This is a genomic window from Pseudomonas putida (genome assembly GCF_004357765.1).
GTDB classification, from domain to species: Bacteria; Pseudomonadota; Gammaproteobacteria; order Pseudomonadales; family Pseudomonadaceae; genus Aquipseudomonas; species Aquipseudomonas putida_U.
This window is the reverse complement of the sequence record NZ_SMTE01000008.1, coordinates 112,546-223,809: the sequence shown is the minus strand read 5'-3', so window position 1 is coordinate 223,809 and position 111,264 is coordinate 112,546. Positions and strand designations below refer to the sequence as shown.

Below are 111,264 nucleotides of genomic sequence, written 5' to 3'. Positions count from 1 at the left end.
GTAATGCCCGAATCACCTCCACCCATAAATCGCTCACAGGTCATGCCAATGCCTTTGAACGGTGGATCTTGGGAGTCCTAATTCTTTCGCCGTGTCTATCTGCGATAGCCCTTGGCTTTTCATCTTCTGAACGCGCGCGCGCGTAGCGGCGGCGCGAATGCTCGTCGGGTGCGTGCCATCCACATCCAGTGCTGATGAAGGTGGAATTTGATCAGCCAGCCCGAGGTTTTGCAGTTCGCTGAGTGCCTGAAGCAGCACAGCCCTGGGTGATTCCTGCGAGTCAGAAGCTGTGGCAACGGCTATTAGCGCAGCGGGGGAGAGGTCGAGCATACGAGCTAGATCTGCTGCCACTTTTAGGGTTGGCGTGGTCTTCCCGCTTTCCAGCTGACTGACATGGGACGCAGCCACGGTGCCGCTGAGATCCTTTTGCTTAAGACCTTTCGCGAGGCGAATGGCGCGCAACGCTGCAGCGAAGCCATTTTGAATAGACATTGAGCAGTCTCAAAAGGAGACGGTATGCCCCGTTTGCTTGAGCCCAAACAAATCTATATATTGATCGTGATGGGTTTTTTGGGGTTTTTTGGCTAGCACATGACGCTCCAGTCGTACGGCGTTCTAGCTACAGGGTCACCGGGTCACCGGGCTGCGGTGGATGCCAGCTGCTCAAAGTCAGCGCTCCGCTCGCGTGTTTCCTGCGGCGGCAAATTAAGACTCAGATTGCTTTATGTGCAGGGTAGGTATTAAGGAAGCCTAGGATGTCAGAGCTGAGGAAAGTAACAGTTACCGTCAAGAATTATGAATTTCACTCATCTCAAGACTGCGCGCGCCTCTACAAGCAGGTTCGCTTGTTGGATGACTCAGGCAAGATTTTTTACTACAAAAACCTAATCATTCCTAAGTACCTTGAAGGCAAAGGTGCGTTTGCATCTGATGTGCCAAGGACGTGGTATGTAAAAAATATTCATAAATCCGCCGTTGTGCTGGTCGCGTTTGAAACCAAAAACGGTACGGTTGAATATGACCTTGACGAAGTTCGTCAGTTGTCACGATCCGGTTTTTGGGCCGGAGTTCTGATTGGCGTCGCGTCGATTCCAGCTGGCATCGTCATTTCGTTTGCAACTTTTGGTGCTGGGCTTTTGCTGATTCCATTCGGCCTATACCAGGCTTACAAGCAGGTTTTCAGGATCCCAGCGATCCTGAGTCGAAAGCGGCTGCTGGAGGACTTTTCCCAATTAGGAATCAGTGTGGGTGAGGGGTGGTCACGCTAGACGTCTGCTGGGGTGGGTGGATGTAGCCGTCGAAGTCTACGAACGCACTCACTCAGTGCGCGGCCTTCTTTTCGACCACCTGCCTCCATAGTTGAAGCACCATCAGCATGGAGATACTCAGCTTCTGAGTACTCATCATTCACCCTATTCGAGGGTCATCCAGGATCAGCCGCTCTACCCAGGCCGGGTAGGGTATGGCGCATGGTCAGCTTTAACCAGCTTCAATATAGCGATAAGCCGTCAATTGGAAGGCCATACATAAGCCTCTCAGCAGCTCTATGGTCGGCCAGGCAAGCCTCCCTGTCCCAGGCAAAGGTTCCTGAATGAAGATCCTGATTTACTCGGATTTGCACAACGAATTCGATCGCTTCATCCCTCCGGCTCTAGACGTCGACCTGGTGATTTTGGCAGGGGATATCGACCTGCTGAACCGAGGTGTGAAGTGGGCCAATGAGACGTTCAGCAGTGATGTGATTTATTGCAGCGGCAATCACGAGTTTTACAAAGGCCATCTCACCCGCACTCGCGAGAAAATGGAGACAGCAGCATCCTCGCATGTTCACGTCCTGGATAACCAAGTCTGGACATCGAACAACGTTCGGTTTCTGGTCGCGACGTGTTGGACAGATTTCAGTGGTACTGGGGATGTGATGGCCGCCTCCAGTGCGTGTGTGCGGGGTCTGAACGATTTTCGAATGATCCGTACAGGCAGTGAGTATCGACGTATCCGGCCTGCAGATCTCATCGAAATGAATCGTGCTTCATACGAATTTCTCCGCGAGCAGCTCGCCACCCCCTTCGGTGGCCAAACCGTAGTCGTAACCCATCACTGTCCCATTCCTGAGGCTTCCGGGTCAGAGTACTCAGGGCACTTGAGTGCTGCCTATTTCAATCGTTGGCACGCGCTCGTTGATCAGACTGATGTCTGGATTTTTGGGCATACCCACCATGCGATCGATCGGTCTTACGGACGGTGCCGGCTGATCTCAAATCCGCGTGGGTATCCATCAGAAGAAACCGGTTTTAACTCGTGCAAAATTTTGGAGATTTGAAGTGTTGAACAACGCCAGGTGCTCGGTGAACGGCGAGCCCCCCATCCCTCTAAAAGTATTAGCTGCGAAGCGTATCAAGTGGGGTGTGATTATCGATGCCTACTTGATCGATGTCGCGAGGGTAGGGGCACGCTACTCGGCCATGGTTTTCTCTGATCGCTCGGGCCTCATTCAGGACGGAGAGACAGTTGCCACCCCGCCGGCTAAGACTGTCGATGAGCAGCAGGGCTTTGTATTACTCCAGAGCCTCTGTGGTCGAGATCATTACGTCGTCGTGAATTGGCTCGAAGCCTGTGAGGCTAGTATTTGTCCCAGCCCATAAGGCGCTCTGGATCGGTGGCTACGGAAACATTGTGGCCGAGGCCCGTGTGCCCCTTGGAAGTAGCAATCGCTTCTGCGCGCAGTCGGCTTCAAATCGCAGCTTGTCGATACCTGCTTCTGGGTTGTGTAAACCACTTTTTTGATGTGTAAACCTGCGTGGTTTACAGGTCAAAAAACTCGTTTACAGTCCAGCTGTGGGGGGCCAAGTCTTGATGGAAACGGTCGGTGAAACACGCTTGGACTTGGTTTTGTCTTGTGACTGTTCGATCCGAACAGGGGTGTTTGAATCAGGTAAGACAGGAAGGAGGGGCAATGATTTCGGCAGTCGTCTTCGACGCTTTCGGTACCATTGTTCGCATTGGTCAACGCACCAACCCCTACAGTGTTCTGCTTAGAGAGGGCCGTCGCCAGGGTTTGGCGCTAAGACCCGACAGCACTCATTTCGTGATGACGGCGAACCTCAGTTTTGACCAAGTAGCTGATCATCTTGGGATCGAGCTTCCTTCATCGAGGCGAGCCGAGATGAACGATGCGCTGAGCAAGGAACTGACATCTATCGAGCTATACCCTGATGCGCTTGAGGCGATTGACCAGTTGCAGGAGGCAGGGGTGATCATTGGTATTTGTTCGAACCTGGCCCAGCCCTACGGCCCTGTGATCACGAAAGCCTTTCCGCACGTGCAATGCCACGCTTTCAGTTACGAGCTCGGGGTCATGAAGCCCGACCCCAGTATCTACCTGAGCATTTGCCGGGAGATGGGGGTGGAAGCTCGCTGCGCTGAGCTTGAAAGAGCACGAGAGAAAGACCGAGTGGTGATGATTGGCGATTCCAGAAAATGCGACAGAGATGGCCCCAAAGCTGTGGGGATCGTGGGGTATCACTTGGATCGGTCAGGGCAGGGTGAGATCAGCGACCTCATGCAATTCGCCAACCTGATCACCGAGCGCAATCGCACCGATTAAGCAGTTACCACTGAGCGATCTGAGCAGCCAGAGCTCAGCACAGAACGCCCTTTGTGGATCATCCATTCAATCGACCCCACCCCCGAGTTGAGAGTCCTACACAGCGATACCCGAATGACGGAGGGCCGAGGCTCCCATTCCTTATACCGTGGCGCAACGCGGACAGGGATATACCGGCGAAGATGTCATTTGGCCGTAGCGTTGATTTCGTCAGACGGACGTAAATGGAGCAGAACACTGCGTGGAAGCAGGCCCTCAAGCCATAGCTTCCCGCAAACTTTGACATGACGCTGAGCTTATGGCCCGGTAACTCTCAGTGCCTCCGCCAGGCCTCAGAGTTGCGGGGCCCAGCCGAGGATGCGATGCGCATCCCTGTCGTTGCCTCCTTCGCGACCTCGTCATCACAAAACGGCTTGCCTTTAGCTTGTCCCACCTCGAAATCTCTGTATGGTCTGCGTGAGCCACCTTCGGTCTGGGGAGAACGACGCTTGCGATTAAAACGAATCACCATCTGGGTGCCTGGGCTGATTTTCGCCTCGATCAGTCTGTCCTACTGGTACATCCAGCTTTGCCTGTTCGACGTCATGGCATGGAATTACAACGTCTGCCACGCCTTGTTCGGGTTCACGTTCCCCTTTGCTCTGAGTTACCTATCTTGCGAGTGGTCGGACATCCAAATCATTAACTTGAGGAAAGTACTTAGTCGTATCTTTGCGGTGCCTCTTCACGCTTGGCCGCTGGCCCTCGTGCGCACGGCGAGACGTTCGACTGTTCGAGACTTTAAAGAAGGCGTCAGCTGGAAGCCCGCCATGGGCGTGCTGTTTGCCCTCGCGTTATCAATGGGCAATGAGATGTGGAATGATCCCATCACCAACGGAATCCCGTTCACTCATGCGTACCAGCACTTCGTAGCGGATCTGGCCGGTATGGCGTTGTTCCTAGCGGTCACCTACATATTCAGCGCGCGTCAGAAACGACGTGTGGCCCTGCGGCAAGCGTGAAGTAACTCGAACTAAAAGGTAGGCCGGAACAGACTCGGCTGATTCAGCTTACGATGAGTGATTTTCGAGCAGGATAAGGACTCTGTCGTGGGCTTGGCTCAACGTAGCACTCAGCTAGCGGCATCGGGCCGCCACACGATTTCCGCTGTAATTGCAGGATGCGAACAGGGGTAGGCAGAGTGCCCTCATCGCGTCGATGCGATCCAAGTAGTGGCGGTACCTGCGGCAACTTGTTGGGGGGGTACGATAGCGGGTTACTGGATGAGTCACCAAACCCTAGCCAGCGTCAGCCGATATCCCTTCCAAAGCCAATATCCGCAGGCTTACTGTATGAGCTACTTGAAAGACCACTAGCCCGCAAAGCCATGCTCCAGCCGCCTGATCAGATCCAGGGCTTCCTCAACGTCGATATCAATCAGGCGTTTATGGCCGAGGGTTCGCAGCGGTTTCGATAACCACCCGATTGCCAAGGCCTCGTCGCCGAACAATCCAACTGCTGCATCGAGCAGCTGCGGATCAATCGTACTCGACGGATTGCGACTTTCAAGCGTTGAACTCATGGCGTCTTCGATGGCGACGGCAAGTGTTTCTAGCGCCTCTGCAAGACGAGCGTTCTCACGAAAATCTGCCGTGTTTGGCTGGTGGTCTATGCAGTGACGCAACAGCGCCTCCGCGTCATTGGTGTTCAAGTCCAACTCGATCAGCATTTCAGTTCCATCAAAGGAAAGCGTCAGGGCCTCTCTGCATTCTAAATGCCCCAGTCCTTTGGCGGCAGGCCGGATCCACGAAAGCAGGCAGTCAGGTAATTCTCACCGAAAGATTGCACATGCTCGCCGACCGCTCCGGTGCGTTCTGCAAAGCCAGGTTTTTGAGTTTGGTGCCCAGCATTCGCCGGTGATTGCGTGCTTCGCCGCCCTTTGCAATGGGCTCATAGCTCCGCGCCGGAGCAGTAAGGATCGCTACCGTCTTAGTCGGTAACTAATGTCCATTTAGCGATGTTTTTCCACATTTTACCGCTAAAAGCTTGCCAGCTCGGCAATTTCTTTACTGCTCGTCGGGGTTTGGCGTTTTTCTTCCACCCCCCCCCTCTTGAAAATTTTTAAGCGAGACGGAGTTCTTATATTTGAGACCAAAGAAAAAGTACGGTGCAACTGCTACCGACGATTTCCGGTTCAAGCGCGGTGACATGGCCACGCTTTTCGCTTTTGATCTGCAAGGTTTTTGAGGTTTCAGATGCCTTGCCCGCCAGGTAGGCGGGGCAGGGAGGGGGATCGGCATTTCGGCCATAGGCCGCTGCTTTTGCTTTTGCCTTCAAACAAGGAAATTGAGCCACAGAAAATTTTGAGTGGGGTAGCTGCGTCTGAAATCCTAACTGTGTCGGACAACACTGCGTTGGATGAGCCTAACCCGCGTTTTGATCCAATGGGTGCTCAGGGCGGGGCACCGGTTTCCGGTACATTACTGACAAGCTTGGATGAGCCGACCGGTATTGGGTGGAATTGGGTGTGGAGAATGGGTTGGTAGACGATCGTAACCATCGGATCTGTCCGTCTTAGGTGGCCGTCAGACGCCAGGTGGATGGCATCAAATTCCGTAATCTCACTGGCCCGTCATCTTCAAGCATTGATCTTCGAGCACGTCACCGCTACCAGGTCTTTGGTTTTGGCAGTGATGGATCAGGGTGTCCGTGAACTCTGTCCACCCAGGCACCATCCTCACGCCGATCAACATCGAGAAGAGTAAATCGATGCCAGGCGGCACCGAGAAGTACCTCGCCGACATGAAGGTGCTGCACCCGTTGGGGATCGGTGAGCCAGATGACATCGCTTACGCCGTTCTCTTCCTGGCATCGGAGGAGTCGAAATTCATGACGGGCAGTGAGCTTGTAATCGATGGTGGTTACACCGCTCAGTAATGCTGAGGCGCACTGTCGCCGAGTTAGATAGGGGCTTACACCTAGAAGCCACTCGGCAGCCGCCAGGCGCGAGTGGTTTTTTTTTAGCAGACCCTCAGCTCACTCTGGCAGGCAGTACGTTTAAAGTGGGTGCTAATCTCTGGCCTACCACCACCGGTTGTGATCCCCGATCAATGAAGTGCGAGATCGTTTTGCGAGGTGGTAGCTCCCTCGCCAGTACTGGCCAAGGGTCTTCTGACATCAATGGTTGAACAGGTATTGGCAGCCCTAGGGAGTTTACGTATGAGCATGCTTCAGAACGCCGTCACATCCATTCAGCTTGGCGTCGAGGATTTTCATAGCGACGATCCCAGAAGGGTGCTCTCGGCCATTCGGAACCTCTACGCAGGCTTGTTGCTGCTATTCAAATGTAAGCTGCAGCAGCTCAGCCCTGTGGGGTCAGATGAGGTTTTGCTCAAGACCGAAATCACTCCGGTAATTGATTCCGAAACCGATGAGGTTGTCTGGAGAGGTAAAGGTAAGAAAACCGTTGATTACATGGATATCCAGCGCCGACTTATCTCGCTCGGCATCGGGGGTGTTGACTGGAAATTACTCGCGAACCTTCAGGCAATCCGGAATGATTCTGAGCACTATTACAGCCAGAACACGCCATCCCAGATGCAGGAGGCGATTGCGAGCGCACTGCAATTGATTATCCAATTCTGCCAACCCCATCTAGGCGAAGATCCTGTAAAGCTGCTTGGGGGGCCATGCTGGAAATCTCTTGTAGAGGTCGAACAGGTCTACACGCTGCAACACAAAGCGTGTTTGGAGTCCTTGGAAAAGGTTGATTGGGCTTTCCCAGAGCTTGCTGACGCGGTCGAGGAAATTCGCTGCCCTTGCTGTTCATCGCAGCTGGTTCGAGTCGATGATCCGGCGCTGGAGCCAGAGTGCCTGGAGTTTTTTTGTATGGCGTGCCTGCAGTCAAGCAGCTATGAGGAGGTTATGGCTCCAGCGTTGGTCGAGTCCCTAGCTGGCATCAATTACGTCAATGTAAAAGACGGTGGAGACCCATGCAATGAAACATGCCACGCATGTGGCATGGACAGCTTTCTAGTTGAGCATGGGAAATGTGCGATCTGCTTTTCCGAGCTGGATTACACAGAATGTCCTGTATGCAGCACTGCTTTAGGAGTGCATGAACAGGAATTTGGAGGGCTATGTAGCTACCATCATTACCTTGCGACCAAGGACGATTAATCCAACTACGTAAGCGTGATTGAGATGACCCCTTCCACTAAAGCAGCGCTCGAAATGCGCGTCGAGCGCTGCCTGGGCAAAGCTCAGATCATCACTGTGCGATCCATTGTGTAAGAGCCTGGTTGAATTTTCCCGGTTCCTCCATCTGAGGTGCATGTCCCAACCTAGGGAACTCAATCAACTCTGCCCCAGGTATCGCTTTTTGGGCGGCTCTGCCCAGCTCAGGATATTTTCCAATCTTGGCCTTTACCTCTGCAGGTGCGATGTCACTTCCAATGGCCGTGGTGTCTCTCTGGCCAATCATCAAGAGGGTTGGGACTCGGAGCTTCGGTAACTCATATACGACAGGCTGAGTGAAGATCATGTCGTAGATGAGGGCGGAGTTCCAGGCTACAGCTTTCTGGCCAGGGCCAGCATTGAGCCCTGCGAGCATATCGACCCATCGGTCGAATTCAGGCTTCCAGCGGCCATCGTAATAGGTCTTCTGCTCATAGGTCTTGATGCCTGCTGCGGTCAGCTTCAGCTCCCGATCAAACCATTGGTCGACTGTTCGATAGGGAACACCCATAGCCTTCCAATCCTCTAACCCGATCGGGTTAACCAGGACTAATTTTGACGTCTCCGAGGGGTACATCAAGGCATAACGGGTAGCCAGCATGCCGCCAGTTGAGTGGCCGACAACGCTAGCTTTATTGATGTCCAACTGCTTCAACAGCTCGTGAGTGTTGTAGGCCAACTGCTGAAAAGTGTACTGATAATTGTCGGGTTTGCTTGAAGAGCAGAACCCGATTTGATCCGGGGCGATCACCCTATAGCCTGCATCGCTCAGTGCCCTGATCGTATCCTCCCAGGTGGCCGAGCAGAAGTTCTTGCCGTGCAACAACACTACTGTTCCAACGGTTGATTCCGGCTTTCGCGCCGGTACGTCCAAATACCCCATCTGCAAGGCTTTTCCCTGCGAGGTGAAGTTCAAATGCTTCAAGGGGTAAGGGTAGGTGAAGCCCTCCAGTTGCGGGCCGTACACGTTGGCAGCAGCAGCGTACTGCGCGCTAGATCCCATCAATCCTAAGAAGATTACCGCTTGTATTTTGCTTCTCACGAGTCGTGTTCCCAGTTTCCATAACTTTGCACTGACTAAGCACCGTCTAGGTTAAAGGGTCGTTAACGTGCCTGGAAACATTGCCTTGCTCCTCCTCTCCCAGAGGCGTTCACTGGAGGCTGGTGACCGCAGGATGCTCATCGCTGGATGGTCTATTCTGATAAACCGCACTCTGGTGAGGAAAATCAATGCGGTTGGCTGAATTCATTCTTCTGGAAATGGAAGCGATCCTTCAGGCTTGGGAGGACTTTGCGCGGACGATTGACACGCCTGTGCCCGATCTTGACGAGGCCGGCCTGCGAAATCATGCAGAACGCATTATGCGTACCGTTGCCGCTGATATGGCCTCGCCTCAATCGGCAATCCAGCAATTCGAAAAATCCCGAGGTATGCAGGCACCTAACTCGGTAGAGACCGCCGCCCAGGTACATGCTCTCACCCGCCTTGACGCTGGATTCACACTCGACCAGGTCGTTGCCGAGTATCGAGCATTACGCGCTAGCGTGCTTCGCTTATGGCTGGCTCGACAATTGGCCGGAGAGCCCCATGACGTCGAAGACATGGTTCGTTTCAACGAGGCCATTGATCAAGCACTGGGTGAGTCGATTACATCCTATGGCATCGCAGTTGAGACAACCCGGAAACTCGTCCTCGGTGTACTCGGACATGACCTACGAACGCCTATTACAGCAGCTCTCCTGGGGGCGGAAATGTTGTGCCGAAAAGGCAATCTCTCCAAGAATGATGCGAGGGTAGCGAATCAGGTCGCGGCGAGTGTGGCGCGATCGAAGCAAATCGTGACCGATCTGCTGGATTTGGCCAAAGCGAATCTGGGCTCGGGTATCCCCATCCAGAAAGAGAATGTCGATCTCTCTCTGGTGTGTAAAACGCTCGTGGAGGAGCTTCGCGTTTCTCGACCCGAGATCACGGTAAATCTTCACGGGGGAAATCCAGCTCATGGGCAGTTTGACGCGGCCCGAATGGGGCAGGTGTTCTCCAACCTCATCGCCAATGCTTTTCACCATGGAGATCATGCCAAGCCCATTACGGTAACGTTGACCCCGAACCCAGCGGCGGTAGAGTTCAGCGTGCATAACTGGGGTAAGCCCATTCCACCTGACCTATTGCCTCACTTGTTTGACCCTCAAGGCCGATACTCGCGTCTGACTTCGGAGCATCATGAGGCATCAGGTGGCTTAGGACTTGGCTTGTTCATCGTGGGCGAGATCGTGACCCGTCATGGAGGAACTATCAACGTTAAATCCAGCCAGAACGCAGGCACGACTTTCAGTATCTCGCTGCCTACGACTAGCGATCTCAGCCAAGCGCCATTCAGCTAACCACTTCCAGCTGCGTATTCTTCTTCCACCCTCGCAGATTCATGGCGCATAGACAGAATTGCAGGATGATCAGAGCCCAGGCATGTGCTTGCCAGCCCCATACAGCCCACAGCACGTTGCTTGCGATGAAACAGCAGAATCCTATCTTCCTTCTACCCGGACGGCGCGAACCGATGCACCAGGCTGCCAGCACGGTCATCACCATGGCAGGCCATTCAAGTAACCCAATCCAATATTCCATGAAACCTTCCAACTGATGATGGGGTATCTGAAGCTGCTAACCTGCCAGCGTTCTGAGCGCTGGCAGGTGATCGCTTGGCTAAGCCGCTCGCTGCTCGCCCTTGAGCATTTTTTTCTGCATTTCCATGGTTTGCCCGAGCTCCTCAAGGGTGTCCTTGCTCAGAAGCTTCTTCGCCGTGGGGAAGAGCTCGCCTTCTTCTTCCTCGATGTGATGCTCCAGCAACTCCTTCATGACCTTGACCCGCCCGGCGAATTCGACGGTGCCGGTTTCGGTATGCAGGAGGTCGGGTAGTACGAGGGAGTCGACAGTCCGGTGTTCTTCCTTGGCCTCGTAGTACATCTTCGCTTCTTCTTTGCCACCCGCTTCCTTGATGGCGGGATAGAGAATTTCTTCTTCGAGCGCGGTGTGAATTTGCAGCTCCTGCTCGATCCTGTGGAGCAACTCCGCCCGCTTCTTCACCGCTCGCTCGGTGGTGGTGGACAGTTCTTCGAGCAGCTTCTTCACCAGCTTGTGGTCTTGAATCAGTAAGTCGATAGCGTTCATGGCGATACCTCATCACGGATTGGATGTAAGAATTTGCCTATGGTTGAGTTGCCGGCAAGCGACACAGTTCAACGCAGATGATGTCTGGCGTCATCGTTGAGGATGGCAACCTCCAATGGCCATTGCTGCTTTGAGGGCTGCCAGGTGAGTCAAGCCCTGCGGAAGGTTGCCCAGATACTGTCTAGTCTGCGGATCGATCATCTCCGAGTAGATGCCAACCCCGTGTGATAGTCCTTTTGAAGCGTCTGCATAGGCAGCTTTGGCGCGATCTTGGTTACCCAGGATGGCCCAGGCTTCGATAAGCCAGAATGTGCAGGCCAGGAAGCAACCTTCCTCTTCCTGTGCATCGGTGTAGCGATAGTGGAAAGCGCCGGCTCCCAGATCACGATCAATGGCTTCCAGCGTGCTGCGCATACGTTCCTTGCTGGGGTAGCCGAACCTGACGGCCAGTGCCAGTGAAGCGTCCAGTCGGTCGCTGTTTGGATAGAACAGGTAAGCCTTGCGTTCTTCGCTCCAGCAATGCGCCTCGATCCATTCCTGGATGCGCTGTCGCTCGCGATCCCAGCGTTCACGGCAGGTGGTGGGAAGATGGCCACCGTCTGCCAGTTCGATGGCCCGACTCAAGGCTTGCCAGCAACTGATCTTGGACATTGTGTAGTGCTGCTTTTCCGGCAATTCCCAGATACCGGCGTCCTGCTGACGCCAACAGTCGGCGCACTGGTCGGCAAGACGTGAGAGGAGTATGGCGCTCGGGGCATCGAGAATGTTGCCGCTGTCGATGAAGCAGCGCGCTGTCTCGAAGATGTCACCGAACACCCCGTGTTGAAGTTGGTCACGGGCGTCGTTGCCGACAACGGGTGGCGAGTTCTTGTAACCAGGCAGGTCGACTGGACGCTCGCAATCACCGATTGCCCCGTCGAGGGTATAGAACACCCGAGGCCCATGTTCATTCAGCCGGCGCAATAGCCAGGTAAATGCAGCCTTGGCTTCCGGCTGTGCGCCAATGCCCAGAAACGCCTCGATGGTGTAGCCGGCATCGCGTATCCAGGCGAAGCGGTAGTCGTAGTTCTTGCTGCCGCCAATCCGTTCGGGAAGGGAAGAGGTCGCTGCTGCCATGATCGAGCCACTTGGAGAGGACAGTAGAAGCTTGAGGGCCAGCGCATTGCGGACGACCTGGGTCTGGTGAGGGCCGTCGTAGACCAGCCCTTTCGACCACTGGCACCACTCCCGGTGCGAGCCGTCGATGCGTTCATCGATCAGGTTCAATGGCGGTGCCACCAAGGGCTCATCTCGCCCTGCGATGATTGCGACCACTGAGCGTTGTCCCGCTGCAAGACTAAGAACACCACGGACGCCCATGTCGTCTTTGCGTTCGATGTGCACCTGATGGTCGTGCAGGAATATGCCGAGTATTCGGCCCGCATGAAACACGCAGGCATTGTCATTCGGCGCCACGTAGGGGCTTACCGTGTCGGCTTGGGTTCCGAAGTCGATGGCGATGTCGAAGTCGACCTTACCCTCGATACCTTCGATGCGCCTGGCGAGTTCGGCCCAAGGCAGGCGTCCAGCTGGCCCGCTGTTCAAGGATTCCGTCAGCCGAGCACGACCCTGACGGGTTATGAAGATTGTCTCAAGGACGTTGCTGTCTGTTAGGTAGCGGCGCTCAGCAACGAAGGGCTCGCTAGGGGTAATGGAAAAGAAGCCTCCTTTTTCAGGGGCCAGTAGCTTGTCGAATAAGGGTGGTGAATCCATGTGTGGCACACACCACCAGTCGATGGAACCGTCCAGACCAATCAGTGCCACAGAACGCCCATCTCCGAGCGCACCATACTGCTCCAGGGGCAACCATCCACCCTCATCTCGCTGAGGTGCACCCTTTTGAGCTTCTACTGGTTCTCTTTCCATCGGTATGCCTTCGATATCACGTGTTCTGATTCCGACATGGCTATCGAGCGTCTGGTTCGTCTGAAGTCAGCGCTTAGCAATTAGAGGGAATTCAGGACTGGCATGGATATCTCATGTAAAGCGAGACGCAAGGGAGCTTCGTGCCATCGCGTTTTACCCTGCAGGAAACAAGAACAAAAGGGGGCTTACATGAGTTGTCTGATTTGCGCGGGGCAAGCTGAGTCCGTGGAATGCACCAGTGGCTGGGAAGAGCGACGCTGTATTCATTGTGGCTGTTACCGAATGTCTCAAGCACTCATTCTGCTGATGATGGAAGAGGGTCAGATTTTTGATACCGAGCGGATGCGGGCCTGGTTGGTGTCCCGGCGCGAGCTGGTACCCGTTCCTACTATCGACCATAGCCAGGCGATATTGGCACTCTAAACCAGCCTGGGCATCCTGGTGTCTTACTCTGCGGGAATGATCGAGATCTTTCCATTGCGTTCGACGATGGCGAATTTGACCTGCTCAATGTGCTCGATGCCTTGGCTGTCCCGCGCTGACTCAAGGATATCGTCTTCCGTGAGTCGTGCCCGACGCATGCGGTGATGCAGGAAGCGCCCATTTTCAACAATCAGGGTAGCGTGCCCGTCCAGAAATCTGGCCAAGGGCTTGGAGTTGAGCTTCGCGAGTGAAAGGCCGACGTCCAAAACAATGAGCGTGGCAATTACCAGCATGGCATTGGTGAACGAAAAGTCGTCACCCAGAAGCGCCTGCTGGGTGGCTTCCCCGATGATCAGCAACAACACGAAGTCAAAGGTCGTCAGGTCGGCCAGTGAGCGCCGCCCGGCTACGCGAAACAGCAGCATAAGGGCGACGTACATCCCGGCTGCGCGGAGGATCGAATCCATGACGCACTCCTAGGGGTAAAGGAATGTGGAGAAGTGGACGGCGCTTTCAGGGCCAGCCCTGACGCTGCCCTGCAGAGTACCCACGTGCTCACTTCGAAGGGTCAAGTACAAGGTGGCGACCCCATCTTGCTTAGTACCCAATTGGAACAGCATGGCCTGGCCATGCGACATCGACCGTTGCGGCTCCGGTTGTAACGTCTCGATACTGGCGTCACGGAGCAATGATCCTTCGAGTTGCACTTCCACGGGCTGACCAGGGATACCCTGCACGGTGATGAAAATGCTGTCTGTCGTGCCGCTTCGACTGAGGCGCTGGTACTCAACCCGTACCCGTCCATCCTGGCTCACCACCTCCGCATCGCTCAATGGGCCATTACCGAACAGGCCTGCCAAGGCAAGCAATGCGATGGCCACAAGCACGTACCACCCCACGCGCTCGAAGCGCCAAACACGCTGCTGCATCGGCATGTCTTCTTGAACAGGATGACGCCTGGATAGCAGTTCATCTTCCGACATGATCACACCCCTCAGGCGCGCTCACCGCGTAGCCAGCGCTGGTGATAGTGGGAAAGCCGGGTCAACCCGAACAGGGCGCCTTGGCGCATGACCTCAGACCGCTCGCCGAAGAAACGTTGAGTGCGCGTGAAAACGGCAATTGGCTCGCCGGCGAAAGCCCACGCAAAGCACATCGTCCCCGGGGGTATCCCGGACTCTGGCGCCGGCCCGGCTACTCCGGTGGTGGCGATCACAACATTCGCATCGCTGTCTCTCAAGGCGCCCAAGGCCATTTCCCAAGCTACTGCTTCGCTGGTCAGGCCGTATCGTTCGATGGTTGCGGCGCTGACCCCCAGTAGGCGTTTCTTGGCGCTGGGAGAGTAGACGACGTAGCCGCTTTCCAGCACCTCTCCTGTACCCGGTACCGTCGCCAACAAAGCCACCATGCAGCCCGCAGTGCACGACTCTGCTGTGGTCAAGATCAATCGGTTGTCTTTGAGATAGCCGAGGGCGGCCAGTACAGGGTCGTTTACCATTCCAGAATCGACTCGCTTGTTTTGCGGTGGACGCGATCCTGGGGTAATTGGTTCATCGTCCTGTTGCCCGCCCATCTCCTAAAGTGTCACTGACCTGAACTTTGCCCCGTAGATTGGCTTCCCTTGTTCAAAGGCAATGGGAGGAGAGCAACATGAAGAAAATGAGCGACAGGCAAAAAGAAGGTGCGCAGACAAGGCCGCATGGGGAAGAGGAGCGAGACAACGATGCTCATCGTCCGGATGGATCCACCGGCACATCACATGACTCGACAGCGCAAAAAACGGCCCGTGATCACGATCTGCACAAACGCTGAAAGTGCCACGCAAATAGAGGTGAGGCTCGCCAGCACGGCGAGCCTCTTTTCGCTAAAGGATCGGTTTGCCGCCAGTCACTGCGTAACGTGAGCCACTGATATAACTGGCCTCGTCGGAGCCCAGCAGCACGTAGATCGGCGCGACCTCCACCGGTTGACCAGGACGTCCCAGTGGTGTTTTCGAACCGAAGTTCTTGACCGCTTCATCTGGCATGGTGGAAGGAATTAGAGGCGTCCAGATAGGCCCTGGCGCAACGCTGTTGACCCGAATACCTTTCTTGCCTAGCAGCTGTGCCAAGCCAGCAGTGAAGTTGGCAATGGCCCCCTTGGTCGTGGCGTAGGCCAGCAGGCTGGGGGACGGATCGTCGGAATTGACCGAGCTCGTATTGATAATCGAACTGCCCTTGGGCATGGAAGGCAGCGCCGCCTGGCAAATCCGGAAGATGGCGGTGATGTTGGTATCGAAGGTTTTCACCCATTCATCATCGTCGATCTCTTCCAAGGTCTCGTGGGACATCTGGAACGCCGCGTTATTGACCAGGATGTCGATACGCCCGAACTGGCTGACGGTCTTTTCGACAATGTCGTAGCAGTGTTGTTTCTGCGCCAGGTCTCCGGGCAACAGCAGGCATTGGCGGCCTGCCTGCTCGACCCAGCGCGCGGTTTCTTGCGCGTCTTCATGCTCATTCAGATAAGCGATGGCGACGTCGGCACCTTCACGGGCATAGGCAATCGCTACTGCCCGCCCGATGCCGCTGTCTGCTCCGGTGATGAGCGCAATCTTGCCTTCGAGCCGATTGTGGCCGGTATACGACTGCTCACCACAATCCGGGTAGGGCTCCATCTTGCGCTGTGAGCCAGGGACATTTTGAGGCTGTGAAGGGAAGGGCGGGGTAGGGAAGTCTCGCATGGTAGAAGCTCCTGCAGTTGAGAACGTTCATACCGGTTCGAAAGGCCCTGCCTCCGCGTGTTGGTTTCAATCTGCGGTTGGTACGACGAGCGGTGCGGGCTATCAATCCAATTGAATTCCATGCCCCATCGCCTGTTCTACCGAATTCAGCTCCAGGCTCATCTCTGCGCTCGGAGCCCAAATCCCGGAGTAACGAGTGCCTCGAATCATTACCCCTACGACCCCTGAGCACGAGATCAGCGAACACAATGCCAGGATGTTTGGCTCTCCCAAGGAGCGTCTGGATTTTTACCGGCGTGAAATCCAGTACGAAACCAGCATCCTGGCCAACCGCACGGACGCCTACCTGGCGGCGCAGTCATTCCTGGTCATTGCCTTCGTCTCCTCCATGGGGAACCTCAATCAAGGATGGGGCGAGATGTTCACCCTCATCGTGCCCGCGTTTCTCGCCTTGCTCGGGGTACTGAGTTCGCTCAACGCCTGGCCTGGCATCCGGGCGGCGTACAACATCATCGATCACTGGCAGCTCAAGCAGAGCCACTTGCTGCGCAGCGAGCCGTTGATGGGGTTGGCTTACGACGAGTCGCCGCTGTTCTGTGAGGCGGAAACCTCGCGTACAGGGCATCGAAAGTCATTGCTGTTCTCGCTACGGACGCCGTGGATCTTTCTGGTGTTCTGGCTGTTATTGGGTAGCTACTCGGTGTACATCCAACTGGCGTGATGGCGTAAATCATGGAGGTTCAGTTTGAAGATTGAGGGATTACTGACCGCGCTCCTCAATGCCCGTGGGCCTGGCGGGCAAGAGGATGAGGTGCGGGCCATTTGCCTGCGGGAGCTTCGGAATTTCTGCGATGACACGCACATAGACCCTGCCGGGAATGTGGTAGGGGTGATTCGTGGAGGCCACGCTTGCAATCCAGAGGCAGCCATACGCGTTATGGCCCACCTCGATGAGATCGCGATGATCGTCAAAAATGTGCTGGAGAATGGCACCCTGGAGGTGCTCGCTCTAGGTGGCGCGCAACCGATAAGTTTTGGTGTCTGTCCTGTCGATATCCTGGGCGATGAACACATCCTGCCGGGTGTTTTGTCCTACGGGTCAATGCACAACAGCGGTCGGACTTCGAAGGGGAGAGACGTGCTGGCAGGCGATGTTCAGTGGAAAGATGTCTACATCGTCACGCGCAAGACTAAGTCAGAACTCCAGGAGCTCGGCGTTCGGCCTGGTACACGAGTCGTGCTCAGTCAGCACTGGCGTAAGCCCTTCAAGGTACATGACTGTATTGCCGCTCACTTCCTCGACGACCGAGCTCCCCTGAGCGCTGTCATTCTCTGCGCGAAGCTGCTGACCGAGCGGCGAGAAAAACTGAAGCAGGACGTTTGGTTCGTGCTTACGACGCTGGAGGAAGAGTCGAATGCCGGCGCCATGTACGCAGCTTCCCGGCTGCCCGGCGACACCACAATCGCGGTCGAGGTCGGCCCTGTACTTGAGGAGTATGGCACGGAGCTTTCGGCCAACCCGATCATCAATACCGGCGACCAGAAGGGATACTACAGCCGCACCGTGGTGCAGGGCCTGATCGCCGCTGGCCTAAAGGCCGGTTTTAAGCCCCAGTCGGCATTGCTCGTCGATTTTGCATCTGATGCAAGCGCGGTGATGAGCGCCGGGATCGATGCCCGGGCCGGTTGCATTGCGATACCGACCGAGAATACCCATGGCTTCGAGATGGTGCTTCTGGAGGGGATTACGGCCTGCGCTGAGACCTTGTTCGAGTTTCTTACAGGTAGTCAGGAAAAATAGCCCCGGCGCGCCGTCCATGCGCAGTGGCTTACCACCCGCCATTTCGATGGAATTATTTCTTCCCCGGTTTGCTCAATAGCGCATGACTAGGGAGGGGATTCTGGTGGTGGGACAGCAACTCTATGTAATTGAATACGAGCTTCACAGTGAGCCTCGGACATTCATTATTCGTCTGGAGAAAATGGACAACGGCGTCGCTTGGCACTGGGCCAGCTGTGATGCCGGCGTGGGCATCATCCCGCGTTTCAGTCAGCAGAACATCAAACTGGTCAGTCGCCCGATGGCTGAGCGTTACGGCCTTGCCAAGGTGAAGTGGAGGCTGGCTGGGGAGGGCCCCGAATTCGTTGCGCAACCTATCGATGTCGGCAAATTCTCAGGTGCTACCTAAGGGGCCTGAGAGCTGCATTCCATCAACGTGCCTGGAGGTGTTGCCATGCAGCCTAAAACCGAAGGCTCTGAAGAAAAAGGGCCAAGCGACGTGCCCTTCATTAACGATCCGGAAAAGCCTACGTCGCCACCACTGAATGACGCTGATGCCACGGAGGCAGCTGAGGCTGAAGAAGACCTTCAGGACGATGGCCAGACCCTTTAGAGAGGAGAAGCAGCCGATGGATAGTTATCACCTCAGCCCGGCATCGAATGGCTGGGAACTGAAGAAAGCCGGTGCTGAGCGAGCCTCAAAACGAGCCGCCACGAAGCAGGAGCTTGTCAGTGCCCTTGCAGATTTCTTCGAGGGCAAGACGGCGTCCGTGAAGATCCACAAGGCGGACGGCACTCTCGAAGAGGAACGCACCTACCCACGTTCAGCTGACCCGCGCCGTAGCAAAGGTTGAAGACTATAACTGCCTGTGACCTCGGCATTCAGGTCACGGATGCCCTTGGCGTGTTCCGATGGTTGCTGGCCAGTTTTCTCATGGGAAAGCGCATCCGCTCCGCCGTAGCAGTGGAGGCGTACCGGATTCTTGTCGATCAGCAGGGCCTGGATACGCCGATTAAGCTTGCCCAGACTTCTCATTCCACACTGGTCAGACTCCTCGGACAGGCCGGCTATGCGCGCTACGATGAATCCACTGCTCGACGACTGCATGATCTTGGCAACAAGGTAGGAGTGGAACTGGTTGCCCAACTTGAGGCGCTGCAGGAAGGATCAAATGCTGAGGGATTCAAGCGCTGGCTACTGAGTTTCGAGGGCGTAGGCCCAAAGACCGTGGAGATTTTCATGCGTGAAGGCTTGGCCCATTTGACGAAGTTGGAAAGCCATTGAACATGGGTGGCCTTTAGCCCCCATCGACGCATGTCCGGATGAGTGAAACACTCGAAAATCTAACCATGGACTGGAGCAGGTGATGAAGCTCGACATCGAGGGTTTGTCGTTGTCAGGTAAGACGGTAATTGTGGTAGAAGACGATCCAACGCTTCAGACCCTGCTGGTGGACATCCTGATCGAGTTGGGCGCCACCTGCGATGCGTTCGATAACTCAGAAGATGCCTTGATTCACTTGATGGGCCTTAAGAGCGACTGCTCGTTGATCGTTGTCGACCATGGTGTTCCGGGAAGCATCAAAGGTATGGAGTTCATCTCCATGGCACACGAAAGGTGGCCTGGACTGCCCGCGATTCTGACCTCTGGCTACCAGCTTGACGCTTCCCAGGTCACTCCGCCCGTTACTTACCTGTTCAAGCCATGGTCGATAGATGAGCTTGCCGAAGCTATCGGTCAGGCGCTTCACCCCGCAAATGTACCTTCAACTCTCCCGCCATTTGACCAACAAGGTCTCTAGCGCTGCAGGTTATCCGGAGCAACATCGTCCGTCTGTGGCTCGCGAGGCGCCTGATGGTGGGGGTCACATTCGCTGCCCATCGCCTGGTATTCCTTGCGAAGTTTATGGATTTCCCGGTTATCAAGCGCTTCGAGATCCAATACCGACTGCTCGGCAGATTTGGTAGCGCGGATCAGCTCGTCGAGCTTCACGTGGATGATGTCGTTGTCCCGGTTCTGGGTGTTCTGGATCAGGAAAACCATCAGGAATGTGATGATGGTTGTCGACGTGTTGACGATAAGTTGCCAGGTATCGTTGTAGTGAAACCATGGCCCAGAGGCAGCCCACATGGCAATCAACACCACAGCGATCAAAAAGGTGCTCGGTTTACCGGCGTGGTTGGCGAGCCATTGGCAGAACTGGGCGAATATCATGACGTAATCTCCACTGCGATCTATAGGGATTGACCGCAGTGAAGGGCTGAAATCTTTTTTTACATTTACCACCAACAGGGGCAGTCTCTAGAAATGACTGTCAGCGGGTTGTTGACCGGCTCAACTCCCGGTTCCAATCACCGGAATCTGAAATTCGAAGGCTGTGCCCGTCACCGGCGCGGAATGGACGGTGATCGTTCCGCCGTGGGCGTTGGCGATCTCGCGAACGATGAAAAGTCCAAGGCCGACGGATCTCACGTTATCTGTGCGATCACTGGCTCGGGTCATGGGCTCGAAGAGGTCAGGTATCAGAGATTCAGGTATGGCTTGTCCGTGATTGTGAACCGTAACCCATAACGCCTCATATCTAAGCTCGGTCGTGATGGTTATCGGATGGTTGAGGTCACCATAGGCCACGCTGTTTGCGACCAGGTTGCCTATCATCTGTTGTGTTCTATCTGGATCGATGTCCGCAGAGCCTGGGCATTTTGACAGGTGCCGAATATTGGCGTGAACGAAGGCCACTCGCAATTCGCCGACGCTTTGGTCTACGAGCAGGGACACATCGACGAGCTGACGCTTGATCCCTATCCCTTGACCGATTCGTACCGAGGCTAGATCAAGCAGATCTGCGATCATTCTTTGGGCGCGCTCAGAAGACGAGACTATGTTGCTCAGCAAATTCTGCTCTCTCTCACGCCGCTCCCCACGACCCAAAAGCTCTGAGGCCATTTTGATAGCCGTGAGGGGATTCTTCAGGTCGTGGCTGGCAATGGCAATCATCTGTTCGGCAAAAGAAGCTCTTCGCTCAGCCCTCTCATAGGCCACAGCAAGCTCAGCCTGCGCGCTTTTCAAGGCGGACTCTGCCATCGATTTTTCTGACAGCAACTCCTCCGCTCGTTTGCGTGCTGTAAGCAGTTCGCGTTCGTACCGATCACGCTCTATGGTTCCGAAAAGAGCCAGCTCGTTGCGAACACCCTCGGGGTGTTCTCTCCTCACACCATTGAGTAACATGGTGATGACATGACCTTTGGCATGCAGCAGATCGAGCTTTACTTCTGCGACCGAACCTTGAAGCTTCATCAAGGGGGCCCAGTGGGTCTGATGGAAAATGCGCCCTCCCATTGTCAGCAGCTCTTGGAACCGTTGCCCACTCAGATCTGACGGACTGCAACCGATCCATGCGGCGAAGGTGCGATTGGCGCGGAGAATGGTGCCGTCCTCGGTAGTCACTACTAGACCGCAGGGCGCCAGCTCTAACAGTGCCTCTGCATCCTGGAAGCCCCACGAATGTTCGATCATGGGGTGAACGTCCATGGGGAAAGAAAGGCATCCATCGCATCTATGCAAGCGTGGGGGGCACTCATATGTGGACAGTGACCAATGTTAGGCACTAGGTAGAGCTCGCTGTTGGGTAGAACACTGTTCAGATACTCGCCTACTGCGATTGGGGCAATCAGGTCTTCGGTGGATTGAAGGATCAAGCAGGGAGTTCGCAGGCCAGCTACGTCCTTTCGGTTGTCAGAAAGGAAGGTTACGCGGGCAAATTGCTTGGCGATTTCGGGATCTGTGCGACAAAAGCTGTTGGTCAGCTCTTCGCTCAGTTGCGGCTGCCCTGGTGCGCCCATGATTACAGGTGCCATGGTGCTCGACCATCCGAGATAGTTACTGTCCAGGGTATCGAGTAAGGAATGGATATCGGCTTCCTTGAACCCCCCGGTATATCCGTCGGCGTCGATGTAACAAGGTGAAGGCCCTATCATGACGTGTGCTGCTATGCGGCCAAGGCGGGCTCCATCGGCCAAAGCGCAGATCATGGCGCTCACTGAATGACCTACCAAGATGACTGGGCCTATGGCAAATTCTTCGATGATTTCATTCAAGTCCTGGGCGTAGCCATCCAGGCTGCTGTACTTTTCTCCGCAGTAGGCGCCTAGATCCGAACCTCCAGCACCCACGTGGTCGAGCAGGATCACGCGAAAACGCTCTGAGAAATGCGGAAGAATGTAGTTCCACATGGATTGATCACAGCCAAAACCGTGCAAAAAGATCAACGTGGCGCCGCCGCGCCCCGAGACCTTCACATTATTTCTTTTCTGAAGATCCACAACGCTGGCCTTTTTTCAGTCTCGTAACCGGGCAGGCTAGAGTGCCTTGATAGTGCGCACGCACTGGATTAAGTAGCAAGCCTTACCCTCCGATGGAAATCAGGCTGTGAATTCAATTGGGTGGCGTGATCGTAGTTGGCAGGTCTGCCAAGCTTGCGGTGAGGACGTCATGTAACCGTGTCAATGGCCAGGGCTTGGGCAAGAAAACTGCACCCTCCGGTAACGCCCGACCGGCGAACCCGTAGTAGCCACTCATAATGATGATACGAGTCCGGCGGGCTTGCTGGTTAGCTACCCAGGCCAGATCCACGCCGTTAAGTAGACCCGGCGTCTGAATGTCACTGATCAGCAGCGCCCAATCCTCGTTATCCAATTTTTCACGACCTTCATCAGCGGTCGCTACCGCTGTAACGGAGACTCCCCAATCTTCAAGATAGAGGGTGAGAAGCTCGCGAATCATGGGTTCGTCCTCGACGACGAGAACACGGGGTGAAGAGGATTTAGATGCGTGATCCAGCTTTTTCATGGCAATACTCAAAATCCGCCTGCCTGAAGGGAAAGGACATCCAGGTCTTCTTGCTGGTCGCCAGCAAGACGTAGCAGTGCGCCATCAGTCTGACATTGCGGCTCTTCACAAAATTCACTTGAAAGGTATGTCGTGCTATTCATCCGAGAGCGCGACTGTGGCGAACGTGCTCATGTGAATCTGGTTGCGAGCCGCTGACACTGCTGTGCTGAACCTCTGGGTGCAAGGGTGACTCAACCCTCCATCAGCGTGTGAGATTTCCCGATGCGAACGTTCGAAAAAAACCTCTCCGCCGCCCAATTGCTGAAGCTCAATTTTTTGGCGGTTTGGTATCGGGCGCTTGAAGACAGGGCATTACGCATGGACTCGCCTGACGACTATCACGAGGAATTGCTTCGCCAGGCCGATGAGATGGATCGTCGAGGGATTATCTGCTGGCAGGAATGGCGCGATCTTCGTCTGGAGGCTGATGCTGCTTACCTGAGAGCTGTAGCAGGGGAGGACTATCGCCTGGTTAATCCCACGAGCTCGTCAGCAGAGTAGGGATCGAACGTGATCTCGCAACCACGCTCGTTCTTCTGTAAGCAGACCTTCTCTATCTATCTCTGCGTCGTGAATGTGTGAGGGTAAAACCCACAAGGATTCCCAGCGCGGCTGCGCCGATCAGCAGGGGTGTTCTGTCTTTTGGCTTCCTCCAGCCTCCGTCGATACCCCTCCTGCCACTTGGAGGCTCAAAAAGGTTGCCTGATGATGCTTCGGCTGTGGGGCTGCGATTTATCCCCCAGCGCGTCAGCTTCCCTGACAACAGCGGCAGCCCTGGTATCAGGTAGCTGGCCAAATGCACGAGGCGCGCTGCGGCGCCAACGGTGGTGTGAGCCCGAGGCGAGATTGCGCAGGCCACCATAGCCTTTGCCACCATTTCGGGATCGTATACGGGGCCTGGCGGTGTAAGCGTATGTCCGCTGTAATTTCCACCGTCTCGGAAGCCTGGTGTGTCCATGACTGCTGGATAGATATCGCACACATGGATGTTGGGATATTCAGTCAACTCGCCTCGCAATGCTTCGGTCAGTCCACGCAATCCAAACTTGCTCGCCGAGTACGCGGCGGCATAGGGTTGGGCCACCCAGCTGCCCAGCGACAGCGTGTTGATGAGAATGCCGCTGCCCTGCGCCTTGAAGAAGGGAAGGGCGACGTAGGCGCCTCGCAGATATCCGATCAGGTCGGTCTGGATGACCTGCTCGTGCGCCTCCAACGGCGTTTCTTCAAAATCGCCGACCGCGCCGACCCCGGCATTGTTGACCCAGATATCGATACGTCCATGGCCAAATTCGGCGGCCTGCGCCGCCAGCGCTTGAACCTGGTCGCTGTGGGTGACGTCGGTCATGACCGCTATGGCATCCGTACCGCAATCCGTGCATTCATCCAGGACGTCGAACAACGCCTCTTCATCGCGTGCGGCGAGTACCAAGCGAGCACCTTTGCACGCAAAGGCATGTGCGGCGGCTCGGCCTATACCGCTGGATGCGCCAGTTATCACCACGACCTTGCCGCGCAGAGGCCCTTTGAACGAAGCGCCAGTGTTGGGCGCTTCTTGTTCTGTATCCGATGCACCGGGGGCGATTGGGACAATGGTGTCGCTGGCCTCGATCCGCGAGAGCTCAAGTGTGGTGCCGTCGACCAGGGTCAACGTCAGCCCTTCGACCGTGCCTGCCGCTCGGTTTGGAAATACGGGCTCACCTTCGGCATCCAGGCTGTCGTAGATGAAGCGCGTACCTTCGAGCCAGCCCACGGCGGTGAGAAGCTCAGGGCCCAGGTAATATTTCCCGTCTTGAAAGAAGCCTGGAAACTGATGAGCGCGCTCCACGTTTTCCACGCGATAGCGTTCGCCTGATTTCATGCCTGTCGCTTGATCGATCATGTTGAAACCCCTGTAAGTGGAGCTCGAAAATGTCAGCCTTTGCTGTGCTCGTCGGAAGTGGGCCCAGTACCTCGCTTGATGCCGCGCGGGCCAACAATGCCCCAGATACCGAGGCCAACCAGCGGTAGCGCCAGGATCAGCAGGGCCCAGGCAGCTTTGACAGCATCGCTTTTGTCACTTCTGAACACGCTGACGATGGCCCACAGGTCGATGAGTAAAAGGATTGCCGCGACGGCAATCCAGAAGTAGCTGGCGACCTCATTCATGACCTTGTCTCCTCTACACGTAGTCAGGGCCCAAGGTGCCCGGTGCAGCGCCCGGCACCAGGATGACTTTGCGACAGTTGTCCTGCTTCTGGTCGAACATCTTGTAGCCCATGGCCGCTTCTTCGAGTGCCAGGCGGTGGGTGACGATGAGTTCCGGTTGCAGGCGTCCTGCCTCGATGTGTTCAAGAAGTTCAGGCAAGTATTTCTGCACGTGGGTCTGGCCCATCTTGAAGGTGAGGCCTTTGTCGAAGGCATCGCCGAACATGAAGGCGTGGATGAAGCCGGCGTACACACCGGGGACGCTGACAACGCCACCACGACGCACGGCAGCAATACTCTGGCGCAGCGCCTTGCCGCTGCTGCCTTCGATCTTCAGCGCCGTCATTACCGTTTCGGCAGTGCTGCCTTTGGCCTCGAATCCGACCGCATCGATCACCGCATCGACCCCGCGCATGCCTGGCGTCTGATGGATGATGCTGTCGGCTGGATCGTCGTCCTGCTCGAAGTTGATCGGTATGACGCCGTAAGCCTCGCGGGCGTAGGCCAGGCGGTAGTCGTTGTCATCGACCATGAAGATGGTCTGGGCACCGAGCATTCGCGCACAGGCGGCGCTCAGCAAGCCCACCGGCCCAGCGCCGTAGATCGCCAGCGATGAACCCTGGCCAACCTCGGCATTGATGACCGCCTGCCATGCGGTCGGCAGAATGTCTGAGAGGAACAGCACCTTGTCATCGGCCAGCTCGGTAGGCACTTTGAACGGGCCGACGTTACCCTTCGGCACCCTCACGTAGTCCGCTTGGCCGCCAGGGATACCGCCATAGAGATGGCTAAACCCAAAAAGCGCCGCGCCAGGTGGGATGCCCTTCTTGTTGATGATCGAGCCGCGCCCCGTGTTCGTGGTTTCGCAGGCAGCGAACAGATCATGCTGACAGAAGAAGCAACTGCCGCAAGCGATCACAAAGGGAATCACCACGCGGTCGCCGACCTGCAGATTGGTAACTGCCTTCCCGGTGTCCTCGACGATGCCCATGAACTCATGGCCGAAGATATCGCCCGCTTCGGTTTCGGGGATTTTGCCTCGGAACAGGTGCAAGTCGGAGCCGCAAATGGCTGTGGCGGTGACCCTGAGGATGATGTCGTCTTCTTGTTCGATGATGGGATCAGGGGCGTTATCGACCCTGACGTCGTTTGCTCCGTGGTAGGTGAGTGCTCTCATGAAAGTCAGCTCCTGCAGCCGCGTATTTCCGTGATAGGTATGCAGGGGAAGCCATGACAGATGGCAAAGTTCAGACCAACAAGTCCGGTGGTACTTAAAACTCATTCTTGACGCCACCGTTTCAAGCTGAACATTTCTGATCACACCGGTATCGAACGATCTGAGCCGGCGCGAGAAGAGCCAGGCCGATTAAACGAGGGCGTGGCGATGGACGACACGATGTTGGCATTCATGGTGTTCGCTGCCTCACGACCTGAAGTGCTTGAGCAGGTACAAGCGCTTACAGAAGCGGAGGCATTGGAGGCTGGCGAAGCACTCCCGGATCTGCGTGAAACCATGGCCGTACAGATCCTCAGTGCTGAAGCCAAGGCTCAGCGCAAAACCCTGGCCAAGCTCGTTGAGGTGATTTTGGGCAAAGTCGTCATCGAGCCCGATACGGCCACCAATCCCGGTGCCTCCAGCCTTGAAAAATACAACCGGATGCGAGATTTCGACGCGTCTCCTGAGCCCTCTGGAAGTCGTAAGCAGTCGAAGCGGAAGGTTCAGGCCCTCCAATTTTGCGTCCAGAAGCATGACGCCACACGGCTGCATTACGACTTCCGCTTGGAGCTCGATGGCACGTTGAAGAGTTGGGCGATCCCCAAAGGGCCTTGTCTCGACCCGAAGGTCAAGCGGCTATCGGTGCACGTGGAGGATCACCCGCTGGACTATGCATCGTTCGAAGGCACCATTCCCGAAGGCCATTACGGTGCCGGTGATGTGATCGTCTGGGATCGCGGCGTTTGGATTCCTCAAGGCGATCCAGCCGAGGCCTATAAGAAGGGGCGGCTGAAATTCGAGCTTCAGGGGGAAAAGCTGTCAGGCTTGTGGAACCTGGTTCGGACGAACATCGAAGGGAAGCAGGAGCAGTGGTTCTTGATCAAACATCAGGACGATGCTGCTCGACCCCTTGCTGATTACGACTTGGTAAGCGAGTTGCCCAATAGCGTATTGAGCGACCGAACAATCATTCCCAGAAAGCGTGGGGGAGCTAAGACGGCGAAGGTGAAGTCTGAGCAGGCCACACGTTCAATGCCCATGGAAGGTGCTGTCAAAGCGCCGTTGCCGGAAAAGCTCACCCCTCAGTTGGCAACGCTAGTCGACTCAAGTCCGCGCAGCGAAGACTGGCGCTACGAGATCAAATTCGACGGTTACCGCATGCTTTGCCGCGTAGATGGCAAAGACGTCCGGCTCTTCACCCGTAACGGACATGATTGGACGTCGAAATTGCCCAAGCAAGCGGCTGCGGTCGCTTCGCTTGGTCTGCAAAGTGCCTGGCTGGACGGTGAGATCATCATTGCCGATGATGAAGGAGTACCCGATTTCCAGATGCTGCAGAATGCATTTGACGCGGGTAAGAGCCAGGACATCGTTTACTACCTGTTCGACCTTGTGTACTTGAACGGCACAGATCTTCGCTCCGTCCCCGTCGAGAGCCGCAGAGCATTGCTCAAAAAGCTGCTAGAAGATCCCATCGACCCGACGCTGAGGTTCTCAGAAGACTTTACCGAGGATGTCGATGCCCTGATGAACAGCGCCTGCCAGATGAAAATGGAAGGGCTGATCGGCAAGCGTCTGGGCAGCCCCTATGTCTCTAAGCGCAGCGACAGCTGGATCAAGCTCAAGTGCAAGCATCGCCAAGAATTCGTGATAGTGGGCTACACCGATCCGAAGGGAGCAAGGAGCGGATTCGGCGCGCTCGTCCTGGCCCTCACAGATATGGCTAACGGAGCTCTGAAATACGCCGGCAAAGTCGGCACTGGATTTACCGAGTCAACGCTCGCCACCATCCTGCAGAAGTTGAAACCACTGGAGCAGAAAAAATCACCTGTGGCCAATCCTCCTCAAGGTGTTGATGCCAGAGGCATTCATTGGTTGAAGCCAAGCTTACTGGCCGAAGTTTCCTTCGCTGAGATCACCTCTGACGGGGTCGTCAGGCATGCCGTGTTCCAGGGTATACGAACAGACAAGCCGCCTGAAGAAATCACCCAGGAGGAGCCGGCTCCGCCGAAGCAGCGATCCGTATCCAAACCATCGGCAGCACCTTCCAAGACGGCACGGATTACGCATCCCGAGCGTGTCATTGATCCCAGCAGTGGTCTGACAAAGCGAGACCTCGCCGAGTATTACGCCCAGATCTCGCCATGGATCCTTCCCCATCTCATAGACCGACCCATTGCGCTGGTGAGAGCGCCGGAAGGTATCACTGGTGAGCTGTTCTTTCAGAAAAACGCTGATCGATTGGCCATACCGGACATCACCACCGTGCCCAAGGCTGAGGCGGGTAAAGTCGGTATGGTGATCAATTCAGTTGAAGCGCTTGTAGGCGCGGTACAGATGAGCACCATCGAGCTGCACTCTTGGAATGGCACTACTCGCCACATTGAACAGCCTGACCGCTTCGTTCTAGATCTAGATCCCGATCCGGCTTTGCCATGGAAGGCGATGGTCGAAGCCACTCAGCTCACGTTGGTTGTCCTGGATGAGCTCGGGCTGCGGTCTTTTTTGAAGACAAGCGGCGGCAAAGGCGTCCACATAATCGTGCCGCTTACCCCTAAAGCATCCTGGGATGAAGTGAAATCGTTCAGCCAGGGGATTGTGAAATACATCGCCAAGCTCATCCCCGACCGTTTCTCCGCAGTGCTGGGCCCGAAGAACCGGATTGGCAAAATCTTTATCGACTACCTGCGCAATGGAAAAGGGGCGACTACAGCCAACGTTTTCTCAGCCAGAGCCAGGGAAGGTTTACCCGTCTCGGTACCGATTTTTCGTGAAGAAATCGGCGAGCTGCAATCGGCGGCAAAGTGGAACATTTCCACTATTCACCAGCGTCTGGATGAGCTCGGGGATGATGATCCGTGGGACGGAATGGCGAGCATGGAGCAGTTGATTACCTCTGAAATGAAGAAGCGAATTGGCATCAGGTAGCAAGGCTTGTGCCGGAACTCTCCGTTACCAGCTGTCCGAAAAGCGTCGTTGCGGGAAATTGGCGCTCGCGTTGATGGGCTGCTCCGCTAAGGTCAGGTGATGTCTAAATAATACTAAAGTCTTAGGATGGCTGACATGCGAATACGTGGTGATGTTTTCTGGAAATGGGCTGACCCTGTGCTTCCCCATCGTAGCCATGATGAGACACTGGATAACGGAACGGTTATTGACGTGCAGACGAGATTGTCGCGCACCGGGGCTACCCAGGTTTTTATCGGTGTATATGCGGCCACTGGGATGCCACTCCACGAAGAAGCATTTGATGCTAGGCCAGGAGAATCGATGACCCGTGCGCTGGCCTGGGGTGTAGGACGGGCCAGAAGGATTGCCAGTGATCCGCGCAGTAAAGTTGTTAATTATTAGCTCTGAAGACGTTGCCACACCTTTTCGTGGAAATAAAAGGCAACGGTATTACAAGCCGGCTCAATGATCGCAATCATTCCGCCCGTCAATGCAGAGCCGGTGAGTAGGTAGGCGACGGTAAAGGCTATCGAGAAGTGTAAGACGCTAAAGCTCAACGTCTTCCATAGCGGCCCTTTAAGGCGGGAATGGCAGCAGTTGATATCGGAAAAGTCTTTCATATCGATTGGAGGCCCAACGGTAAAGTAATGAGCCGTATCAACGCGATACGGCCCTTTCGAAATCAGCGTTTCGCTTCAACATCCGGAGTTGCAGAACGAGAAAGGAAGGCTTGTGTGATTTCTGGCAAATGCTCACCCAGCCATTTCGCCATGGCGATCTCTTCTTTCAGGATCGAACGGCATGCATCTGCCGTCAGCTCGTCGCCCGCGAATGTAGCCGCTTCAACAAGCACCGTGTAGGAAGCGATCTCTACGTTCTCGAACACATAGCCAGCCATGGCGCCCTTGACCACTTCGTCGCTCATAGCCATGCCCCCGACAGCTTGGCCGAACGCCATGAGTTTGCCGGCCATGTCTTTCAGTTTCGATGTGCTTCCGCCAAGGCGCTCGATGCATTCCACTAGCAGACGCTGCTGTCCTTCGGTTTCCGCAATGTGCTGAACGATCCGCTCGCGAAGTTTGGGATAGTGCTCAAGTCGCTCTGCTTGCCCCTTAAGCATTGTCTCAGCTTGCTGTTCCATTGCGTGAGCATCACGCAGCCAATCCAGTAAGTTCTCGGTTGGAGTCGCCATGGTCAAATATCCTTTGTGAGGGAATTATTGGGAAACCGTCCTTTAGGAACTGTTCGTTTCAAACGACGAATGGTGTTGCGCACTAACCATTAGGGTCTATTTATTTTTATTTACATGGAAAATCACTTTGAACTATTGCTATGTAGCCGCCCGTCCTGAATGTTGCGCGTTATTTAGCACGATGTAAGACGGAGTTCACTCCCAGTCATAGACGACGTTCACAAATAATTATGGGCGTTCGACTAGCCGCGAGGAGATGACCATGTTTATCCATAACAAGCGCTTGCAATATACCGTGCGGGTCGCACAGCCCAATCCCGGTTTGGCCAATCTGTTGCTCGAACAATTCGGTGGTGCTCAAGGTGAGCTGGCGGCTGCTGGTCGCTATTTCACCCAGGCATTGGCAGAGGATGATCCTGGGCGTAAAGACCTGCTCATGGATATCGCGACCGAGGAGCTGAGTCACCTGGAGATCGTCGGTTCCATCATCGTAATGCTCAACAAGGGCGCGAAAGGCCGTCTGGCCGAAGGGGTTGAAGAAGAAGGCGAGCTGTATCGAGCAATCAACGGTGCGGGCAACGACTCACACATCACTAGCATCCTGTACGGTGCCGGTGCTCCACTCACCAATTCTGCTGGCGTCCCTTGGAGCGCGGCCTATGTCGATACCATAGGCGAGCCAACAGCAGATTTTCGTTCGAACATCGCTGCTGAAGCGCGGGCCAAGATCGTCTACGAGCGACTGATGAACGTTACTGATGATCCGGGCGTTAAGGAGGCCCTGGGCTTCCTCATGACGCGGGAGATCGCCCATCAGCTTTCCTTTGAGAAGGCGCTTCACGCCATTCAGCCGAACTTCCCCCAAGGCAAGCTCCCAGGCATGCCGGAATTCACCAACAAGTATTTCAACATGTCCGGTGAACCCAATGTGCGGGGCCCTTGGAACGAGGGGAGCGAGTGGGAGTACGTGGAAAATCCATCCGCCGCTGTTGATGGGGGAGATGGCACCGCTTGGGTGACGCTCACTCCTGCCGAGGCTGAAACAGCCGAGGCAATGAAGCTTCGGACGATGTCCGACCCAACCACGAACCCGGTCACCGGAGCAGATCTCGGCTCCGGGTTGATCAATGGCAAAGACTAGCTGCCGGAGGCTTCATGAACACTCGGCGCAAGAAAGCCTCGCCACATCGCCTGGTTGGCGTTGAGCACTTTATGAGCCAGGCGTTGGCCGGATTTGAAGCGGAATCACGCATGGCCTGCCGTGCTCTGCGTGTCCGCATGGCCGTTATGACATTCGGAGTCGGCTCGATTCTACCCAACGACCTTCCCGGCAATGTGCCGGAAGACGGGCACCCAGAAACCGTTCTAAGTCACACCCTGCACTAACCACTACCGTTAGGAGATAACTCATGGCTGCAAGGAAGACTGTTGAAGACCTGTTTATCCACGAACTGTCGGACGTGTATAGCGCTGAGAAGCAGATCACCAAGGCGCTGCCTCGGCTGGCTAGGGCCGCCACCAATCCACTATTGGCCGACGCCTTCACGTCCCACCTGGCCGAAACCCAGGGTCAGATCGAGCGCATCGACCAACTGGTGGAATCGGCAGGTTTAAAGCTCAAGCGGATGAAGTGCGTTGCGATGGAGGGACTGGTCGAGGAGAGCAAGGAGCTACTCGATGAAATCGAAAAAGGCGCGGTGCTCGATGCAGCGTTGATCGGGGCTTGCCAGAAGGTAGAACACTACGAGATCGCCAGCTATGGAACGCTGATCGCCATGGCCAAGCACCTGGGTATGGAGGAAGCAGTGTCTTTGCTGGGTGATACCTTGGCCGAGGAAAAAGCGGCGGACGATAAGCTGTCTGCCATTGCGGAAGAAGGTGGCAACCAGGCGGCAACACTCGAAAAATAATGGCTGATGCCCGGTGCAGGATGCGCCGGGCTTGTACAGCGCTATCTATCCACCCAAACCGGGGTCGTATCATTGAGTACGCGGGACTGCAGGCAGCGGATGGCATGCTTGGCTTCCTCAATCGCTTTCAGGAGCCGCCGTCCAGGGCTCCGCATGGTGACCCCTTTTTTGCCTGGGTTGAGAAAGAGCGGCTGACTCTTGGCCCGACCGTCGACCTTGTAGACCCCGAAATGGGCAAGCTTGATTGGTTGCGATTGCCGGGCATTCTGGAGCGAGAGACTGGCGCAGGAGCAACGCCTCCGTCGATATTCGCGATGTTCAATCAAATCAAAGCCGACTTCATCCTTGCCCGCGACCTGGCATGGCGCTCTAGCCACCGCTGAGTTGGGGCCCTCTCGACGACAATCGGGGGCGGTCAATCATCCCTGCTGGTTGACAATGGCCGTCGCTCAATCCCGATTCAGATTGGCCGAGTTGGTGAAGCAGATGCGGTCATGTTACGGACTTTAAGGGCCAGCCGATTCAAGAGGAGAGATGCCGTTTTTGTCAGTATGGTGCCGTGCTTCAGCGTGCGGATAAGTTCGGTGATTTCAAATCCTGCTCGGGCTTTCCTCGCTGCCATTACAAACCTGAGACGCCGAGGCGCCAGGGAGCCAGAAGCTAAAGCTGATCCGTTGCCTGTCTTGATGCTTTCAGCCGGGTAAAAATTTGACTTTTACCAGCGACCTGACTGAAGTCGATTAGAGCGAGCCTGTCTCTATTCAGACCATCAAAATCGATAGTCGATAATGGTCTAAGATGCGGAGGCATGAGCATGCCGTGTTAGCTTCATGTCGATACATGCGCGGCAAGCTCATTTAGGGAGAGTCGGCTGGCTGGAGTATTAAATTAATCAGTGAAAAGTTCATATTCCATCGCTTTCGATAAGCCCTCTTCTAGTTCGATATATTGGCTTCTGGAGATTTTTTCAGATTTGAAATCTTCAAAGATTCTTTTTCTACGGCGTTCGTAACTGTGATACTTGTTCGCCGTTTCGATATTCCTGATTATTTTGCTGAATTTAGATTTATTTCTATATGCAGCATCCACGTAGTGTAAGAGACCTTCCAGGGTTGAGTGTCCGGTTAGCGTCATTGCTCGTTCGGCTAGCATTTTATTAGTCATTAAAGTTTGCTGAAATGACTCGGGGCTCAAGGCTTCGGTTTCTGCAATAAGTGATGCCACTACGTTTGTGCAGAACGCATGGCGAAAAAGATGAGCGCAAGCTTGGACTTCAATTCCGGCAGCTGATCTGATTTTCGAAAACTCCGCAGTGAAAGAGTCAGTCTTCAGCGGACGACCGCCGCGCTCAGTGATGAATAAATAACCATGGTCATCTCTGGGGGAAGTCTTCTTGATGACTTTCCGGCGATGAATTCGAATGAATGTCAACATCTCATCGATGAGGAGTGGGCTTACAGTTATTGCTCTTGTAATATTGCCTCCGCGCTTCAATGTAGTTAAGACTAATTTCGGTGTTTCCATTGCTGCTGCTGCCATGATGACAGGGATGGTTAGGCGTTTTATCTCCCGTCTCCGTGCTCCAAGCTCTTCGAAAGTATTTATCATTAATTGTCTTCGGGATGATAAGAAAACAGATGTCGGCATTTCATCGATGGCGTCGCGCATCGCTTCTATTGTGGCTTCGGCTATAGGTTTGCGCGGCTTCGCAGAGGATCCGCCCTTTCTAAACGATCGATGGTGTACTGATGACCTTTTGAATGGCACTCCATTTCGATACCCAGTCGATTCGACCATTTGGATGTCGATAGTACCGCCAATGCCTACAAAATTATGAACTTGATTAAATTCTCCTATGAAGTGAAGAAACTTTAAACATCTTCTCCCAATGTTGGTAATTGTTTTTTCGGATCTTTTGGGCTCCTTGGAGTTCTTTTTTTTATGACCGCGCAATCCATCGATAAACTCGCAGAAGTCGTCATCAGAAAGAGATATAAAATTTAGGTTGTTGTAGTAGCAGAACCTGATGAGATGGGATATTTTTCCTGCGTATTCCCCGAAACTCCCACCCTTGCTACCCACGCGCGAAGGCCCTTGTCCACTCCTGCCAGACTCTGAGCGCATCCGTATGAACCATGCGTTGGCTAGGAAGCACGGAGTTCCGTCCGGCCAGGTCATGAATGGCATCCCATTCCCATTAAGCGTTTGTAGCTTATCTCCTGATACGAAGTCATAAAGTTTAAGTTTTGGAATTACTTTGAATAGTTGTTTGTCAGGGTAATCAACGAGTCTTTTTTTCATTTTCTATAACTTTGAGCGTGGGTTTGATTGTTAGGAGAGATACGTCATCATAGGGGGCAGGATTAAGGCTTAGGATTTTTATGATTCGATTAATCGATTTCTCGATTCTTTGTTGTCGATCACCGTTGCCGCTAGTGCGTGAAATTGTAATTAAATCTCTCCTATTAACATCCAGTGCCTGGATCAGAATCATATTGGCGGCATGGAGTTCGGATATCGTTGATTTGAGTTTTTCGATTTTATCTTCAAGTGCAGCGCGGCTTCTATTGGTTGGGGCTTGCGCATTTTCAATAGAGTTATCGGGCTGTGCGTTAATTGACTGAAGAGCTCGAAGTCGAAGTTTGTTGAAATGTTCGAAATCCTCCCCGGGCCCTTTGTCAGAAAGCCATTTTTTCAGAGTATTTAGGCTGAGGGGTTGCAAAATAATATTTAGGGTGTCAGTGGTTATTGTGGCTTTTAGTTTGCAGTAATTACCTTGGGTGATAAGCGCGGTTGTGAGTGCTTCGTTGTCGATGTATTTTTTGGGGTGCTTGATTATGTCTGCGAGCAGTAAGAATCGATTTTCAATTGAATCTCTGATTTTATCCTGCTTCATGATTGCTGCCTCTGATCTTTGTGGATAATAAATAGGACTCGCATGGAGACACCATTCTCGTCTTTGAAGAATTCATAATCAATACTTGCTTTCTTCTCTTCAAGTACCCCATCTAAGTAATCTTGGATTTCCTGTTCATCTATGAGAGAAAACCGGGTGGTTCCGAATTGTGCTGCTAGGAGTTCTTTTAGGTCTTCGTAGTTTTCCAGGCGTTCTTTTTTGGCGGCTTCTGCAAAATAGCGTGCGCCTGCTCCTCGAATTTCTCTCGGCGATAAACACTCTTGAAGATAACGCCAAACATGTTCAATGTCTCGATGACCGAGCATCCAGCGAAGAGTGTCTAGGTCGCCAAAGGTATTTGAGTAGAAAAACATAATTGCGAAGAATCTACGAAGTTGATGTTGGCGAACGTAGTATCGCTTGCCTTCCAGGGTTACCGTGGTTTCGAAATAGTCGCAGGCAAAGTCTAAACATCGATTATATTGATACCGTGAGGCGTTATTCAGCCCATTATGGCCGATCAAAAAAGGCGTCGAAAATAGGTCGCCTAGCTCATTTATGGCGCCCACACGTTTTAACTCCGATTGGAAGCGGCGAACCTCTTCAATCATTTCTACTGCAATTGCATCTATTGGTCGTGACTCTCGTTGCCTTAGACCTAATGCACCTTTCGTTGACTTTGCTACTTCAAATATCAGCCAAGATAGGGATTTGTCTAGGCACCTAGCGGTTTTAAGTGTGACTAGTTCATCAGCGCGACGTGCCATGATCATTCCAACAATCAACTGGACGCAGCCTATATATATGTGTACTAGCTCAAGTAGACCATTGTTTTCTCGCAATTTTTTACAGTAATTTTTTGAGTTCGGCTTTCGAGTCTTAAAATTCTTCGTCGCGTCTAACGCAGAAAGTCCAAGCTTTTTCACCCCAAATTGTACAAGGTCGTTGCCGATAATGGAGCACACCAGATCATCCGAGAGATTATGCATGGCCATGGAATTGTTAACGCAATACTCGGCAATACTAATGAAACCATCCAGAATCATACGTCCATGATTGATGTGAAACTCCATGCTCTTGCGGAATAGTGTCAAAAGTGTTTCGGAAGGTACACTTCTGAAACGAGCGGCTTCTGCTAGTACAGGCTTATAGTTTTTCAAGATCTCTACGTCGGCAGGAGCCGGTAGTGACAACTGCATTAGCGCTGGTGTACAGGTGAAAAAATAGCGATAATAAAAGAAGTAACTGTCTTGCAGTTGATCCAGGGTTCCGGTTGTAACAATCACTGCCGGATATTCACGTTTATGAAGAGGATCATTTGGGAAAAAGCAGAGAATGTCAAATGCTGTTTTTTTCGTGTCTTTACCTCTTAAGGTGTCTGGGTAAAGTTCGGTTGACAATTTTTTTGTATTTATTGCGAGTGCATATTGATTGTTTCTGTAGTAAAAGCCAGACTTCATGAGCGCTGCACGAAGCATCGGAATTTCGTGGGCGTTGAAGTCTAGTTCTTTTTCATCTAGGAGGTCTTCGCCGACGAGAAGCATAGCAGGGTATTTTGCAAAAATATCCGATGCCTCATTTTTTGTAATGGCACTCAGTTGCTCTTCGAAAAACGATTGGCATCGCTCGCGCCAGTTATATATGGTATTTTCAGAGTTAGATGACGAGGCGAGCACGTTAAGTATGTTTTTAATGTCGTCTCCGTCTAGCGCGCCTAAGCCAAGTTCAAGCAACTGCAAATCTTTAGCATGGATAAGCAGATAGTCTATGGCGCGCATTGAGCATTTCAGGCGGTGGTTTTTAGATTCAGGAGCAAGGGAGGAAAATTCCCCTGTCAGTCCTTCAACTGACATGATTAGCAAGTGCTTTAGCGACCTGTGGAGGACTTCGTTGATTGGTGCGGTTAATACAGTGCCATTCCATAGGCCCACTCTCCAATCGATGGTGATCGGATTTTTTTGAGTAGTCTGGATCCGCCAGACTTCTTCATGAAATTCACACTTAAGCCATGAGGCACTATGGAAGGAATCCGGAGTGTGCGCCTCCGGATTGTCCAAGAATTCAAACCCAGTGAGAAGGGACATAAATCAACTTCTCCATTCGAGTCGCGTCAACTAGTTTTAAAGCGCTCTCTAAATACTTTTTCAGCTTCTTGTTTCGGCCTTTCTGGATTTCTACTTTTATTTTTTTCCCTACGGATGACCAATATTCCGCTCTTCCGCACACATGGTGACGATGCGTTGCCCCTTTTACAGCTGCTTCAAGCGATAATATAGCCGCGAGGAATCCCGTGCTGATTGACAGTGCAGCCTCTTTTGTCTCTTCTTTGGGCTGATCGGCTTTCCGCTCTGGGTCAGCAGCTTCAGGTGGGGGCTCATGGATGCGGTGCTTTTCCAGGAATATATGTAGTTCATCAATGTCATGAAACTTTGTTGCGCGTAACAAGTGGGGGCTGTTCTCCATCGCCAAGCAAACTAGTGATTTCTGAAAAATCCGAATCCATCTTGATTTTATGAAATCAAGCAATGCCTCTGGCAGGTAATGGCTCAGTAAGTCAGCGTAGTAATGTTCATGGCCCAAAGTCTTTGACATGGCTTGAGTGCTTTTTGTTTCAATAAATACTTCAACCGCCTTCGAGGCGCGCACATTTGTCAGCTTGACTTTCTTTAGAAAAACCACCAGTTCATTTTCTGATTGGTTCCAGTATGGACTAAACTCAGCAATGAGCCGGGTCAGAAGTCCTGCGTTGTTAGCGAACTTTGAGTCATTCCAGACTGTAACCTTGGCTTGCTTTGGCCAGCTGAAACCATTGCCGGTAGTTAAAAATAGATTACGGTACGTGGGGTCTCCATTCTTCCTGAGTAGCGTTCGAGAGTTCGAAGTCAACTCGATAATTTCCTGGAAGCGTTCGAATGAGCTATCCGAAAGCTCAACGACCTGCTCCCTTACGTCAGATGGCTTTCTGTTTTTGTATCCCGTTATCAGGCGGGCTTCTTCATCAAAGCCGGTCAGATGTCCGTGCTCGTTATAGAGCTTGAAGTCGCGCAAGAACTCTGTGGTTATAATTGGGTGCTCTAGCACTAAGAGGCATTGATGAGGGAAAAGACTTCCTGTCGTAGCAAATCCAAACTCTTGGGCTAGGTCGTTAAAAATAACCTTCTGCCCAGTTTGATGCTCATATACTTTGCACAGAAATTTTGTGGGAACATTGGTTTCTGGTGCATCGAGCGTCGCGCAGAGATCCGCGATACTGTAGTTCTTATAAGCAGTCCCCGAGTAGTCCTTGATGATGCTTCCTTGTTCGGCGAGTTTTTTTCGGTTGCGAAATTTCGCGACTAGATCGTCAGCTTGAGCATTTGCCCAATCGGATACGACCCGAAGGTCAGCCCTAATTTGGAAGAAAAGCAGTTCCATCGCATCCGCATCACTGGCATGGAGTGGAATGGATGTGAGCATCTTGTCTTGAACGATTAGGCCGTTCTCTCGCTCCCACGTCTTCGATTCAGAGCCACGTTTAGTTCGAGCAGGCGGCGTCTTGATCGGAGACGTAATCTGCGACCAAATACCAGTTTTACAAAGGCATATCTCAACGCTCCTGACGAACCTGCTCCAACGTTTAAGTTGAGAGCCAGCGTCATTCCCCATCTTCCTAGCGCGCGAGAAATGGGCGTTCGTGAACTCACTCATGAATGCCTTCACGCCTTCCTCTGTAGAAAGCGTCTCTTCCGGCCATCTCGCATGGTTACGGGTGAGGTGGTCAAAAAGATGATTCCATTCAACTCGCGCCGAACCTGGATCGACTCTCGCGTGTCGCTGGAGGTGGTGGTAGATGCGTTCGACATAGTCTCGGCCACGCAACCGTGCCAACCCAGCTAGTCGCAAATACATGTTCCCTTCTTTACCTCCTTCCAGGCCCCAGCCACCCCAATACCATCGCTGATAGTCCGTAGCGGCTGACAACCTGACACAGATTTCTGGTCGGGGAGCGAAGAGGGTCTTGTCCCAGCTCACGGCGTGAGCCCCTGGATCCAGTGCCGGCAAGAAACTCCAGGCTTGGTACAAGTCGCGAACCCTGGTCTCTGCAACCCCAGGGAGCTGGTCTGCCAAGGAGTCTCCCGCCATCGCTGCGCTGAAGCCTCGCAGGATCTCTTCGACTGCGGGGAGGCTCAGGGTCTCCAGGGTAATCCGTTGGTCTGTGATGTCGCAGAACGCTTCAAGAAGCCTGATAGATGGATACACGTCCGAAGACTTCGTGCCCTTCACTTCCATGGCCATTCGGTTGGCGTGGTAAAGGAGGTCAGCCACCTTGGGGTCGATCGCGACCAGGGGGTGATGACGAACAGATCGGTAAGATTTGACAATTGTCATTGTTCGATTTAGCATTATATTGCTCTGTAAGGCTCGTGGTAGGGCGCTTTCAGGCATTTTGACAGAACCTGCTAATTAGTCAAAGAAAGGAGCTGGGTTTCGAACTGAACCTGGATTTCAAGGAAGACCTGTCCGACGAAGCCATCGATGCCTTCCTCGACGCGTTCCTGGCCGAGGCCATGGACGCCAATGGCCTGGATTATGTCGGCGGCGATGACTTCGGTCTGGTCTGCAGTGCCAAGCGCGGCTCGGTCAGCGAAGAGCAGCGTGCAACTGTCGAAGCGTGGCTCAAGGGCCGTAGCGAACTGACCAAGGTAGAAGTCAGCCCGCTGTTGGACGCCTGGTATCCGGACAAGCCGATCAACCCGGCTTCCTGATCCCACTGGAGCAGCGCCAGGCTATCGCGCCTGCGCTGCGTCCAATCAAAGCCCTGGCCCGGCCTGCTGCGCTCGGTCCAGGGCTTTTTCCACCCGGCGCATCTGACGCGCCAAGGCCTGTCGTCGCCGTTTCATTTCGGCCACGCTCAGCCCGTTCTGCTCCAGCGCCTCGCAAGCCGTCATCAACGATTGTGCCTCCAGCATTCTGGCCACGCTGAGGATCTTGTGTGCCTGCTCGGCCAGCGCCTCGGTATCCTGTTCCACCTCCAGCGCCATCAGGGCGCTGTAGTCCTCGCGTAGGCTCTGGCTGACGGTGTCGAGCAGCCGCTGAAGGTCCTGCGCCTCCAGGCCGACGACGGCGTCCAGGCCGCTCAGGTCGAACGGTCGCCGCGACACGCCGTGCTCCAGATGACGTGGAAGTACCCGGGCCAGGTGCTTGCACAACGTGGCCAGACTGATGGGTTTGAGCAGGCAGTCGTCCATGCCCGCCTCGAGGCAGCGCTGGCGCACTTCGGGCTGGGCATTGGCGGTGTAGCCGAGCAAGGTGCAGGGCGGCAGATCATGCTGGCGCTCGTAGGCGCGGATCGCATCAGCCAACTGATAGCCATTCATGTGCGGCATGTTGCAGTCGAGGATCACCACATCGAATTGGCCCTTGCGAAATTTCGCCAGGCCTTCGCGCCCTTCGTTGGCGGTGGTCTGCTGCAGGCCCAGATGGTTGAGCTGGTGGGCCATGAGCAACAGGTTGGCGGGATGATCGTCGATCACCAATACCTTCAGATGTGGGTTGGGGGAGGCCAGGTGCTGGGCCGACCGCCCATGGGCCAGCGGCGGCTCGACCCGGCAGAGGGGCATCGCCAGGCGCACCTGGGTCCCGACGCCCTGCAGGCTCTTGAGCTGCAGGTCGGCCCCCATCATTTCGGCCAGGCTGCGGCAGATGGCCAGCCCCAGGCCGGTACCGGCGCGAGCGCCCTGGCTGTGCAGATTGGCTTGGGCGAAGGGCGTGAACAGGCGTTGCAGGTCAGCGTCGTGAATGCCGATGCCGCTGTCGCGTACCTCTACTACCAGGGTTGGCGCGTCCTCGCCGCTTGCGTCGAGTACGCAGGCCTGGATGCGGACCTGGCCATGGTCGGTGAACTTGATCGCGTTACTCACCAGATTGGACAGGATCTGCTTGAGGCGTAACGGGTCGAGCAGGGCGTGACAGCGTGCACTCGCAGCGATGTCGGCCTCCAGGGTGAGGCCCTTTTGCCGCGCCTGGCCTTCGAATACCCGTTGCACCGAAGCGATCAGTGCCGCCACGTCAACCGGCTCCGGTACCAGGGACAGCTGGCCGGATTCGATTCTGGCGATGTCGAGAATGTCCCCGATCAGTCCCAGCAGGTCACGGCTGGCGTGGTACGCCACGTCCAGCGCAGTGCGGTCGAGCTGGCCCTGTTCGGCGCGCATGGAGGCCAGTTCGAGCATGCCGATCAGTGCGTTCATCGGCGTGCGGATTTCATGGCTGATGGTCGTCAGGAAGGTGCTCTTGGCGCGGTTGGCGTCCTCGGCCTGCTGCTTGGCCTGGCGCAGCTCCTGGACCAGTTCGCGGCGCTCGCTGATGTCGATCCAGCCGCCAATGATGCCCTGCGGCTCACCCAAGGAATCGCGATAGGGCAGGATCCAGTGGTAGAGGGTCATTTCCCGCCCACGCAACTTTAAGGGACGGTCGAGGATCAGCGGTGTGCCGTCGCGCATGACCTGCTGATAGTCGGCCTCGATCTGCCGGGCATGCAGTGGATCGCAGAACAGGCTCTGTTCCAGGCGCTTGCCGATCACATCCTCGGCAGTGGCCTGCACGGCCTCTAGGTAGCTGCTGTTGCAACTTTGCAGGTGGCCCTGGCGGTCGCGCACGTACATTGGATGGGGGGTGCCATTGAGCAATGCACGCATGAACGCCAGTTGATCGCTCAGTGCCCGTTCGGCCTGCTGGCGCTGGCGGATCTGCCGACGCAAGCGGGTGTTCCAGAGCACTGCGAGCAGCAGCAGCAAACCGGTGCCCAGCAGCACCTGCACGGCGAGCTGACGCAATCGCTGCCAGCGCTTGCCGTCAGGTGGACCGTAGCCGCGCCAGCGGTTGTTGATCACTCCCAGCTCCTCTGGCGAGATGCTCGCCAAGGCTTTGTCCAGCACCGAGGCCAGGGCGGTGTCCTCCGCGCGCGTAGCCATCGCGAAGCTGGCCGGCTCGGAGCCGATGGCGCTGCGGATGACCAGCTTGGGATCGTTGTTCAGGGCGTGATTGGCATCGATCAGTGTGGTGATCACCGCATCGACCGCGCCCGTTTCCAGCAGCGCCATCGAATAATAGGTGTTCTCCGTTTCGATCCAGGCAACCTGGGGAAAGTCACGTGCGAGCAGCTCGTCCAGGGTGCTGTAGCGGGTGATTGCAATGCGCTGTCCGCGCAGGTCCTCCAGTGAATCGACCTGGCGCTCGTCGTCGCGGGTGACCAGCACATGGGTGCTTTCCAGGTAGGTGCGGGTGCTGCGCAGGTGCTGGGCGTCGAGATTGTCGTTGACCAGTGCCGCGATCAGGTCGACCCGGCCACCTTCGAGGCGGGCCAGCATGTCGGCGGTGCCACTGGCGCGGTGTACTTCGAAGCGCAGGCCGGTGCGCAGGCGGATGAGTTCCAGCAGGTCAGCGGTGACGCCGCGAAAGTGCCCGCCGACATCGAAGAACGACACCGGTGCGGCGGTTTCGTCGATGGCCACGCGCATCACCGGGTGCCGGCGTAACCATTGTTGTTCTGCCGGGGTCAGGTGCAGTTGGCGGTCGGTCAGCAGCAGGTCGCTGCCCGCGCTCCAGCGCTTGAAGATGCTGCCGTGCACGGCGCCGGGCTGAATGTCCAGAGCCATGTTCACCAGGGTTTGCAACTGCGTGTCCTGGCTGCGCATGGCGAAGCCGAAGCCTACTGCTTCATGCTTGCTGAAGTTGGCCATGCGCAAGCCGGGCAGATGGCCGCGGTTGAGTTGATAGTGAGTGGAGATGGTGTCGCCAATGAACACATCGGCCTGGCCGAAGGCAACGGCATTGAGCGCCTGGGCGGACGAGCCGAAGGCCATCAGTCTGGCGTTGGGGTAGGCGGTGCGGATGTCCCGTCTGGGCAGATAGTGGTCGAGCATGCCCAGGCGCAGGTTGGCCAGGCCGGCGTCGAGCGGGGGCGCTTGATCCTCGCGGGTGACCAGCACCGGTTGGTCGACGGCATAAGGGCGCGACAGCGCCAGGCCATCGACTGCTGCCTCATAGCCGTTGGCGCTGCCGAGCAGATCGATCTCACCGTGCTTGAGCGCGCTGACCGCCGCATCCCGGGAGGAATAGCGCACGACCTCGATCGGTACCTGCAACGCGTTGCCGATCAGGTGTGCATATTCGGCGGTCAGCCCCTGGTAGTCGCGTCCGCCGCTGGTGATGTCGAACGGTGGGTAGTCCGGGGCGGAGGTGCCCAGCCGCAATGATCGGCGCTCTTGCAGCCAGCGCCGCTGGGATTCGCTCAGCGTCGGCTGGACGGGATTGGCGGTGGAGCGGGGCAATAAGGTGTAGGGAGCGGGCTGGGGCGCGGTGGCCCGAGCTTCAGCGCTGGCCAGGGCCAGCGCGAGTAGCAGGGGAGTGACGTAGCGTGGCATGTTCCGCCCTCAGACCAGCGCGTTGCGTTTGGCCATGTCGATCAGGTCGACGAGGGAATTGACCTGAAGTTTCTGCATCAGGCGCTTCTTGTAAGTGCTCACGGTTTTGCTGCTGAGAAACATGCCCTGGGCAATTTCCTTATTGGTCCGTCCCTGGGCAAAAAGTTGCAACACCATCAACTCCCGGTCGTTGACCTGACGGAACAGTTGCAAGTCGGCGTCGGCCGTCTCGTTACCGCCATTGAACGCCTGGCTGGGGAAATAGTTGTAACCGGCGAGTACGGCCTTGATGGCACTGAGCAGTTCGCTCAGGTCTTCCTGCTTGCAGACATACCCGGCCGCACCGGAGTGCATGCAGCGTACGGCGAACAGCGCCGGGGACTGGGCGGTGAGGACCAGCACCTTGAGCGGCAGTGCCATGGACTGGAAGCGTGAAAGTACCTCCAGGCCGTCTAGCTTGGGGATGCTGATGTCGAGGAGCACCAGGTCAGGATGGGCTTCGCGAATCATCTGCATGGCGTCGACGCCATTGTCCGACTCGCCCACTATTTTGTAGCCTTGATTTTCCAGCAACATGCGAACGGCCAGGCGGATGACGGGATGGTCGTCGACAATGAATACGGAGTGCATATAGAACTTCCCTGCTAACGGTGACGAAGGCAGATCGCACCTTAGCTCACTTGGAAGTCCGCGGGCATAGGAGGAACGACAGTTAGCAATATATGGGAAATGGCTTACAAGAAAACTAAATTACGGCTACGAAAAAATCCGCCAGTTGAAATATCAAACTGATTTTAGTAACTTTTTATTAGGCGTTTATCGACTTGTTTAGTTGCACTTTTTTGTTGTAGGAAACGTCTTTATCGTTAGCGCTGCTACAGTCACATGATGTTGCAGCGCTCTCGATCAGATTGGGCTGGAGTGCCCGGTCATTTCATGAGCCATCTCGCTGGCGTAGCTGTCGGTCATGCCAGCGATGAAGTCGATCATGCGCAGGAAGGCTGCATGCAGTGAGCCATTTGGGTCGGGCGCGTTGTTGCCGAGCAGGTCGAGCACTCGCCGACTCTTGAAGGACGGCGTGCGTCCGCCGTGCTGTTCCAGAGCCGCGCCGCAGAAAGTGTTGAGCAGGATCTCGAGGGTGGTGTAGGCACCGATCTCGTGAAGGGTCTTGCGTTTGTCCTGAAAGATCTTGTTGCGTGCCATGTCCTTGGCCTGCAGCACGCAGCGCTTGGCCGGTCCATGCATGTGCTCGACCAGGTCGCCTGCGAGGGTGCCGGCCAGCAGAGCCGTCTGCTGCTCGACGAAGGCGCGGGCAGCGGCATTGGTCAGATGCTCGATGGCCTTGCCACGCAGGATCGCCAGTTTGCGCCGGCGTGAATCGCCGGGGCCGAGCTGGCGGTAGGTGTCCGGCAGGTCATCGCCGACCAGATCGAGCAACAGATGCTCGACTTCGGCATAGTGCAACAGGTCCATCTCCAGGCCGTCTTCGAGATCGATCAGTGCATAGCAAATGTCATCGGCTGCTTCCATCAGGTAGACCAGAGGATGACGAGCCCAGCGTTGCTCCTCCAACTGAGGCAGGTCCAGCTTGCGAGTGATCTGTTCGAGCAGGGGCAGTTCGCTCTGGTAGCAACCGAACTTGTGCTTCTTGTAGCCCAGTGCGTCGGCATGCCTCGCGCTCCAGGGGTACTTGAGGTAAGTGCCGAGCGTGGCGTAGGTCAGACGGGTGCCGCCATCGAACTGGTGGTACTCGAGCTGGGTGAGCACCCTAAATCCCTGGGCGTTGCCCTCGAAATTGAGGAAGTCGGCGCGCTGGTCGTCCGTCATGTCGTCGAGCCAGCCGCGTCCCGAGGCCTGCTGGAACCAGTGGCGGATGGCATCTTCGCCCGAGTGGCCGAATGGCGGGTTGCCGATGTCGTGGGCCAGACAGGCCGACTGTACGATCATGCCCAGATCGCTGGGGGCACACCAATCGGGCAGTTGCTCACGCAGTGTCTCGCCCACGCGCATGGCCAGCGAGCGGCCCACGCAGCTGACTTCCAGCGAGTGGGTCAGGCGCGTGTGGATATGATCGTTGCTGGAGACCGGATGGACTTGGGTCTTGCGCCCAAGGCGGCGGAAGGCGCCAGAGAATATGATCCGGTCGTGGTCCTTGTGGAAGGGGCTGCGCCCCAGTTCTTCCGGGCTGTAATGGGCTTTGCCCAAACGTTCGCGGGTGAGCAGGGTTTGCCAGTCCAAGGCGCGATCTCCTGTCGGTCGATGGGCATAGCTTCCCGTGTCAGGCCGGGCGACGCAAGCGCCAGGCCGATCGAGCTCAGGGCTGGCGACCGCTGCGCAGGTACAGGCGCAACAGCGGCAGCAGGCTACTGCCCAGACGCACCAGGCGCGTGAGGTTGCCGCTGCGCACTCCCTTGCCGGTCAGAAAGCCCAGCGCCACCACGGCGCCGAGCCCCCATAACGGTGACTGCTTGATGCCCAGGCCGTCATGCAGGGCAGAGCTGCCCAAAGTGCGCATGCGCTGCAGTGGCTGCAACAATTGCCCCGATTCGTGACGAATTTCCTGGCGATGCATTTCCATGCGCAGACGCAGCAGCGCCTTGCGCAACTCACGCGGGTTCCGCGTGTTCGGCAGTTCAGGCAGGCTCATGGCAACAGGCGCTCCCGATCCTTGGCAAGTTCTTCGAGCGTTGAATGGAACGGCGAGGATTCGTCGAATACCGCCGCCTTCAGGCGCAAGCCACAGTACAGCGCGGCGATGCTGTAGAACACGCACAGCCCGATGATCCCGGCCAGGCGATAACTGTCCCACAGCAACACCAGAAGCAGCCCCGACAGCGCGGTCAAGAGCAACAGGGCGAAGACCAGTGCCAGTCCGGCGAACAGCAGCAGCTTCAGCGTGCGGCCCTTCTGCTCCTGCAATTCGATACCGAACAATTCGATATGGCCATGCAGCAGCCCCAGCAGGGCGGCGCCCAGGCGTTTGCCTGAAGCGCCGGTACCGAGGGTGTCATTTTCCATCGGGCTCTCCTTAGCGCCGATTGGCCAGCAGGCCGATCAGCAGGCCGACGCCGGCGGCGATGCCGATGGCGTGCCAGGGCTTTTCCTGTACGTATTGCTCGGCGCTGCCGAGGGCCGCCTGGCCCCGTTCACGCACCGAGTCCTGGGTCAGTTGCAGGGTTTCCCGAGCCTGGGCGAGACGCTCGTGGATCTGCCCACGCAACTCGTCCGCCTGGTCGCCCGCCAGGTTGGCGGTGTCGGCGAGCAGCTTTTCGGTGTCGCGCACCAAAGCCTGGAAGTCAGCCATCAAGATTTCCTGAGCATTCTTTGCCGATTTGCTGGCCATTAGGGCTCTCCCTGTAGATGTGTGTGGCTATTTCGAGTGATGGGGTGCGCCGAAGGTTCACTGTAAGCGCTGGTACGGGCCTTGCTTAATTCGACAATCGATTTTGCCACCTCGCGGGGCATTGCCGACCCAGGTTGCTCCGATCCAGGGCAACAGGCCGGCTGATACCGATAAAACCTTAACCCAATCCACGACAAACCCAAGTAAAACCACGCAGGCCTTGCCGATTTCGTCGAGTCGCGCAACAAGCCTGGCACCAAACAGGTGCATGGACGTAGGTTCTTGAACTGTCCTGGTGCTTTTTTGCAGGTCTGCCTACGTCATGGAACATATGCACAGCGCGATGGACTCACTGGTCCACGGCTCCAATACGCTTTTCATCCTCATGGGCGCCATTCTGGTGCTTGCCATGCATGCCGGCTTCGCGTTTCTCGAAGTCGGCACCGTGCGTCACAAGAACCAGGTCAATGCACTATCGAAGATCCTCAGCGACTTTGCCATCTCGGCCCTGGTTTATTTTTTCATCGGCTACTGGGTCGCCTACGGCGTCAACTTCCTCCAGCCGGCGCCGCAACTGGCCGCCGACCATGGCTATGCGCTGGTCAAGTGCTTCTTCCTGCTGACCTTCGCCGCGGCGATCCCGGCCATCATTTCCGGTGGTATCGCCGAGCGTGCGCGGTTCGCGCCCCAGCTGTGCGCCACGGCATTGATCGTAGCCTTCGTCTATCCGTTCTTCGAAGGCATCGTGTGGAATGGCAACCTGGGGCTGCAAGCCTGGCTCCAGGCACGCTTCGGCGCACCGTTCCACGATTTCGCCGGGTCGGTGGTGGTCCATGCCATGGGCGGCTGGCTGGCCTTGGCCGCCGTGGTGCTGCTGGGCGCTCGACGTGGGCGTTATCGTGAAGGACGCCTGGTGGCCTTCGCGCCGTCGAGCATTCCGTTTCTGGCGTTGGGCTCGTGGATTCTGATCATCGGCTGGTTCGGCTTCAACGTGATGAGCGCCCAGACCTTGAAGGGCGTCAGTGGCCTGGTGGCGATCAACTCGCTGCTGGCAATGGTCGGTGGCACGCTGTCGGCATTGCTGGCCGGGCGCAACGACCCTGGCTTCCTGCACAACGGGCCGCTGGCGGGGTTGGTGGCGATCTGCGCAGGCTCGGACCTCATGCACCCGATCGGAGCACTGGCCACCGGACTGGTGGCCGGCGCCTTGTTCGTCTGGGCGTTCACGGCGGCGCAGAACCGTTGGAAGATCGACGATGTGCTCGGTGTGTGGCCGCTGCACGGCCTGTGCGGCGTATGGGGCGGGATCGCCTGCGGCGTATTCGGCCAGACGGCGCTCGGCGGCATGGGCGGTGTCAGCCTGGCCAGCCAACTGCTGGGCAGCCTGGCGGGTGTGCTGGTGGCCTTGGTCGGAGGCTTTGCCGTGTATGGTGCATTGCGCGCGGTCCACGGACTGCGACTGAGCCATGAGCAGGAGTTCCAGGGTGCGGACCTGTCGCTGCACCGCATCGGTGCCACCAGCCAGGATTGAGCAGGGCGGGTGCATGGCTGGCGGTAGCGGCCTAGAATAGGCACTTGCACTGGCCAACCTGGACCTGACCATGCTCCCTGAATGCCAACTGTTCGGCACCCTTGGGTGCCACCTGTGCGAAGTGGCCGAGGCGCTGCTGATGCCTTTGGTCGACCATGGACTGCTCGTCGAGCTGGTCGATATCGCCGATGACGAGAGGATGGTCGAGCGCTACGGCCTCATCATTCCGGTACTGCGCCGCTGCGATACCGGCGCCGAATTGCTATGGCCGTTCGATGCCGAACAGGTGGTGGCGTTCCTGGGGGTGAATTGACGTGGGCGTGAACAAGTCCGTATCCTGTATATAAATACAGTATCGGGATGAACTCATGCTCAATGTCGAGCAACTCAAGTACAGCGTCAACCAGCTGCCCGTGGAGCGAGTGCTCGACGCCGTCCTGGAGTTGCGCCTCGAAGGCCTGGTGACGGATGACCGCACGCCGTTTGGCAAGGTGCATTTCAACACCTGTTTTGCCGAGATCGAGGCCCTGTTCCAGCGTGCCGGCTACCACCGCGGGCTGGATGTGGTGGGCTACGAAGGGCTGGTATATGCCCTGTACGACCCGGGTCGCTGGGAGGCAGTGCAGGTACTGCGCTGGCTCAAGGCGCACTGCGAGGCTCAGCACCCGGCGCCAGCCCAGGCTGGTTGAGGTGGGCTGCTGTAGGGGATAATACCGCTCCCTGATTGCCGAGCCCTGCCATGACCACGCCTTTCGACCCCGCCCGCCAGCAAGCCAGCACCGTTTGCCTGCCACCTGGCCACTGGGCGACGGTGCTCGATTGCCTGTGCGACCACTTCAAGGCGATCGACCGTGGGCAATGGCAGGACCGTTTCGCCCGGGGGCGGGTGCTGGACGCCGAGGGCCGCCCGGTGGCCGCCAACCTGCCGTATCGACGAGGCATGCGCCTGCATTACTTCCGCGAAGTGCTCAACGAGAAGCCGATCCCGGTGCAGGAGCAGATCCTGTACATGGATGATCATCTGGTGGTAGCGGACAAACCGCATTTCCTGCCGGTGACACCCACCGGTGAATATGTCGAGCACACCTTGCTGCGTCGTCTGATCCGGCGTCTGGACAATCCTCACCTGGTGCCCCTGCACCGCATCGACCGACACACCGCAGGGCTGGTGCTGTTCTCTGCCAACCCGCAGTCACGCAGTGCCTATCAGCGTCTGTTTCCCGAGCGGCGCATCGACAAGCGTTACCAGGCCATCGCCGCAGCGCTGCCGCAGCATGCTTTTCCCCTGGTGCACCGCAGCCGTCTGGTACATGGCGAGCCGTTCTTTCGCATGCACGAGGTCGCCGGCGCCGACAACAGCGAAACCCTCGCCGAGGTGCTGGAAAAGAACGGTGACCTGTGGCGCTATGGGTTGTCGCCGGTCACCGGCAAGACCCACCAGTTGCGAGTACACATGGCGGCCTTGGGGGCGGCGATCTGCAACGATCCGTTCTATCCGCAACTGGTCAATGAAGAAGACGATTACCAGAAGCCATTGAAGTTGCTGGCCCAGCGTTTGAGCTTCGAGGACCCGTTGACGGGCGAAGCTCGCTCCTTCGAGAGCCGGCTGAACCTTGACTGGTAGTTAGGCGAAGGGCGCCGCACGCCGGCCCCTGCAGGGAGACGGCGTGCCGGACTTGGGGGTCAGCGGTTGAAGCGTTCAACCAGCGAGTACTGGCCTCCGGCGGTGGTGCTCAGCTCTTCGCTCAACTGCGCCGAGTGTTGCGCCTGCTCGGCGGTCTGGTCGGCCAATTCGGCAATCGTGCTGATGTTGCGGCTGATCTCGTCCGCCACCGAGGTCTGCTGCTCGGCGGCCGCGGCGATCTGCGTGGCCATGTCGGTGATATTGGCCACCGCCTCACTGATACCCACCAACGCATCGTCCGCCTGCATGACCCGGCTGACGCCTTCCTGAGCTTGTTTGTGGCCGGTTTCCATGGTCAGCACGGCGTTGTTCGCGGTCTGTTGCAACTTGGCGATCAAGCCGTGGATCTGCCCGGTGGATTCGGCGGTGCGTTGCGCCAGCTGACGCACTTCGTCGGCCACCACGGCGAAGCCGCGGCCCATCTCGCCGGCGCGCGCCGCTTCGATGGCAGCATTGAGCGCCAGCAGGTTGGTCTGGTCGGCGATGCCCTTGATCACGTCGACCACGCCGCCGATCTCGTCGCTGTCCTTGGCCAACTGGGTGACGGTTTCGCCGGTCTCGCCGACTGCTGCCGACAGGCGCTCGATCGCTTCGCGGGTTTCCCCGGCGATCTGCCGTCCTTCGCTGGTCAGACGATTGGCCTCCTGGGTGGCATCGGCTGCGCGTTGCACATGGTTGGCCACCTCCTGGCTGGTGGCGGCCATCTGATTGACGGCGGCGGCGACCTGTTCGGTTTCCACCCGCTGGCGCTCCAGGCCGGACGAGCTCTTGTGCGCCAGGACATCGGACTGACGCGCTTGTTCGCTGAGGTGCTCGGCACTGTCCTGCAGGCGCGTCAGGCAGGTCTTCATGCGCGCATCCTGACTGAGCATGGCCATTTCCAGGCGCGCCTGCACACCACGACTGTCGGTGTACATCTGTGCGATCAGCGGGTCGGAGGTGGTCTGCTCGGCCAGGCGCAGCAAGCGCTTGAGGCCACGCTGCTGCCAGGTCATGCCGAGCAGGCCGAGCGGCACCGACAGGCCGGCAGCCAGGGCGAAGCCCCAGGAGTGACCGAGCCAGTTGCCGACCAGGAAGCCCACCTGGCTGACCAGGATGAACGGCAGCCAGTCCTGCACCACGGGCAGCCATTTGTCGCGCCGGGGGATGGCTGGTTTGCCCTGGTTCAGGCGCAGGTAGAGGGCCTCGGCGCGACGGACCTGCTCGGCGCTGGGCTTGATGCGCACCGATTCGTAGCCAACCACTTGGTTGTTGTCGAAGATCGGCGTGACATAGGCGTTGACCCAGTAGTGGTCACCGGACTTGCAACGGTTCTTGACGATGCCCATCCACGGCAGGCCTTGCTTGAGCGTCTGCCACATGTGGGCGAACACCGCCGCCGGGACGTCCGGGTGGCGCACCAGGTTGTGCGGCGCACCGGTGAGCTCGTCGCGGGTGAAGCCGCTGATCTCGATGAAGGCATCATTGCAGTAGGTGATCATGCCCTTGGCGTTGGTGGTCGAAATCAACCGCTGCTGGGCTGGGAAAGTCCGTTCCCTATTGGTAATCGGCTGGTTGTTGCGCATGGCGAGAAATGTCCGCGGGGCTTTGGAGGGGTATCGGCCGGCCCGGCAGTTTATTGAGGGGAGATTTGCTCTGGCAGCAGAATCATTTCGCCAGTGGAGGGTGCATATCCTGGGGGAACGGGTAAACCCGATCCCCCAGGTACGGGCCTAACCTGCGATCAACTGGCGCAACACGTAATGAAGAATGCCACCAGCCTTGAAGTATTCGACCTCGTTCAACGTATCGATGCGGCAGAGGACCTCGATGTCCTGCTGCTGCCCGTCCTCGCGAGTGATGCGCAGCGGCAGGCTCATGCCCGGACGCAGTTGCCCGGCAGTGAGCCCCAGCACGTCGATCTTCTCCTTGCCGGTCAGACCCAACTGCTTGCGGTCATGGCCTCCCTTGAATTGCAGCGGCAACACGCCCATGCCCACCAGGTTGGAGCGATGGATACGTTCGAAGCTCTCTGCAAGGACGGCCTTGACGCCCAACAGATTGGTGCCCTTGGCTGCCCAGTCGCGGCTGGAGCCGGTGCCGTACTCCTGCCCGGCGATCACCACCAGTGGCGTGCCCTCCTGCTGGTAGCGCATGGCGGCGTCGAAGATCGACAGGGTCTCGCCACTGGGCACGTGGATGGTGTTACCGCCTTCCTGTCCGGCGAGCATTTCGTTGCGGATGCGGATGTTGGCGAAGGTGCCGCGCATCATCACCTCGTGATTGCCTCGCCGTGAGCCATAGGAGTTGAAGTCCCGTGGCTCTACGCCCTTGGCTCGCAGATAGCGGCCAGCCGGACTGTCGGCCTTGATGTTGCCGGCCGGCGAGATATGGTCGGTGGTCACCGAGTCGCCCAACAAGGCCAGGATGCGTGCCCCCTCGATGTCGCGGATCGGCGCCGGGGCGCCAGCGATATCCTCGAAGAACGGCGGATGCTGGATGTAGGTCGAGTCGTCCTGCCAGGCATAGGTGGCTGCCTGCGGCACCTGGATGGCTTGCCACTGGGCGTCGCCGGCGAACACTTCGGCGTATTCCTTGTGGAACATCGCGGTGTCGACCTTGGCCACGGCATCGGCGATCTCTTGCTGGCTGGGCCAGATGTCGCGCAGGTACACCGGCTGGCCATCCTTGCCGGTGCCGAGCGGTTCGCTGTCGAGCTTGACCCGCACACTGCCGGCCAAGGCGTAGGCCACCACCAGGGGCGGGGAGGCCAGCCAGTTGGTTTTCACCAACGGGTGCACGCGGCCCTCGAAGTTGCGGTTGCCCGACAGAACGGAGGCCACGGTGAGGTCGGCGCTGCTGATCGCCGTCTCGATGGCCTCGTCCAACGGCCCGGAGTTACCGATGCAGGTCGTGCAGCCATAACCGACCAGGTCGAAACCGAGCTGGTCGAGGTAAGGGGTGAGCCCAGTGGCCTTGAAGTAGTCGGTGACCACCTTGGAGCCCGGCGCTAGCGAGCTCTTGACCCAGGGCTTGCGTTGCAGGCCTTTCTCCAGGGCCTTCTTCGCCACCAAGCCGGCTGCCATCATCACGCTGGGGTTGGAGGTGTTGGTGCAGGAAGTGATGGCGGCGATGACCACGGCGCCATCCTGCAGGCGGTGGGTCTGCCCGTTATGGAGGTAGTCGACGCCTTCGGTCTGGTCGGCATTGCCTACGGCAACACCGCCCCCTCCCTCGCTTTCCAGGCGTCCGCCTTCTTTGGCCAGGGGCTTGGGCTGCAGTTCGATGAATTGCTCGAAGGCTTGGCTGACCTGGCCCAGGGCGACGCGGTCCTGGGGGCGTTTGGGCCCGGCCAGGCTGGCCTCGACCGTGTTCATGTCCAGGGCCAGGGTGTCGGTGAAAGCCGGCTCCTGGCCAGGTTCGCGCCACAGGCCCTGAGCCTTGCAGTATTGCTCGACCAGTTCCACGGTAGCCGTCGGCCGACCAGACAGACGCAGGTAGTCGAGGGTGACCTCGTCGACCGGGAAGAAGCCACAGGTCGCGCCGTATTCCGGTGCCATGTTGGCCAAGGTGGCGCGGTCTGCCAGGGGCAGGTCGGCAAGGCCGTCGCCATAGAACTCGACGAATTTGCCCACTACGCCTTTCTTGCGCAGCATCTGCGTCACGGTCAACACCAGATCGGTGGCGGTGATGCCTTCGCGCAGTTTGCCGCTGAGCTTGAAGCCGATCACCTCGGGGATCAGCATCGATACCGGCTGGCCGAGCATGGCCGCCTCCGCTTCGATGCCGCCGACGCCCCAGCCGAGCACGCCGAGGCCGTTGATCATGGTGGTGTGCGAATCGGTGCCGACCAGCGTGTCTGGGTAGGCGAAGGTGCGACCGTCCTCCTCCCGAGTCCACACCGTGCGGCCTAGGTACTCGAGGTTGACCTGGTGGCAGATGCCGGTGCCCGGTGGTACCACGCGGAAGTTGTCGAAGGCGCTCTGGCCCCAGCGCAGGAAGGCGTAGCGCTCGCCGTTGCGTTGCATTTCGATATCGACGTTCTGGCTGAACGCCTGGGGCGTGGCGTAGCGGTCGACCATCACCGAGTGGTCGATCACCAGGTCCACCGGTGACAGGGGATTGATCCGCTGCGGATCTCCGCCGGCCTTGGCCATGGCCGCGCGCATGGCGGCCAGATCGACCACCGCAGGTACGCCGGTGAAATCTTGCATCAGTACCCGTGCCGGACGGTACTGGATCTCGCGGTCGGAGCGGCGCGCTTGCAGCCACTGGGCCAGTGCGCGCAGGTCGTCGCCGTTGACGGTCTTGCCGTCCTCCCAGCGCAACAGGTTTTCCAGTAGTACCTTGAGCGACTTGGGCAGGTGTTGCAGATCACCCAGTTGCCGGGCGGCTTCCGCGAGGCTGTAGTAATGGTAGGTGCGGTCAGCGACCTGGAGGGTCTTGAGGGTATTCAGGCTATCGAGCGAGGGCATTGCCAACTCCTTCTGCGCCGGTGCCCGGCAACGCCTGTGCGCTACCGATGTCACCGCTCTGTTTCGGCCCGCACGGTACGGACCTAGCTAAAGGCTCAGGTTAGACTGGATTGTCTGACCTGACCCTTTTCTGGACCGGTGGGGCATGTCCCAGGTTCCGAACTTCCTTTATCATCGCCGCCCTGCCGGCGCCTGTGGTGCGCCCGCCGATGTGGAGAAAGAGATGAATACCCTGTTCATGCATTGCCGGCCCGGTTTCGAGGGCGAGGTCTGCGCCGAGATCAGCGAGCACGCCGCCCATCTGGGCATTGCCGGTTATGCCAAGGGCAAGCCGCAGAGTGCCTGTGCCGAATTCGTCTGCGCCGAGGCCGAGGGTGCCGAACGGCTGATGCAGGCGCTGCGTTTCGCCCAGTTGATCTTCCCGCGCCAGTGGGCCCGGGGGACCTTCGTCGAATTGCCTGAGAGCGACCGTATCAGTGTCTTGCTCGATCACCTGGCCGGCTCGCCGGTGTTCGCCAGTGTCTGGCTGGAGGTGCTCGACAGCAATGAGGGCAAGGAACTCTCGACTTTCTGCCGCAAGTTCGAAGTGCCGTTGCGCAAGGCCTTGGAAAAAGCCGGCCGTTTGCGCGAGCAAGCCCAGGGTCCGCGCCTGTTGCTGACGTTCATCAGTGGCCGGCGGGTATTCGTCGGCCAGGCCGAGGCGGGCAACAGCGCGCTTTGGCCGATGGGTATCCCGCGTCTGAAGTTTCCGCGCGAGGCGCCGAGTCGGTCGACCTTGAAGCTCGAGGAGGCCTGGCACCAGTTCATACCCCGGGACCAGTGGGAGCAGCGCCTGAACGACGACATGACCGGTGTCGACCTCGGCGCATCGCCGGGCGGCTGGACCTATCAACTGGTGCGCCGGGGCATGCTGGTCACCGCCATCGACAATGGTCCGATGGCCGAGAGCCTGATGGATACCGGGCTGGTTCAGCACTTGATGGCCGATGGTTTTACCTGGCAGCCGCGGCAGCCGGTCGACTGGATGGTCTGCGACATCGTCGAGAAGCCGGCGCGCACCACCTCGTTGATCGAGACCTGGCTGGGGGAGGGGCTCTGTCGTGAGGCGGTGGTCAACCTGAAGTTGCCGATGAAGCAGCGGTATGCCGAGGTGCGGCGTTTGCTCGATCGTATGGAGGCGACGTTCAAGGCACGCAAGGTGAAGGTTTCGATCGCATGCAAGCAGTTGTATCACGATCGTGAAGAGGTGACTTGCCATCTGCGGCGGTTGGATCTGAGAGCGCGTTGAGGTGGGGGGCTGTCTGTAGATTTGTAGCGCCGCACGCTTGGTCCCCACCAAACAATGCGCGACAATGGCACATATTTCGCGGAGCCCCCCATGACCGATCTCACCCCCGATGCCACCCTCGATGCCACCGGCCTGAACTGCCCGGAGCCGGTGATGATGCTGCACCAGCACGTCCGCGACCTGGCCGCTGGCGGCTTGCTCAAAGTGATCGCCACCGACCCCTCGACCCGCCGCGACATCCCCAAGTTCTGCAACTTCCTCGGCCACGAGCTGCTCGGTCAGCAGGAAGAAGCAGGGACCTACCTGTACTGGATCCGCAAGAAAGCCGACTGAACCACGCTGGAACAGCCCGCCCATAGCGCCTACACTGCGCTCCCCTGACAGGAGAGCGCCATGCTGATAGTTGCCGACGAGAATATTCCGCTGCTCGATGCCTTCTTCCAAGGTTTCGGCGAAATTCGCCGCTACCCGGGACGCAGCATCGACGCCAGCTGCGTCAAGGACGCCGATGTGCTGCTGGTACGCTCGGTGACCCAGGTCAATCGGCAACTGCTCCAAGGCAGCAAAGTGCGCTTCGTCGGCACGTGCACCATCGGCACCGATCACCTGGACCTTGGCTATTTCGCCGAAGCCGGCATCCAGTGGAGCAGTGCGCCAGGCTGCAACGCCCGTGGTGTGGTGGATTATGTGCTTGGCAGCTTGCTGACCCTGGCCGACCTCGATGGCGTGTCACTGGGCGATCGGGTATATGGTGTGGTCGGCGCCGGAGAGGTGGGCGGTCGACTGGTGCGCGTGCTGCATGGCCTGGGCTGGAAAGTGCTGGTATGCGACCCGTTGCGCCACGCGGCCGAAGGTGGTGAATTCGTCGACTTGCCGACCATCCTCGAACGATGCGATGTGATCAGCTTGCACACGCCGCTGCAGCGCGAGGGTGAGTACCCGACCTGGCACCTGTTGGGCCAATCCCAGCTCGCTGCCTTGCGTCCGGGTACCTGGTTGATCAATGCCAGTCGCGGGCCGGTGGTCGACAACCAGGCCCTGCGCGAGTTACTGCTCGATCGCGAAGACGTGCATGCAGTGCTCGACGTATGGGAGGGCGAACCGCAGGTCGACCTGCAACTGGCCGACCTGTGCACCCTGGCCACCCCGCACATCGCCGGCTACAGCCTCGATGGCCGCCAGCGCGGTACAGCGCAGATCTACCAGGCTCTGTGTCGCTTCCTCGGCCAGTCCGAGCAGGTGCACCTGAGCGACCTGCTGCCCAAGGCGCCGCTGGCGCAACTCGAGTTCGCAGCCAGTGCCGACCCGGCTTGGGCCTTGGCCACGCTGTGTCGCGCGGTGTACGACCCGCGCCGTGACGACGCCGATTTGCGCCGCAGTCTGAGCGAAGACGTGGCCGAGCAGCGCGCGGCGTTCGACCTGCTGCGCAAGCACTACCCGCAACGGCGCGAGATCGATGGGTTGAAGGTGCGCCTGCAAGGCGAGGCGCCGCAACTGGCGCAAATGGTCAGTGCACTGGGGGCTGAGCTTGTCTGACATTTTCCCAGGGCAATAAAAACCCGGCGCAAGCGCCGGGTCGCAACGAATTCGTGTATCAGGCCTTTTTGGCTTTCTCGACCCGGCTTTCTTCCAAGGTCTTGCAGGCCTGCTGGATCATCTGCTCGGTGATCGGCACCTCGCGGCCTTCGGCATCAATGATCGAGCCGCATACCTGAGGCTGCGTCGGGGTGTGGTGCTTGGGGGTGTCGCTGCTATGCTGCAAGCTCATTTCCTGTCTCCTCATCAGGTTCAAGCTCAGGGTAACCCTGCGCCGTGACCAGCCTGTGACAACTCCGTCGGCCGTCACGGTAAACACAGTCCACCAGAAACCGTGGCAAAGCTCCATAGATCCATTAGAACGAAAGGCTATAGAGACCGCCGCACCTCTCCCGCCGACTGTGTTCCGGTCATAGCTGCGACGTCGGCACCTGCGCCGGAGTTCCATGGGGCTGGATGAGTGGTAGGCTTGAGGCTTTCCCGCGCGCAGCGAGCCTTCCATGGTCGACCCCGTTTCTCCGCGTCAACGGCGCGCCTTGCTACTGGCCTGGCAGTTCATCCGTCCCTATCGCCGGCATGCGCTGCTGGCCTTGTTGGCGCTGGTGGTCACCGCTGGTATCACCTTGTCCATGGGGCAGGGCATCCGCCTGCTGGTCGACCAGGGCTTCATGACGCGTTCGGCACACCAACTCAACCAGACCATCGGCCTGTTCCTGGTGTTGGTTGTGGCCCTGGCGATCGGCACTTTCAGTCGGTTCTATCTGGTGTCGTGGATCGGCGAGCGCTGTGTGGCCGACATTCGTCGGGCTGTGTTCGATCACCTGATCGGCCTGCACCCTGGCTTCTTCGAAGACAACCGCAGCTCCGAGATCCAGTCGCGGCTGACCGCCGACACGACCTTGCTGCAGTCGGTGATCGGCTCGTCGCTGTCGATGTTCCTGCGCAACGCACTGATGGTGATCGGAGGCGTGGTGCTGTTGTTCGTCACCAACCCCAAGCTCACCAGTATCGTGGTGGTGGCGCTGCCACTGGTGCTGGCGCCGATCCTGCTGTTCGGGCGGCGGGTGCGCAGCCTGTCTCGGCAAAGTCAGGATCGTGTGGCCGATGTTGGCAGTTATGTCGCCGAAACCCTGGGCCAGATCAAGACCGTGCAGGCCTACAACCATCAGGAACACGACCGCACGCTGTTCGCCGGCACGGTCGAGGCCGCGTTCGACGTGGCGCGTCGGCGCATTGCCCAACGTGCCTGGCTGATCACCCTGGTCATCGTGCTGGTGCTCGGAGCGGTCGGGGCAATGCTCTGGGTCGGCGGCATGGACGTCATCGCAGGGCGCATCAGCGGTGGCGAACTGGCGGCCTTCGTGTTCTACAGCCTGATCGTCGGTAGCGCCTTCGGCACCCTCAGCGAAGTGATCGGCGAGTTGCAGCGTGCAGCCGGCGCTGCCGAGCGCATTGCCGAGCTGCTGGCAGCGCGCAGCGCGATCCTGCCGCCCTCGGTCCAAGTGTCGACGCCAGTGCGACGTGCCAAGGGCCATATCGCCTTGGAGGGCGTTTGTTTCGCCTACCCGTCGCGGCCCAAGGTCGCTGCTATCGACCACCTCGACCTGGTCATAGAACCCGGTCAGACCCTGGCCCTGGTAGGCCCGTCCGGGGCCGGCAAATCGACGTTGTTCGACCTACTGCTGCGATTCTACGATCCCCAGCAGGGGCGCATCCTGCTTGACGGCCTGCCCATCGCTGACCTGCAGCCGAGCGAGCTGCGCGGTCAGTTCGCCCTCGTGGCGCAGAATCCAGCGCTGTTTCGCGGCAGCGTCGAGGCCAACATCCGTTATGGTCGGCCGGATGCCAGCCAGGCCGAGGTCGAGGCCGCGGCGCGCAGCGCCCACGCCGACGAATTCATCCAGCAGATGCCTCTGGGTTATCAGACCCAACTGGGCGAGGGCGGTATCGGCCTGTCGGGCGGCCAGCGCCAACGCCTGGCGATTGCCCGGGCGTTGCTGGTGGATGCGCCGATCCTGCTTCTCGACGAGGCCACCAGCGCCCTCGATGCACAGAGCGAGCATCTGATCCAGCAGGCGCTGCCGGGCTTGATGGCGGGCCGCACCACCCTGGTGATCGCCCATCGTCTGGCCACCGTGCAGCATGCCGATCGCATTGCGGTCATCGACAAGGGCAAGGTGGTCGCCGTGGGCAATCACCAACAGTTGCTCGAACGCAGTCCTCTGTATGCACGTTTGGCGTCTCTGCAATTCGCCAGCGGAGCGCCGGTGTCTCGGATGTAACAATTCTGTAGCAATAGCCTGGGAATATCTGGCTCAGCTGTTGTGTACGTGCTCGACCTGGCTGCTATCGAACGATGGCAGCTTTTTTTTGGCCTGGGCATGAGGACATGGATGTCTGTTGCGTTGCCTGGACGGCACCGTTTTCCTTTTCCTTTGTTCCCGAGATCCTATGTTGCGTAAATCCCTCAGAGTCCAGATTCTCAGTCTGCTCGGTGGCAGCCTGATAGCGATGCTGCTGATCGCCCTGGTGTGCTTCCAGTTCCTGTCCTCCAGCGTGCGCGGCTATGCCGAGCTGGTCGATGGCCCTCTCCGGGCGTCGCAACTGATCGACGAAGCCAACCTGCAGTTCAAGATCCAGGTGCAGGAGTGGAAGAACGTGTTGTTGCGTGGACGCAACCCTGGGGATCTCGACAAGTACTGGCAACAGTTCCAAGCCCGGGAACAGCAGGTCCAGCAACTGCTGGAGCAACTGATCGCCAGCAATGGCAACGGCGAGCTGGAAGCGCCACTGCGGGAGTTGCGTGACAGCCACCGGCAGCTTGGTCAGGCGTATGAGAAAGGGCGCCAGGCTTTCCTCGCTGCCGGTGGCGACCCCGTTGCGGGTGACCTGGCGGTAAAAGGCGTCGACCGTGCCGCGAGTGACCAGATGAGCGCGCTGGTCGAACAGCTACGCAGCGAATCCCGTGGTCGGGCGGCCAGCATCAGCGCCAGTGCCGAGCGTACCGTGTGGATGGGCCTGCTGGTGATGCTCGCCTCGGCGGTGCTGGTCGGGTTGTTCAGCCTGTGGCTGGTCAACCGCAGCCTGATCGCGCCAATCCGCCAGTTGATCGAGTACGTTGCGCAACTGAGCCAGGGCCGTTTTGCCGCCCACGTCGACGGACGCCGTGAGGACGAACTCGGGCGCCTGGCGCGTGCGGCCAATACCCTGCGCGACTTCCTCGCCGACACGGTCGGCCGGCTCAAGGACAACGCCCAGGAGCTCGAAGGCGCCAGCGGCCAGCTCAGCAGCATCGCCAGCGACATGGCCCGTGGCACCCAGGACCAGTTCCAGCGCACCGACCAAGTCGCCACCGCCATGCACGAGATGTCCGCCACGGCGCAGGAAGTGGCGCGCCACGCGGCCGAGGCGGCGCGGGCCGCCGATGATGCCGACCACAGTGCTCAGGCCGGTGAGCAGGTGATGCAGCAGACCATCGACATCATTGGCGCGGTCAACCAGGAAATCGCCGGCACCGCGGCGGTGATTCGGGACCTGGAAGCCGACAGTACCCGGATCGGCAAGGTATTGGAGGTCATCCGCGGCATCGCCGAGCAGACCAACCTGCTGGCGCTCAACGCCGCCATCGAGGCCGCGCGCGCCGGTGAGGCAGGGCGCGGCTTCGCCGTCGTCGCCGACGAGGTGCGTAGCCTGGCGCAGCGGACTGCGGCATCGATCGCTGAAATTCATCAGATCATCGACGCGGTGCAGTCCGGCGCGGTCGAGGCGGTCAAGGCCATCGAAAGCGGCCAGCAGCGCAGCGAGCAGGGCGCCGAGCAAGTGCAGCATGCCGGGCAGATGTTGCAGCGCATCACCCTGGCCGTGGAGGCGATCCGTGACATGAACCGGCAGATCGCCACGGCCGCCGAAGAGCAGACCAGCGTCGCCGAGGACATTTCGCGCAACCTGGTCGAGATCACCCGCATCGCTACTGCCAACCAAAAAGCGGTGCAGCACACCGAGCAGGCCGGGCAGCGTTTGCATGGCTTGTCGGGCCAGTTGGGCGAAGTGACGTCGCGGTTGACGGCCTGAGCGAGCCGTTCTGCGGGACGCTGTCTGGCGCCTAGGGATCGGGCCCGGCAGCAGCGACTTTCCCGAGGCACGAAAAAGCCCGCACAAGGCGGGCTTTTTGAGGATTTGGTCGGAGAGACAGGATTCGAACCTGCGGCCTTCTCGTCCCGAACGAGACGCGCTACCTGGCTGCGCTACACTCCGATGAACAAAATCCTACTGCATCCTTTTTTCGCGCGCAAGCCCTTGTTGTTAAAAGGGCATTTGCAAATCGGGACGCTCTATCACAGCTCTTTGACGGTACGGATCTGGTCCTTGTTCAAGCGCGTGCGCTTGCCGTCCAGTTGCTCGAATTCATAGAAGCCCGAGTCCTCGTCGAAGGTGGGCGTATCCACTGCCTGAATCTCGCGGCCGTCGTTCAGGGTGATCACGGTCGGCGAGGCGCAGCCGGCGAGGGCGCCGAGGCCCAGGGCGAGCAGGAAAGCGGGAAGCGTCCGTTGAATCATTGTGTTTCTCCAATGCGTTGATACCGATGACTGTAAGACGCAGTGCGTCCGAGCAAGTTCCATGCACAGTTCAGCATAGCGTCAATCCGCTGGCATTGACCGGAAACAACGGCGCAGTTGGCCGCAGCCTGCTGTGATATAACAGGCGCATCTTCTTCCCCTTGCGACGGAACCCCATGAAAGCCAAGGCAGATACCCCCTTCGTGGCGCTGAACATCGCCGTGCTCACGGTCAGCGACACCCGTACCTTCGAGACCGACACGTCCGGCCAGATGTTCGTCGACCGCCTGACCGCAGCCGGTCACCAGTTGGCGGCACGCGTGCTGCTCAAGGACGACCTGTACAAGATCCGCGCTCAGGTCGCCACCTGGATCGCCGACGACCAGGTGCAGGTCGTGCTGATTACCGGCGGTACCGGCTTCACTGGCCGCGACAGCACCCCTGAGGCGGTGACCTGTCTGCTGGACAAACAGGTCGAGGGCTTCGGTGAGTTGTTCCGGCAGATCTCCGTGGCCGACATCGGCACCTCGACCGTGCAATCCCGTGCATTGGCCGGCTTGGCCAACGGCACCTTGGTCTGCTGCCTGCCCGGCTCGACCAATGCAGTACGTACCGGCTGGGACGGCATTCTCGCCGAGCAGCTCGATGCCCGTCACCGTCCGTGCAACTTCGTCGCTCACCTGAAGCAGGCAGCGGCCTGTGAAAGCCGTGGTTGACGGCGGGCAGCCGGGCCCGCTGATGGCCGTGGAAGACGCCCTGAAGCGCCTGCTGGCGTTGGCCGAGGCGGCGCCGATCACCAGTACCGAGGTAGTCCCCCTGGCCGCTGCCGAGGGCCGCGTGCTGGCCGAGGATCTGATCGCCGGGCTCGACTTGCCGCCATGGCCCAACAGCGCCATGGACGGTTACGCCTTGCGTCTGGCCGATCTTGCCGGCGAGCCGTTGCCTGTGAGTCAGCGCATTTTCGCCGGTCACGCACCGCAACCCCTGCAGCCAGGGACCTGCGCCCGGATCTTCACCGGCGCACCGTTGCCGGAGGGTGCCGACTGCGTCGAAATGCAGGAGAACACCGAATCGCTCGAAGACGGCCGAGTGCGCTTTCTGCAGCCGCTCAAGCCTGATCAGAACGTTCGCCCCCAGGGCCAGGAAACGCGCAAGGGCGAGCAGGTCATGTTGGCAGGCACACGCCTTGGCCCAATCGAGCTGGGCCTTGCCGCGACCCTCGGCCATGGCCAGTTGACCGTGGTGCGGCGGGTGCGCGTGGCGGTGCTGTCCACCGGAGACGAGCTGGTGGAGCCCGGCTTGCCGTTGGGACCAGGGCAGATCTACAACAGCAACCGGCGCCTGCTGGTGAGCTGGCTGCAACGCTTGGGGTGCGACGTGGTCGACGCCGGCATCCTGCCGGATGACCTGGCGCTCACCCGGCAATGCCTGGGCGGCTTGGGTGATGTCGACCTGATCCTGTCCACCGGTGGTGTCTCGGTCGGTGAGGCCGATTTCCTCGGCGCTGCGCTGCGCGAAGCCGGCGAGCTGGCATTGTGGAAGCTGGCGATCAAACCCGGAAAACCGCTGACCTTCGGGCATTACCAAGGGGTGCCGGTGATCGGCCTGCCAGGTAACCCGGCGTCGACCTTGGTGACCTTTGGCCTGCTCACACGCCCTTACTTGTTGCGTCGCCAGGGCGTGACCGACGTCACGCCGCTGCGTTTCGACATGCCGGCAGGCTTCGACTGGCCCAAGGCGGGTACCCGGCGTGAATACCTGCGGGCGCGGATCGAGCAGGGCCAGGTGCGCATCTACAAGAACCAGAGTTCGGGTGTATTGCGCAGTGCGGCCTGGGCCGAAGGCTTGGTGGAAGTCAGGGAAGGCAGCACACCGAAGCCTGGCGACAGCGTGCCGTTCATTCCCTTCAGCGAGCTACTTGGCTGATCGCCCTAGCCAAGCGCCACCAGGTTGGTTGACGCCGGCCGGTGCCGCTTGACTCAGGCGCATGTGTACCGTTTCCAGTTGCTGGGCCACCACGTTCCAGTCGTGGCGCTGACGGGCGAACGCCCGGCCTGCCTCGCTCAGCTGACTCATGCGCCAGGGCTGGTTGAGCAGCTGCGTGATCAACAATGCCAACTGCCCACTGTCGTCGCCCCCCAGGTAGTGCTCGCCGTTGTTCAAGGCAAGCCCCGACACGCCTTTGCTACTGCTGATCACTGGTAATCCGGCGGCCATGGCTTCGAGAATCTTGACCTTCGAGCCACCGGCATAGCGCAACGGGGCGAAGAAGATCGCTGCGCGCCGCTGCAGCTCGCGCAAGTCGGGGCGGTAGCCGACCCATTCGATTCGAGGGTCGTTCCAGTGGCGCTTCCAACTGGTGGGCAAGGCATGCCCGGCGATGGCCAGGCGCACCGCCGGATTGCTCATCCAGACCTGCGGCAGGATGTCCTCGAGGGCCCATTCGATCGCTTCGAGGTTGGCCGCACATTCGAAATCGCCGACGAACAGCAGCCGCTGGCTATGCAGCGCCGGTCGTACAGCCTGGTAGTAGTCGCAATCGACACCGTTGACCACCACATTGACCGGGCGCTGCGCGATCTGACTGATCAGTTCGGCATCATGGGCGCTGACGGCCACCACTTCGGTGGGCTGGCGCAACACCCGCTGCTCCCAGCGCCGGTAGCGCCAGCGGTCGAACGCGTTGAGCGGTCGCAGCCATAACGGCAGGCGGTCGTGGCTGGCGCCGCCCATCACCGATTCGAGGGTGTGTTCGCTCAGCAGGTAGGGCAGGCCGCGTGCCTGCAGCGCTTTCTCGAATGGCTGGAAACTGTAGCTATGCTCGATCTGGATGATGTCCCAGGGTTCGTCCAGCAACTGTTCGAACTGGTGCCGCAGGCAGGGCGCCAGGCCGTTGATGATGACACGCATGGGGTAGTCGATGATGGGTGAGGCGAGCAGGTTGAGTGGGCTATGCACAGCTCGCCTGGGCAACACGATCAGGCGTTCGAGCAACGGTTCGAGGGCGTCGCGTGCGGCGTCGCCGAGCGGCACCTTCGATTGCGCCAGCAAAGTGATGCGATGGCCATGCTGGGCCAGTGCGCGCAGCAGGTGATATTGCCGGGTCTTGCTGCCGCTGGTGGTCGGCCAGGGCAGGTAGGGAAGGGTCCAGAGTATGCGCATGACCGGAAATCCTCGCTGACGGCCACGGATAAAAAACGCGCCCATCGGTGAGCCAGCCATTGGCTGCTGCCGGGGCGCGTCCTTAGCTAACAGTAAAGCCCACGATGTGGCGTTCGCCCAGCGACCGACGATCAACGCTTTACCTTGGGCGTGCAGCATTGTGCGTGTGCCTGTGGTCGGAATACGGGTTGAACCTCTCAAACGGATCTATTCACGGAGTAGCGCGATGCAAGGGCCCAAGACGATGTTGATCCTGCATGGCAAGCAGGCCGCCAACGATGACGTGCGCGAAGCGGTCGGCGCCCTGCGCGAGCGCGGTAGCGCGATCGACGTGCGAGTGACCTGGGAAGCGGGGGATGCCCAGCGACTGGTGGGCGAAGCGCTGGCCGCCGGTTATGAGCGCATCGTGGCCGGCGGCGGCGATGGCACGTTGCGCGACGTGGCCGAAGCGATGGGCCTGGCCCGTACCGACGCGAGCCTGGCGCTGTTGCCGCTGGGTACCGCCAACGATTTTGCCCGCGCCGCGGGCGTGCCGTTGGAGCCTGCCGCCGCCCTGGCCTTGTTGGAGCGGCCGGCGCGCGCAGTGGACCTGGGGCAGGTCGGCGAACAGTTGTTCCTGAATATGGCAACCGGCGGATTCGGCAGTCAGGTGACGGCCAATACTTCCGAAGACCTGAAGAAAGTGCTTGGCGGGGCGGCCTACCTGTTCACCGGCCTGAGTCGCTTCAGCGAGCTGCAACCGGCGGAGGTGGAGCTGCAGGGCGAAGACTTCCATTGGCAGGGACAGTTGCTTGCCCTGGGTATCGGCAATGGTCGCCAGGCCGGTGGTGGGCAGGTGTTGTGCCCGGATGCGGTGGCTGACGACGGCCTGTTGGATATCGCCATCTTGCCCGCCCCCCAGGACGTGGTAGGGGCGTTACGCGACCTGCTGGCCGGGGATGGGCTGTTCGTGCGCGCGCGCCTGGCCTGGGTGGAGATCAAGAGTTCTCAGGGGTTGGATATCAACCTCGACGGCGAGCCGCTGCAAGCCAGCAGCCTGCGCTTCTCGGCGCTACCCGGTGCCTTGCGTGTACACTTGCCTGCCGATTCGCCGCTGCTCAGTCATCCAGGCTGATGATCTTCTCGCGTACCGCGAACAGCACCAGGCCCGCCACGTCATAGATCTGCAGGCGTTTCATGATCTGCGAGCGGTGAGTCTCCACGGTCTTGATCGACAGGCCCAGGCCCTGGGCGATCTCGCGGGTGGATTTGCCCCGCACGATCAGCCGCAGGATCTCCAACTGGCGCGCGGTGAGGTTGTGGCGATTGGCATTGGGGTGCTTGCCGGTCTGGGCACGCATCAGGGCCTGGTTGATCACGGTGTGGGCGATGGCCGGACTGAGGTAGCGCTCGCCGGCGCGCAGGGCGGTCAAGGCCTGTTCCAGTTCGGTGGCGGTGGTGTCTTTGAGCAGATAGCCATGGGCGCCGCTTTCCAAGGCCCTCATGATCAGGTCCGGGTCGGTGTGCATCGACAGGATCAGCACTTTGCAAGCATTGCCCTCGGCGCGCAGCTGGGTCAGGGCATCCAGCCCGCTGGTCGAGCGCATCGAGATGTCCAGCAGGACGATATCCGGCACCAGGTCGCGCACCTGCTCCAGAAGCTGGTCACCATCGTCGGCCTCCCCGACCACGGTATAGCCCGGGATGTCTGACACCAGGGCGCGTACCCCGGCACGTATCAGCGAGTGGTCGTCCACCAGCAACAATCTACAGGTCATTGTAAACAGGGGTCCTGGCGCGTTCGTGGGTGCGGGGTGGCCATGGGAACAAGACATCGATCCGGGTGCCGAGGCCGAGCTGGCTGGTGATGTTCAACTGGCCCTGCAATGCGGTGGCACGCTCCTGCATGCCGGCCATGCCACGCTGGCCGGCGGTGGCAGGGTCGGCGGCCGGGACGAAACCGCGGCCGTCGTCCTGGATCAGCAATGCAAGGCCGGCCGGGCTGCGTTGCAGCCGTATGATCAGGTTGTGCGCCTGCGCGTGGCGTAGCACATTGGTCACCGCTTCCTGGGTGATGCGGTAGGCGGCCATCGCCACCTCTTCGGAAATCCCCCCCAGGCGTTGCTGGCATTCCAGGCTCCAGTTCAGGTCGCTGCGGTCCAGGGTCCGCAGCAGGTGCGCACGCAGGCTGGCCTCCAGGCCAAGGCTCGCCAGCTGACGGGGATTGAGCAGGGCGGACACGTCACGCACGTTGCTCAGGGTGGTTTCCAGCGTGCTGCGCAAGGTATCGCATTGACCTTGAAGCTCGTTCGGCAGACGGCGCTGCAACCACTGCAACTGCAGCTTGGCGGCAGTGAGTGACTGGCCGATGTCGTCGTGAAGTTCACGGCTCAGCCGCTGGCGTTCGTTTTCCTGGACCTTGAGCATGCGGTCGGCGAGTTCGGCCGGATGCAGGTTGATCGAGCGCGCCCAGCGGCGCAGGTGCCAGGCAACGCCGAGCGTGGCGACCAATTGCAGGGCGATCAAGCTCGCCGGCAACGCTTGCCCTGCCATGCACACGGCCAGGTTGGCGGCCAGGGAGGCTACGCACAGCATGCTCGTCGTCCAGCGCAGCAGGGCAGTGCGGGAGCAGCGACGCAGAGGGATCTTCAAGCGTGGGAACATAGATAGGGAAGCCACTGAAGTCTTGCTGATGGAGGCCTTGTGCATGTCTAACCAGAGGCTTGGCGTCGTGCTTACGAGCGAATCGCGAGTGTGATGGAAGTTGCCCCTACATGGGCGCTACGCGGATTTGCCGGCGCGTATGGTAACACTTCAAGTTGATTTGGTCGCGGCTGGCTCGGTGCTGGAAACCTCTGGATTTGCGGGGCGATTCTGCCGTTTTTCGGTTCGCGCTGGATGGCTAAGTGCTACTACTCGGGGCATGCCAAGTTCAACTTCGTTGCCTGCGCAAGACGCGCGGCGATACAACTTGCTGAACTTCCCTGGGGCCCCGGAATTCATAAGGGCGTCTGCGCTTAGTTGCACTTTACCGCCGCCTCTAGTGCGGTCGATTGGGCGCGCCTGGGAAGCTGGTATTCGATGGATAAGGGAGTGGATGAGCGCACAAGTTGCCCTCGGTGCGGCAGGCCGAGCAAGCATTGGGCAAGGGCTGGCCGAGCACGCAGGCGAGGTCGGTCAACAGATCGGTTTGCTCACTGGCGTCGAGGTTCAAGCGCCCTGTGTGAACATCCACCAGCTCCAGTTGCCAGGCCAGAAGGGTCAGACACGCCTCCACCGCAGGCAGGGCCTCGGGCAGCAGACGCTGCTGGTGGCATGCCGGAGCCAGTAGCAATTGAAGGCCGGCAGCGTAGTGGGCGACTTCGACCAGACGTAGGTCATTGGCGCGACGGGCGAGGGTCTCGAGGGCACTGTGCAGGCATTGGCAAGCATCAGGATCGTTGTCGATCAGTTCCAGGTGGTGCAAGCATTCCTGGGACTGCGTCAGCAATACCTGCGCGTCCAGCAGGAATTCCTGCAGGGCGCCGCTGTTCAAGGGTGGGGTATCCATCATGTGACTCCAGCACGGTGGGCGGGAGCGATGAAGTGCCACGCGAAAACGATTGCTAGCAAAAGCCTGACTCCATTCATGCAATGAGAATGGCGTCACATTAATGGCTAAAGGATATCGCGAACATCAGGTTGCGCCCGATTGCCTCTAGGGGTTTCCCTGATAGGAGTCTAGGGGTGGCAAGGTGAAGCGGAGCTGACTGAGTGTCCGAAGTAAAGCATGATGGTAAAGTGATATCAATCGGCTTCGTAGCAATTTTACCGGGGGGTCAAGCTGGGCGCGAAGCCGCCGATACAAGGCCGATGAACTCACCTTTTCCGACAAAAGCCTGGAGGCTTTCCAATGGCTGGCATTCTCGACACGGTAGACCAACGCACGCAACTGGTAGGTGAGAACCGCCTGGAAATCCTGATGTTCCGCCTGGCCGGGCGCCAGTTGTTCGCGATCAACGTGTTCAAGGTCCAGGAAGTGCTGCAACTGCCCAAGCTTACCCTGATGCCGCAGCGCCATGCCTACGTCTGTGGCGTGGTCAACCTGCGTGGCCAGACCCTGCCAGTGATCGACCTGTCCCAGGCGATTGGCATGCGCCCCCTGCAACCGGGACCAGGCAGCACGATCATCGTCGCCGAGTATAACCGCTCGGTGCAAGCCTTCCTGGTGGGGGGCGTCGACCGCATCGTCAACATGAACTGGGATGCCATCATGCCGCCGCCCACCAGCGCCGGACGCCAGCATTACCTGACCGCCATCACCAAGGTCGATGACCAACTGGTGGAGGTGATCGATGTGGAGAAAGTCCTGGCCGAAATCGTGCCCTACAACGCGCGGGTTTCGAGCGACAAACTGTCCGATCCAGTGCTTGCCCGTGCCCGTGGCTGCGAGGTATTGCTGGTGGACGATTCCAACGTCGCCCTGGCGCAGTTGCGCGATACGCTGTCGCAGTTGGGGATGAAGCTGCATGTGGCCAGCGACGGTCTCAAGGCGTTGCGCATGCTCAAGGCCTGGGCCGATGCCGGCGAAGATGTCTGCGAAAAGCTGCTGATGGTGTTCACCGACGCCGAAATGCCGGAAATGGACGGCTATCGCCTGACCACCGAGATACGTAACGACCCACGACTGCGTCGCCTCTACGTGGTGCTGCACACGTCGCTGTCGGGCAGCTTCAACGAGTCGATGGTGAAGAAGGTCGGTTGTGACAACTTCCTCTCCAAGTTCCAGCCGGATCGCCTGGTGGAGGTGGTCAAGCAGCGCCTGCAACTGGATACCACCGCTGGGTGATCGTTGCGTCCAGGTATAAGCTGGACGTTTTACGATGGTACGAGGCCAGTGGGGATGTATCTCAGCGAGTTGTATCGGTATCCGGTGAAGTCGGGGCAGGGGCAGTCTCTGCCAGCATCGGCAGTGGATCATCTGGGTTTGCAGGGCGATCGGCGCTGGATGGTGGTGGAGGCAGACAACGGACGCTTCCTGACCCAGCGCGCCTGGCCGCAACTGGGGCGCATCCAGGCAGGCTACGGTGAAGCGGGGCAGTTGCTGCTGCAGGCCTCCGGCCACACCCTTCTTGAGGTGGCCGTGCCGGAGGCTGACGACAACCTGCGGGGCGTGACCATTTGGCGTGACACGCTGCGTGTGCCCGATGCGGGCGATGCGGCCGCGGACTGGCTCAGCCAGTTGCTGGGCAAACCGGTGCGCCTGGTGTATTGCCCCGAACCCCGGGCGCGTTACCTGCCCAATGGTTATGGCCTGAACAGCGACCGTGCGGCGTTTCCCGACGGCTTTCCCTTGTTGCTGATCGGCCAGGGCTCGCTGGATGAACTGAACCGGCGCATTGGTCGGCCAATGCAGATGCTGCGTTTCCGACCGAACCTGGTGGTGCAGGGAGCAGGACCGTTCGCCGAAGATGGCTGGAAGCGGATACGCATCGGCGCACTGCAGTTTCGCCTGCTCAAACCCAGTGTGCGTTGCATCCTGACCACGCTGGACCCGGCGACCGGCGAGCGCAGTGCCGACCGGGAACCTTTGACGACGCTCAAGACATTCCGCGAGAAAGAGGGCGATGTGTTGTTCGGGCAGAACCTGGCGGTCGATGGCAGCGGCGTGCTGGAGGTGGGAATGCCCGTGGAGATCCTGGAGTAGCGCGGTGGTTGGGGGAGCGACGTGCGTTGCCGATGGGTCGCAACGCCGCTCCGTTCATCAGGCGGTGCCAGGGTCTGGCCTCACATGTCGTCGAAATACCGCTCGTGCCAGTCCACCAGCGGCTGGGGCGCGTTGAGCTTCTGGCCATAGATGACCGAGTAGGACAACACGTTCTGCACGTATTGGCGGGTCTCGTCGAATGGGATCGATTCGACCCACACGTCGAAGCTCAGGTGCTTGGCGCCGCGCAGCCACTGCCGCACGCGCCCAGGCCCGGCGTTATAGGCTGCCGAGGCGAGCACCCGGTTGCCGTTGAACTGGCTGTGCACCTGACTCAGGTAGGCAGCGCCGAGCTGGATGTTCTTGTCCGGGTTGAGCACTTGTGCGGGCGAGGCCAGTGGAATGCTGAACTTGCGAGCGGTCTCCTTGGCCGTGGCCGGCATGAGCTGCATCAGGCCGCTGGCGCCGACCGGGGAGCGGGCGTCTTCCATGAAGGCGCTTTCCTGGCGGGTGATGGCGAAGACCCAACTCGAATGCAATCCACGGACCTTGGCTTCGCGCACCAGGGTGTCGCGGTGGGCCATCGGGAAGCGGATGTCCAGATCATCCCAGTACTTGGCCTGGCTGATGGTGCGGATGGCGGGGAAGTACCAGCGCAACTCGTAGGCCAGGCGCGCCTGTGCGACCATTTCGTCGCGGGTGAAGTGCCGGCTCACGTGATACCACTCACGACGGCCATCGACGATCTGGCCGCGGGCATGGAATTCCAGGGCGCGCTGGATGCCAGGGGTGTTGCGCACCTTGTTCACCAATTGCGGGCTCAGCGCCAGCGGACGGTTGTTGAGCTGATACGGTGTCTGCGCCCGATCGGCGGCGAGGAAGCCATAGAAGTCGCGCTCGCGGGCCACGGTCTTGTACAGCAGCGGGATCTGCGGATTGTTCGGCTGGGCCAACTCCAGGCTGCGGGCCTGCCAATACTTCCAGCGGCTGCTTTCGGCGAGGTCCTGCGGCAGGCGCTTGGTCAGCTCGTAGGCCTCTTCCCAGCGACCCAGGCGCAGCAGTAGACGCAGACGCCATTCGCTGACGGTATTGTCCCTCAGCTGTGGGTCATAGCGGGTCATCAGATCGAGGGCGCGGGGATCGTAGCGGCGGGCCAGAGTGAGCCCGATTTCCCGGGCGATGGCGACCTTTTCTTCAGCCGAGAAATGCATGCGCCGGGCGTAGTCGTCGAGCAGTGCCATGGCCCGGTCCGGGTCCTGGCGGGCCAGGCGGCGCAGACCGAGGCTGACCACGTCGGACATCGCCTCGTTGGCAGGTACGAAACGCGATGGCTGATCGAGCAGTTGGGGCTTCTGCGCGACGTCCACCAGCAACCGGCCTTGGGCACCGAGTGTGGGTAGCGTCTTGACCAGGCTGTTGGCTAGGCTGTAGTTGCGTGCCTGGGCGGCCAGCTTGGCGCGCTGCCAACGCTTGGCCTCGGTGAGTTGACCTTCGGCGGCCCACATGCCGAACAGCGTGTCGCAGGTGGCGGGCTGCGACTTGCCCACGTTCCAGGCCTTCTCCGCAGTGGCGAAACCTTCGGCGCGCAGGCCGTGGCTCAACTCGTACTGGCCGTTCAGGCAGTCGAGTTCGGTGAAGTTGAGCTTGGGGTCGTAGTAGCGACGGAAGGTGTCCCATTCGCCGCGCTCGGCCAGCCAGCGCAACCAGCGCAGTTTCATCCAGTTGGCCTGGGGCAGGTCACCGTGCTTGGCCAGGAAGGCTTCGATCTCCTGGTTGCTGGCGCTTTTAAGTCGAGCGGTCAGCTCATCGTAGGCCAGGTACGGGGTCAGCGGGTAATCGCGCAGCGCCTGGGCGTTGCGCAGGTAGGGGCCCTTGTCGCCTTTGGCCAAGGCACGCTTGGCCTCGTCATAGAGCTGGCGTTGCTGGGCTAGGTCGGTGGCTTGCGCCGCACTCGCGGTGGCGGCGGTGAGCAGCAGGCATGAAGCAATCTGTAACAGGCGGCTGCGCATGATACGTCCGGGCAGTTGAACCATGGGGAAGTGACGGCTGAGCCAGCACTGTTGGAAGCGATTGGTCTTAGCTTAGCCGGTTGCCGGTAGTGGGTGAAAGCACTGTGCTTGTATCAAGGCATTTACCCCGACCAGGCGTCGTAAAGCTCGCTCTTGGCCGACGGGCTGATGCCGTGCAGGCCCAAGTCAGGTAGAATGCGCCCCCGCTTTCTGGAGACGAACATGACCCTGCTCAAATTCAGCGATGTGTCCCTCGCATTCGGCGCAATGCCGCTGCTGGACAAAGTATCCTGGCAGATCGCCCGTGGCGAGCGGGTGTGCATCATCGGCCGCAACGGTACTGGCAAGTCGAGCATGCTGCGCCTGGTCAAGGGCGAGCAGAAGGGCGACGACGGCGAGATCTGGCGCGCCCCCGGTCTGAAGATCGGCGAGCTGCCTCAGGAGTTGCCGGTGGCCGACGAGCGCAGCGTGTTCGACGTGGTGGCCGAGGGCCTCGATGGCGTCGGTGCCTTGCTCGCCGAATACCACCACCTGAGCCAGAACATCCAGGGTGACGAAGACCTGGAAAAACTCATGCACGTTCAGCACGAGCTCGAAGCCCGTGACGGCTGGCGCCTGCAGCAGGTGGTGGAAAGCACCCTCAGCCGCCTGCAACTGCCTGCCGACAAGACGCTCGCCGAGCTCTCCGGTGGCTGGCGGCGGCGTGTGCTGCTGGCCCAGGCGCTGGTTTCCGAGCCGGACCTGTTGCTGCTCGACGAACCGACCAACCACCTGGACATCGGTGCCATTGCCTGGCTCGAGGAGGCGCTGAGCACCTTCAACGGTGCGGTGCTGTTCATCACCCACGACCGTTCGTTCCTGCAGAACCTGGCCACGCGCATCCTCGAACTCGACCGCGGCGGCCTGATCGACTGGAACGGTGACTACGCCAGCTTCCTGGTGCACAAGGAGGCTGCGCTGGCGGCCGAGGAAACCGCCAACGCGCTGTTCGACAAGCGCCTGGCGCAGGAGGAAGTGTGGATCCGCCAGGGGATCAAGGCCCGCCGCACCCGCAACGAAGGCCGCGTGCGTGCGCTCAAGGCGCTGCGGGTCGAGCGCAGCGAGCGCCGTGAACGTCAGGGCAAGGCCAATATCCAGATCGAGGCGGCGGAAAAGTCCGGCAAGCAGGTCATGGTGCTGGAGAACGTCAGTTTCGCCCATGCCGACGGCCCGATGCTGGTGAAGGATTTCTCCATGGTTCTGCAGCGTCAGGACCGCATCGGCCTGCTCGGTGCCAACGGTACCGGCAAGACCACCTTGCTCAAGCTGATGCTCGGTGATCTGGAGCCCACTGCGGGCAAGGTAGAGCGCGGCACCAAGCTGGAAGTCGCCTATTTCGACCAGATGCGTCACCAGCTGGACCTGGAGAAAACCGTGATCGACAACCTGGCCGAAGGTCGGGACTTCATCGAGATCGACGGTCAGAACCGCCATGTACTGAGCTACCTCGGCGATTTCCTGTTCAGCCCGCAGCGGGCCCGGACGCCGGTCAAGGCCCTGTCCGGAGGCGAGCGTGCGCGCCTGCTGCTGGCCAAGCTGTTCAGCAAGCCGGCCAACCTGCTGGTGCTCGACGAACCGACCAACGATCTGGACGTCGAGACCCTCGAACTGCTCGAAGAAGTGTTGTGCAACTACAAGGGCACCGTGCTGATGGTCAGCCACGACCGGGCCTTCCTCGACAACGTGGTCACCAGCACCCTGGTCTTCGAAGGGCAGGGCAAGGTGCGCGAATATGTGGGTGGCTACGAGGACTGGATTCGTCAGGGCGGCTCGCCGAAGCTATTGGGCGTGACCGAGAGCAAGGGCGGCAAGTCCGAGCTCAACAGTGCCGTGGTGGAAAAACAGGCGGCCGAGTCTGCGCCGGCTCCCGTTGCCGCAACGGCCGATGCATCGAAGAAGAAGCTGAGCTACAAGCTGCAGCGTGAGTTGGAGATGTTGCCGGGTCAGATCGACGAACTGGAACAGCGGATGGCTGAAGTCCAGGAAGAGGTCAATGCGTCGGGCTTCTATCAGCGTCCGATCGAGGAGACGTCGGCGGTGCTGGCGCAGCTGGAGAAGCTGCAGGGCGAGCTGGATGTGCTGGTCGAGCGCTGGGCTGAGCTGGAAGGCTGATGCGTGTTTGATCTGTAACGGCCTCTTCGCGGGACAAGCCCGCTCCCACAGGCGCACCGCAATGCTCTGTGGGAGCGGGCTTGTCCCGCGAAGAGGCCGCTGCAGCCTACATCATTCCTTCTTCTGCAACCGCACTGCCAAGACATCGCACGGCGCGCCATGCAGCACGTCGTTGGCGGTGGAGCCCAGCAGCAAGGCCAGGCCATGTCGGCCATGGCTGCCGACCACGATCAGGTCGCACTTCTGGTCCTTGGCCAGTTGGTGGATTTCCTGGCGCGGCTGCCCGTAGGTCAAATGCGAATCGCCGCGGTTGATTTCAGGATATTTATTGAACAAGCGGTCCATGCGCTCCTTGGCCTGGTCGAACTGCTGCTGCTGCAGTTGCGAGAGGTCCATTGGCACGTCCCCGCCAAAGGCCATGGCCATCGGTTCGACGATATGCACCAGCGAGACTTTGGCCCCCGTGGGTTCGGCCAGCTTCATGGCACGCTTGATCACCGGGTCGCACTCTTCGGTAAGGTCGACGGCGACCAGAAGATGTTCGTAGGACATGAGCAGTACTCCTGACAATCGCGATAGTAGAAGTATGGTCGCTTTATGGCAGGTCTTCCGTGAAAGATGAGTAACCTGCTCATTTGCAACGCTTTATGGGATCTACAGATATGACGGTATGGCTGGTTGTGTCAATCCTTGCGCTGATTCTCAGCCCGCTTTCCTGGCTGCGCCTGTCGCGCAAGCAGGGCGAGCAGATGACCTTGCGCCTGGAAGCGCGGCGCATGGGCCTGGCCATGCAGTTGGCCCCCCAGCAGTGGCCGCACTGGCTGGAGCGTGAGCCGCCGAGCCCTTGCCCGCAGTACCATCGGGCGCGGCGTCGGGGTCATGAAGACTGCTGGTGCTACTGGCAGGTCAGCCCCGGTGTGTGGTGCAACCAGTGGCGTGAGGTGTGCGACGACGCGCGCCTGGCCGAGGTGTTTTCCCGGCTGCCCGAGACCGTCTACAAGGTCGAGGCCGACAAGCGCATGATTGCCCTGTACTGGAGCGAACGCGGCGAAAAATCTGTGTTGCAGGATATTGCCCACGCCTTCGAAACCCTCGCATAAAAAATGCGGAGGTGGCAAACCACCTCCGCATCTACCTCGATAAGGCCAGGCAGGCCGGACAGCACCCACACTATAGCCGCTAATTCCCACTCGGCACCATCCATCGCACTCGCTGCTGCGAAAATACGTCCGATTGTTGCCATGAATGGCCAACGATCACCGTCATCATGCGTACTACCTTTATTCGCTAGCGTGACCGGAAAGTCGCGTCCTCAGCCTGATTCTGAGCATTTGACAACGCGGATCTTTTCGGAGAATGTGTGCACACCCAAATCAAACGGGCGTATGAATTGAGCGTTTGTATGTCACACCGCTCGTACAGAATCCCGACTATCGCGCCGATGGGTGAGCTTGGGGCAAGGGCCGCAAGGTCGACTTGGCCATCAGCGATCGGCGTGTACAGTTCAGCTTCCATATCGTGGAGATCAGTTGATGATTTACGAAGGTAAAGCCATCACGGTTAAGGCTCTTGAAAGCGGCATCGTCGAACTGAAGTTCGACCTCAAGGGTGAGTCCGTCAACAAGTTCAATCGCCTGACCCTGGACGAACTGCGCCAGGCGGTCGACGCCATCAAGGCCGACGCCTCGATCAAAGGCGTGATCGTCAGCAGCGGCAAGGACGTATTCATCGTCGGCGCCGACATCACCGAGTTCGTCGACAACTTCAAGCTGCCCGAAGCTGAATTGGTTGCCGGCAACCTGGAAGCCAACCGCATCTTCAATGCCTTCGAAGACCTCGAGGTGCCGACCGTTGCCGCCATCAACGGCATCGCCCTGGGCGGTGGCCTGGAGATGTGCCTGGCGGCCGACTACCGGGTGATGTCCAGCAATGCCAAGATCGGCCTGCCGGAAGTCAAGCTGGGTATCTACCCAGGCTTCGGCGGTACCGTTCGCCTGCCGCGCCTGATCGGTTCGGACAACGCCATCGAGTGGATTGCCGCCGGTAAAGAGAACCGCGCCGAAGATGCCTTGAAGGTCGGCGCCGTGGATGCCGTGGTGGCCCCCGAGCTGCTCTCGGCTGCCGCTCTGGACCTGATCAAGCGCGCCATTTCCGGTGAGCTGGACTACAAGGCCAAGCGTCAGCCGAAGCTGGAAAAGCTCAAGCTCAACGCCATCGAGCAGATGATGGCCTTCGAAACCGCCAAAGGTTTCGTTGCCGGTCAGGCGGGGCCGAACTATCCGGCGCCGGTCGAGGCCATCAAGTCGATCCAGAAGGCCGCCAACTTCGGTCGCGACAAGGCGCTGGAAGTCGAAGCAGCCGGTTTTGCCAAGCTGGCCAAGACTTCGGTCGCCGAAAGCCTGGTCGGTCTGTTCCTCAATGACCAGGAGCTCAAGCGCAAAGCCAAGGCGCACGACCAGATCGCCCACGACGTCAAGCAGGCTGCCGTGCTCGGCGCCGGCATCATGGGCGGTGGTATCGCCTACCAGTCGGCGGTCAAAGGCACTCCGATCCTGATGAAGGACATCCGCGAAGAAGCCATCCAGCTGGGTCTGAACGAGGCCTCCAAGCTGCTTGGCAAGCGCGTCGAAAAAGGCCGTCTGACCCCGGTGAAGATGGCCGAGGCGCTCAACGCCATTCGACCGACCCTGTCCTATGGCGACTTCGGCAATGTCGACATCGTGGTCGAGGCCGTGGTCGAGAATCCGAAGGTCAAGCAAGCGGTGCTGGCGGAAGTGGAAGGCCAGGTCAAGGAGGACGCGATCCTCGCCTCCAACACCTCGACCATTTCCATCAGTCTGCTGGCCAAGGCGCTCAAGCGTCCGGAAAACTTCGTCGGCATGCACTTCTTCAACCCGGTGCACATGATGCCGTTGGTGGAAGTCATCCGTGGCGAGAAGTCCAGTGAAGTGGCCGTTGCCACCACCGTGGCCTACGCCAAGAAGATGGGCAAGAACCCGATCGTGGTCAATGACTGCCCGGGCTTCCTGGTCAACCGCGTGCTGTTCCCGTACTTCGGCGGCTTCGCCAAGCTGGTGAGCGCTGGCGTCGACTTCGTGCGTATCGACAAGGTCATGGAGAAGTTCGGCTGGCCCATGGGCCCGGCCTACCTGATGGACGTGGTCGGCATCGACACCGGCCACCATGGCCGCGACGTCATGGCCGAAGGCTTCCCGGACCGCATGAAGGACGAGCAGCGCTCGGCCGTCGATGCCCTGTACGAGGCCAACCGCCTGGGTCAGAAGAACGGCAAGGGCTTCTATGCCTACGAGACCGACAAGCGCGGCAAGCCGAAGAAAGTCTTCGACGCCACCGTGCTCGACGTGCTCAAGCCGATCCTGGGTGAGCAGCGTGAAGTGAGCGACGAAGACATCATCAACTGGATGATGATCCCGCTGTGCCTGGAGACCGTGCGCTGCCTGGAAGACGGCATCGTCGAAACCGCCGCAGAGGCGGACATGGGCCTGGTCTACGGCATTGGTTTCCCTCCGTTCCGCGGTGGCGCGCTGCGCTACATCGATTCGATCGGGGTGGCCGAGTTCGTCGCCCTGGCCGACCAGTACGCCGACCTGGGCCCGCTGTACCACCCGACCGCGAAGCTGCGTGAAATGGCCAAGAACGGCCAGCGCTTCTTCAACTGAGTGGCCAACGAGCTAGAGCGAGATTATTGATATGAGCCTGAATCCAAGAGACGTGGTGATTGTCGACTTCGGTCGCACGCCGATGGGCCGCTCCAAGGGTGGCATGCACCGCAATACCCGCGCTGAAGATATGTCCGCGCATCTGATCACCGAGTTGCTCAAGCGCAATGACAAGGTCGATCCAAAAGAAGTCGAAGACGTGATCTGGGGCTGCGTCAACCAGACCCTGGAGCAGGGCTGGAACATCGCCCGCATGGCTTCGCTGATGACGCCGATTCCGCACACCTCGGCGGCGCAGACCGTCAGCCGCCTGTGCGGCTCGTCGATGAGCGCGCTGCACACCGCTGCCCAGGCGATCATGACCGGCAACGGCGATGTGTTCGTCATCGGCGGCGTCGAGCACATGGGACACGTCAGCATGATGCATGGCGTCGATCCCAACCCGCACCTGTCCTTGCATGCCGCCAAGGCTTCCGGGATGATGGGCCTGACCGCCGAGATGCTCGGCAAGATGCACGGCATCACCCGCGAGCAGCAAGACCTGTTCGGCCTGCGTTCGCACCAGTTGGCGCACAAGGCCACGGTCGAAGGCAAGTTCAAGGATGAAATCATCCCGATGCAGGGCTACGACGAGAACGGCTTCCTGAAGGTCTTCGATTTCGACGAGACCATTCGCCCGGAAACCACCCTCGAGGGACTGGCGTCGCTCAAGCCGGCGTTCAACCCCAAGGGTGGCACCGTCACTGCCGGTACCTCGTCGCAGATCACCGATGGCGCCTCGTGCATGATCGTCATGTCCGGCCAACGTGCCATGGACCTCGGTATCCAGCCGCTGGCGGTCATTCGCGCCATGGCGGTGGCCGGCGTCGACCCGGCGATCATGGGCTATGGCCCGGTGCCGTCGACCCAGAAAGCCCTCAAGCGTGCCGGCCTGACCATGGCCGACATCGACTTCATCGAGCTCAATGAAGCCTTTGCCGCACAGGCCCTGCCAGTGCTCAAGGATCTGAAAGTGCTCGACAAGATGGATGAGAAGGTTAACCTGCACGGCGGCGCCATTGCCTTGGGTCACCCGTTCGGTTGCTCTGGGGCACGGATTTCCGGCACCCTGCTCAACGTCATGAAGCAGAACGGCGGCACCCTGGGTATCGCCACCATGTGCGTGGGCCTGGGCCAAGGCATCACCACTGTCTTCGAACGCGTCTGATCGCGTCGCGGGACAGCGACCGGGGCCTAGTGCCCCGGTTTTTGTTTTTCTACAGGTTTTGTTTCAAGAGGACAGGCGACATGCAGATACAACCAGGCGTATACCGTCACTACAAAGGGCCTGAGTACCGTGTCTTCAGTGTCGCGCGGCATTCCGAAAGCGAAGAGTGGATGGTTTTCTACCAATGCCTGTATGGTGATTACGGGTTCTGGGTTCGGCCTCTCGCGATGTTCCAGGAGTCGGTCGAGGTTGACGGCGAGCAGGTGCCACGCTTTGCTTTGGTCAAGGCCGAAGAGGGGTTGCCGGCACTGTCGGTGAAAGCCGGCGAATAGTCGACCGAACTTGACCTCACAGTTTCACCACTATATATAGCGGTGCCGCGTCCGGCACCTGACGCGTTTTTCATCTTCAGATTCAGGAATACTCCGATCCATGGGCAAATCGCTGGTCATTGTGGAATCCCCGGCCAAGGCCAAGACCATCAACAAGTACCTGGGCAACCAGTACGTGGTGAAGTCGAGTATCGGCCATATCCGAGACCTCCCCACCAGCGGTTCGGCCAGCGCAAGCAAAGAGCCAGCCGCCAAGCGTGGCAAGGCCGCGGGTGAGGCCCCGGCGCTGTCGCCGAAGGAAAAGGCCCGCCGCCAGCTGGTGGCGCGCATGGGCGTCGATCCGGACCATGGCTGGAAGGCCAAGTACGAGATCCTTCCCGGCAAGGAAAAGGTGATCGAAGAATTGCGCCGCCTGGCCAAGGATGCCGACACCATCTATCTCGCAACCGACTTGGACCGCGAAGGGGAGGCCATTGCCTGGCACCTGCGCGAAGCTATCGGCGGCGATGACACCCGCTACAAGCGCGTGGTATTCAACGAGATCACCAAGAAGGCCATCCAGGATGCCTTCTCCCAACCGGGCGAGCTGGACATCGATCGGGTCAACGCCCAGCAGGCGCGCCGTTTCCTCGATCGCGTGGTCGGCTACATGGTTTCGCCGTTGCTGTGGGCCAAGATCGCCCGTGGCCTGTCGGCCGGTCGCGTGCAGTCGGTGGCCGTGAAGCTGGTGGTGGAGCGTGAGCGCGAAATCCGTGCCTTCATTCCCGAAGAATACTGGGAAGTGCATGCCGACCTGGGCACTGCCAAGGACGCCAAGGTGCGTTTCGAGGTGGCCCGGCACAACGGCGAGGCGTTCAAGCCGCTCAACGAAGCCCAGGCCATGGCAGCCCTGGAGCAGTTGAAGGCGTCGAGCTACAGCGTGGTCAAGCGCGAAGACCGCCCGACCAGCAGCAAGCCCTCGGCGCCGTTCATCACGTCCACTCTGCAACAGGCGGCGAGCAACCGGCTGGGCTTCGGCGTGAAGAAGACCATGATGATGGCCCAGCGTCTGTACGAAGCCGGCTACATCACTTACATGCGTACCGACTCCACCAACCTGTCGGTCGATGCCCTGGACATGGCCCGCGGCTATATCGAGCGCGAGTTCGGCAAGCAGTATCTGCCGGACGCACCGGTGGTGTATGGCAGCAAGGAGGGTGCCCAGGAGGCGCACGAGGCGATTCGCCCATCCGACGTCAACACCCACCCGACCAAGCTCAGTGGCATGGAGCGCGACGCCGAGCGCCTGTACGAGCTGATCTGGCGTCAGTTCCTGGCCTGCCAGATGCCGCCCGCGCAATACCTGTCGACCAGTGTCACGGTCGCTGCCGGCAATTTCGAGCTGCGCGCCAAGGGCCGTATCCTCAAGTTCGACGGTTACACCCGTGTGCTGCCCCAGCAGAGCAAGCCGGGTGAAGACGACGTGCTGCCGGAAATGGCCCAGGGTGAGGTGCTCAAGCTGATCCAGCTCGATCCGAGCCAGCATTTCACCAAGCCGCCGGCACGCTTCACCGAGGCGAGCCTGGTCAAGGAAATGGAAAAACGTGGTATCGGTCGTCCATCGACCTACGCCGCGATCATTTCCACTATCCAGGACCGTGGCTACGTGACCCTGCACAACCGCCGCTTCTACTCCGAGAAGATGGGCGATATCGTCACCGAGCGCTTGTCCGAGAGTTTCTCCAACCTGATGGACTACGGCTTCACCGCCGGCATGGAAGAGAACCTCGACGACGTGGCCCAGGGCGAGCGTGACTGGAAGAACGTACTCGACGAGTTCTACGGCGACTTCAGCCAGAAGCTGCAGACTGCCGAGTCGGCGGAGAACGGCATGCGTGCCAACCAGCCGACCATGACCAACATTGCGTGCAAGGAATGCGGTCGTCCGATGATGATCCGCACCGCCTCCACCGGCGTGTTCCTCGGCTGCTCCGGCTATAGCCTGCCGCCGAAGGAACGTTGCAAGGCCACCGTCAACCTGGTGCCAGGCGATGAAATCGCTGCCGACGACGAGGGCGAATCGGAATCGCGCGTACTGCGCGGCAAGCACCGCTGCCCGATCTGCGCCACGGCCATGGACGCCTACCTGCTGGACGAGAAGCACAAGCTGCACATCTGCGGGAATAACCCCGACTGCCCGGGTTACGAGATCGAGGAAGGCAGCTACCGCATCAAAGGCTACGAAGGGCCTAGCCTGGAGTGTGACAAGTGCGGCAGCGAGATGCAGCTGAAGACGGGCCGCTTTGGCAAGTTCTTCGGTTGCACCAATCCGGCGTGCAAGAACACCCGCAAGTTGCTCAAGAGCGGCGAGGCGGCGCCACCGAAGATGGACAAGGTGGACATGCCTGAGCTCAAGTGCGAGAAGGTGGACGACACCTATGTGCTGCGTGACGGCGCATCGGGACTGTTCCTGGCTGCCAGCCAGTTCCCGAAAAACCGCGAGACCCGTGCGCCGTTGGTGCTCGAAATCCTGCCGCACAAGCATGAGATCGATCCAAAGTACCACTTCCTCTGCGATGCGCCGCAGAAAGATCCGGATGGCAGGCCAGCGGTGATTCGCTACAGCCGCAAGACCAAGGAGCAGTACGTGCAGTCCGAGGTCGATGGCAAGCCGACCGGTTGGAAGGCCTTCTACGACGGCAATGCCTGGAAAGTCGAAGACAAACGCTGATCGTTCAGTGTCGTGATTAGGGCCGCTTTGCGGCCCTAATCATCGATTTTCTCCGCGAGATACCCCGTACTTTAGTGCGGGGAGGAATAGCGAGGCGTGCGAACTGCGCGCCCTCACGCCGGCCTGTCTTGCTGCTCGATGTGGCGCCGAACCACGTCCAATGGCGTACCGCCTACGCTGCCGGCGAAATACGACGCCGACCATAACGCATTCCCCTGTCAGGCTGGTTGCATCAATTCCGGGAAATAACACGCAATGAATTCTCCACTAGACCAACCTTGAAAAAGCCAGGGTAAACGCGCTATTTTGCTGAACAATATGGATAAAGGCCAATCCAGAGTGAAAGCCACCAAAACCCTCCAATTGCGCATCAAGGACAGGCATGCGCCCGTTCTGCGCGCGTGGGCGCGGTCGGTTAACACTGCCTGGAATTACCTGAACGAATTTCAGCACCGCGCTTGTGCAGCGGTGCGGGCTGATCGTTGTTGGCAACGTCAAGCCCAAAGCGTTGGCTAAGACCCAAATGGCCAAGTCGGTGCACGACGCCGGTTGGGGCATGTTGAAAACGATGCTGTCTTACAAGTGCGATAGCGCAGGCATCGTTTTTCGTGAAGTCAACGAAGCGTACACCACCCAAGCCTGTTCGCATTGCGGCGCACTCCCGCCCAGTAGTCCGAAAGGTAGGACCGGCCTTGGAATAAGAGAATGGACTTGTGAGTGTGGTGTCACTCACGACCGCGACATTAACGCGGCGAGGAACATTCTCGCGGTCGGGCATGGCCGTCTACCTGTAGGAATTCCCGTCCTTTAGGGCGGGGAGGATGTCAATTATGATGCAGCTATTCGCCTTGCAGCCTCATGGGAGAGCACCGAAATGGCCCAGGAACTCTACACCCGTACCAACCAGAAACTGTTCTTCGCCGGCCTCGCCCTTGAATCCATGGCCAAGGCCGAGCAAAGTCAGGCCATGAATGCCCAAGGCCTGGTCCAAGCTGAGCGGGAATCGTCGCTGTTCCACCTCTACGGCGCCCTGTTGGGGCTGTGCCATGAGATAGGCGGTTTTTACCGCTTGCCGGTTGCCGGCAGTGTTGAGCAGATGTTGGCCGACGACGCCTTGAACGACATCGCCATCCCCGAGGTCGCGGAATTGCTCGAGCTGGCCCGTCAGCGGGAAACCTGGCTGGCGCAAATGCTTGCCGCTTATGCCGATTTGTTCCGACCGCCGGTCGCCAGGAAAACGGCTAAAACCGACGTCACCCAGCCCCTGATCCAGGCCGTCAATCTCGATGCTGTCGAGGCTCCGGCGTTGTCCCGCGAAGAGCTGGAGCGGTGGCGTAGCGACCTCAAGGGCCTGGTGAGACGTTTCCGTGACGCGTTGAGTGAGTGCTGATCCTGGCCGCGGCTGGTACACTAGCGGTCTTTCGTGGAGAACAGCCCTATATGTCAACGTCGTTTCTGGAAATTGTCGAGTTGCCGGATGGCCGAATCGAACTGCGTCGTGCCGAGGACGAAGGCTCGCTGGTAACGTTGGAATTTTCGGAGGACGCCAAGGTGTTCCTGCAGAACCAGCACGTGGAAGTGGCCAAGGCCATGTTGAGCGTGGGTGTGCAGATGGCCGGGCGGCTGATGGAAGGCGAGCTCGAGCGTGACGAAGGGCCACGCGTACTGCACTGAGCATTCAATGCCAGGGTTTCAATCCTGGCGTTACAGACAAAGCCTGAACATCAGCCAAGGCGGATGTTCAGGCTTTGTGCATTTCCGGCAGTGGCGGCAAGGGTAAGTTGCTGGCGGCTGCTAGCGTTGATGTTGCCCAGCCAGGTGACCACGGTGTGGCTGCGGCCCAGGCGCAGGGCTTCACGCGCCAGTTGCAACGCGCTTTGGGTACCACGGGGGTGCAGCAGCAAAATCCGTTCGCGGTTGAGTCCGGCATCGCGCAGCCAGGCCTGGGTCAGGCTGGCTGGTGGTGCGATCAGGGTCAGCCAGCGTGCATCTTCCTCTTCGCTCAGCTCGCGCAGCACGGGGGCCAACAGGCCCTGGCAGTGCTCGGTAGCTCCGCGCAGGGTCAGTTCGCTGAACAGCTCTGGCTCGCTGCTCTTGGGGGCCGGCCTCTGGGTCTTGAGCCCCGGCAGGACAGGTTGTGCCAGGAAGGCTTCGAACAGTGGAAGCTGGACCTGCTGGGGTGCTTGGATGAACTGCTGCATGACGCCTCCTGGTTCAGCGGCGAATGACGCCGACGCTCAAGCCCTCGATCACCAGCTCCTGCTCTTTCAGGTCGACTTCGATGGGGGCGAATTCCGGGTTCTCGGCCAGCAGCCACACCTTGCTGCCCTCGCGCTTGAATCGCTTGACGGTGACTTCATCACCGATGCGGGCGACCACGATCTGGCCGTTGCGGGCCTCGCGACAGGTGTGTACCGCCAGCAGGTCGCCGTCGAGGATGCCGACATCCTTCATGCTCATGCCGTGCACGCGCAGCAAGTAGTCGGCTTGTGGATGGAAAAAGGCCGGATTGATGTTGCAGGATTGCTCGATGTGCTGCTCGGCGAGAATGGGGGCACCCGCGGCGACGCGGCCGATGATCGGCAGACCGGCTTCTTCGGCCTTGGCCTCGAGGCCAGGAATGCGGATGCCGCGTGACGCGCCCGGGGTCATTTCGATGGCCCCCTTGCGAGCCAGGGCCTTGAGGTGCTCTTCTGCGGCGTTAGGCGACTTGAAGCCCAGCTCTTGAGCGATTTCCGCACGGGTGGGCGGGAAGCCGTTATCTTCGAGGCAACGTTTGATGAAGGCCAGGATTTCGGCTTGGCGTGGCGTCAGTTTCAACATGGCGGGTCGCTCTGTCTTTTTATACAGTGACTGGGATTATATACAGTGGGTGGCGCACTGCAAGCGTCACGCCGCGACAAAGCCGCTGCGGCCCCACTGAAGCAAGCCTCGACGCGGCGTCAGCCGTGGGTTGCGGCGATAATCCCCAGGCTGTGTTTTAATGACGACCCTGCGGTCACCGAGCCTTGACAGGACCCAGGCTGAAACGTATGTTTCAAACACCTGTTTGTCTGGCGGAGTAGTCATGGCCCAATCCGAAACCGTTGAACGCATTCTCGATGCTGCCGAGCAGCTGTTCGCGGAAAGGGGGTTCGCGGAAACCTCGTTGCGCCTGATCACCAGCAAGGCCGGAGTAAACCTGGCGGCGGTGAACTACCACTTCGGCTCCAAGAAGGCGCTCATCCAAGCCGTGTTCTCGCGCTTCCTCGGGCCGTTCTGCGCCAGCCTGGAGCGTGAACTGGAGCGGCGTCAGGCCAAGCCTGAGCAGAAGCCAAGCCTTGAGGAGCTGCTCGAGATGCTGGTCGAGCAGGCGCTGATCGTGCAGCCGCGCAGCAATAACGACCTGTCCATCTTCATGCGCTTGCTGGGCCTGGCCTTCAGCCAGAGCCAGGGCCACCTGCGGCGCTACCTGGAAGACATGTACGGCAAGGTGTTCCGCCGCTATATGCTGTTGGTCAACGAGGCCGCGCCGCGCATTCCACCGCTCGAGTTGTTCTGGCGCGTGCACTTCATGTTGGGTGCCGCAGCGTTCAGCATGTCGGGTATAAAGGCACTGCGGGCCATCGCCGAGACCGATTTCGGTATCAATACCTCCATCGAGCAGGTGATGCGCCTGATGGTGCCGTTCCTGGCCGCCGGCATGCGCGCCGAGACCGGTGTGACCGACCAGGCCATGGCTGCCGCCCAGCTGCGTCCGCGTAGCAAGGCCCCGGCGAGCACCGCCAAGGCCTAACAGTGAGTTCAATTAAGGATTGCCTATGACCGTCAGCCTGCAAGGCTCTCTGATGGTGGATATCGCCGGCCACTGGTTGACCGCCGAAGACCGCCACCTGCTGCGCCAACCCGAAGTCGCCGGCCTGATCATTTTCGCCCGTAACATCGACAGCCCGCGCCAGGTGCGCGAGCTGTGCGCCTCCATTCGCGCCATTCGCCCCGACCTGATCCTGGCCGTGGACCAAGAGGGTGGACGGGTCCAGCGCCTGCGCCAGGGCTTCGTTCGGCTGCCGGCCATGCGCGCCATCGCCGACAACGCCAATGCCGAGTACCTGGCCGAGCAGTGCGGCTGGTTGATGGCTACCGAGGTGCTGGCGGTTGGCCTGGACCTGAGTTTTGCTCCGGTACTCGATCTCGACCACCAGCGCAGCGCCGTGGTGGGAACCCGAGCCTTCGAAGGTGACCCCGAACGTGCCACGCAACTGGCCGGTGCGTTCATCCGTGGCATGAATGCGGCGGGCATGGCCGCCTGTGGCAAGCATTTCCCCGGTCATGGCTGGGCGGAGGCGGATTCCCATGTGGCCATCCCGACCGATGAGCGCAGCCTGGAGCAGCTGCGCCAGGCCGACCTGGTGCCGTTCACTCGGCTCAGGGGGCAGTTGGCCGCGGTCATGCCGGCACATGTCATCTATCCGCAAGTGGATAACCAGCCGGCCGGCTTCTCCCGGCGCTGGCTGCAGGACATCCTGCGCGGCGAGCTGGGCTTTGACGGGGTGATCTTCAGTGATGACCTGTCCATGGCAGGTGCGCATGTGGTCGGAGACGCGGCCAGCCGTATCGAGGCGGCGCTGAGTGCGGGCTGTGACATGGGGCTGGTGTGCAATGACCGCGCTGCCGCGGAGCTGGCACTGAGCGCGGCGCAGCGATTGAAGGTCAAGCCGTCGCCTCGGATTGCGCGGATGCGCGGGCAAGGGTTTGCGCGGACCGATTACCGACAGCAGCCGCGCTGGCTGGAGGCGTTGGGGGCGTTGAAGGAAGCTCAGTTGGTTGATTGACCTTGATGCGCAGGCCGTTCGAGTGGTATCGCCGATGAGATCGAGCGCAGCTCGTGCGTGCCCGGCTCGACATTTTTGTTGGTCATGAGATCGAGCGCCGCCCGCGCGGCGCTCGATCTCACCGGCAACGCCTACCTCAGGCCAATCTCTCAGGCTTGAGCGCGCCCCCGCTTCCCAGGCAAGGGCGCAAACAGTGCCTCGATTTCTTCATCGCCCATGCGCCATTGCCCAGCCTGCCCGCCATCCAGCAAGCTTGCCGCCAGTGCGGCCTTTTCCTGCTGCAATTGTTGGATCTTCTCTTCCACCGTGCCCCGCGTGATCAGCTTGAAGACGAACACCGGCTTGTCCTGGCCGATGCGGTAGGCGCGGTCGGTGGCCTGGTTCTCGCTGGCCGGGTTCCACCAGGGGTCGAAGTGGATGACCGTGTCCGCCGCGGTCAGGTTGAGGCCGGTGCCGCCTGCCTTCAGGCTGATCAGGAAGACTTCGCTATTGCCCTCCTGGAAGTGCTTGACCGGCGCACGCCGGTCGCGGGTGTCACCGGTGAGCAGGCTGTAGCGGATTCCGCGCTTGTCCAGTTCCTGCTCGATCAGTGCCAGCATCGAGGTGAACTGCGAAAACAACAGCACCCGACGGCCTTCGCTGAGCAACTCATCGAGCATGTCCAGCAGGGCGCCCAGCTTGCCCTTGTCGGCCTGGCTGCCCTTGGGTTCGATGCCTTTGACCAGGCGCAGGTCGCAACAGACCTGGCGCAGCTTGAGCAGGGCATCGAGGATCACGATCTGGCTGCGCGCCGCGCCGTTGCGGGCGATCTCGTCACGCACTTTCTTGTCCATCGCCACCCGTACCGTTTCGTAGGTGTCGCGCTGGGCGTCGCTGAGCTCGACCCAATGCACCATTTCGGTCTTGGCGGGTAGTTCGGTGGCGACCTGTTCCTTGGTGCGACGCAACAGGAACGGACGGATCCGAGCCGCCAGATGGGCCATCCGCTCGGCGTCGCCATGCCGTTCGATAGGGGTCCGATAATCCTGGTTGAAGCGCTTGATATCGCCCAGCCAACCCGGCATCAGGAAGTGGAAGAGCGACCATAGCTCGGCCAGGTTGTTCTCCATGGGCGTGCCGGTCAGGCACAGGCGCTGGTTGGCCTGCAGCTCGCACACCGCCTGGGCGGCCTTGCTGGTGCTGGTCTTGATGTTCTGCGCTTCGTCGAGCACCAGCAGGTGCCACCGCTGGGCGCGCAGGTGCTCGAGATCGCGGGGGACCAGGGCGTAGGTGGTGAGCACCAGATCGTATTCGTGCAGCTTGGCAAAATGTCTGTTGCGCCCCGCGCCCTGCAATGCCAGCACGCGCAGCCCAGGTGCAAAGCGCTGGGCTTCGTCGAGCCAGTTGGGTACCAGACTGGTCGGCATCACTGCCAGCGCCGGTAGGGTCAGGCGCCCGGCTTGTTTCTCCAGGAGCAGGTGAGCCAGGGCCTGCAGGGTCTTGCCCAGGCCCATGTCGTCGCCAAGGATGCCGCCGGTACCCATCTCGCGCAGGGCCTGCATCCAGTTCAGGCCTTGCTGCTGATAGGGGCGCAGCGTGGCGTTGAGGCCGGCCGGGGGCTCGACCTCGAGCGCCCGGGCATCGCGCAGGCGCCGGCCAAGGTCGCGTACCTGCGCGCCGCCTTGCCACTGCAGCGGCAGCGCTTCGATGTCGTTCAGGCGCGGCGCGTCGGCACGGTCCATGCGCAGGCTGGGGCCGACAGCGTCTTCCTGCAGATACAGCTCGCCAAGCGTGCTCATCACCGCCTTGACCCGCCCATAGGGTAGGGCGACGCGCAGCGCGGGGCTGTCCAGGCGGCCCCGGTTGAGGTCGATCAGCAGGTGTTCGTCGTCACTGCGTCGCGCCAGTTCGCTGGGACGCAATAGCTCGGGATTGCTGCGCAGCAGCTGCAGCACGATCGGCAACAGACTGTGGCGCTGGCCTTCGACGACGATACCGAGCTCCAGGTCGAACCATTCGTGGCCCGGCGCTTCATCGACCTGCGCGTACCAATCGTCGACTTCGTGCAGGTTGAAGGCGAAGTCGCGGTGCATCTCGATGTCCCAACCGGCCTCGCGTAGGTGGGTCAGGCCTTGACGGGCAAACTGCAGCCAGGCGTCGTCGTCCGGCAGTTGCAGCATTTCTCCTGCGCTGTCGGGCAGGGCCTTGCTCTGGCGAGTGGCAGGTTTGAAGCCGAGGTCGCGCAGCACCTTGCGCAGTGCCTGCTCAGCCTCCGGTTGCCGGCGGATGCGCTGGCTGGTGGCGCCCACCAGGCGGGTCAGGGGCTTGTCGTCATTGCCGCTGGTGCGCAGGCCGTCATAGTCGAACGACAGCGCGGCACGGTGCTGCATCTGCCGTTGCATGCGGCCGGTCTTGGGCATGTAGGCGCTGAATTCCAGGCTGCCGAGGGTCAGGCGCCCGCGGGGGCTTACGTCATCCACCTGTTCGCTGCGCACAGCCGTGGGTGTGGGTACTTGGCGGTTCAAGGCGTTCAGTCGATGGCTCAGGGGCACCACCAGGTGTTCGGGGACAACAGGGGCGCGGGCAAGCTGGCTGGCGATGAATGGGTCCAGGCCATGGAGCAATGTGCCGACCTGGCGCGTTTGCGTATCGATGTAGTGCATCGGTTCGGTGGGCAGTGCCTGCAGTGCGCGCTGGTCGTCGAGGTGCCAGGCTCCCCGATAGCTGCCGTTGTCCAGCCTGACCCAACGAAACTCGGCGTGAAGCTCGGGTCCGGCGAGCAGGGGCTGTGGATCGTCTTCGTACAGCAGGTGCCCGCTGGCCAGGGCGTAACCGAGCAGTTCCGCGCCTTGCTTGCCCTGCAGTTCAACCAGAGGTAACGACGTTTCGCTGCGTGCGTCGATCAGGCGCAGCAGGCGGGCATCGTCTTCGGTGACATAGCGCGGGGTGTAGTAGATCAGTTCGGACATCGAGCTGATGCGGCCGAACTTCAGACTGCCATCGGCCTGCCGGGTGCCCTTGATGGCTTCCAGCTGGCAACGTTCATGGTCGATATGGATGCGGTAGTAGATCGCCGGGCCCTTGCGCATGGGCTCGCGGGGCGCTGTAGGCCTGGCAGGCGACTCCAGGCCCTCGACCCAGAGGTCGAGATCCGGTGGCAGCGACAGTGCAGCCTGTTCCTGTGGCATCTGCGGGTCGAGGTGGCCGACCCCGGCTTGCAGTTGTATGAGCGCAGCGACGCAATGCTTGCAGTTGATGCCGACCGGGCAGCTGCAGCGCCCGAAGATTCGCAGATCGTTGCCATCGATCACCAGCTTGATGTTCTGCTGGTAATGCTGGCCAGCCGAGCCGCGGCAGGTCGCTTTGACCGCAGCGTCCTGCTGCGACAGGATCCGGGTCCGTGCTTGCGCGGCGTAGTCCCGGCCTCGGATCAAGGTCTTGCTGTCGATGAAGTCGACCCAGTTGGGGTGCGTCCTCAAGAGCTGTTGCGGCTCGCGCCCACTCACATCACTGCTCCATCATCTCCGGGGGCGTCGGCATCTTCGGCGCATTGGGCGGTGTCACCTTGAGCAGCAGCGCCAGGTGGCCGCCGTCGATGAACGTCAGCTGGCCGCCCTTCATGTTGCTGTTGGCCTGCTTGAACTGCTCGCTGCGCAGCACGTTGCCGTTGTTGTCGAGATCGTTGACCCAAAAGTTGGCCTGGACGCTGATGAAACGGCCTTCGGTGATGCTCAGGTTGCCCTCGATCGGGAAGTGGCCGAAGCGCTCTTTACCGACGCCCAGGGCGATGGTGCTGGGCGCGCTGCCCACCTCTTGCTGCCAGGCCTTGTGCAGCAGCACGGTGTAGTCGGCAGTGGCTTCCAGGCGGGTGGCCTCGTCTTCCAGGGCCAGGCGCCGTTCGGCGCCGCTGTCCAGGCGTGGTGCGCCGGCGCTCCAGTCTTCGGGGGCGAACGGGCTGGTCACCGCAGGCACGGCGTTCTGCCGCACCAGGATCATTTCTACCTGATACAGGCCTTCGGCGAAGGCGGCTGGCGCGAACAGCGCCAGCAGCAGGGTCAGGCAACGGATGGCACGCATGGATCTTCCTTAGGCAGGCTGTGGGGTCAGGCGCTCGAACAGCGCCTCCAGGGTATTGAAGCGTTCGTCGGGGCGTTCCATCGGCACCAGGAAGCGGAACTGAGTGGCACCCTCGAACTTGTAGCGCTTGGGCTGGCCCTGAATCAGCTTGATCAGGGTCAACGGGTCTACCGGGGTTTCGGCCTCGAACTCGAGCTTGCCGCCGTTCGGGCCGGCGTCGACTTTCTTGATGCCGAGCTTTTCCGCCTGCAGCTTGAGCGAGGTCAGGCGCATCAGGTTCTTGGTCGGCTCCGGCAGCAGGCCGAAGCGGTCGATCATCTCCACCTGCAGGTCCTTGAGGCCTTCTTCGTCGGCCGCCGAGGCGATGCGTTTGTAGAGAATCAGGCGGGCATGGACGTCGGGCAGGTAGTCCTCGGGGATCAGCGCCGGCAGGCGCAGGTTGATTTCCGGGCCGCCGCCCAGTGGTTGTTCAAGGTTCGGCTGGGTGCCCTTGCGAATGGCCTTGACCGCCCGTTCGAGCATTTCCATGTACAGGGTGAAGCCCACGGCCTGGATCTGTCCGCTCTGGCCTTCGCCAAGCAGTTCGCCGGCGCCACGGATTTCCAGATCGTTGGTGGCGAGTACGAAACCTGCGCCCAGGTCCTGGGTATTGGCGATGGCCTCCAGACGCTTCTCGGCATCGCTGCTGACCTTCTGCCGGGTCGGTGTCAGCAGGTAGGCGTAGGCCTGGTGGTGGCTGCGTCCGACCCGACCGCGCAGCTGGTGCAGTTGCGCCAGGCCGAACTTGTCGGCGCGCTCGATGACGATGGTGTTGGCACTGGGCACGTCGATGCCGGTTTCGATGATGGTCGAGGCCACCAGCACATTGAAGCGCTTGTGGTAGAAGTCGCTCATCACCTGTTCCAGCTCGCGTTCGCGCATCTGCCCGTGGCCGATACCGATCCGCGCTTCCGGCACCAGCTCGGCCAGCTCGGCGGCGCATTTTTCGATGGTTTTCACATCGTTGTGCAGGTAGTACACCTGGCCGCCGCGCAGCAGTTCACGCAGCAGCGCTTCCTTGACCGTGCTCTTGTTCTGCTCCATGACGAAGGTGCGCACAGACAGCCGGCGAGCCGGCGGCGTGGCGATGATCGACAGGTCGCGCATGCCTGCCACGGCCATGTTCAGCGTACGCGGAATCGGCGTTGCGGTCAGGGTGAGAATGTCCACTTCGCTGCGCAGCGCCTTGAGCTGCTCTTTCTGGCGCACGCCGAAGCGGTGTTCCTCGTCGATGATGGCCAGGCCCAGGTCCTTGAAACGCACGTCGTCCTGCAGCAGCTTGTGGGTGCCGATGAGGATGTCGATCTTGCCTTCGGCCAGGTCGGCGGCGGCAGCGGCGACTTCCTTGGCCGACTTGAAGCGGCTCATCACCTCGACTTTCACCGGCCATTCGGCGAAGCGATCGCGGAAGCTGTTGTAATGCTGCTGGGCGAGCAGGGTGGTGGGCACCAGTACCGCCACCTGGCGGCCGCTGTGCACGGCGATGAAGGCCGCGCGCATGGCGACTTCGGTTTTGCCGAAGCCAACGTCGCCGCACACTAGACGATCCATGGGCTTGGGCGCGAGCATGTCGAGTCGCACGGCTTCGATGGCGGCCTGCTGGTCGGGCGTTTCCTCGAACGGGAAGCCGGCGCTGAAGGTCGCGTAGTCGGCGGCCGGGTCGGCGAAGGCATAGCCCTTGCGCGCGGCGCGGCGGGCATAGATGTCGAGCAATTCGGCGGCGACGTCGCGCACCTGTTCGGCAGCCTTGCGCTTGGCCTTCTGCCAGGCCTCGGAGCCCAGGCGGTGCAGCGGAGCCAGGGCATCGTCGCTGCCGGTGTAGCGGGCGATCAGGTGCAGGTTGGCCACCGGCACGTAAAGCTTGGCGCCTTCGGCGTACTCCAGGGTCAGGAACTCGGCGGCCTGGCCCTCGATTTCCAGGGTCGCCAGGCCCAGGTAGCGGCCTACCCCGTGGTCGATGTGCACCACCGGCGCGCCTTCGCGCAGTTCGGTGAGGTTCTTGATGACGGCATCGTTAGCCGCCTCGCCACGTTTTTCGCGGCGCCGGCGCTGCATCACGCGTTGGCCGAACAGCGGGCTCTCGGCCACCAGAGCGATGGCCGGGTCGTCCAGCAGCAGGCCGTCGTCGAGCGGTGCGATGGTGATCGCCAGGCGCTCGCTGCCGGTGATGAAGTCGGCCCAACCATCCACCGTCTGCGGGCGCAGCTTGAGGCGTTCGAGCAGTTCCAGCAGCACTTCGCGGCGCCCGGCCGATTCGGCGGTGAACAGTACCCGCCCGCTGAACTGGTCGAGGAAGCTGGCCAGCTCGGCCAGCGGCTGATTGGCCTTGGCCTCGATCGCCAGGTTGGGCAGGGCGCGCGCCGGGAAGCTTTCGCGACCCACGCCAGCGTCGATCGGCTCGGCGCTGACCACTACGCGGGGCCATTGCTTGAGCTGGGCGAAGCAGTCCTCCACCGGCAGGAACAGCTCGGCCGGCGGCAACAGGGGCCGGGTCAGGTCGCCGCGGCGTTCTTCATAGCGCCCGCGCACGTCGTTCCAGAAATGCTCGGCGGCCTGTTCGACGCCAGGCAGCGAGAACACCTGGGTGTCGCTCGGCAGGTAGTCGAACAGGGTCGAAGTGTCTTCGAAGAACAGCGGCAGGTAATACTCGATGCCCGCGGGGATGATGCCGCTGGCCAGGTCCTGGAAGATCGCGCTGCGGCGGAAATCGACGTCGAAGCGCTCGCGGAAACGTGCCTTGAAGCGAGTGACTTCTTCCTTCTGCATCGGAAATTCACGCGCTGGCAGCAGACGGACCGAGTCGACCTTGTCGATCGAGCGCTGGGTCTCCGGGTCGAAGGTGCGCAGGGTCTCGATCTCGTCATCGAACAGGTCGATGCGGTAAGGCAGCTTGCTGCCCATCGGGAACAGGTCGATCAGCGCGCCGCGCACGGCGAATTCGCCGTGTTCGTAGACCGTATCGACGCAGCGGTAGCCGCTGGCTTCCAGGCGTGTGCGCATCAGTTCGACGTCGATGCGCTGGCCAATGTCCAGGACCAGGCTGCTGCCCAGCAGGAAGCGCGTCGGCGCCAGGCGGTGCAGGGCGGTGGTGATCGGCACGACGAGAATGCCGTGGCTGAGCTCCGGCAGCTGATAGAGGCTGGCGATGCGTTGCGAGATGATGTCCTGATGCGGCGAGAACAGGTCGTAGGGCAGGGTTTCCCAATCGGGGAACGGCAGCACCGGCAGCTGCGGGGCGAAGAAACGCAGCTCCTGTTCCAGGCGGTCGGCGGCCTGGCTGTCGGCGGTCAGCAACAGGGTGAAGCGGCCGGCGTTGCTGGCGGCTTCGGCGATGGCGAGACTGAGGGCGGCACCAGGCAGGTTGCCCCAGGTCTGTTTGCCGGCCGTGGCCGACATTTTCGGTAGGCGCAGAACTGACACGGGAGATTGGACTCCAAGCGTTGCGGCAAAGAGACCGATTGTACCGGTGCCGGGGTCCGCTGTCAGGTTGCAAAGGCCACGGCAGTAGGGCGCGGTGCTGGCGACAGGCGCTCATTGCCGGTTACGCGTCGGGGCGTCATAATGTAGCCCCTTTTTTCTGTCCCTACATGTGGAAGGTTCCCGTGACTCAGAAGCCCGACCAGTGTCTTGGTGAGTGGATCGACCGTGAAGCACTTGCTGAAGCGATGATCCCGCTTATCGGTCAGCTCTACCGCAACAACAACGTGGTGAGCTCGATCTATGGCCGCAGCCTGATCAACCGTTCGGTTATCTCGATCCTCAAGGCTCACCGCTTTGCGCGTCATCGCCAGACCGATGAGACCGAACTGTCCGTTCACGAAACATTCCCCCTGATCAAGGCCATGAGCGAGCTGAAGCTCGGCGCCGCCTCGGTCGATCTGGGCAAGCTCGCCAACAAATTCAAGCTCGAAGGCAACGGCCGCAGCGCCGAGCAGTTCGTGCGTGACGAACTGGCCGAGGTGGTCGGCCAGCAAAACGCTTCGGCCCGCAAGGGTACCGACGTCGTGCTGTACGGCTTTGGCCGCATCGGCCGCCTGCTGGCACGCATCCTGATCGAGAAGACCGGTGGTGGCGACGGCCTGCGCCTGCGCGCCATCGTCGTACGCAAGGGTGCCGAGAACGACCTGGTCAAGCGCGCCAGCCTGCTGCGCCGTGACTCGGTGCACGGCCCGTTCGATGGCACCATCACCGTCGATGAAGCCAACAACACCATCACTGCCAACGGCAACCTGATCCAGGTGATCTACTCCAACGACCCGGCGTCGATCGACTACACCCAGTACGGCATCGACAATGCCCTGCTGGTCGACAACACCGGTAAATGGCGTGATGCCGAAGGTCTCGGCCAGCACCTGCAGTGCAAAGGCGTCGACCGCGTGATCCTCACCGCACCTGGCAAGGGCGCGCTGAAGAACATCGTGCATGGCATCAACCACGGCGATATCACCGCTGACGACAAGATCGTCTCGGCTGCGTCCTGCACCACCAACGCCATCGTACCGGTGCTCAAGGCAGTCAACGACCAGTTCGGCATCATCAACGGCCACGTCGAAACCGTTCACTCGTTCACCAACGACCAGAACCTGATCGACAACTTCCACAAGGGCAGCCGCCGCGGTCGCGCCGCGCCGCTGAATATGGTCATCACCGAGACCGGTGCCGCCACCGCCGCCGCCAAGGCGCTGCCGGTGCTCAAGGGCAAGCTGACCGGCAACGCCATTCGCGTGCCGACGCCGAACGTCTCGATGGCCATCCTCAACCTGAACCTGGAAAAGGCCACCAGCCGCGACGAGATCAACGAGTACCTGCGCCAGGCGGCCATGCACTCGGAACTGCACAAGCAGATCGACTACGTCAGCTCCCAGGAAGTGGTCTCCACCGACTTCGTCGGCTCGCGCCACGCCGGTGTGGTCGATGCCGAAGCGACCATCTGCAACGACAACCGCGTTGTGCTGTACGTCTGGTACGACAACGAGTTCGGTTACAGCTGCCAGGTGGTTCGTGTGATGGAAGAAATGGCCGGTGTGAACCCGCCAGCGTTTCCACGCTGATTCGCTTGTAAGGCAATGAAAAAACGGGAACCTTCGGGTTCCCGTTTTTTTTGCCTGGAGTAAGTTGTGTGGCGCCTGTTAGATCGAGCGCCGCGCAGGCGGCGCTCGATTTACGCCACACCTGGAAACCCCAGCCAAGCACTCAGGACTCCAAACGTGCGCATAACTCTCCTGTTCATCCTGATGCTCCTCACCGCCTGTGACCAGGGCCCGACCCTGGAGCGCCTGGGTGGCCCGACCATGGGCAGCAGCTACAGCATCCAGTACGTGCGCGAGCCCGGCGGCCCGGCCCCGGCCAAAGTCCAAGCCGCGGTCGAGACCGTCCTGCATGACATCGACCTTCATTACTCGACCTACCGCGCCGACTCCACCGTCAGCCAGTTCAACCAGCTCCCCGCCAATCAGTGCCAGGCAATGCCGCCCGACATGCTCGAGCTGGTCGCACTCGGCCAGCACTTGGCGCAGCAGAGCGGCGGAGCGTTCGACCTCACCGTCGAGCCGCTGCTCGACCTCTGGGGCTTCGGTCCGCAGGCCCGCCATGAGCAGGTGCCCGACCCTCAGGCCCTGGCCAGGGCCCGCGAGCGCGTGGGCTACCAGCACTTGCGCATCGAAGGCCAGGCGTTGTGCAAGGACGCCCCGGTGCAACTGGATTTCAACAGCATCGCCGCCGGGCATGCCGTCGACCTTGTTGCCGAGCGTTTGCGCGCCATGGGAATCGCCAGCTATCTCGCTGAAGTCACGGGGGAGCTCAAGGCCGTGGGCCACAAGCCCGACGGCAGCCCGTGGCGGGTGGCCCTGGAGCTGCCTCGCGAGGACCGTCAGGTGGCCCGCCAGATCATCGCCTTGAACGGCCTTGCCGTGTCGACCTCGGGTGACTATCGGCATTATTTCGAGGAGAATGGCCGGCGCTATTCGCACACCTTCGATGCGCGCCTCGGGCGACCGGTGCTGCACGAGCTGGCCTCGGTCACCGTGCTCGATGCCTCGGCGCTGCAGGCCGATGGCTACTCGACCCTGCTCTTGATCCTCGGGCCGGAGCGCGGTTGGGCGTTCGCCCTGGCCCATGACCTGGCCGCAGTGCTGGTGACTCGGGCCGAGGGTGGCTTCGTCTCCCGATCGACGCCTGCGTATGAGCGGGCGGTGCAAGGCGAATGAAAGTGCATGGACGTATGATCGGCGCCAGGGTAGGGCACACGAACATGTAGTGCAGGCAAAATTGGCCTACGACGCGACCAAGGGTTAATGTGCGCGGCGTTCACGCTTGATTAGACTGCACCTGAATTTTCTCATGACGCTGCGGCGGCATGATCGAGTCCCGCGAGCGACCGTGGCCCGCGGGCCAGTTCTGAAGGAGTACGCATGGCTGTCTACAACTACGACGTAGTGGTGCTGGGGTCTGGCCCGGCCGGAGAAGGCGCGGCAATGAATGCCGCGAAAGCGGGACGCAAGGTGGCAATGGTCGACAGCCGCCGTCAGGTCGGCGGCAACTGCACCCACCTGGGCACCATCCCGTCCAAGGCACTGCGTCACTCGGTGCGGCAGATCATGCAGTTCAACACCAACCCGATGTTCCGGGCCATCGGTGAACCGCGCTGGTTCTCCTTCCCCGACGTGCTCAAGAGCGCCGAGAAGGTGATTTCCAAACAGGTGGCTTCGCGTACCGGCTACTATGCCCGCAACCGTGTCGACGTGTTCGTCGGCACCGGCAGCTTCGCCGACGAGCAGACCATCGAAGTGGTCTGCGCCAACGGTGTGGTCGAGCGCCTGAATGCCAAACACATCATCATCGCCACCGGTTCGCGCCCTTACCGTCCGGCCGACATCGACTTCAACCACCCGCGCGTCTACGACAGCGACACCATCCTCAGCCTCAGCCACACCCCGCGCAAGCTGATCGTCTACGGCGCCGGCGTGATCGGCTGCGAATACGCCTCGATCTTCAGCGGCCTGGGTGTGCTGGTGGAGCTGGTCGACAACCGTGGCCAGTTGCTGAGCTTCCTGGACTCGGAAATCTCCCAGGCACTGAGTTACCACTTCAGCAACAACAACATCACCGTGCGCCACAACGAAGAGTACGAGCGCGTCGAAGGCCTGGATAACGGTGTGATCCTGCACCTGAAATCGGGCAAGAAGATCAAGGCCGACGCCTTGCTCTGGTGCAACGGCCGTACCGGCAACACCGACAAGCTGGGCCTGGAGAACATCGGCATCAAGGTCAACAGCCGTGGCCAGATCGAGGTCGACAGCGCCTACCGCACCAGCGTGCCGAACATCTACGGCGCCGGTGACGTGATCGGCTGGCCGAGCCTGGCCAGTGCCGCCCATGACCAGGGGCGCTCGGCGGCTGGCAGCATCGTCGACAACGGTAGCTGGCGCTTCGTCGATGACGTGCCAACCGGTATCTACACCATTCCGGAAATCAGCTCGATCGGCAAGAACGAGCAGGAGCTGACCCAGGCCAAGGTGCCGTACGAAGTGGGCAAAGCCTTCTTCAAGAGCATGGCCCGTGCGCAGATCGCTGGCGAGCCGCAAGGCATGCTGAAGATCCTGTTCCACCGTGAAACCCTGGAAATCCTCGGCGTTCACTGCTTCGGCTACCAGGCTTCGGAAATCGTCCACATCGGCCAGGCGATCATGAACCAGCCGGGTGAGCAGAACAATCTGAAGTACTTCGTCAACACCACCTTCAACTACCCGACCATGGCCGAAGCCTATCGGGTAGCTGCCTACGACGGCCTGAACCGGCTTTTTTGAGCGGCTCCGGCCGGTGGCCTGAGCCGGTCGGGGAGACCGATTTCAGCCCTACCCGAGGGTGGTCTTGGCCAAACCGGGAAAGTCTGTAATCAGGCTGTCCACGCCAAAGTCGGCGAGTCGGCGCATCAGCGCCGGCTCGTTGACCGTCCACACCGACACGTGCAGACCCTGGCGCTGGGCCTTGATCAGGCGTTCGGGCGTGCACAGGGTCCAGTTCAGGGCCAGCAATTGGCAGTCATAGTTCTGCGCGACCTTCAGTGGGTCGAGCCAGGCGTATTCGGCCACCAGCCCACGGGCCACGTCCGGAACCAGCTCCAATGCCGCGCCGAGCACTTCCCGTGAACTCGAGGTGATGGTGACCTTGTCGAGCAGACCGTATTGCTGGGCCAGCTCTCGAATCGCCAGAACGGTGCTGGCGGCGCGGGTCCGCGAAGCGCTTTTCACCTCCAGTTGCCAATGCTGGAAGTCGCACTTCTGGAACAGTTCTTCCAGGCGCGGGATCGGGCAGGGCTGCACCCAGCCCGGGCCGCCTTTGCGCGCATCGATGTTCACCAGGTCTGCCGCCGAATGCTCTACCACCTTGCCGCGCCGGCCAGTGGTGCGTTTGAGGGTCGGGTCGTGGATCACCATCAGCTCGTTGTCGGCCGACAGGTGCAGGTCCAGCTCGCAGCGGTCGACGCCATGGGACAGGCATTGCCGGAAGCTGGTCAGGGTATTTTCGGGGGCTTCGCCCTTGGCGCCGCGGTGGCCGTAGATCAGGGTCACGTTCGTTCCTTCAAAATCAATGGGGTGGGGGCTCAGGACGCGGGCTCGTCGTTTTCCAGTTGCTGGCGCCGCTGTTGCTGCTGACGTTGCAAGATATAGCGCGCCAGCAATTGGCGCTGGGCGTCGGTCATGTCGGTGAACTCCGCACCGACCTCGAAGCGGCCATCGTCGCGCGCCTCGCAGTGGATGATGCGCGCACGTAGCAGCAGACCGTGGGCGCGTGGCATCAGCACCATCTTCACTTTCACCGCGGCGCCGGGTGTGAACGGCTGTGCTTGGGTGCACTCGATGCCACCCTCGGAAATAACCACTGGCAGCAATTGGCCGATCGTGCCGAGCAGGGATTGCGCGACCACTGCGCTGAGCAGATCGAGGCGTTTGTTCTGCGCACGCAGGAAGGCGGCGAGGGTGCGATCCTTGTCGCTGAGCTGGCGCAGCAGGTGTTGCGACTCGAAATCGCTGAGGTGTAGTTCGCTGAGCAGGTTGAACAGCGGCGAATCATCCTGCAACAGTTCTGCTTCAAGGGCTTCGGCCGCGCTCAAGGGGCTGATTTCCAGTGCGATCCTATCGTCGATGCGGTAGTATTCGCGGCGATCTTCTTCGTCTAATGTCGTCATGGCGAACCCATGGTAGCGGCGGTGGTCCGAGTGTAAAGCCGCCGTAGGCGCCTCGCCACAAGGACGTTCCCTTTCATCCGAACAAGCCCCGACATGTTCAGACCTCTTTTCGCATTCATCGGTACGCGTTACACCCGTGCCAAGCGCCGTAACCATTTCGTCTCGTTCATTTCCCTGACCTCGATGATCGGCCTCGCCTTGGGCGTGGTGGTGATGATCGTGGTGTTGTCGGTGATGAACGGCTTCGACCACGAGATGCGTACCCGCGTGCTCGGCATGATCCCTCACGCCACGCTCGAGAGCGGTCAGCCGATCGACGACTGGCCGACTCTTGCCCAACAAGTAAAGCAGAATCCCCACGTGCTGGCGGTGGCCCCCTACACCCAGATGCAGGGGTTGCTGACCCATGACGGCAAGGTGCAGAAGGTGCTGCTCAACGGCATCGATCCGGCCCGCGAGCATGACGTTTCGATCATCGACAACTTCACCCTGCAAGGCGGCCTGGACAAACTGGCGCCGGGCGACTGGGGCATCATGATCGGCGACAAGGCCGCGGCCAAGCTGGGCGTCGCCATCGGCGACAAGCTCACCTTCGTCGCGCCGGAGGTCAGCGTCACGCCGGCCGGCATGTTCCCACGCATGAAGCGCTTCACCGTGGTCGGCACCTTCCACGTGGGGGCCGGCGAGATCGACGGCTACCTGGGGCTGACCAACATCGCCGACCTGTCCCGCTTGCACCGCTGGAAGCCCGACCAGGTCCAGGGCCTGCGCCTGAAGTTCGACGACCTGTTCCAGGCACCACGGGTGGCCTGGGACATCGCCCAGCACCTGGGCGACCAGGAGTTCTACAGCCGCGACTGGACCCGCACCCACGGCAACCTGTACCAGGCCATCCGCATGGAAAAAGCCATGATCGGCCTGTTGCTGCTGCTGATCGTGGCGGTGGCGGCGTTCAACATCATTTCCACCCTGGTGATGGTGGTCAACGACAAGCGCGGCGACATCGCCATCCTCCGCACACTGGGCGCCACACCAGGCCAGATCATGCTGATCTTCATGGTCCAGGGCACCGTGATCGGGGTGATCGGCACGTTGATCGGCGCCGTGGTCGGCATCCTCGCCGCGCTCAACGTGAGTGCGGCCATCGCCGGCATCGAGAAACTGATCGGGCACAAATTCCTCAATGCCGACGTGTATTTCATCGATTACCTGCCCTCGCAGATCCAGGCCCAGGACGTGTACATGGTCTGCGCTGCGGCGTTGGTCCTGAGTTTCCTCGCCACCCTGTACCCGGCCTGGCGTGCGGCCCGCACCCAGCCTGCAGAGGCGCTACGTTATGAGTGATTCGCGCATGAGTGATAAAGCCGTTCTGAGTTGCCGCAACCTGGGCAAGTCCTACGACGAGGGCCCGGAATCGGTGCAGGTGTTGTCTGGGCTCAACCTCGAGCTGCAGGCCGGCGAGCGGGTGGCCATCGTCGGCAGTTCGGGTTCGGGCAAGAGCACCTTGCTCAACCTGCTCGGTGGCCTCGACCGGCCGACCCAGGGCAGCGTCTGGTTGGCCGGTGAGGAATTATCGGCGCTGGGCGAGCGCGCCCGCGGTCTGCTGCGCAACCGCGAGCTGGGCTTCGTCTATCAGTTCCACCACCTGCTGCCGGAATTCACCGCCATCGAGAACGTGTGCATGCCGTTGCTGATTGGCCGCACACCGATCCCTGAAGCGCGTGAGCGGGCCGAGGCGCTGCTCAAGCGGGTAGGGCTGGGCCATCGCCTGAATCACAAGCCGGCGGAGCTTTCCGGTGGCGAACGCCAGCGCGTGGCGATCGCCCGTGCCCTGGTCAATCGGCCGGGCCTGGTGATGCTCGATGAGCCGACCGGTAACCTCGACCACCATACTGCCCAAGGCATCCAGGAATTGATGCAGGAACTGTCCAGCGCGTCGCGCACTGCCTTTCTGGTGGTGACCCACGACCTCAACCTGGCGCGTCAGATGGACCGGGTGTTGAAGCTCGACGACGGCCACCTGGTGGCGATCTGATCGATTGCACGGGGCGCTTTGCGTCGCCCCGTTCCTTTCTCACAGTGGGTGTTTTCGTACATGTTCAGACCCTTGCCCATCTTCATCGGCGCGCGCTATACCCGGGCCAAGCGCCGCAACCACTTCATCTCGTTCATTTCGATGACCTCGATGATCGGCCTGTCGCTGGGCGTGCTGGCGATGATCGTGGTGCTGTCGGTGATGAACGGCTTCCAGCGCGAGATGAGTTCACGCATCCTCGGCCTGGTGCCGCACGCCAGTATTCTCGGCGAGCAGCCCCTGGCCGACTGGCGCCACGTGGCCGATGCAGCGTTGAAGAATCCGGCGGTGATGGCCGCCGCGCCGATCACCGAAATGGAAGGCATGCTCTCGTACAAGGGGGCGATGCAGCCGATCCAGGTCAGTGGCATCGATCCGGCCGAGGAAGGCCAGGTCTCCATCGTCGGTCAGCACATCGTCCAAGGGCGTCTGCAGGCGCTGGTTCCAGGTGAGTATGGCGTGGTGATCGGCGAACTGACGGCGCGGCGTTTCCGGTTGAACACCGGCGACAAGCTGACCCTGATCGTGCCGGAAATCAGCAAGGCACCCGGTGGCATCACCCCACGCATGCAGCGTCTGACCGTGGTCGGTATCTTCAAGGTGGGCGCCGAGCTCGATGGCTCCCAGGCTTATATCCATGTGGCCGATGCCGGCGAGATGCAGCGCTGGGCGCCTGGCCAGGTGCAAGGGGTGCGCCTGAAGCTGCATGACCTGTATGCCGCACCTCAGGTGTCCAAGGCGATTGCCGCGAGCCTGGGCGATGGCTACCGTGCCGATGACTGGTCGCACACCCAAGGCAGCCTGTTCAGCGCCATGAAGATGGAAAAGACCATGATTGGCCTGTTGCTGCTGATGATCATCGCGGTGGCGGCGTTCAACATCATCGCCACCCTGGTGATGGTGGTGAACGACAAGGGGCCGGACATCGCCATCCTGCGTACCCTGGGCGCGACGCCAGCACAGATCATGGGCACGTTCATGGTCCAGGGCAGCCTGATCGGTATCGTCGGCACGTTGATCGGTGGGGTGCTCGGGGTGATCGCCGCATTGAACGTCAGCCAGATCGTCGGCTGGTTGGAGCGGGTCACTGGGCAGCACATTTTCACTTCGGACGTGTATTTCATCAGTAGCCTGCCGTCGGAGTTGCAGGGTAGCGATGTGCTGATGATCTGCGTAGCCGGGTTGGTAATGAGCTTCCTGGCCACGATCTACCCAGCGTACCGGGCTTCGCAGGTGCAGCCGGCGATCGGCCTGGCGGTCTGAGGTTGGCCTCAGGCCTGTCGTCACCACCAGGCTTCACGGTCGCTGCGGCAACTCGATCACGAACCGGGTCCAGCCGCCCTCGGATTCGGCCCGGATGCTCCCGCCGTGGGCCTGCACGATCGACCGGGTGATCGCCAGTCCCAACCCCGCGTGTTCGCTGTTGCCTGCTTGCCGTGCCGGGTCTGCGCGGTAGAAGCGATCGAACAGGCGGGGTATAGCGGCGGCGTCGATCCCGGCGCCGGTATTGGCCACGCAGATCTGCACGCCGGGTGCCAGGCTCACGCGAATCTGTCCCCCGGCCGGGGTATGTCGCAGCGCATTGTCCAACAGGTTGGACAGCGCCCGGCGCAACATATGGCGGTCACCGCACAGCATCGCCTCGCCCTCGCGCCGCAGCTGCACCTCGCCGTCTTCGGCCAGCGGGGTGTAGTACTCCAGCAGGGCATCCACCTCTTGGTGCAGGGCCAGCGTCGATTGCCCCGGCACCAACAGACCATGGTCGGCCTTGGCCAGGAACAGCATATCGTTGACCATCTGCGCCATGCCTTGCAGTTCTTCGAGGTTGTCGTGCAGGGCTTCGCGGTACGCCTCGAGGCTGCGAGGGCGAGTGAGGGTCACCTGGGTGTGGGTCAGCAGGTTCGACAGCGGCGTACGTAGCTCGTGGGCGATGTCGGCGGAAAACGCCGAGAGGCGCTGGAAGGCGTCGTCCAGGCGTTGCAGCATGGCGTTGACCGTGGCGGCCAGTTCCGCCAGCTCTTCCGGCAGTTGGGTGTCAGGCAGGCGAGTGGTCAGCGAGCGCGCCGAGACGCTGGCTGCCACCTGGCCCATCTGCCGCAGAGGGCGTAGCCCGCGACGTGCGGCCCAGGCGCCAAGCAGCGCAGTGGCCAGCGCCGACAGGCCAACGGTGAGCCAGATCAGGCGCTGCATGCCCTGGAGGAAATGCTGGTGGTGGGTGATGTCCAGGTACAGCGCCAGGCGTGGCGAGCCTGGTGCGTCGGCATCGAGGGGCACGACCAGGCTGCGATAGTCGACACCCTCGCCATGCAAGGTTGCCAAGCCCGGTGGAGCGGGTTCGGGCAAGGCCTGGCGGCTGTCGAACCAAGGGGCGCCGTCGCTGCCCAGGATGCGTAGGCCCAGGTCGGCCTGATGGCCCAGTTCAAGGCGTAGAGCCGGCAAGCGGGGCTGTAGTTGCGCAAGAGTGGCTACGCCTGACAACTGGCTGCGCAACTGCGACAGCCGTGATTCCAGCAGTTGCTGGTCGAGTTCGATGAAATGCTGCGCACTGGCGTGGCTGAACAGCAGGCCGGCTCCCAGCGAGACGATGGCGGTGCAGGCGGCGAACAGCAAAGCCAGGCGGTTGCCGAGCGATAGCCTGCGCATCAGTCCTGGCGCTCTTCGAGCACGTAGCCCATGCCGCGCACGGTGTGGATCAGCTTGTTGGTGTGCGGGTCGTCGATCTTCAGGCGCAGGCGGCGTACAGCGACTTCGATCACGTTGGTGTCGCTGTCGAAGTTCATGTCCCACACCTGTGACGCGATCAGCGACTTGGGCAGCACTTCGCCCTGGCGACGTAGCAGCAGTTCGAGCAGGGCGAATTCCTTGGCGGTCAGGTCGATGCGCTGCCCGGCGCGCTCGGCGCGGCGGCGGATCAGGTCCAGGCGCAGGTCGGCCAGGCTCAGGGTGGTGTCCTGGCCGTTGCTGGTGCCGCGCCGCAGCAAGGTGCGCACGCGGGCCAGAAGCTCGGAAAAGGCGAAGGGCTTGATCAGGTAGTCATCGGCGCCCAGTTCCAGGCCGTGCACGCGGTCTGCCACGGCATCGCGGGCGGTGAGGAACAGCACCGGGGTGTCCAGGCCTGCTTCGCGCACAGCCTGGAGGATCTGCCAGCCGTTACGCCCCGGCAGCATCACGTCGAGGATCAGCAGGTCGTGATCGCCCGTGAGTGCCAGGTGCTGGCCGGTGTCGCCATCGGCGGCGAGTTCGGTGGCAAAACCGGCCTCGCTGAGGCCTTGGCACAGGTATTGGCCAGTGCGAGCCTGGTCTTCGACGATCAGCAGTTTCATGAAATGTTCCGGCTCCCACAGGAGTAGCGCTGGTCTCGGGATTGAAATGATACGTGACGATGCGTCTCTTCGCCCAAGCTGACAAAGTTGTAATCTGCTTGTCAGCTTGGTGCCAGACGCGCCTTTCTAAAGTGGCTTCATTTGTCGTCATGCTCGGAGCAGCCATGAAACACCTGTTCTTCACCACCGCCTTGGCCTTGGCCAGTTTGCCTGCCTGGGCCGGGCAGGGCGCATCGTTCGCTTTCGGCGAGCCCGCCCCGGCCAGCAAGGCCACCCGTACCCTGGAAGTGCACATGAAGGACATCGCCTTCGAACCTCGCGCTCTGCAGGTCAGGGCCGGGGAAACCGTGCGCTTCGTACTGATCAACGAAGGCCAGTTACCCCACGAGTTCAACCTGGGTGACAAAGCCATGCATGCCGAGCACCAGAAGCAGATGATCGCGATGCAGGGCCATCTGTTCAGCGGCCAGATGAACCACGCCGGCATGGATCACGGGAAGATGGAGCATGGTCAGATGGACCATGGGGCCCATGGCCACGATGGCGGCAATACCGTGCTGGTCCAGCCCGGCCAGCGCGCCGAACTGACCTGGACCTTCCACGCCTCGGCACCCATCGAGTTTGCCTGCAATGTACCAGGGCATTACCAGGCGGGCATGGTCGGGCCCCTGACCATCGAGTGAACGGCCCTCCAAGGTGGGGGGTAAAACCGGTAGACTAGGGGTATTTCCGAACCTTCAGGTCAGTTTCCATGCATCCCGCTGCCGAACACTCCCCGCTGGGCAAGTCCAGCGAATACATCGCCACCTACACGCCCGCGCTGCTGTTCCCGATCCCCCGTGAGGCAAAATGGGCCGAGCTGGGCGTCACGGCCCAGACCTTGCCCTGGCAGGGCGTCGATTACTGGAACTGCTTCGAGCTCTCGTGGTTGCTGCCGTCCGGTAAACCGGTGGTGGCCATCGGTGAGTTCGCCATCCCGGCCGACTCGCCCAACATCATCGAATCGAAGTCGTTCAAGCTGTACCTCAATTCGCTGAACCAAACGGTGTTCGCTTCCATCGGTGAATTGCAGGCGTGCCTGGTCAAAGACCTCTCGGCTGCCGCCGGCAAGCCCGTTGGCGTGCAGGTGCGGACCCTGGCCGAGGTCGAGGCGCAAGGTGTGGTGTCGTTGCCGGGTCAGTGCATCGATGCCCTGGACGTGGCCATCAGCAACTACGAGCAGCCGCAGCCTGAGCTCTTGCATTGCAATCCCGAGCGGGTGGTCGAAGAGACGCTGCACAGCCACCTGCTCAAATCCAACTGCCCGGTGACCGGTCAGCCTGACTGGGGCAGTGTGGTGGTGGAGTACAAGGGCAGGGCGCTAGACCATGCCAGCCTGCTGACCTACCTGATCAGCTTCCGTCAGCATGCCGACTTCCATGAGCAGTGCGTGGAGCGGATTTACCTGGACTTGAAGAACCTGCTACAGCCAGAACACCTGACGGTGTACGCGCGTTATGTGCGCCGTGGGGGGCTGGATATCAATCCGTATCGCAGCACCGGGGCGATCACTCCGGCCAATCTGCGCCTGGTTCGCCAGTAAATAGCTGAGGGCTTTTGCACGGCCCGTTCGCCGGGGTCCCGGCGATTGGGCCGCACAGCGGCGCCAGGTGTGTAGATGCGGTGTTTCAGATGCCCATGCTGTGCAGCGAGTTGGCAATGCTGCGCAGGGTGGCGGTCAGGTCGGGATGTTCGGCCTCGAAGCGCTCGATGGCCAGATTGACTCCATCCACCAGGTTGTTGTCCGGCGTGGCTTCCTCGAGCTTGAGCTGCGCTTCGATTTGCCTGGCCTCCTCGTGCAGGGCGGCCAGTTCTTCATCGGAAAGCGGCACGTTTCGATCCAGTTGCTCGCGCAGGCTATTCAAACGCTCTTGCAATTCGCGGGCAGGCATTGGTAGTTCTCCATCAATGACTTGGCAAGCCATGGACCTCAGCGACACTGCAAAGGTTCTGGCCTGCTTTCAGCGTAATCCACTCGACAGCGCTTTGCATGATCCGGATCAACGGGGCTGTGTCAGGGTTTTTCGCCCTTGCGCCGGCGCTGGGCGATGTCCGCCAGACAGGTGTCCAGCGCTTCGAGGTGGTCGATCACCGAGTGCACGCCCAGGCGGAACAGCTCCAGGGTCGCCTTGCCGCGCGCCAGCTCCTGGTCTTGCGCGGTCATGGCCTGCCAGGCGCTGGAGGACAGGTCGCAGCCAGGGCTGCAGGCCGCCAGCCCGACCGTCCACAACCCGGCATTGAGCCCCGACTGTAACAGCCGCGGTTCGCCGCTGACCAGCACGCAGCCGTCCAGTTTCTGGCTGTCCAGGCTCATCAAGGCCTGCCAGCAGGCGTTCGGTGCCGGCCAGCGCACCCCGTTGACGCTGTGCCCAGGCAGCCATTGCGGCAGCACGCTGGCCAGGTGCTGGCTCTGTGCGCTGGGCTGGTCGTCCAGCCAGATGCAGGGTACCTGGCGCCGGCGCAGTCCACTCAAGGCCTGCAGTGCACCTGGGGCGGGCTGAGGGCTGCCGTCGGCAGCCTGGACCAGGCAACCGCGCAGACCGAACAGCACGGCGGTGAAGGCGGGCGCGTCGAGCATGGCAGCTTCCCCCAAATAGTCCGCAGACTATGGCGGTATTGTTACCAGGCGATGACGGCGACGGGTATTCACGGAAAATTGATCAATACTGTGCGAAGCTGCGCAGCAGCCCGCAAGTCTTTATACTTGCCGCCGTACAGCGGCGTGCCAATGCGCGTTGCGGCCGAGAATTTCGATGGAGAGACATCTATGCGTAGGATCGGTGCCGGTGTGATCGAGCGAGTCACCCAGGCCTGTGTGTGTGCCAGCCTGCTGCTGGCACCTGTGGCGGCGACCCAGGCGGCCACCGAGGAGGATCCCTGGGAGGCGGTCAACCGACCGATCTTCAAGTTCAACGATACTCTCGACACCTATGCCCTGAAGCCGCTGGCCAAGGGATATCAGGCGGTGACTCCGCAGTTCCTCGAAGATGGTATCCATAACATCTTCCGCAACCTCGGCGATGTCACCAACCTCGCCAACGACCTGCTGCAGCTAAAGCCTCATGCAGCGGGCGTGGACACTGCGCGGCTGATCGTCAATACCACCTTCGGTCTGGGCGGCTTCTTCGACGTGGGTACCAAGATGGGCCTGCAGCGCAACGACGAGGACTTCGGCCAGACTCTGGGCTACTGGGGTCTGCCAAGCGGCCCATACGTGGTCATCCCGCTGCTCGGTCCGAGCACCGTGCGTGACGGCCTGGCCAAGTATCCGGACACCTACACCAAGCCCTACCGCTACATCGACCACGTGCCCACGCGCAATTCGATCTTCGCGCTGGACGTGATCGACACCCGTGCCAGCCTGCTGTCGGCTGAAAAGCTCATCCAGGGTGACAAGTACATCTTCATCCGCAATGCCTACCTGCAGAACCGCGAGTTCAAGGTCAAGGACGGCGAAGTCGAAGACGACTTCTGATCCTCCCGCCTCATCGTCGGCTCGCCGGCGATGAGGTCGCCGCAGGCAACAGATACTTCCAGTTACAGATCAGTGCATCGCCAAGATACGCAGGCCGAGTTTCTGCTGCCCACCGGGTTGGTCCGCAATCCAAACCACTTCGGTACTGGCGCGCAGCCCCTTGAGGGCCGGGTGTTCGGAGTCGATATGGACATCCAGCGAATCCCCCACCTGGAAGCGCTGCGGTGCGTGCACCTGCATGCCACCGCTGGAGAGGTCCAGGCACATCGCGGTAATCACCTGGCCGGCGTGCAGTAGGGTGACCTCGGTGTCGATGCGCATGCGGATGAAATCGCGTTTCTCGCTGTGGTTGGAGGGCGTCTGAGGCATGCTGCGTCCTTCCCATCAGGTTGCGCTGGTCGGCTTTCTTATAACTCCCGGTGATTTGCCCTGTAAAGTGCAGCGAGCTCGACCGACGTATGCTTGAAACGCCCCGCGGATGGGAGTACCGTCTGCGCCTTACAAGGTGCCTCTGCCGGTTGCCTGGCCCATCTTCTTGGCCTACAACTCAAGTAGAGTGTTACTACAGAGTATCCCAGCAGTCGGATGTCAGCTTTGCAGACGTCGCTGCACCAACCCAAATCGGCGCCGTTCGCCCACATGCAGAAAATCAGTGCAACGCTGCTGATCATCGATGATGACGACGTGGTCCGTGCTAGCCTCGCCGCCTATCTGGAAGACAGTGGCTTCAGCGTCCTCCAGGCCGGTAACGGCCAGCAGGGGCTCCAGGTCTTCGAAGAACACCAGCCCGACCTCGTCATCTGCGATCTGCGCATGCCGCAGATGGGCGGCCTCGAACTGATCCGCCAGATCAGCGAGCGTGCGCCGCAGTTGCCGGTGATCGTGGTCTCCGGTGCCGGGGTGATGAGCGACGCGGTGGAGGCCTTGCGCCTCGGTGCTGCCGACTACCTGATCAAGCCGCTGGAAGACCTGGCCGTGCTCGAGCATTCGGTGCGTCGTGCCCTCGACCGTTCGCGTCTGGTGCTGGAAAACCAGCGCTATCGCGACAAGCTCGAGGCCGCCAATCGTGAGCTGGAGGCCAGCCTGCACCTGTTGCAGGAGGACCAGACCGCCGGGCGCCAGGTCCAGATGAACATGCTGCCGGAGAGCCCCTGGAGTGCGGGCGGGTTCGCTTTCGAGCACCAGATCATCCCGTCGCTGTACCTGTCGGGCGACTTCACCGACTACTTCCGTGTGGACGAGCGGCGTATCGCCTTCTACCTCGCAGACGTATCGGGGCACGGCGCGTCGTCGGCCTTCGTCACCGTGCTGCTGAAGTTCATGACCACCCGGCTGTTGTTCGAATTCAAGCGCAGCGGCAAGATGCGCGAATTCAAGCCCTCGGAGGTGCTCAGCCACATCAATCGCGGGCTGATCAACTGCAAGTTGGGCAAGCATGTGACCATGGTCGGTGGCGTGATCGACGAAGAAACCGGCCTGCTGACCTACGCCGTG

General features: G+C 60.0%; 108 protein-coding genes, 1 tRNA gene and 3 pseudogenes (1 of these 112 only partly in view). 59 read left to right on the top strand and 53 right to left on the bottom strand.

The genetic code is table 11. The features are described 5' to 3' along the window. Window positions 1-33: 33 nt before the first annotated feature. On the bottom strand, window positions 34-492 hold the full coding sequence (locus E2H86_RS14150) for a helix-turn-helix domain-containing protein (RefSeq protein WP_133328767.1): 459 nt from the start codon (window positions 490-492) through the stop codon (window positions 34-36). A gap of 263 nt (window positions 493-755) precedes the next feature. Between E2H86_RS14150 and E2H86_RS14145 the strand changes: the two genes are divergently transcribed. From E2H86_RS14145 to E2H86_RS14125, 4 genes are all read left to right on the top strand, one after another. Beyond that, window positions 756-1,268, top strand: a complete 513-nt coding sequence (locus E2H86_RS14145) for a hypothetical protein (RefSeq protein WP_133328765.1) — start codon at window positions 756-758, stop codon at window positions 1,266-1,268. A 323-nt stretch (window positions 1,269-1,591) separates the two neighbouring features. Next, window positions 1,592-2,320, top strand: coding sequence for a metallophosphoesterase (locus tag E2H86_RS14140; RefSeq protein WP_133328763.1), 729 nt, complete (start codon window positions 1,592-1,594; stop codon window positions 2,318-2,320). Between the two features lie 633 nt (window positions 2,321-2,953). Then, window positions 2,954-3,604: an HAD family hydrolase gene (locus E2H86_RS14130; protein WP_133328761.1), complete on the top strand. Its 651-nt coding sequence runs from the start codon at window positions 2,954-2,956 to the stop codon at window positions 3,602-3,604. A 362-nt stretch (window positions 3,605-3,966) separates the two neighbouring features. Further along, window positions 3,967-4,605 carry a hypothetical protein gene (locus tag E2H86_RS14125; RefSeq protein WP_133328759.1) on the top strand — a complete coding sequence of 213 codons (639 nt, stop codon included), beginning with the start codon at window positions 3,967-3,969 and terminating at the stop codon, window positions 4,603-4,605. A gap of 350 nt (window positions 4,606-4,955) precedes the next feature. Here E2H86_RS14125 and E2H86_RS14120 read toward each other — a convergent pair whose 3' ends face one another. After that, a complete protein-coding gene (locus E2H86_RS14120; RefSeq protein ID WP_133328757.1) occupies window positions 4,956-5,312 on the bottom strand; it encodes a hypothetical protein in 357 nt (118 codons plus the stop codon). Window positions 5,313-6,292: 980 nt separating this feature from the next. Here E2H86_RS14120 and E2H86_RS26095 point away from each other — a divergent pair. Continuing rightward, window positions 6,293-6,520, top strand: coding sequence for an SDR family oxidoreductase (locus tag E2H86_RS26095; protein WP_207955631.1), 228 nt, complete (start codon window positions 6,293-6,295; stop codon window positions 6,518-6,520). A gap of 282 nt (window positions 6,521-6,802) precedes the next feature. Further along, complete coding sequence (locus E2H86_RS26090; RefSeq protein ID WP_207955630.1) at window positions 6,803-7,762, top strand: hypothetical protein; 960 nt, start codon at window positions 6,803-6,805, stop codon at window positions 7,760-7,762. 91 nt (window positions 7,763-7,853) lie between these two features. On the opposite strand, the gene E2H86_RS14105 is transcribed toward E2H86_RS26090, so the two are convergent. Then, a complete protein-coding gene (locus E2H86_RS14105) occupies window positions 7,854-8,822 on the bottom strand; it encodes an alpha/beta fold hydrolase (RefSeq protein WP_133328938.1) in 969 nt (322 codons plus the stop codon). A gap of 227 nt (window positions 8,823-9,049) precedes the next feature. Between E2H86_RS14105 and E2H86_RS14100 the strand changes: the two genes are divergently transcribed. Continuing rightward, window positions 9,050-10,201, top strand: a complete 1,152-nt coding sequence (locus tag E2H86_RS14100; RefSeq protein WP_133328755.1) for a sensor histidine kinase — start codon at window positions 9,050-9,052, stop codon at window positions 10,199-10,201. Here the strand turns inward: E2H86_RS14100 and E2H86_RS14095 are convergent. The 6 genes from E2H86_RS14095 to E2H86_RS14070 all read right to left on the bottom strand — a co-directional run bounded on the left by E2H86_RS14095 (window position 10,194) and on the right by E2H86_RS14070 (window position 14,811). Next, on the bottom strand, window positions 10,194-10,442 hold the full coding sequence (locus E2H86_RS14095; protein ID WP_133328753.1) for a hypothetical protein: 249 nt from the start codon (window positions 10,440-10,442) through the stop codon (window positions 10,194-10,196). The two genes, E2H86_RS14100 and E2H86_RS14095, sit on opposite strands and share 8 nt — an antisense overlap. A 78-nt stretch (window positions 10,443-10,520) precedes the next feature. After that, complete coding sequence (locus E2H86_RS14090) at window positions 10,521-10,985, bottom strand: hemerythrin domain-containing protein (protein ID WP_133328751.1); 465 nt, start codon at window positions 10,983-10,985, stop codon at window positions 10,521-10,523. 90 nt (window positions 10,986-11,075) lie between these two features. Then, window positions 11,076-12,830: a glycoside hydrolase family 15 protein gene (locus E2H86_RS14085; protein WP_133328936.1), complete on the bottom strand. Its 1,755-nt coding sequence runs from the start codon at window positions 12,828-12,830 to the stop codon at window positions 11,076-11,078. A gap of 506 nt (window positions 12,831-13,336) precedes the next feature. After that, the gene (locus E2H86_RS14080) at window positions 13,337-13,780 is read right to left on the bottom strand and encodes a DUF421 domain-containing protein (protein ID WP_133328749.1); all 444 of its coding nucleotides are present in this window, start codon (window positions 13,778-13,780) and stop codon (window positions 13,337-13,339) included. 9 nt (window positions 13,781-13,789) lie between these two features. Then, window positions 13,790-14,242 (bottom strand): hypothetical protein, encoded by a 453-nt coding sequence (locus E2H86_RS14075; protein ID WP_133328748.1) that lies wholly within the window; start codon window positions 14,240-14,242, stop codon window positions 13,790-13,792. A gap of 65 nt (window positions 14,243-14,307) precedes the next feature. Continuing rightward, window positions 14,308-14,811, bottom strand: coding sequence for a CinA family protein (locus E2H86_RS14070; RefSeq protein WP_133328746.1), 504 nt, complete (start codon window positions 14,809-14,811; stop codon window positions 14,308-14,310). Window positions 14,812-14,963: 152 nt separating this feature from the next. Between E2H86_RS14070 and E2H86_RS25995 the strand changes: the two genes are divergently transcribed. After that, the gene (locus E2H86_RS25995; protein ID WP_165976071.1) at window positions 14,964-15,125 is read left to right on the top strand and encodes a hypothetical protein; all 162 of its coding nucleotides are present in this window, start codon (window positions 14,964-14,966) and stop codon (window positions 15,123-15,125) included. A gap of 52 nt (window positions 15,126-15,177) precedes the next feature. Here E2H86_RS25995 and E2H86_RS14065 read toward each other — a convergent pair whose 3' ends face one another. Further along, window positions 15,178-16,035, bottom strand: coding sequence for an SDR family oxidoreductase (locus E2H86_RS14065; RefSeq protein WP_133328744.1), 858 nt, complete (start codon window positions 16,033-16,035; stop codon window positions 15,178-15,180). 196 nt (window positions 16,036-16,231) lie between these two features. Between E2H86_RS14065 and E2H86_RS14060 the strand changes: the two genes are divergently transcribed. The 7 genes from E2H86_RS14060 (at window position 16,232) to E2H86_RS14035 (ending at window position 19,617) form a co-directional block, all read left to right on the top strand. Beyond that, a complete protein-coding gene (locus E2H86_RS14060) occupies window positions 16,232-16,756 on the top strand; it encodes a hypothetical protein (RefSeq protein ID WP_133328741.1) in 525 nt (174 codons plus the stop codon). A gap of 24 nt (window positions 16,757-16,780) precedes the next feature. Continuing rightward, window positions 16,781-17,836 carry a M42 family peptidase gene (locus E2H86_RS14055; RefSeq protein WP_133328739.1) on the top strand — a complete coding sequence of 352 codons (1,056 nt, stop codon included), beginning with the start codon at window positions 16,781-16,783 and terminating at the stop codon, window positions 17,834-17,836. Between the two features lie 103 nt (window positions 17,837-17,939). Beyond that, window positions 17,940-18,224 carry a DUF6555 family protein gene (locus E2H86_RS14050; protein ID WP_368773734.1) on the top strand — a complete coding sequence of 95 codons (285 nt, stop codon included), beginning with the start codon at window positions 17,940-17,942 and terminating at the stop codon, window positions 18,222-18,224. Between the two features lie 45 nt (window positions 18,225-18,269). Further along, complete coding sequence (locus E2H86_RS25990) at window positions 18,270-18,428, top strand: hypothetical protein (protein WP_165976070.1); 159 nt, start codon at window positions 18,270-18,272, stop codon at window positions 18,426-18,428. A gap of 16 nt (window positions 18,429-18,444) precedes the next feature. After that, window positions 18,445-18,669, top strand: a complete 225-nt coding sequence (locus tag E2H86_RS14045; RefSeq protein WP_133328735.1) for a DUF2188 domain-containing protein — start codon at window positions 18,445-18,447, stop codon at window positions 18,667-18,669. Next, complete coding sequence (locus tag E2H86_RS14040) at window positions 18,666-19,100, top strand: DNA methylase (RefSeq protein WP_133328733.1); 435 nt, start codon at window positions 18,666-18,668, stop codon at window positions 19,098-19,100. Before E2H86_RS14045 ends, E2H86_RS14040 begins: the two co-directional genes overlap by 4 nt. 82 nt (window positions 19,101-19,182) lie before the next feature. Beyond that, complete coding sequence (locus E2H86_RS14035; RefSeq protein WP_133328731.1) at window positions 19,183-19,617, top strand: response regulator; 435 nt, start codon at window positions 19,183-19,185, stop codon at window positions 19,615-19,617. Here the strand turns inward: E2H86_RS14035 and E2H86_RS14030 are convergent. The 4 genes from E2H86_RS14030 to E2H86_RS14015 form a co-directional block, all read right to left on the bottom strand. Continuing rightward, on the bottom strand, window positions 19,614-20,030 hold the full coding sequence (locus tag E2H86_RS14030; RefSeq protein ID WP_133328729.1) for a low affinity iron permease family protein: 417 nt from the start codon (window positions 20,028-20,030) through the stop codon (window positions 19,614-19,616). The genes E2H86_RS14035 and E2H86_RS14030 overlap by 4 nt on opposite strands. Window positions 20,031-20,150: 120 nt before the next feature. Then, window positions 20,151-21,332: a PAS domain-containing sensor histidine kinase gene (locus E2H86_RS14025; protein ID WP_133328726.1), complete on the bottom strand. Its 1,182-nt coding sequence runs from the start codon at window positions 21,330-21,332 to the stop codon at window positions 20,151-20,153. Continuing rightward, entirely contained in the window at window positions 21,329-22,138 is an 810-nt protein-coding gene (locus E2H86_RS14020) for an alpha/beta fold hydrolase (RefSeq protein WP_133328724.1), read from the bottom strand. Before E2H86_RS14020 ends, E2H86_RS14025 begins: the two co-directional genes overlap by 4 nt. 112 nt (window positions 22,139-22,250) lie before the next feature. Then, a complete protein-coding gene (locus tag E2H86_RS14015) occupies window positions 22,251-22,664 on the bottom strand; it encodes a response regulator (RefSeq protein ID WP_133328722.1) in 414 nt (137 codons plus the stop codon). A 264-nt stretch (window positions 22,665-22,928) separates the two neighbouring features. Here E2H86_RS14015 and E2H86_RS14010 point away from each other — a divergent pair, with 264 nt between their 5' ends. Next, the gene (locus E2H86_RS14010; RefSeq protein WP_133328720.1) at window positions 22,929-23,207 is read left to right on the top strand and encodes a hypothetical protein; all 279 of its coding nucleotides are present in this window, start codon (window positions 22,929-22,931) and stop codon (window positions 23,205-23,207) included. Window positions 23,208-23,259: 52 nt separating this feature from the next. Here the strand turns inward: E2H86_RS14010 and E2H86_RS14005 are convergent, their stop codons facing one another. From E2H86_RS14005 to E2H86_RS13995, 3 genes are read right to left on the bottom strand one after another with little or no spacing between them, the layout of a single operon-like run. Next, a complete protein-coding gene (locus E2H86_RS14005; RefSeq protein ID WP_133328718.1) occupies window positions 23,260-24,585 on the bottom strand; it encodes an SDR family oxidoreductase in 1,326 nt (441 codons plus the stop codon). 32 nt (window positions 24,586-24,617) lie between these two features. Further along, window positions 24,618-24,851, bottom strand: coding sequence for a PLDc N-terminal domain-containing protein (locus E2H86_RS14000; protein ID WP_133328716.1), 234 nt, complete (start codon window positions 24,849-24,851; stop codon window positions 24,618-24,620). 13 nt (window positions 24,852-24,864) lie between these two features. Next, window positions 24,865-26,067, bottom strand: coding sequence for a zinc-dependent alcohol dehydrogenase (locus tag E2H86_RS13995; protein WP_133328714.1), 1,203 nt, complete (start codon window positions 26,065-26,067; stop codon window positions 24,865-24,867). A gap of 207 nt (window positions 26,068-26,274) precedes the next feature. Between E2H86_RS13995 and ligD the strand changes: the two genes are divergently transcribed. Together ligD and E2H86_RS26275 are read left to right on the top strand one after the other, a co-directional pair. After that, window positions 26,275-29,034, top strand: a complete 2,760-nt coding sequence (ligD, locus tag E2H86_RS13990; RefSeq protein WP_306767649.1) for a DNA ligase D — start codon at window positions 26,275-26,277, stop codon at window positions 29,032-29,034. A gap of 135 nt (window positions 29,035-29,169) precedes the next feature. Further along, window positions 29,170-29,457 (top strand): hypothetical protein, encoded by a 288-nt coding sequence (locus tag E2H86_RS26275; protein WP_029886733.1) that lies wholly within the window; start codon window positions 29,170-29,172, stop codon window positions 29,455-29,457. Here the strand turns inward: E2H86_RS26275 and E2H86_RS13980 are convergent. After that, window positions 29,454-29,675, bottom strand: a complete 222-nt coding sequence (locus E2H86_RS13980) for a DUF2061 domain-containing protein (RefSeq protein ID WP_133328712.1) — start codon at window positions 29,673-29,675, stop codon at window positions 29,454-29,456. The genes E2H86_RS26275 and E2H86_RS13980 overlap by 4 nt on opposite strands. A gap of 62 nt (window positions 29,676-29,737) precedes the next feature. Continuing rightward, the gene (locus E2H86_RS13975) at window positions 29,738-30,247 is read right to left on the bottom strand and encodes a ferritin-like domain-containing protein (RefSeq protein ID WP_133328710.1); all 510 of its coding nucleotides are present in this window, start codon (window positions 30,245-30,247) and stop codon (window positions 29,738-29,740) included. Between the two features lie 262 nt (window positions 30,248-30,509). On the opposite strand from E2H86_RS13975, the gene E2H86_RS13970 reads away from it, so the two are divergent. The 4 genes from E2H86_RS13970 (at window position 30,510) to E2H86_RS13955 (ending at window position 32,540) form a co-directional block, all read left to right on the top strand. Beyond that, entirely contained in the window at window positions 30,510-31,388 is an 879-nt protein-coding gene (locus tag E2H86_RS13970; RefSeq protein ID WP_133328708.1) for a manganese catalase family protein, read from the top strand. 14 nt (window positions 31,389-31,402) lie between these two features. Beyond that, the gene (locus E2H86_RS13965) at window positions 31,403-31,633 is read left to right on the top strand and encodes a hypothetical protein (RefSeq protein ID WP_133328705.1); all 231 of its coding nucleotides are present in this window, start codon (window positions 31,403-31,405) and stop codon (window positions 31,631-31,633) included. A 23-nt stretch (window positions 31,634-31,656) separates the two neighbouring features. Continuing rightward, window positions 31,657-32,157, top strand: coding sequence for a YciE/YciF ferroxidase family protein (locus E2H86_RS13960; RefSeq protein ID WP_024652003.1), 501 nt, complete (start codon window positions 31,657-31,659; stop codon window positions 32,155-32,157). A 104-nt stretch (window positions 32,158-32,261) separates the two neighbouring features. Beyond that, window positions 32,262-32,540 carry a hypothetical protein gene (locus E2H86_RS13955; RefSeq protein ID WP_133328703.1) on the top strand — a complete coding sequence of 93 codons (279 nt, stop codon included), beginning with the start codon at window positions 32,262-32,264 and terminating at the stop codon, window positions 32,538-32,540. Window positions 32,541-33,045: 505 nt separating this feature from the next. Here E2H86_RS13955 and E2H86_RS13950 read toward each other — a convergent pair. Genes E2H86_RS13950 through E2H86_RS13935 form a run of 4 tightly spaced genes read right to left on the bottom strand, consistent with a single transcriptional unit; the run spans window position 33,046 to window position 39,358 of the window. Beyond that, window positions 33,046-34,458 (bottom strand): site-specific integrase, encoded by a 1,413-nt coding sequence (locus tag E2H86_RS13950; protein ID WP_133328701.1) that lies wholly within the window; start codon window positions 34,456-34,458, stop codon window positions 33,046-33,048. Then, window positions 34,439-35,053 carry a hypothetical protein gene (locus E2H86_RS13945; protein WP_133328699.1) on the bottom strand — a complete coding sequence of 205 codons (615 nt, stop codon included), beginning with the start codon at window positions 35,051-35,053 and terminating at the stop codon, window positions 34,439-34,441. The genes E2H86_RS13950 and E2H86_RS13945 overlap by 20 nt, the downstream gene beginning before the upstream one ends. Further along, window positions 35,050-37,137 carry an integrase gene (locus tag E2H86_RS13940; RefSeq protein WP_133328697.1) on the bottom strand — a complete coding sequence of 696 codons (2,088 nt, stop codon included), beginning with the start codon at window positions 37,135-37,137 and terminating at the stop codon, window positions 35,050-35,052. Before E2H86_RS13940 ends, E2H86_RS13945 begins: the two co-directional genes overlap by 4 nt. Beyond that, the gene (locus tag E2H86_RS13935; RefSeq protein WP_243744056.1) at window positions 37,115-39,358 is read right to left on the bottom strand and encodes a hypothetical protein; all 2,244 of its coding nucleotides are present in this window, start codon (window positions 39,356-39,358) and stop codon (window positions 37,115-37,117) included. The genes E2H86_RS13940 and E2H86_RS13935 overlap by 23 nt, the downstream gene beginning before the upstream one ends. 131 nt (window positions 39,359-39,489) lie before the next feature. Here E2H86_RS13935 and E2H86_RS13930 point away from each other — a divergent pair, with 131 nt between their 5' ends. Further along, the gene (locus tag E2H86_RS13930; RefSeq protein WP_133328695.1) at window positions 39,490-39,798 is read left to right on the top strand and encodes a 50S ribosome-binding protein YggL; all 309 of its coding nucleotides are present in this window, start codon (window positions 39,490-39,492) and stop codon (window positions 39,796-39,798) included. Between the two features lie 45 nt (window positions 39,799-39,843). Here E2H86_RS13930 and E2H86_RS13925 read toward each other — a convergent pair whose 3' ends face one another. From E2H86_RS13925 to E2H86_RS13900, 6 genes are all read right to left on the bottom strand, one after another. Further along, a complete protein-coding gene (locus E2H86_RS13925; protein ID WP_133328693.1) occupies window positions 39,844-43,458 on the bottom strand; it encodes a transporter substrate-binding domain-containing protein in 3,615 nt (1,204 codons plus the stop codon). A gap of 9 nt (window positions 43,459-43,467) precedes the next feature. Beyond that, window positions 43,468-44,088: a response regulator transcription factor gene (locus E2H86_RS13920; protein ID WP_133328691.1), complete on the bottom strand. Its 621-nt coding sequence runs from the start codon at window positions 44,086-44,088 to the stop codon at window positions 43,468-43,470. A gap of 276 nt (window positions 44,089-44,364) precedes the next feature. Then, on the bottom strand, window positions 44,365-45,696 hold the full coding sequence (locus tag E2H86_RS13915) for a deoxyguanosinetriphosphate triphosphohydrolase (RefSeq protein WP_133328689.1): 1,332 nt from the start codon (window positions 45,694-45,696) through the stop codon (window positions 44,365-44,367). A gap of 76 nt (window positions 45,697-45,772) precedes the next feature. Next, the gene (locus tag E2H86_RS13910; protein ID WP_133328687.1) at window positions 45,773-46,105 is read right to left on the bottom strand and encodes a hypothetical protein; all 333 of its coding nucleotides are present in this window, start codon (window positions 46,103-46,105) and stop codon (window positions 45,773-45,775) included. Continuing rightward, the gene (locus E2H86_RS13905) at window positions 46,102-46,476 is read right to left on the bottom strand and encodes a phage holin family protein (protein ID WP_133328685.1); all 375 of its coding nucleotides are present in this window, start codon (window positions 46,474-46,476) and stop codon (window positions 46,102-46,104) included. The genes E2H86_RS13910 and E2H86_RS13905 overlap by 4 nt, the downstream gene beginning before the upstream one ends. Window positions 46,477-46,486: 10 nt before the next feature. Next, entirely contained in the window at window positions 46,487-46,801 is a 315-nt protein-coding gene (locus tag E2H86_RS13900; protein ID WP_133328683.1) for a DUF883 family protein, read from the bottom strand. Between the two features lie 322 nt (window positions 46,802-47,123). Between E2H86_RS13900 and E2H86_RS13895 the strand changes: the two genes are divergently transcribed. The 4 genes from E2H86_RS13895 to E2H86_RS13880 all read left to right on the top strand — a co-directional run bounded on the left by E2H86_RS13895 (window position 47,124) and on the right by E2H86_RS13880 (window position 49,956). Continuing rightward, on the top strand, window positions 47,124-48,332 hold the full coding sequence (locus E2H86_RS13895; RefSeq protein WP_133328681.1) for an ammonium transporter: 1,209 nt from the start codon (window positions 47,124-47,126) through the stop codon (window positions 48,330-48,332). A 70-nt stretch (window positions 48,333-48,402) separates the two neighbouring features. After that, window positions 48,403-48,645 (top strand): glutaredoxin family protein, encoded by a 243-nt coding sequence (locus E2H86_RS13890; protein WP_133328679.1) that lies wholly within the window; start codon window positions 48,403-48,405, stop codon window positions 48,643-48,645. 55 nt (window positions 48,646-48,700) lie between these two features. After that, window positions 48,701-49,021, top strand: coding sequence for a transcriptional regulator (locus E2H86_RS13885; protein WP_133328677.1), 321 nt, complete (start codon window positions 48,701-48,703; stop codon window positions 49,019-49,021). 50 nt (window positions 49,022-49,071) lie between these two features. Further along, complete coding sequence (locus E2H86_RS13880) at window positions 49,072-49,956, top strand: pseudouridine synthase (protein ID WP_133328675.1); 885 nt, start codon at window positions 49,072-49,074, stop codon at window positions 49,954-49,956. Window positions 49,957-50,015: 59 nt separating this feature from the next. Here the strand turns inward: E2H86_RS13880 and E2H86_RS13875 are convergent, their stop codons facing one another. Next, a complete protein-coding gene (locus tag E2H86_RS13875) occupies window positions 50,016-51,581 on the bottom strand; it encodes a methyl-accepting chemotaxis protein (protein WP_133328673.1) in 1,566 nt (521 codons plus the stop codon). Between the two features lie 147 nt (window positions 51,582-51,728). After that, a complete protein-coding gene (gene acnA, locus E2H86_RS13870; protein WP_133328671.1) occupies window positions 51,729-54,470 on the bottom strand; it encodes an aconitate hydratase AcnA in 2,742 nt (913 codons plus the stop codon). 223 nt (window positions 54,471-54,693) lie between these two features. Here acnA and rlmM point away from each other — a divergent pair, with 223 nt between their 5' ends. The 3 genes from rlmM to pdxB all read left to right on the top strand — a co-directional run bounded on the left by rlmM (window position 54,694) and on the right by pdxB (window position 57,294). Further along, on the top strand, window positions 54,694-55,758 hold the full coding sequence (gene rlmM, locus E2H86_RS13865) for a 23S rRNA (cytidine(2498)-2'-O)-methyltransferase RlmM (protein WP_133328930.1): 1,065 nt from the start codon (window positions 54,694-54,696) through the stop codon (window positions 55,756-55,758). Window positions 55,759-55,848: 90 nt separating this feature from the next. Then, on the top strand, window positions 55,849-56,091 hold the full coding sequence (gene tusA / locus E2H86_RS13860) for a sulfurtransferase TusA (protein ID WP_133328669.1): 243 nt from the start codon (window positions 55,849-55,851) through the stop codon (window positions 56,089-56,091). A gap of 60 nt (window positions 56,092-56,151) precedes the next feature. Beyond that, window positions 56,152-57,294, top strand: coding sequence for a 4-phosphoerythronate dehydrogenase PdxB (gene pdxB, locus E2H86_RS13855; RefSeq protein WP_133328667.1), 1,143 nt, complete (start codon window positions 56,152-56,154; stop codon window positions 57,292-57,294). A gap of 58 nt (window positions 57,295-57,352) precedes the next feature. Here the strand turns inward: pdxB and E2H86_RS25985 are convergent, their stop codons facing one another. Continuing rightward, complete coding sequence (locus E2H86_RS25985) at window positions 57,353-57,526, bottom strand: PA1571 family protein (protein WP_165976069.1); 174 nt, start codon at window positions 57,524-57,526, stop codon at window positions 57,353-57,355. A gap of 268 nt (window positions 57,527-57,794) precedes the next feature. Here E2H86_RS25985 and E2H86_RS13850 point away from each other — a divergent pair, with 268 nt between their 5' ends. The 3 genes and pseudogenes from E2H86_RS13850 to E2H86_RS26810 all read left to right on the top strand — a co-directional run bounded on the left by E2H86_RS13850 (window position 57,795) and on the right by E2H86_RS26810 (window position 61,365). Beyond that, entirely contained in the window at window positions 57,795-59,576 is a 1,782-nt protein-coding gene (locus E2H86_RS13850) for an ABC transporter transmembrane domain-containing protein (RefSeq protein WP_133328665.1), read from the top strand. 169 nt (window positions 59,577-59,745) lie between these two features. Further along, window positions 59,746-60,432, top strand: a pseudogene (locus tag E2H86_RS26815) (methyl-accepting chemotaxis protein); the annotation flags it as partial. Window positions 60,433-60,597: 165 nt separating this feature from the next. Continuing rightward, complete coding sequence (locus E2H86_RS26810; protein WP_439958286.1) at window positions 60,598-61,365, top strand: methyl-accepting chemotaxis protein; 768 nt, start codon at window positions 60,598-60,600, stop codon at window positions 61,363-61,365. Between the two features lie 106 nt (window positions 61,366-61,471). Here the strand turns inward: E2H86_RS26810 and E2H86_RS13840 are convergent. Then, window positions 61,472-61,548: transfer RNA gene (locus tag E2H86_RS13840), tRNA-Pro, on the bottom strand. Window positions 61,549-61,628: 80 nt separating this feature from the next. Further along, the gene (locus E2H86_RS13835) at window positions 61,629-61,850 is read right to left on the bottom strand and encodes a YgdI/YgdR family lipoprotein (protein WP_133328661.1); all 222 of its coding nucleotides are present in this window, start codon (window positions 61,848-61,850) and stop codon (window positions 61,629-61,631) included. A gap of 176 nt (window positions 61,851-62,026) precedes the next feature. Here E2H86_RS13835 and moaB point away from each other — a divergent pair, with 176 nt between their 5' ends. Both moaB and E2H86_RS13825 read left to right on the top strand, forming a co-directional pair. Further along, the gene (gene moaB / locus E2H86_RS13830; RefSeq protein WP_133328659.1) at window positions 62,027-62,566 is read left to right on the top strand and encodes a molybdenum cofactor biosynthesis protein B; all 540 of its coding nucleotides are present in this window, start codon (window positions 62,027-62,029) and stop codon (window positions 62,564-62,566) included. Window positions 62,567-62,588: 22 nt separating this feature from the next. Beyond that, window positions 62,589-63,776 (top strand): molybdopterin molybdotransferase MoeA, encoded by a 1,188-nt coding sequence (locus E2H86_RS13825; protein ID WP_133328928.1) that lies wholly within the window; start codon window positions 62,589-62,591, stop codon window positions 63,774-63,776. On the opposite strand, the gene E2H86_RS13820 is transcribed toward E2H86_RS13825, so the two are convergent. Continuing rightward, window positions 63,765-65,012 (bottom strand): glycosyltransferase family 4 protein, encoded by a 1,248-nt coding sequence (locus tag E2H86_RS13820; RefSeq protein ID WP_133328657.1) that lies wholly within the window; start codon window positions 65,010-65,012, stop codon window positions 63,765-63,767. The genes E2H86_RS13825 and E2H86_RS13820 overlap by 12 nt on opposite strands. A gap of 226 nt (window positions 65,013-65,238) precedes the next feature. Between E2H86_RS13820 and yegS the strand changes: the two genes are divergently transcribed. Then, complete coding sequence (yegS, locus tag E2H86_RS13815; RefSeq protein ID WP_133328655.1) at window positions 65,239-66,126, top strand: lipid kinase YegS; 888 nt, start codon at window positions 65,239-65,241, stop codon at window positions 66,124-66,126. Here yegS and E2H86_RS13810 read toward each other — a convergent pair. The 3 genes from E2H86_RS13810 to E2H86_RS13800 form a co-directional block, all read right to left on the bottom strand. Further along, window positions 66,110-66,769, bottom strand: a complete 660-nt coding sequence (locus tag E2H86_RS13810) for a response regulator (protein WP_133328653.1) — start codon at window positions 66,767-66,769, stop codon at window positions 66,110-66,112. The two genes, yegS and E2H86_RS13810, sit on opposite strands and share 17 nt — an antisense overlap. Further along, window positions 66,759-67,655, bottom strand: a complete 897-nt coding sequence (locus tag E2H86_RS13805; protein WP_133328926.1) for a sensor histidine kinase — start codon at window positions 67,653-67,655, stop codon at window positions 66,759-66,761. Before E2H86_RS13805 ends, E2H86_RS13810 begins: the two co-directional genes overlap by 11 nt. Window positions 67,656-68,031: 376 nt before the next feature. After that, window positions 68,032-68,541: a histidine kinase gene (locus tag E2H86_RS13800; RefSeq protein ID WP_133328651.1), complete on the bottom strand. Its 510-nt coding sequence runs from the start codon at window positions 68,539-68,541 to the stop codon at window positions 68,032-68,034. Between the two features lie 342 nt (window positions 68,542-68,883). Here E2H86_RS13800 and E2H86_RS13795 point away from each other — a divergent pair, with 342 nt between their 5' ends. Next, window positions 68,884-69,819: a chemotaxis protein CheV gene (locus E2H86_RS13795; protein ID WP_133328649.1), complete on the top strand. Its 936-nt coding sequence runs from the start codon at window positions 68,884-68,886 to the stop codon at window positions 69,817-69,819. A 54-nt stretch (window positions 69,820-69,873) separates the two neighbouring features. Then, entirely contained in the window at window positions 69,874-70,677 is an 804-nt protein-coding gene (locus E2H86_RS13790) for an MOSC domain-containing protein (RefSeq protein ID WP_133328924.1), read from the top strand. A gap of 80 nt (window positions 70,678-70,757) precedes the next feature. Here the strand turns inward: E2H86_RS13790 and E2H86_RS13785 are convergent, their stop codons facing one another. After that, window positions 70,758-72,686 (bottom strand): transglycosylase SLT domain-containing protein, encoded by a 1,929-nt coding sequence (locus tag E2H86_RS13785; protein WP_133328647.1) that lies wholly within the window; start codon window positions 72,684-72,686, stop codon window positions 70,758-70,760. 222 nt (window positions 72,687-72,908) lie between these two features. Between E2H86_RS13785 and E2H86_RS13780 the strand changes: the two genes are divergently transcribed. Further along, window positions 72,909-74,837 carry an ATP-binding cassette domain-containing protein gene (locus E2H86_RS13780; RefSeq protein WP_133328645.1) on the top strand — a complete coding sequence of 643 codons (1,929 nt, stop codon included), beginning with the start codon at window positions 72,909-72,911 and terminating at the stop codon, window positions 74,835-74,837. A 111-nt stretch (window positions 74,838-74,948) separates the two neighbouring features. Here E2H86_RS13780 and E2H86_RS13775 read toward each other — a convergent pair whose 3' ends face one another. After that, window positions 74,949-75,389 carry a universal stress protein gene (locus tag E2H86_RS13775; RefSeq protein ID WP_133328643.1) on the bottom strand — a complete coding sequence of 147 codons (441 nt, stop codon included), beginning with the start codon at window positions 75,387-75,389 and terminating at the stop codon, window positions 74,949-74,951. 110 nt (window positions 75,390-75,499) lie between these two features. Here E2H86_RS13775 and E2H86_RS13770 point away from each other — a divergent pair, with 110 nt between their 5' ends. From E2H86_RS13770 to topA, 5 genes are all read left to right on the top strand, one after another. Then, complete coding sequence (locus E2H86_RS13770; RefSeq protein WP_133328640.1) at window positions 75,500-75,937, top strand: hypothetical protein; 438 nt, start codon at window positions 75,500-75,502, stop codon at window positions 75,935-75,937. 432 nt (window positions 75,938-76,369) lie between these two features. Beyond that, window positions 76,370-78,517 carry a fatty acid oxidation complex subunit alpha FadB gene (gene fadB, locus E2H86_RS13765; protein ID WP_133328638.1) on the top strand — a complete coding sequence of 716 codons (2,148 nt, stop codon included), beginning with the start codon at window positions 76,370-76,372 and terminating at the stop codon, window positions 78,515-78,517. 31 nt (window positions 78,518-78,548) lie between these two features. Then, entirely contained in the window at window positions 78,549-79,724 is a 1,176-nt protein-coding gene (gene fadA, locus E2H86_RS13760) for an acetyl-CoA C-acyltransferase FadA (protein ID WP_133328636.1), read from the top strand. A gap of 80 nt (window positions 79,725-79,804) precedes the next feature. After that, on the top strand, window positions 79,805-80,056 hold the full coding sequence (locus E2H86_RS13755; protein WP_133328634.1) for a DUF1653 domain-containing protein: 252 nt from the start codon (window positions 79,805-79,807) through the stop codon (window positions 80,054-80,056). Window positions 80,057-80,156: 100 nt separating this feature from the next. Next, the gene (gene topA / locus E2H86_RS13750; RefSeq protein ID WP_133328632.1) at window positions 80,157-82,766 is read left to right on the top strand and encodes a type I DNA topoisomerase; all 2,610 of its coding nucleotides are present in this window, start codon (window positions 80,157-80,159) and stop codon (window positions 82,764-82,766) included. 113 nt (window positions 82,767-82,879) lie between these two features. Here the strand turns inward: topA and E2H86_RS26505 are convergent. Next, window positions 82,880-82,969, bottom strand: a pseudogene (locus E2H86_RS26505) (IS200/IS605 family transposase); the annotation flags it as partial. A gap of 254 nt (window positions 82,970-83,223) precedes the next feature. On the opposite strand from E2H86_RS26505, the pseudogene E2H86_RS13740 reads away from it, so the two are divergent. The 3 genes and pseudogenes from E2H86_RS13740 to E2H86_RS13730 all read left to right on the top strand — a co-directional run. After that, window positions 83,224-83,577, top strand: a pseudogene (locus E2H86_RS13740) (RNA-guided endonuclease InsQ/TnpB family protein); the annotation flags it as partial. Window positions 83,578-83,640: 63 nt separating this feature from the next. After that, window positions 83,641-84,156 (top strand): DUF6586 family protein, encoded by a 516-nt coding sequence (locus tag E2H86_RS13735; RefSeq protein WP_133328630.1) that lies wholly within the window; start codon window positions 83,641-83,643, stop codon window positions 84,154-84,156. Between the two features lie 50 nt (window positions 84,157-84,206). Next, on the top strand, window positions 84,207-84,440 hold the full coding sequence (locus E2H86_RS13730) for a hypothetical protein (protein ID WP_133328628.1): 234 nt from the start codon (window positions 84,207-84,209) through the stop codon (window positions 84,438-84,440). 50 nt (window positions 84,441-84,490) lie between these two features. On the opposite strand, the gene sulA is transcribed toward E2H86_RS13730, so the two are convergent. Both sulA and lexA read right to left on the bottom strand, forming a co-directional pair. Then, window positions 84,491-84,967, bottom strand: a complete 477-nt coding sequence (sulA, locus tag E2H86_RS13725) for an SOS-induced cell division inhibitor SulA (RefSeq protein ID WP_133328626.1) — start codon at window positions 84,965-84,967, stop codon at window positions 84,491-84,493. Window positions 84,968-84,980: 13 nt separating this feature from the next. After that, the gene (gene lexA / locus E2H86_RS13720) at window positions 84,981-85,589 is read right to left on the bottom strand and encodes a transcriptional repressor LexA (protein WP_133328624.1); all 609 of its coding nucleotides are present in this window, start codon (window positions 85,587-85,589) and stop codon (window positions 84,981-84,983) included. Between the two features lie 244 nt (window positions 85,590-85,833). Here lexA and E2H86_RS13715 point away from each other — a divergent pair, with 244 nt between their 5' ends. Continuing rightward, window positions 85,834-86,541 (top strand): TetR/AcrR family transcriptional regulator, encoded by a 708-nt coding sequence (locus tag E2H86_RS13715; protein ID WP_133328622.1) that lies wholly within the window; start codon window positions 85,834-85,836, stop codon window positions 86,539-86,541. A gap of 37 nt (window positions 86,542-86,578) precedes the next feature. Continuing rightward, on the top strand, window positions 86,579-87,577 hold the full coding sequence (nagZ, locus tag E2H86_RS13710; RefSeq protein WP_196172155.1) for a beta-N-acetylhexosaminidase: 999 nt from the start codon (window positions 86,579-86,581) through the stop codon (window positions 87,575-87,577). A gap of 149 nt (window positions 87,578-87,726) precedes the next feature. Here nagZ and E2H86_RS13705 read toward each other — a convergent pair whose 3' ends face one another. Genes E2H86_RS13705 through mfd form a run of 3 tightly spaced genes read right to left on the bottom strand, consistent with a single transcriptional unit; the run spans window position 87,727 to window position 95,092 of the window. Continuing rightward, window positions 87,727-91,062 (bottom strand): DEAD/DEAH box helicase, encoded by a 3,336-nt coding sequence (locus E2H86_RS13705; protein WP_133328618.1) that lies wholly within the window; start codon window positions 91,060-91,062, stop codon window positions 87,727-87,729. 1 nt (window position 91,063) lies between these two features. Beyond that, complete coding sequence (locus E2H86_RS13700; RefSeq protein ID WP_133328616.1) at window positions 91,064-91,633, bottom strand: CsiV family protein; 570 nt, start codon at window positions 91,631-91,633, stop codon at window positions 91,064-91,066. A gap of 9 nt (window positions 91,634-91,642) precedes the next feature. Beyond that, window positions 91,643-95,092: a transcription-repair coupling factor gene (gene mfd, locus E2H86_RS13695; RefSeq protein ID WP_133328614.1), complete on the bottom strand. Its 3,450-nt coding sequence runs from the start codon at window positions 95,090-95,092 to the stop codon at window positions 91,643-91,645. A gap of 167 nt (window positions 95,093-95,259) precedes the next feature. Between mfd and E2H86_RS13690 the strand changes: the two genes are divergently transcribed. The 3 genes from E2H86_RS13690 (at window position 95,260) to sthA (ending at window position 99,477) form a co-directional block, all read left to right on the top strand. Then, a complete protein-coding gene (locus E2H86_RS13690) occupies window positions 95,260-96,723 on the top strand; it encodes a glyceraldehyde-3-phosphate dehydrogenase (protein WP_133328612.1) in 1,464 nt (487 codons plus the stop codon). A gap of 156 nt (window positions 96,724-96,879) precedes the next feature. Further along, window positions 96,880-97,878, top strand: a complete 999-nt coding sequence (locus E2H86_RS13685) for an FAD:protein FMN transferase (RefSeq protein ID WP_133328610.1) — start codon at window positions 96,880-96,882, stop codon at window positions 97,876-97,878. 204 nt (window positions 97,879-98,082) lie between these two features. Further along, window positions 98,083-99,477 carry a Si-specific NAD(P)(+) transhydrogenase gene (gene sthA, locus E2H86_RS13680; RefSeq protein WP_133328608.1) on the top strand — a complete coding sequence of 465 codons (1,395 nt, stop codon included), beginning with the start codon at window positions 98,083-98,085 and terminating at the stop codon, window positions 99,475-99,477. Between the two features lie 48 nt (window positions 99,478-99,525). Here the strand turns inward: sthA and E2H86_RS13675 are convergent, their stop codons facing one another. Together E2H86_RS13675 and E2H86_RS13670 are read right to left on the bottom strand one after the other, a co-directional pair. After that, a complete protein-coding gene (locus tag E2H86_RS13675) occupies window positions 99,526-100,242 on the bottom strand; it encodes a glycerophosphodiester phosphodiesterase (RefSeq protein WP_133328606.1) in 717 nt (238 codons plus the stop codon). Window positions 100,243-100,274: 32 nt separating this feature from the next. Then, on the bottom strand, window positions 100,275-100,859 hold the full coding sequence (locus E2H86_RS13670) for a PilZ domain-containing protein (RefSeq protein WP_133328604.1): 585 nt from the start codon (window positions 100,857-100,859) through the stop codon (window positions 100,275-100,277). A 93-nt stretch (window positions 100,860-100,952) separates the two neighbouring features. Here E2H86_RS13670 and E2H86_RS13665 point away from each other — a divergent pair, with 93 nt between their 5' ends. The 3 genes from E2H86_RS13665 to E2H86_RS13655 are packed head-to-tail and all read left to right on the top strand — an operon-like array spanning window position 100,953 to window position 104,196. After that, window positions 100,953-102,203 (top strand): lipoprotein-releasing ABC transporter permease subunit, encoded by a 1,251-nt coding sequence (locus E2H86_RS13665; protein WP_133328602.1) that lies wholly within the window; start codon window positions 100,953-100,955, stop codon window positions 102,201-102,203. Window positions 102,204-102,210: 7 nt separating this feature from the next. After that, window positions 102,211-102,894 carry a lipoprotein-releasing ABC transporter ATP-binding protein LolD gene (lolD, locus tag E2H86_RS13660; RefSeq protein WP_014753922.1) on the top strand — a complete coding sequence of 228 codons (684 nt, stop codon included), beginning with the start codon at window positions 102,211-102,213 and terminating at the stop codon, window positions 102,892-102,894. A 60-nt stretch (window positions 102,895-102,954) separates the two neighbouring features. After that, complete coding sequence (locus tag E2H86_RS13655) at window positions 102,955-104,196, top strand: lipoprotein-releasing ABC transporter permease subunit (protein WP_133328598.1); 1,242 nt, start codon at window positions 102,955-102,957, stop codon at window positions 104,194-104,196. A 33-nt stretch (window positions 104,197-104,229) separates the two neighbouring features. Here E2H86_RS13655 and E2H86_RS13650 read toward each other — a convergent pair whose 3' ends face one another. Both E2H86_RS13650 and E2H86_RS13645 read right to left on the bottom strand, forming a co-directional pair. Beyond that, a complete protein-coding gene (locus E2H86_RS13650; RefSeq protein ID WP_306767648.1) occupies window positions 104,230-105,576 on the bottom strand; it encodes a heavy metal sensor histidine kinase in 1,347 nt (448 codons plus the stop codon). Then, window positions 105,576-106,256, bottom strand: a complete 681-nt coding sequence (locus E2H86_RS13645; protein ID WP_133328596.1) for a heavy metal response regulator transcription factor — start codon at window positions 106,254-106,256, stop codon at window positions 105,576-105,578. Before E2H86_RS13645 ends, E2H86_RS13650 begins: the two co-directional genes overlap by 1 nt. Window positions 106,257-106,420: 164 nt before the next feature. Here E2H86_RS13645 and E2H86_RS13640 point away from each other — a divergent pair, with 164 nt between their 5' ends. Both E2H86_RS13640 and queF read left to right on the top strand, forming a co-directional pair. After that, window positions 106,421-106,939, top strand: coding sequence for a cupredoxin domain-containing protein (locus tag E2H86_RS13640; protein ID WP_133328594.1), 519 nt, complete (start codon window positions 106,421-106,423; stop codon window positions 106,937-106,939). 68 nt (window positions 106,940-107,007) lie between these two features. Beyond that, the gene (queF, locus tag E2H86_RS13635; RefSeq protein WP_133328592.1) at window positions 107,008-107,838 is read left to right on the top strand and encodes an NADPH-dependent 7-cyano-7-deazaguanine reductase QueF; all 831 of its coding nucleotides are present in this window, start codon (window positions 107,008-107,010) and stop codon (window positions 107,836-107,838) included. An 85-nt stretch (window positions 107,839-107,923) separates the two neighbouring features. Here the strand turns inward: queF and E2H86_RS13630 are convergent, their stop codons facing one another. Together E2H86_RS13630 and E2H86_RS13625 are read right to left on the bottom strand one after the other, a co-directional pair. Continuing rightward, the gene (locus E2H86_RS13630) at window positions 107,924-108,187 is read right to left on the bottom strand and encodes a DUF4404 family protein (protein WP_039614141.1); all 264 of its coding nucleotides are present in this window, start codon (window positions 108,185-108,187) and stop codon (window positions 107,924-107,926) included. Between the two features lie 122 nt (window positions 108,188-108,309). Then, window positions 108,310-108,873, bottom strand: a complete 564-nt coding sequence (locus E2H86_RS13625; RefSeq protein ID WP_133328590.1) for a phosphonoacetaldehyde phosphonohydrolase-related protein — start codon at window positions 108,871-108,873, stop codon at window positions 108,310-108,312. 189 nt (window positions 108,874-109,062) lie between these two features. Between E2H86_RS13625 and E2H86_RS13620 the strand changes: the two genes are divergently transcribed. After that, window positions 109,063-109,770 carry an MlaA family lipoprotein gene (locus tag E2H86_RS13620; protein ID WP_133328588.1) on the top strand — a complete coding sequence of 236 codons (708 nt, stop codon included), beginning with the start codon at window positions 109,063-109,065 and terminating at the stop codon, window positions 109,768-109,770. Between the two features lie 69 nt (window positions 109,771-109,839). Here E2H86_RS13620 and E2H86_RS13615 read toward each other — a convergent pair whose 3' ends face one another. Then, complete coding sequence (locus E2H86_RS13615) at window positions 109,840-110,139, bottom strand: PilZ domain-containing protein (RefSeq protein ID WP_133328586.1); 300 nt, start codon at window positions 110,137-110,139, stop codon at window positions 109,840-109,842. 270 nt (window positions 110,140-110,409) lie between these two features. Between E2H86_RS13615 and rssB the strand changes: the two genes are divergently transcribed. Continuing rightward, window positions 110,410-111,264, top strand: partial view of a two-component system response regulator RssB gene (rssB, locus tag E2H86_RS13610; RefSeq protein ID WP_133328920.1) — the 5' portion only. 330 nt of this gene lie beyond the right edge of the window; only the first 855 of its 1,185 coding nucleotides appear in the window; it begins with the start codon at window positions 110,410-110,412; its stop codon lies beyond the right edge, outside the window.

What these genes read in the sequence shown, in the direction of transcription:
- E2H86_RS14070 (WP_133328746.1), bottom strand. Translation starts at nt 14,811, where the DNA reads ATGGTAAACGACCCTGTACTGGCCGCCCTCGGCTATCTCAAAGACAAC.
- sulA (WP_133328626.1), bottom strand. Translation starts at nt 84,967, where the DNA reads ATGCAGCAGTTCATCCAAGCACCCCAGCAGGTCCAGCTTCCACTGTTC.
- E2H86_RS13625 (WP_133328590.1), bottom strand. Translation starts at nt 108,873, where the DNA reads ATGCTCGACGCGCCCGCCTTCACCGCCGTGCTGTTCGGTCTGCGCGGT.
- E2H86_RS13875 (WP_133328673.1), bottom strand. Translation starts at nt 51,581, where the DNA reads ATGCGCAACAACCAGCCGATTACCAATAGGGAACGGACTTTCCCAGCC.
- E2H86_RS13925 (WP_133328693.1), bottom strand. Translation starts at nt 43,458, where the DNA reads ATGCCACGCTACGTCACTCCCCTGCTACTCGCGCTGGCCCTGGCCAGC.
- yegS (WP_133328655.1), top strand. Translation starts at nt 65,239, where the DNA reads ATGCAAGGGCCCAAGACGATGTTGATCCTGCATGGCAAGCAGGCCGCC.
- E2H86_RS14090 (WP_133328751.1), bottom strand. Translation starts at nt 10,985, where the DNA reads ATGAACGCTATCGACTTACTGATTCAAGACCACAAGCTGGTGAAGAAG.
- E2H86_RS14150 (WP_133328767.1), bottom strand. Translation starts at nt 492, where the DNA reads ATGTCTATTCAAAATGGCTTCGCTGCAGCGTTGCGCGCCATTCGCCTC.
- E2H86_RS14080 (WP_133328749.1), bottom strand. Translation starts at nt 13,780, where the DNA reads ATGGATTCGATCCTCCGCGCAGCCGGGATGTACGTCGCCCTTATGCTG.
- E2H86_RS13820 (WP_133328657.1), bottom strand. Translation starts at nt 65,012, where the DNA reads ATGCGCATACTCTGGACCCTTCCCTACCTGCCCTGGCCGACCACCAGC.
- E2H86_RS14025 (WP_133328726.1), bottom strand. Translation starts at nt 21,332, where the DNA reads ATGATCGAACATTCGTGGGGCTTCCAGGATGCAGAGGCACTGTTAGAG.
- fadB (WP_133328638.1), top strand. Translation starts at nt 76,370, where the DNA reads ATGATTTACGAAGGTAAAGCCATCACGGTTAAGGCTCTTGAAAGCGGC.
- E2H86_RS14130 (WP_133328761.1), top strand. Translation starts at nt 2,954, where the DNA reads ATGATTTCGGCAGTCGTCTTCGACGCTTTCGGTACCATTGTTCGCATT.
- E2H86_RS14030 (WP_133328729.1), bottom strand. Translation starts at nt 20,030, where the DNA reads ATGATATTCGCCCAGTTCTGCCAATGGCTCGCCAACCACGCCGGTAAA.
- E2H86_RS14100 (WP_133328755.1), top strand. Translation starts at nt 9,050, where the DNA reads ATGCGGTTGGCTGAATTCATTCTTCTGGAAATGGAAGCGATCCTTCAG.
- E2H86_RS13640 (WP_133328594.1), top strand. Translation starts at nt 106,421, where the DNA reads ATGAAACACCTGTTCTTCACCACCGCCTTGGCCTTGGCCAGTTTGCCT.
- E2H86_RS13995 (WP_133328714.1), bottom strand. Translation starts at nt 26,067, where the DNA reads ATGAGAGCACTCACCTACCACGGAGCAAACGACGTCAGGGTCGATAAC.
- E2H86_RS14125 (WP_133328759.1), top strand. Translation starts at nt 3,967, where the DNA reads ATGCGCATCCCTGTCGTTGCCTCCTTCGCGACCTCGTCATCACAAAAC.
- E2H86_RS13850 (WP_133328665.1), top strand. Translation starts at nt 57,795, where the DNA reads ATGGTCGACCCCGTTTCTCCGCGTCAACGGCGCGCCTTGCTACTGGCC.
- E2H86_RS13975 (WP_133328710.1), bottom strand. Translation starts at nt 30,247, where the DNA reads ATGGCGACTCCAACCGAGAACTTACTGGATTGGCTGCGTGATGCTCAC.
- E2H86_RS14145 (WP_133328765.1), top strand. Translation starts at nt 756, where the DNA reads ATGTCAGAGCTGAGGAAAGTAACAGTTACCGTCAAGAATTATGAATTT.
- lolD (WP_014753922.1), top strand. Translation starts at nt 102,211, where the DNA reads ATGAGTGATAAAGCCGTTCTGAGTTGCCGCAACCTGGGCAAGTCCTAC.
- E2H86_RS13900 (WP_133328683.1), bottom strand. Translation starts at nt 46,801, where the DNA reads ATGGCCAGCAAATCGGCAAAGAATGCTCAGGAAATCTTGATGGCTGAC.
- E2H86_RS13645 (WP_133328596.1), bottom strand. Translation starts at nt 106,256, where the DNA reads ATGAAACTGCTGATCGTCGAAGACCAGGCTCGCACTGGCCAATACCTG.
- E2H86_RS14015 (WP_133328722.1), bottom strand. Translation starts at nt 22,664, where the DNA reads ATGAAAAAGCTGGATCACGCATCTAAATCCTCTTCACCCCGTGTTCTC.
- topA (WP_133328632.1), top strand. Translation starts at nt 80,157, where the DNA reads ATGGGCAAATCGCTGGTCATTGTGGAATCCCCGGCCAAGGCCAAGACC.
- E2H86_RS26275 (WP_029886733.1), top strand. Translation starts at nt 29,170, where the DNA reads ATGCGAATACGTGGTGATGTTTTCTGGAAATGGGCTGACCCTGTGCTT.
- E2H86_RS25990 (WP_165976070.1), top strand. Translation starts at nt 18,270, where the DNA reads ATGCAGCCTAAAACCGAAGGCTCTGAAGAAAAAGGGCCAAGCGACGTG.
- E2H86_RS13895 (WP_133328681.1), top strand. Translation starts at nt 47,124, where the DNA reads ATGGAACATATGCACAGCGCGATGGACTCACTGGTCCACGGCTCCAAT.
- E2H86_RS13755 (WP_133328634.1), top strand. Translation starts at nt 79,805, where the DNA reads ATGCAGATACAACCAGGCGTATACCGTCACTACAAAGGGCCTGAGTAC.
- moaB (WP_133328659.1), top strand. Translation starts at nt 62,027, where the DNA reads ATGAAAGCCAAGGCAGATACCCCCTTCGTGGCGCTGAACATCGCCGTG.
- E2H86_RS13775 (WP_133328643.1), bottom strand. Translation starts at nt 75,389, where the DNA reads ATGTCCTACGAACATCTTCTGGTCGCCGTCGACCTTACCGAAGAGTGC.
- E2H86_RS14005 (WP_133328718.1), bottom strand. Translation starts at nt 24,585, where the DNA reads ATGATCGATCAAGCGACAGGCATGAAATCAGGCGAACGCTATCGCGTG.
- fadA (WP_133328636.1), top strand. Translation starts at nt 78,549, where the DNA reads ATGAGCCTGAATCCAAGAGACGTGGTGATTGTCGACTTCGGTCGCACG.
- E2H86_RS14120 (WP_133328757.1), bottom strand. Translation starts at nt 5,312, where the DNA reads ATGCTGATCGAGTTGGACTTGAACACCAATGACGCGGAGGCGCTGTTG.
- E2H86_RS13795 (WP_133328649.1), top strand. Translation starts at nt 68,884, where the DNA reads ATGGCTGGCATTCTCGACACGGTAGACCAACGCACGCAACTGGTAGGT.
- E2H86_RS13905 (WP_133328685.1), bottom strand. Translation starts at nt 46,476, where the DNA reads ATGGAAAATGACACCCTCGGTACCGGCGCTTCAGGCAAACGCCTGGGC.
- pdxB (WP_133328667.1), top strand. Translation starts at nt 56,152, where the DNA reads ATGCTGATAGTTGCCGACGAGAATATTCCGCTGCTCGATGCCTTCTTC.
- E2H86_RS13960 (WP_024652003.1), top strand. Translation starts at nt 31,657, where the DNA reads ATGGCTGCAAGGAAGACTGTTGAAGACCTGTTTATCCACGAACTGTCG.
- E2H86_RS13945 (WP_133328699.1), bottom strand. Translation starts at nt 35,053, where the DNA reads ATGAAGCAGGATAAAATCAGAGATTCAATTGAAAATCGATTCTTACTG.
- queF (WP_133328592.1), top strand. Translation starts at nt 107,008, where the DNA reads ATGCATCCCGCTGCCGAACACTCCCCGCTGGGCAAGTCCAGCGAATAC.
- E2H86_RS14075 (WP_133328748.1), bottom strand. Translation starts at nt 14,242, where the DNA reads ATGCAGCAGCGTGTTTGGCGCTTCGAGCGCGTGGGGTGGTACGTGCTT.
- E2H86_RS13770 (WP_133328640.1), top strand. Translation starts at nt 75,500, where the DNA reads ATGACGGTATGGCTGGTTGTGTCAATCCTTGCGCTGATTCTCAGCCCG.
- E2H86_RS13885 (WP_133328677.1), top strand. Translation starts at nt 48,701, where the DNA reads ATGCTCAATGTCGAGCAACTCAAGTACAGCGTCAACCAGCTGCCCGTG.
- E2H86_RS13955 (WP_133328703.1), top strand. Translation starts at nt 32,262, where the DNA reads ATGCTTGGCTTCCTCAATCGCTTTCAGGAGCCGCCGTCCAGGGCTCCG.
- E2H86_RS25985 (WP_165976069.1), bottom strand. Translation starts at nt 57,526, where the DNA reads ATGAGCTTGCAGCATAGCAGCGACACCCCCAAGCACCACACCCCGACG.
- E2H86_RS13835 (WP_133328661.1), bottom strand. Translation starts at nt 61,850, where the DNA reads ATGATTCAACGGACGCTTCCCGCTTTCCTGCTCGCCCTGGGCCTCGGC.
- E2H86_RS13890 (WP_133328679.1), top strand. Translation starts at nt 48,403, where the DNA reads ATGCTCCCTGAATGCCAACTGTTCGGCACCCTTGGGTGCCACCTGTGC.
- E2H86_RS13970 (WP_133328708.1), top strand. Translation starts at nt 30,510, where the DNA reads ATGTTTATCCATAACAAGCGCTTGCAATATACCGTGCGGGTCGCACAG.
- E2H86_RS13785 (WP_133328647.1), bottom strand. Translation starts at nt 72,686, where the DNA reads ATGCGCAGCCGCCTGTTACAGATTGCTTCATGCCTGCTGCTCACCGCC.
- E2H86_RS13615 (WP_133328586.1), bottom strand. Translation starts at nt 110,139, where the DNA reads ATGCCTCAGACGCCCTCCAACCACAGCGAGAAACGCGATTTCATCCGC.
- E2H86_RS13980 (WP_133328712.1), bottom strand. Translation starts at nt 29,675, where the DNA reads ATGAAAGACTTTTCCGATATCAACTGCTGCCATTCCCGCCTTAAAGGG.
- E2H86_RS14140 (WP_133328763.1), top strand. Translation starts at nt 1,592, where the DNA reads ATGAAGATCCTGATTTACTCGGATTTGCACAACGAATTCGATCGCTTC.
- E2H86_RS25995 (WP_165976071.1), top strand. Translation starts at nt 14,964, where the DNA reads ATGAAGAAAATGAGCGACAGGCAAAAAGAAGGTGCGCAGACAAGGCCG.
- E2H86_RS26810 (WP_439958286.1), top strand. Translation starts at nt 60,598, where the DNA reads ATGGCCCGTGGCACCCAGGACCAGTTCCAGCGCACCGACCAAGTCGCC.
- acnA (WP_133328671.1), bottom strand. Translation starts at nt 54,470, where the DNA reads ATGCCCTCGCTCGATAGCCTGAATACCCTCAAGACCCTCCAGGTCGCT.
- ligD (WP_306767649.1), top strand. Translation starts at nt 26,275, where the DNA reads ATGGACGACACGATGTTGGCATTCATGGTGTTCGCTGCCTCACGACCT.
- E2H86_RS13780 (WP_133328645.1), top strand. Translation starts at nt 72,909, where the DNA reads ATGACCCTGCTCAAATTCAGCGATGTGTCCCTCGCATTCGGCGCAATG.
- E2H86_RS13690 (WP_133328612.1), top strand. Translation starts at nt 95,260, where the DNA reads ATGTGGAAGGTTCCCGTGACTCAGAAGCCCGACCAGTGTCTTGGTGAG.
- E2H86_RS13700 (WP_133328616.1), bottom strand. Translation starts at nt 91,633, where the DNA reads ATGCGTGCCATCCGTTGCCTGACCCTGCTGCTGGCGCTGTTCGCGCCA.
- E2H86_RS13790 (WP_133328924.1), top strand. Translation starts at nt 69,874, where the DNA reads ATGTATCTCAGCGAGTTGTATCGGTATCCGGTGAAGTCGGGGCAGGGG.
- E2H86_RS14095 (WP_133328753.1), bottom strand. Translation starts at nt 10,442, where the DNA reads ATGGAATATTGGATTGGGTTACTTGAATGGCCTGCCATGGTGATGACC.
- E2H86_RS13655 (WP_133328598.1), top strand. Translation starts at nt 102,955, where the DNA reads ATGTTCAGACCCTTGCCCATCTTCATCGGCGCGCGCTATACCCGGGCC.
- E2H86_RS13965 (WP_133328705.1), top strand. Translation starts at nt 31,403, where the DNA reads ATGAACACTCGGCGCAAGAAAGCCTCGCCACATCGCCTGGTTGGCGTT.
- E2H86_RS13665 (WP_133328602.1), top strand. Translation starts at nt 100,953, where the DNA reads ATGTTCAGACCTCTTTTCGCATTCATCGGTACGCGTTACACCCGTGCC.
- E2H86_RS13670 (WP_133328604.1), bottom strand. Translation starts at nt 100,859, where the DNA reads ATGACGACATTAGACGAAGAAGATCGCCGCGAATACTACCGCATCGAC.
- E2H86_RS26090 (WP_207955630.1), top strand. Translation starts at nt 6,803, where the DNA reads ATGAGCATGCTTCAGAACGCCGTCACATCCATTCAGCTTGGCGTCGAG.
- E2H86_RS13715 (WP_133328622.1), top strand. Translation starts at nt 85,834, where the DNA reads ATGGCCCAATCCGAAACCGTTGAACGCATTCTCGATGCTGCCGAGCAG.
- tusA (WP_133328669.1), top strand. Translation starts at nt 55,849, where the DNA reads ATGACCGATCTCACCCCCGATGCCACCCTCGATGCCACCGGCCTGAAC.
- E2H86_RS13950 (WP_133328701.1), bottom strand. Translation starts at nt 34,458, where the DNA reads ATGAAAAAAAGACTCGTTGATTACCCTGACAAACAACTATTCAAAGTA.
- E2H86_RS14000 (WP_133328716.1), bottom strand. Translation starts at nt 24,851, where the DNA reads ATGAATGAGGTCGCCAGCTACTTCTGGATTGCCGTCGCGGCAATCCTT.
- E2H86_RS14010 (WP_133328720.1), top strand. Translation starts at nt 22,929, where the DNA reads ATGCGAACGTTCGAAAAAAACCTCTCCGCCGCCCAATTGCTGAAGCTC.
- E2H86_RS14105 (WP_133328938.1), bottom strand. Translation starts at nt 8,822, where the DNA reads ATGGGATCTAGCGCGCAGTACGCTGCTGCTGCCAACGTGTACGGCCCG.
- E2H86_RS13920 (WP_133328691.1), bottom strand. Translation starts at nt 44,088, where the DNA reads ATGCACTCCGTATTCATTGTCGACGACCATCCCGTCATCCGCCTGGCC.
- E2H86_RS14035 (WP_133328731.1), top strand. Translation starts at nt 19,183, where the DNA reads ATGAAGCTCGACATCGAGGGTTTGTCGTTGTCAGGTAAGACGGTAATT.
- E2H86_RS13880 (WP_133328675.1), top strand. Translation starts at nt 49,072, where the DNA reads ATGACCACGCCTTTCGACCCCGCCCGCCAGCAAGCCAGCACCGTTTGC.
- E2H86_RS13730 (WP_133328628.1), top strand. Translation starts at nt 84,207, where the DNA reads ATGTCAACGTCGTTTCTGGAAATTGTCGAGTTGCCGGATGGCCGAATC.
- sthA (WP_133328608.1), top strand. Translation starts at nt 98,083, where the DNA reads ATGGCTGTCTACAACTACGACGTAGTGGTGCTGGGGTCTGGCCCGGCC.
- E2H86_RS13735 (WP_133328630.1), top strand. Translation starts at nt 83,641, where the DNA reads ATGGCCCAGGAACTCTACACCCGTACCAACCAGAAACTGTTCTTCGCC.
- E2H86_RS13825 (WP_133328928.1), top strand. Translation starts at nt 62,589, where the DNA reads ATGGCCGTGGAAGACGCCCTGAAGCGCCTGCTGGCGTTGGCCGAGGCG.
- E2H86_RS13650 (WP_306767648.1), bottom strand. Translation starts at nt 105,576, where the DNA reads ATGCGCAGGCTATCGCTCGGCAACCGCCTGGCTTTGCTGTTCGCCGCC.
- E2H86_RS13805 (WP_133328926.1), bottom strand. Translation starts at nt 67,655, where the DNA reads ATGTTCCCACGCTTGAAGATCCCTCTGCGTCGCTGCTCCCGCACTGCC.
- lexA (WP_133328624.1), bottom strand. Translation starts at nt 85,589, where the DNA reads ATGTTGAAACTGACGCCACGCCAAGCCGAAATCCTGGCCTTCATCAAA.
- E2H86_RS14065 (WP_133328744.1), bottom strand. Translation starts at nt 16,035, where the DNA reads ATGCGAGACTTCCCTACCCCGCCCTTCCCTTCACAGCCTCAAAATGTC.
- E2H86_RS13800 (WP_133328651.1), bottom strand. Translation starts at nt 68,541, where the DNA reads ATGGATACCCCACCCTTGAACAGCGGCGCCCTGCAGGAATTCCTGCTG.
- rlmM (WP_133328930.1), top strand. Translation starts at nt 54,694, where the DNA reads ATGAATACCCTGTTCATGCATTGCCGGCCCGGTTTCGAGGGCGAGGTC.
- E2H86_RS14045 (WP_133328735.1), top strand. Translation starts at nt 18,445, where the DNA reads ATGGATAGTTATCACCTCAGCCCGGCATCGAATGGCTGGGAACTGAAG.
- E2H86_RS13940 (WP_133328697.1), bottom strand. Translation starts at nt 37,137, where the DNA reads ATGTCCCTTCTCACTGGGTTTGAATTCTTGGACAATCCGGAGGCGCAC.
- E2H86_RS13810 (WP_133328653.1), bottom strand. Translation starts at nt 66,769, where the DNA reads ATGACCTGTAGATTGTTGCTGGTGGACGACCACTCGCTGATACGTGCC.
- E2H86_RS13620 (WP_133328588.1), top strand. Translation starts at nt 109,063, where the DNA reads ATGCGTAGGATCGGTGCCGGTGTGATCGAGCGAGTCACCCAGGCCTGT.
- E2H86_RS13910 (WP_133328687.1), bottom strand. Translation starts at nt 46,105, where the DNA reads ATGAGCCTGCCTGAACTGCCGAACACGCGGAACCCGCGTGAGTTGCGC.
- E2H86_RS13630 (WP_039614141.1), bottom strand. Translation starts at nt 108,187, where the DNA reads ATGCCTGCCCGCGAATTGCAAGAGCGTTTGAATAGCCTGCGCGAGCAA.